This window comes from Delftia sp. S65, assembly GCF_016516495.1.
Lineage (GTDB): Bacteria > Pseudomonadota > Gammaproteobacteria > Burkholderiales > Burkholderiaceae_C > Comamonas > Comamonas acidovorans.
The window spans coordinates 1-84612 of record NZ_JACVUR010000028.1; the positions used below are offsets into that span (position 1 = coordinate 1).

The 84612-nt window shown below is 65.5% G+C and carries 82 protein-coding genes and 2 tRNA genes; 31 read left to right on the forward strand and 53 right to left on the reverse strand.

Features of this window, described 5'->3' with window-relative positions; translation table 11 throughout:
- Nucleotides 1–102: 102 nt before the first annotated feature.
- From prfA to IAE24_RS20115, 4 genes are all read left to right on the forward strand, one after another.
- Nucleotides 103–1185: a peptide chain release factor 1 gene (gene prfA, locus IAE24_RS20100; RefSeq protein ID WP_063328226.1), complete on the forward strand. Its 1083-nt coding sequence runs from the start codon at nt 103–105 to the stop codon at nt 1183–1185.
- A 10-nt stretch (nt 1186–1195) separates the two neighbouring features.
- Nucleotides 1196–2065, forward strand: coding sequence for a peptide chain release factor N(5)-glutamine methyltransferase (gene prmC, locus IAE24_RS20105; RefSeq protein ID WP_199961555.1), 870 nt, complete (start codon nt 1196–1198; stop codon nt 2063–2065).
- A gap of 116 nt (nt 2066–2181) precedes the next feature.
- Entirely contained in the window at nt 2182–2505 is a 324-nt protein-coding gene (grxD, locus tag IAE24_RS20110; protein ID WP_012207276.1) for a Grx4 family monothiol glutaredoxin, read from the forward strand.
- Nucleotides 2506–2692: 187 nt separating this feature from the next.
- Complete coding sequence (locus IAE24_RS20115) at nt 2693–4066, forward strand: hemolysin family protein (protein ID WP_034396907.1); 1374 nt, start codon at nt 2693–2695, stop codon at nt 4064–4066.
- 46 nt (nt 4067–4112) lie between these two features.
- Here IAE24_RS20115 and IAE24_RS20120 read toward each other — a convergent pair whose 3' ends face one another.
- Together IAE24_RS20120 and IAE24_RS20125 are read right to left on the reverse strand one after the other, a co-directional pair.
- Nucleotides 4113–4766 (reverse strand): lytic transglycosylase domain-containing protein, encoded by a 654-nt coding sequence (locus tag IAE24_RS20120; protein ID WP_034396910.1) that lies wholly within the window; start codon nt 4764–4766, stop codon nt 4113–4115.
- Nucleotides 4763–6508 (reverse strand): proline--tRNA ligase, encoded by a 1746-nt coding sequence (locus IAE24_RS20125; protein ID WP_065345749.1) that lies wholly within the window; start codon nt 6506–6508, stop codon nt 4763–4765. Before IAE24_RS20125 ends, IAE24_RS20120 begins: the two co-directional genes overlap by 4 nt.
- 93 nt (nt 6509–6601) lie before the next feature.
- Between IAE24_RS20125 and IAE24_RS20130 the strand changes: the two genes are divergently transcribed.
- On the forward strand, nt 6602–7291 hold the full coding sequence (locus IAE24_RS20130; protein ID WP_199961556.1) for an RNA pyrophosphohydrolase: 690 nt from the start codon (nt 6602–6604) through the stop codon (nt 7289–7291).
- 66 nt (nt 7292–7357) lie between these two features.
- On the opposite strand, the gene proB is transcribed toward IAE24_RS20130, so the two are convergent.
- The 4 genes from proB to rplU form a co-directional block, all read right to left on the reverse strand.
- Nucleotides 7358–8506 carry a glutamate 5-kinase gene (gene proB / locus IAE24_RS20135; protein ID WP_012207281.1) on the reverse strand — a complete coding sequence of 383 codons (1149 nt, stop codon included), beginning with the start codon at nt 8504–8506 and terminating at the stop codon, nt 7358–7360.
- Nucleotides 8507–8589: 83 nt separating this feature from the next.
- Nucleotides 8590–9705: an Obg family GTPase CgtA gene (cgtA, locus tag IAE24_RS20140; RefSeq protein ID WP_012207282.1), complete on the reverse strand. Its 1116-nt coding sequence runs from the start codon at nt 9703–9705 to the stop codon at nt 8590–8592.
- Nucleotides 9706–9854: 149 nt separating this feature from the next.
- The gene (gene rpmA, locus IAE24_RS20145) at nt 9855–10112 is read right to left on the reverse strand and encodes a 50S ribosomal protein L27 (protein WP_012207283.1); all 258 of its coding nucleotides are present in this window, start codon (nt 10110–10112) and stop codon (nt 9855–9857) included.
- A gap of 15 nt (nt 10113–10127) precedes the next feature.
- On the reverse strand, nt 10128–10439 hold the full coding sequence (gene rplU, locus IAE24_RS20150; protein WP_012207284.1) for a 50S ribosomal protein L21: 312 nt from the start codon (nt 10437–10439) through the stop codon (nt 10128–10130).
- 230 nt (nt 10440–10669) lie between these two features.
- On the opposite strand from rplU, the gene IAE24_RS20155 reads away from it, so the two are divergent.
- The 8 genes from IAE24_RS20155 (at nt 10670) to IAE24_RS20190 (ending at nt 17483) form a co-directional block, all read left to right on the forward strand.
- Nucleotides 10670–11599 (forward strand): polyprenyl synthetase family protein, encoded by a 930-nt coding sequence (locus IAE24_RS20155; RefSeq protein WP_199961557.1) that lies wholly within the window; start codon nt 10670–10672, stop codon nt 11597–11599.
- 33 nt (nt 11600–11632) lie between these two features.
- Nucleotides 11633–11709, forward strand: a tRNA-Pro gene (locus tag IAE24_RS20160).
- 130 nt (nt 11710–11839) lie between these two features.
- Nucleotides 11840–13582, forward strand: coding sequence for a type IV-A pilus assembly ATPase PilB (pilB, locus tag IAE24_RS20165; protein ID WP_199961576.1), 1743 nt, complete (start codon nt 11840–11842; stop codon nt 13580–13582).
- A 38-nt stretch (nt 13583–13620) separates the two neighbouring features.
- Complete coding sequence (locus tag IAE24_RS20170) at nt 13621–14838, forward strand: type II secretion system F family protein (RefSeq protein WP_199961558.1); 1218 nt, start codon at nt 13621–13623, stop codon at nt 14836–14838.
- On the forward strand, nt 14838–15725 hold the full coding sequence (locus IAE24_RS20175; RefSeq protein WP_199961559.1) for a prepilin peptidase: 888 nt from the start codon (nt 14838–14840) through the stop codon (nt 15723–15725). The genes IAE24_RS20170 and IAE24_RS20175 overlap by 1 nt, the downstream gene beginning before the upstream one ends.
- A gap of 14 nt (nt 15726–15739) precedes the next feature.
- A complete protein-coding gene (coaE, locus tag IAE24_RS20180; protein ID WP_012207289.1) occupies nt 15740–16384 on the forward strand; it encodes a dephospho-CoA kinase in 645 nt (214 codons plus the stop codon).
- 89 nt (nt 16385–16473) lie between these two features.
- Nucleotides 16474–17229, forward strand: coding sequence for a cell division protein ZapD (zapD, locus tag IAE24_RS20185; RefSeq protein ID WP_012207290.1), 756 nt, complete (start codon nt 16474–16476; stop codon nt 17227–17229).
- A gap of 17 nt (nt 17230–17246) precedes the next feature.
- A complete protein-coding gene (locus IAE24_RS20190; protein WP_199961560.1) occupies nt 17247–17483 on the forward strand; it encodes a DNA gyrase inhibitor YacG in 237 nt (78 codons plus the stop codon).
- Nucleotides 17484–17493: 10 nt separating this feature from the next.
- On the opposite strand, the gene IAE24_RS20195 is transcribed toward IAE24_RS20190, so the two are convergent.
- The 4 genes from IAE24_RS20195 to secA all read right to left on the reverse strand — a co-directional run bounded on the left by IAE24_RS20195 (nt 17494) and on the right by secA (nt 23314).
- On the reverse strand, nt 17494–18012 hold the full coding sequence (locus tag IAE24_RS20195) for an NUDIX domain-containing protein (RefSeq protein WP_199961561.1): 519 nt from the start codon (nt 18010–18012) through the stop codon (nt 17494–17496).
- Between the two features lie 50 nt (nt 18013–18062).
- Complete coding sequence (locus tag IAE24_RS20200) at nt 18063–19019, reverse strand: ATP-binding protein (protein WP_199961562.1); 957 nt, start codon at nt 19017–19019, stop codon at nt 18063–18065.
- A gap of 165 nt (nt 19020–19184) precedes the next feature.
- Nucleotides 19185–20417: a bifunctional glutamate N-acetyltransferase/amino-acid acetyltransferase ArgJ gene (gene argJ / locus IAE24_RS20205; protein WP_013800814.1), complete on the reverse strand. Its 1233-nt coding sequence runs from the start codon at nt 20415–20417 to the stop codon at nt 19185–19187.
- Between the two features lie 149 nt (nt 20418–20566).
- Nucleotides 20567–23314, reverse strand: a complete 2748-nt coding sequence (gene secA / locus IAE24_RS20210; RefSeq protein ID WP_012207295.1) for a preprotein translocase subunit SecA — start codon at nt 23312–23314, stop codon at nt 20567–20569.
- A gap of 311 nt (nt 23315–23625) precedes the next feature.
- Between secA and IAE24_RS20215 the strand changes: the two genes are divergently transcribed.
- Nucleotides 23626–23931, forward strand: a complete 306-nt coding sequence (locus IAE24_RS20215; RefSeq protein WP_034396930.1) for a hypothetical protein — start codon at nt 23626–23628, stop codon at nt 23929–23931.
- A 69-nt stretch (nt 23932–24000) separates the two neighbouring features.
- On the opposite strand, the gene IAE24_RS20220 is transcribed toward IAE24_RS20215, so the two are convergent.
- The 6 genes from IAE24_RS20220 to petA form a co-directional block, all read right to left on the reverse strand.
- Nucleotides 24001–24076, reverse strand: a tRNA-Thr gene (locus tag IAE24_RS20220).
- A 98-nt stretch (nt 24077–24174) separates the two neighbouring features.
- Complete coding sequence (locus IAE24_RS20225; protein WP_043822309.1) at nt 24175–24705, reverse strand: ClpXP protease specificity-enhancing factor; 531 nt, start codon at nt 24703–24705, stop codon at nt 24175–24177.
- Nucleotides 24706–24806: 101 nt separating this feature from the next.
- Entirely contained in the window at nt 24807–25418 is a 612-nt protein-coding gene (locus IAE24_RS20230; protein ID WP_012207298.1) for a glutathione S-transferase N-terminal domain-containing protein, read from the reverse strand.
- Nucleotides 25419–25521: 103 nt separating this feature from the next.
- Nucleotides 25522–26277 carry a cytochrome c1 gene (locus IAE24_RS20235; RefSeq protein ID WP_199961563.1) on the reverse strand — a complete coding sequence of 252 codons (756 nt, stop codon included), beginning with the start codon at nt 26275–26277 and terminating at the stop codon, nt 25522–25524.
- A gap of 17 nt (nt 26278–26294) precedes the next feature.
- Nucleotides 26295–27710 (reverse strand): cytochrome b, encoded by a 1416-nt coding sequence (locus tag IAE24_RS20240; RefSeq protein WP_013800811.1) that lies wholly within the window; start codon nt 27708–27710, stop codon nt 26295–26297.
- Nucleotides 27711–27724: 14 nt separating this feature from the next.
- Nucleotides 27725–28321, reverse strand: a complete 597-nt coding sequence (gene petA, locus IAE24_RS20245) for a ubiquinol-cytochrome c reductase iron-sulfur subunit (protein ID WP_012207301.1) — start codon at nt 28319–28321, stop codon at nt 27725–27727.
- Nucleotides 28322–28470: 149 nt separating this feature from the next.
- On the opposite strand from petA, the gene mscL reads away from it, so the two are divergent.
- Entirely contained in the window at nt 28471–28899 is a 429-nt protein-coding gene (gene mscL, locus IAE24_RS20250; protein WP_012207302.1) for a large conductance mechanosensitive channel protein MscL, read from the forward strand.
- A gap of 92 nt (nt 28900–28991) precedes the next feature.
- On the opposite strand, the gene pdxA is transcribed toward mscL, so the two are convergent.
- The 3 genes from pdxA to IAE24_RS20265 form a co-directional block, all read right to left on the reverse strand.
- Nucleotides 28992–30053 carry a 4-hydroxythreonine-4-phosphate dehydrogenase PdxA gene (gene pdxA, locus IAE24_RS20255; protein WP_199961564.1) on the reverse strand — a complete coding sequence of 354 codons (1062 nt, stop codon included), beginning with the start codon at nt 30051–30053 and terminating at the stop codon, nt 28992–28994.
- Between the two features lie 101 nt (nt 30054–30154).
- Nucleotides 30155–30916 carry a Nif3-like dinuclear metal center hexameric protein gene (locus IAE24_RS20260; protein WP_199961565.1) on the reverse strand — a complete coding sequence of 254 codons (762 nt, stop codon included), beginning with the start codon at nt 30914–30916 and terminating at the stop codon, nt 30155–30157.
- Between the two features lie 74 nt (nt 30917–30990).
- The gene (locus IAE24_RS20265; protein ID WP_043789739.1) at nt 30991–32316 is read right to left on the reverse strand and encodes an MFS transporter; all 1326 of its coding nucleotides are present in this window, start codon (nt 32314–32316) and stop codon (nt 30991–30993) included.
- A 298-nt stretch (nt 32317–32614) separates the two neighbouring features.
- On the opposite strand from IAE24_RS20265, the gene IAE24_RS20270 reads away from it, so the two are divergent.
- Complete coding sequence (locus IAE24_RS20270) at nt 32615–33766, forward strand: S1C family serine protease (protein WP_013800805.1); 1152 nt, start codon at nt 32615–32617, stop codon at nt 33764–33766.
- A 70-nt stretch (nt 33767–33836) separates the two neighbouring features.
- Here IAE24_RS20270 and IAE24_RS20275 read toward each other — a convergent pair whose 3' ends face one another.
- Entirely contained in the window at nt 33837–34739 is a 903-nt protein-coding gene (locus tag IAE24_RS20275) for a D-hexose-6-phosphate mutarotase (RefSeq protein ID WP_199961566.1), read from the reverse strand.
- An 85-nt stretch (nt 34740–34824) separates the two neighbouring features.
- Here IAE24_RS20275 and IAE24_RS20280 point away from each other — a divergent pair, with 85 nt between their 5' ends.
- Nucleotides 34825–36015 carry a spherulation-specific family 4 protein gene (locus IAE24_RS20280; RefSeq protein WP_043782822.1) on the forward strand — a complete coding sequence of 397 codons (1191 nt, stop codon included), beginning with the start codon at nt 34825–34827 and terminating at the stop codon, nt 36013–36015.
- A gap of 85 nt (nt 36016–36100) precedes the next feature.
- On the opposite strand, the gene hisA is transcribed toward IAE24_RS20280, so the two are convergent.
- From hisA to IAE24_RS20425, 29 genes are all read right to left on the reverse strand, one after another.
- Nucleotides 36101–36841 carry a 1-(5-phosphoribosyl)-5-[(5-phosphoribosylamino)methylideneamino]imidazole-4-carboxamide isomerase gene (gene hisA, locus IAE24_RS20285; protein ID WP_012207316.1) on the reverse strand — a complete coding sequence of 247 codons (741 nt, stop codon included), beginning with the start codon at nt 36839–36841 and terminating at the stop codon, nt 36101–36103.
- Nucleotides 36842–36902: 61 nt separating this feature from the next.
- Nucleotides 36903–37571 (reverse strand): imidazole glycerol phosphate synthase subunit HisH, encoded by a 669-nt coding sequence (gene hisH / locus IAE24_RS20290; RefSeq protein WP_013800802.1) that lies wholly within the window; start codon nt 37569–37571, stop codon nt 36903–36905.
- Between the two features lie 81 nt (nt 37572–37652).
- Complete coding sequence (gene hisB, locus IAE24_RS20295) at nt 37653–38258, reverse strand: imidazoleglycerol-phosphate dehydratase HisB (RefSeq protein ID WP_012207318.1); 606 nt, start codon at nt 38256–38258, stop codon at nt 37653–37655.
- Nucleotides 38255–39379 (reverse strand): histidinol-phosphate transaminase, encoded by a 1125-nt coding sequence (gene hisC, locus IAE24_RS20300; RefSeq protein ID WP_199961567.1) that lies wholly within the window; start codon nt 39377–39379, stop codon nt 38255–38257. The genes hisB and hisC overlap by 4 nt, the downstream gene beginning before the upstream one ends.
- 53 nt (nt 39380–39432) lie before the next feature.
- Nucleotides 39433–39870, reverse strand: coding sequence for a PIN domain-containing protein (locus IAE24_RS20305; protein ID WP_012207320.1), 438 nt, complete (start codon nt 39868–39870; stop codon nt 39433–39435).
- A complete protein-coding gene (locus IAE24_RS20310; protein ID WP_017405472.1) occupies nt 39867–40115 on the reverse strand; it encodes a DUF6364 family protein in 249 nt (82 codons plus the stop codon). The genes IAE24_RS20305 and IAE24_RS20310 overlap by 4 nt, the downstream gene beginning before the upstream one ends.
- Before the next feature lie 134 nt (nt 40116–40249).
- Nucleotides 40250–41566: a histidinol dehydrogenase gene (gene hisD, locus IAE24_RS20315; RefSeq protein WP_013800800.1), complete on the reverse strand. Its 1317-nt coding sequence runs from the start codon at nt 41564–41566 to the stop codon at nt 40250–40252.
- A gap of 17 nt (nt 41567–41583) precedes the next feature.
- Nucleotides 41584–42255, reverse strand: a complete 672-nt coding sequence (locus tag IAE24_RS20320; RefSeq protein WP_199961568.1) for a DUF6348 family protein — start codon at nt 42253–42255, stop codon at nt 41584–41586.
- A complete protein-coding gene (gene hisG, locus IAE24_RS20325; RefSeq protein WP_012207324.1) occupies nt 42239–42889 on the reverse strand; it encodes an ATP phosphoribosyltransferase in 651 nt (216 codons plus the stop codon). The genes IAE24_RS20320 and hisG overlap by 17 nt, the downstream gene beginning before the upstream one ends.
- Complete coding sequence (gene murA, locus IAE24_RS20330; RefSeq protein ID WP_199961569.1) at nt 42886–44154, reverse strand: UDP-N-acetylglucosamine 1-carboxyvinyltransferase; 1269 nt, start codon at nt 44152–44154, stop codon at nt 42886–42888. Before murA ends, hisG begins: the two co-directional genes overlap by 4 nt.
- Nucleotides 44155–44250: 96 nt before the next feature.
- Nucleotides 44251–44499 (reverse strand): BolA family protein, encoded by a 249-nt coding sequence (locus IAE24_RS20335; protein WP_012207326.1) that lies wholly within the window; start codon nt 44497–44499, stop codon nt 44251–44253.
- Nucleotides 44500–44626: 127 nt separating this feature from the next.
- Nucleotides 44627–45382 (reverse strand): ABC transporter permease, encoded by a 756-nt coding sequence (locus IAE24_RS20340; RefSeq protein WP_012207327.1) that lies wholly within the window; start codon nt 45380–45382, stop codon nt 44627–44629.
- Nucleotides 45379–46308 (reverse strand): ABC transporter ATP-binding protein, encoded by a 930-nt coding sequence (locus IAE24_RS20345; protein ID WP_017405469.1) that lies wholly within the window; start codon nt 46306–46308, stop codon nt 45379–45381. Before IAE24_RS20345 ends, IAE24_RS20340 begins: the two co-directional genes overlap by 4 nt.
- Before the next feature lie 73 nt (nt 46309–46381).
- Nucleotides 46382–46663 carry an STAS domain-containing protein gene (locus tag IAE24_RS20350; RefSeq protein ID WP_012207329.1) on the reverse strand — a complete coding sequence of 94 codons (282 nt, stop codon included), beginning with the start codon at nt 46661–46663 and terminating at the stop codon, nt 46382–46384.
- Nucleotides 46664–46683: 20 nt separating this feature from the next.
- The gene (locus IAE24_RS20355; protein ID WP_012207330.1) at nt 46684–47325 is read right to left on the reverse strand and encodes an MlaC/ttg2D family ABC transporter substrate-binding protein; all 642 of its coding nucleotides are present in this window, start codon (nt 47323–47325) and stop codon (nt 46684–46686) included.
- A 116-nt stretch (nt 47326–47441) separates the two neighbouring features.
- Nucleotides 47442–48245 carry an MlaA family lipoprotein gene (locus IAE24_RS20360; RefSeq protein WP_013800795.1) on the reverse strand — a complete coding sequence of 268 codons (804 nt, stop codon included), beginning with the start codon at nt 48243–48245 and terminating at the stop codon, nt 47442–47444.
- On the reverse strand, nt 48242–48727 hold the full coding sequence (gene mlaD, locus IAE24_RS20365) for an outer membrane lipid asymmetry maintenance protein MlaD (protein WP_012207332.1): 486 nt from the start codon (nt 48725–48727) through the stop codon (nt 48242–48244). The genes IAE24_RS20360 and mlaD overlap by 4 nt, the downstream gene beginning before the upstream one ends.
- Before the next feature lie 44 nt (nt 48728–48771).
- Nucleotides 48772–49554, reverse strand: coding sequence for a lipid asymmetry maintenance ABC transporter permease subunit MlaE (mlaE, locus tag IAE24_RS20370; RefSeq protein ID WP_012207333.1), 783 nt, complete (start codon nt 49552–49554; stop codon nt 48772–48774).
- Nucleotides 49551–50390, reverse strand: coding sequence for an ABC transporter ATP-binding protein (locus IAE24_RS20375; RefSeq protein ID WP_013800794.1), 840 nt, complete (start codon nt 50388–50390; stop codon nt 49551–49553). The genes mlaE and IAE24_RS20375 overlap by 4 nt, the downstream gene beginning before the upstream one ends.
- Before the next feature lie 217 nt (nt 50391–50607).
- A complete protein-coding gene (locus IAE24_RS20380) occupies nt 50608–51396 on the reverse strand; it encodes an amino acid ABC transporter ATP-binding protein (RefSeq protein ID WP_373681080.1) in 789 nt (262 codons plus the stop codon).
- Entirely contained in the window at nt 51377–52030 is a 654-nt protein-coding gene (locus IAE24_RS20385; protein ID WP_012207336.1) for an amino acid ABC transporter permease, read from the reverse strand. Before IAE24_RS20385 ends, IAE24_RS20380 begins: the two co-directional genes overlap by 20 nt.
- A gap of 131 nt (nt 52031–52161) precedes the next feature.
- Nucleotides 52162–52968 (reverse strand): amino acid ABC transporter substrate-binding protein, encoded by an 807-nt coding sequence (locus IAE24_RS20390; RefSeq protein ID WP_012207337.1) that lies wholly within the window; start codon nt 52966–52968, stop codon nt 52162–52164.
- A 208-nt stretch (nt 52969–53176) separates the two neighbouring features.
- Entirely contained in the window at nt 53177–54550 is a 1374-nt protein-coding gene (gene pelG / locus IAE24_RS20395; RefSeq protein WP_012207338.1) for an exopolysaccharide Pel transporter PelG, read from the reverse strand.
- Entirely contained in the window at nt 54550–56106 is a 1557-nt protein-coding gene (gene pelF / locus IAE24_RS20400; RefSeq protein ID WP_199961570.1) for a GT4 family glycosyltransferase PelF, read from the reverse strand. Before pelF ends, pelG begins: the two co-directional genes overlap by 1 nt.
- A complete protein-coding gene (locus IAE24_RS20405) occupies nt 56103–57125 on the reverse strand; it encodes a hypothetical protein (RefSeq protein ID WP_034396971.1) in 1023 nt (340 codons plus the stop codon). The genes pelF and IAE24_RS20405 overlap by 4 nt, the downstream gene beginning before the upstream one ends.
- Nucleotides 57118–58497, reverse strand: a complete 1380-nt coding sequence (locus IAE24_RS20410; protein ID WP_099732867.1) for a PelD GGDEF domain-containing protein — start codon at nt 58495–58497, stop codon at nt 57118–57120. The genes IAE24_RS20405 and IAE24_RS20410 overlap by 8 nt, the downstream gene beginning before the upstream one ends.
- 23 nt (nt 58498–58520) lie before the next feature.
- Nucleotides 58521–59072, reverse strand: a complete 552-nt coding sequence (locus IAE24_RS20415) for a transporter (RefSeq protein ID WP_043822266.1) — start codon at nt 59070–59072, stop codon at nt 58521–58523.
- Between the two features lie 25 nt (nt 59073–59097).
- Nucleotides 59098–62937 (reverse strand): tetratricopeptide repeat protein, encoded by a 3840-nt coding sequence (locus IAE24_RS20420; protein ID WP_199961571.1) that lies wholly within the window; start codon nt 62935–62937, stop codon nt 59098–59100.
- Nucleotides 62903–65731 carry a bifunctional glycoside hydrolase 114/ polysaccharide deacetylase family protein gene (locus IAE24_RS20425; RefSeq protein WP_199961572.1) on the reverse strand — a complete coding sequence of 943 codons (2829 nt, stop codon included), beginning with the start codon at nt 65729–65731 and terminating at the stop codon, nt 62903–62905. The genes IAE24_RS20420 and IAE24_RS20425 overlap by 35 nt, the downstream gene beginning before the upstream one ends.
- 235 nt (nt 65732–65966) lie before the next feature.
- On the opposite strand from IAE24_RS20425, the gene galE reads away from it, so the two are divergent.
- The 10 genes from galE (at nt 65967) to tatC (ending at nt 72678) form a co-directional block, all read left to right on the forward strand.
- Nucleotides 65967–66977 carry a UDP-glucose 4-epimerase GalE gene (gene galE / locus IAE24_RS20430; RefSeq protein WP_099732863.1) on the forward strand — a complete coding sequence of 337 codons (1011 nt, stop codon included), beginning with the start codon at nt 65967–65969 and terminating at the stop codon, nt 66975–66977.
- 76 nt (nt 66978–67053) lie between these two features.
- Complete coding sequence (hisF, locus tag IAE24_RS20435) at nt 67054–67854, forward strand: imidazole glycerol phosphate synthase subunit HisF (protein ID WP_016450993.1); 801 nt, start codon at nt 67054–67056, stop codon at nt 67852–67854.
- A gap of 244 nt (nt 67855–68098) precedes the next feature.
- Nucleotides 68099–68497, forward strand: coding sequence for a phosphoribosyl-AMP cyclohydrolase (gene hisI / locus IAE24_RS20440; protein ID WP_013800785.1), 399 nt, complete (start codon nt 68099–68101; stop codon nt 68495–68497).
- Nucleotides 68494–68907: a phosphoribosyl-ATP diphosphatase gene (locus IAE24_RS20445; protein WP_043822256.1), complete on the forward strand. Its 414-nt coding sequence runs from the start codon at nt 68494–68496 to the stop codon at nt 68905–68907. Before hisI ends, IAE24_RS20445 begins: the two co-directional genes overlap by 4 nt.
- Nucleotides 68904–69296 carry a DUF4870 family protein gene (locus tag IAE24_RS20450; protein ID WP_013800783.1) on the forward strand — a complete coding sequence of 131 codons (393 nt, stop codon included), beginning with the start codon at nt 68904–68906 and terminating at the stop codon, nt 69294–69296. Before IAE24_RS20445 ends, IAE24_RS20450 begins: the two co-directional genes overlap by 4 nt.
- Nucleotides 69297–69315: 19 nt before the next feature.
- On the forward strand, nt 69316–70347 hold the full coding sequence (locus IAE24_RS20455) for a patatin-like phospholipase family protein (protein ID WP_199961573.1): 1032 nt from the start codon (nt 69316–69318) through the stop codon (nt 70345–70347).
- Nucleotides 70348–70388: 41 nt separating this feature from the next.
- Nucleotides 70389–70751, forward strand: a complete 363-nt coding sequence (locus IAE24_RS20460; RefSeq protein ID WP_034396985.1) for a histidine triad nucleotide-binding protein — start codon at nt 70389–70391, stop codon at nt 70749–70751.
- A 193-nt stretch (nt 70752–70944) separates the two neighbouring features.
- Entirely contained in the window at nt 70945–71184 is a 240-nt protein-coding gene (gene tatA, locus IAE24_RS20465; RefSeq protein ID WP_013800780.1) for a Sec-independent protein translocase subunit TatA, read from the forward strand.
- A 21-nt stretch (nt 71185–71205) separates the two neighbouring features.
- Nucleotides 71206–71703, forward strand: coding sequence for a Sec-independent protein translocase protein TatB (tatB, locus tag IAE24_RS20470; protein WP_099732862.1), 498 nt, complete (start codon nt 71206–71208; stop codon nt 71701–71703).
- A gap of 150 nt (nt 71704–71853) precedes the next feature.
- Nucleotides 71854–72678 (forward strand): twin-arginine translocase subunit TatC, encoded by an 825-nt coding sequence (gene tatC / locus IAE24_RS20475; protein WP_199961574.1) that lies wholly within the window; start codon nt 71854–71856, stop codon nt 72676–72678.
- A 210-nt stretch (nt 72679–72888) separates the two neighbouring features.
- Here the strand turns inward: tatC and IAE24_RS20480 are convergent, their stop codons facing one another.
- The 4 genes from IAE24_RS20480 to IAE24_RS20495 all read right to left on the reverse strand — a co-directional run bounded on the left by IAE24_RS20480 (nt 72889) and on the right by IAE24_RS20495 (nt 80965).
- Nucleotides 72889–74364, reverse strand: coding sequence for a glutamate synthase subunit beta (locus tag IAE24_RS20480; RefSeq protein ID WP_013800778.1), 1476 nt, complete (start codon nt 74362–74364; stop codon nt 72889–72891).
- 69 nt (nt 74365–74433) lie between these two features.
- The gene (locus IAE24_RS20485) at nt 74434–79164 is read right to left on the reverse strand and encodes a glutamate synthase-related protein (protein WP_013800777.1); all 4731 of its coding nucleotides are present in this window, start codon (nt 79162–79164) and stop codon (nt 74434–74436) included.
- A gap of 188 nt (nt 79165–79352) precedes the next feature.
- Nucleotides 79353–80063, reverse strand: coding sequence for a transposase (locus IAE24_RS20490; protein WP_013800776.1), 711 nt, complete (start codon nt 80061–80063; stop codon nt 79353–79355).
- A 62-nt stretch (nt 80064–80125) separates the two neighbouring features.
- Entirely contained in the window at nt 80126–80965 is an 840-nt protein-coding gene (locus IAE24_RS20495) for an IclR family transcriptional regulator domain-containing protein (RefSeq protein WP_043822246.1), read from the reverse strand.
- An 86-nt stretch (nt 80966–81051) separates the two neighbouring features.
- On the opposite strand from IAE24_RS20495, the gene IAE24_RS20500 reads away from it, so the two are divergent.
- From IAE24_RS20500 to IAE24_RS20515, 4 genes are all read left to right on the forward strand, one after another.
- Complete coding sequence (locus tag IAE24_RS20500; RefSeq protein ID WP_012207359.1) at nt 81052–81753, forward strand: 3-oxoacid CoA-transferase subunit A; 702 nt, start codon at nt 81052–81054, stop codon at nt 81751–81753.
- A 26-nt stretch (nt 81754–81779) separates the two neighbouring features.
- The gene (locus tag IAE24_RS20505; RefSeq protein WP_026062883.1) at nt 81780–82439 is read left to right on the forward strand and encodes a 3-oxoacid CoA-transferase subunit B; all 660 of its coding nucleotides are present in this window, start codon (nt 81780–81782) and stop codon (nt 82437–82439) included.
- Nucleotides 82440–82511: 72 nt separating this feature from the next.
- Nucleotides 82512–83723, forward strand: a complete 1212-nt coding sequence (gene pcaF, locus IAE24_RS20510) for a 3-oxoadipyl-CoA thiolase (RefSeq protein ID WP_013800774.1) — start codon at nt 82512–82514, stop codon at nt 83721–83723.
- Between the two features lie 7 nt (nt 83724–83730).
- Nucleotides 83731–84471 carry an SDR family NAD(P)-dependent oxidoreductase gene (locus tag IAE24_RS20515; protein ID WP_199961575.1) on the forward strand — a complete coding sequence of 247 codons (741 nt, stop codon included), beginning with the start codon at nt 83731–83733 and terminating at the stop codon, nt 84469–84471.
- Nucleotides 84472–84612: the final 141 nt, after the last annotated feature.

Here is an 84612-nt window from a genome sequence, read left to right on the forward strand (position 1 = left end):
TCCCCGCCCCTCCCGGGTTTTACGGCCCATCCGCCCTTCCAGGCCCCCACGTTTCCCGCCGCAGTGCTGCCCGAGCAGCCCTTCGCATCACCGCCCCACACCATGCAAGACTTTCTGCGCCAACAACTGGAGCGCTACGCCCAGCGCCTTGAAGAACTCAACTTCCTGCTCTCGCGCGAAGACATCATGGGCGACATGAAGCAGTACCGCGCCATCTCGCGCGAGCACGCGGACGTCACCGCCATTGCAGGCCGCTATGCGCGCCACCGCCAGCGCGAGGCCGATCTGGCGGCTGCGCGGGACATGCTCTCCGACCCCGACATGGCCGACATGGCGCAGGAGGAAATCGCCAGCGCCGAGGCCGAGCTGGTCCAGCTGGAGGACGAGCTGCAGCGCCTGCTGCTGCCCAAGGACCCCGATGACGCGCGCAACGCCTACCTCGAAATCCGCGCAGGCACGGGCGGCGACGAATCGGCCCTGTTCGCAGGCGACCTGGCCCGCATGTACACGCGCCACTGCGACGCCGTGGGCTGGAAGGTCGAGATCATGAGCGCCAACGAGAGCGAGCTGGGCGGCTACAAGGAAGTGGTGCTGCGCGTGGAAGGCACGGATGTCTACGGTCGCCTGCGCTTCGAATCCGGCGGCCACCGCGTGCAGCGCGTGCCGGCTACCGAGACCCAGGGCCGCATCCACACCAGCGCCTGCACCGTCGCCGTCATGCCCGAGCCGGACGAAACCCAGGCCATCACGCTCAACCCGGCCGACCTGCGCATCGACACCTTCCGCGCCAGCGGCGCCGGCGGCCAGCACATCAACAAGACCGACTCGGCCGTGCGTGTGGTCCACCTGCCCACGGGCATCGTCGCCGAGTGCCAGGACGGCCGCAGCCAGCACAGCAACAAGGCCAAGGCCTTGCAGGTGCTGCAGGCGCGCCTGCAGGAAAAGGAACGCAGCGAGCGCGAAGCCAAGGAGGCCGCACTGCGCAAGGGCCTGATCGGCAGCGGCGACCGCAGCGACCGCATCCGCACCTACAACTTCCCGCAGGGCCGGCTCACCGACCACCGCATCAACCTCACCATCTACAAACTGCTGGCCGTGATGGAAGGCGACCTGGGCGACGTGCTCGACGCGCTGCAGGCCGCACGCGAGGCCGAACTGCTGGCCGAGCTGCAGGTCAACAACTGAGACCCGGGCCATGGCCAATCCCCCCATCGTCAAAGAAGCGCTGCAGCAGGCCCAGGCCCTGGGGCTTGCGCGCATCGACGCGCAAATGCTGCTGCTGCATGTGCTCGGGCGCCAGTCTGGCGGCCGAGCCTGGCTGCTGACCCATGACGAGGACATGCTGACCGCCCCCCAGGCCGAGGCCTATGCCGCGCTGTGTGCACGCCGCCTTGGCGCGGAACCCGTTGCCTACCTGCTCGGCCACAAGGAGTTCTACGGGCTCGATCTGGCCGTGGACGCGCGTGTGCTCGACCCGCGCCCCGATACCGAGACCCTGGTGGACTGGGCGCTGGAGCTCATGCCCATCCAGACCCAGGCAGGCCCCGCTTGCCGCGTGGTGGACCTGGGCACCGGCAGCGGCGCCATAGCCCTGGCCCTGCAAAGCCAGCGCCCCGGCGCCACGGTCTGGGCCGTGGATGCCAGCGCCGACGCACTGACCGTGGCCAGCGCCAATGCCACGCGCCTGCAACTGGGCGTGCAGTTCGCGCATGGCAGCTGGCTCCAGCCGCTGGCAGGGCAGGCACCGTTCGACCTCATCGTCAGCAACCCGCCCTATATCCGCGACGACGATCCGCACCTGCAGGCCTTGGCGCATGAGCCACTGTCGGCGCTGACCAGCGGTGCCGATGGCCTGGCCGATATCCGCGCCATCATCGCCCAGGCGCCCGCGCTGCTGGCCCGCGGCGGCTGGCTGCTGATGGAGCATGGCTGGGACCAGGCCGATGCCGTGGCCGCCCTTCTGTGCCATGCCGGCTTTGGCGACGTGCAGCATCGCCACGACCTGGGCGGCATTGCCCGCTGCACGGGCGGGCAATGGCAAGGGCAGGCCAGAGCTCTGACCTGAGCTCTGGCCTGGGCGCAGCAATCCCGCATGCTTTCAAAGTCCGCGCCGAGAGTGAAATAATCCCATCCATGCCGCCGCGCCTGCGGCGCCCACCACGACCCCGGAGCACCACACAGATGAGCGACACCCAGCAACGCATCGACCAACTGGTCAAGAGCAACAACATCCTGCTGTTCATGAAGGGCAGCGCCAGCTTTCCCATGTGCGGTTTCTCTGGCCGCGCCATCCAGATCCTCAAGGCCTGCGGCGTGGAAACCAAGGACATCTCCACCGTCAACGTGCTGGAAGACCAGGAAATCCGCCAGGGCATCAAGGACTACAGCAACTGGCCCACGATCCCCCAGCTCTACGTGCAGGGCGAGTTCATCGGCGGCTCGGACATCATGATGGAGATGTACGAGTCGGGCGAGCTGCAGCAGCTGCTGGCACCCAAGGCCTGAGCCTTCTCGCACCACGCGCCTTCGGCGCAGCATCGAGCCACCTTCGGGTGGCTTTTTTTCGCCTGCGCCGCGCTGCCGGCGGACTCCCCGGGCATGCCTCAGGGCCAGGGGCATGCGATGTGTGGTCGAATGGTCACATCTTTCACATCCGGAAAAGCGCGCCTGCGCCCGCTTCTCCGCCCTGCCTATGAGTCTGTCCCAAAGTCTGCTGTTGATCGTCGCGCTGATATTGACCAGTGCCTTCTTCTCCGTGGCCGAAATCTCGCTGGCCGCCTCGCGGCGCCTGCGACTGCGGCAGATGATGGAGGACGGCGAACCCCGCGCCGAACTGGTCATGAAGATGCAGGCCCAGCCGGGCGAATATTTCACGGTCACGCAGATTGGACTCAATGCCGTCGCCATCCTGGGCGGCGTGGTGGGCGAAGGGGCATTGACCCCCTATCTGGCCGAGCTGCTGATGCTCTGGCTGCCCGACAGCCGTGCGCAGACCGTGGGCTTCCTGCTCTCGTTCGCCAGCGTCACCTCCCTGTTCATCCTGTTCGCCGACCTGCTGCCCAAGCGCCTGAGCATGGCCGAGCCCGAGGCCCTGGCCATCCGCGTGCTGCGCCCCATGCTCTGGTGCATGGCCGTGCTCAAGCCCCTGGTCTGGTGCTTCAACCACCTGGCCGACGCCGTTGCCAAGCTGTTCGGCCTGCCCACGGTGCGCGATGACCGCATCACGCACGAAGACATCCTGGCCATGACCGAAGCCGGCGCACGCGCCGGCGTGCTGGCCGCGAAGGAGCAGCAGGTGATCGCCAACCTGTTCGAACTTGACTCGCGCACCATCGGCTCGGCCATGACGCAGCGCGACCGCATCGCCTACTTCCACCGCGACGACCCCGATGAACTGATCCGGGTCCGCATTGCCGAGGAGCCTTTTTCCACCTACCCCGTGTGCGACGGCGACATCGACCACATCGTCGGCTATGTCGATGCCAAGGACCTGTTCCAGCGCGCGCTGAACAACCAGTCCCTGTCGCTCATGGACGACTCGCTGGTCCACAAGGTGCTGGTCGTGCCGGACCGCCTGACGCTGGCCGAGGTCCTGGAGCAGTTCCGCCAGGTGCATGAGGACTTTGCCGTCATCGTCAACGAATACAGCTTGGTGGTCGGCGTGGTCACGCTCAATGACGTGATGAGCACGGTGATGGGCGGCCTGGTCAGCCCGGGCGACGAGGAGCAGATCCTGCGCCGCGACGAGAACTCCTGGCTGATCGATGGCGTCACGCCGGTCGAGGATGTGATGCAGGCCCTGGAGCTCGACGAGTTGCCGCATTCCGAGGACTACGAAACCCTGGGGGGCTTCCTCATGGTCATGCTTAGGCGCATTCCCAGGCGTACGGACACCGTGCAATGGGGCGGCTACCGCTTCGAGGTCATGGACGTGGACAGCTACCGCATCGACCAGGTGCTGGTCACACGCATGTCGGGCAGCAGCCCGGCCGCCCCGCCCAACGCAGGCGACACGGCCGCCGCCGTGGCCAAGGTGTCCAGCATGTCGCCAGACACGTCGTCCTGAAAACGCAGCAAGGCAGGCCTGCCGCCAGGCGCCAGCCTGCGGCCCCTCAGGCCGAGCGCGAGGGCTCGATCTCCCAGCGGCGCTGCGCAGCGAACACCGCATTCGGATACTGGGGCTGGCCGCGGCTGCCGTTGTAGCGGCCCAGCGCCATGTAGGCATCGCCGTTTTCACGGTCCAGATAGTGGCGCAGGATGACGCAGCCAAAGCGCAGATTGGTCTGCATGTGGAACAGCTTGCCGATGTCGCCATCGCCGATCAGCCGCATCCAGAACGGCATGATCTGCATATAGCCGCGCGCGCCCACGCTGGAGATGGCGAACTTGCGGAACGCGCTCTCCACCTGCACCAGTCCCATCACCAGCGAGACTTCCAGGCCAGCGCGCTTGGCCTCGTACCAAACGGTCTGCAGGAACTCCAGCCGTGTTGCAAGTTCGGGCTTGCGCGAGCGCAGGCGCTCGCTGCTGGCCGTGAGCCAACGCAGGTAGTCCATGCGGGCCTCGGTGGAGGCAAAGCGCAGCTCGGGCGGCGCCGATCCCGTGACGGCCGAACTCAGCGCGGTGCGCACCGAATCGGCCAGCGGCTCTTCCAGCTGCCCGCCAGCCCAGGCGGGTGCGGCCACCGCGCCCAGCAACGGCGCAGCACCCAGCGAAGCCGCCAGGCGCAGGCAATCGCGGCGCGCTATCACGGGGGCCTGGCTCACAGACCCAGCCTCTGCTTGAGATGGCCCAGCACATCGGCAGCGGCCATCTTGGTCGCTTCCGTGTCGCGGCGATGCTGGTACTCGACCTGGCCTTCCTTGAGGCCGCGGTCGGACAGCACCACGCGGTGCGGCACGCCAATCAGTTCCCAGTCGGCAAACATGGCGCCCGGGCGTTCGCCGCGGTCATCCAGAATCACGTCCACGCCCAGTGCCAGCAGCTCGGCATGCAGCTTCTCAGCGGCTTCCTTCACGGGCTCGCTGCGGTCCATGCCGATGGGGCAGACCACCACGGTGAAGGGCGCAATCGCGTCGGGCCAGATGATGCCGCGCTCATCATGGTTCTGCTCGATGGCTGCAGCGGGCAGGCGCGTCACGCCAATGCCGTAGCAACCCATTTCAAATAGCGAGGGCTTGCCGTTCTCGGCCAGGAAGGTGGCATTCATGGCCTGGGAGTACTTGGTACCCAGGTAGAACACATGGCCCACTTCGATGCCACGCTCGATGGCCAGCTCGCCCGCGCCATCAGGAGACTTGTCGCCAGCCACCACATTGCGCAGGTCGGCCACGACATCAGGCTCGGGCAGGTCACGGCCAAAGTTCACGCCGGTGATGTGGAAGTCGGCCTCGTTCGCGCCGCAGACCCAGTCGGCCATCACGGCCACCTCGCGGTCCACGACCAGCTTCACGGGCTGCTTCAAGCCGATGGGGCCCAGGTACCCGGGCTGGCAACCGAAGTGCTCCTCGATCTCGGCCACAGTGGCAAAGCGGAAGCCCACGTCCAGGCCAGGCACCTTGGCCACCTTGATCTCGTTCATCTCATGGTCGCCGCGCAGCAGCAGCAACCAGACCTGGCTTCCCGCCACATCACCCTTGTCGTCGAGCTTGTCGGTGGCCAGCACCAGGGACTTCACCGTCTGCGACAGCGGCAGGCCCAGCTGGGCAGCCACGGATTCGCAGGTGCTGTTGCCCGGCGTTGCCACACGGGCCATGGCCTGGGCTGCAGCGGGACGGGGGCCTGCAGGCGCCAGGGCCTCGGCCTTCTCGATATTGGCGGCGTAGTCGCTGCTGGGGCAGTAGACAATGGCGTCTTCGCCCGTGGAGGCGATCACCTGGAATTCCTCGCTCAGATCACCGCCGATGGCGCCGCTGTCGGCACGCACGGCACGGTACTGCAGGCCGAAGCGATCGAAGATGCGCTTGTAGGCCGCGCGCATGGTCTGGTAGCTGATCTGGGCGGTGTCGCGGTCCTTGTCGAAGGAATAGGCGTCCTTCATGATGAATTCGCGGCCACGCATCAGGCCAAAGCGCGGGCGGCGCTCGTCGCGGAACTTGGTCTGGATCTGGTAGAAATTCTTGGGCAGCTGCTTGTAGCTCTTGAGCTCCTGGCGCGCAATGTCCGTCACCACCTCTTCGCTGGTGGGCTGGATCACGAAGTCACGGCCATGGCGGTCCTTGATGCGCAGCAGCTCGGGGCCCATCTTCTCGAAGCGGCCCGTCTCCTCCCACATCTCGGCAGGCTGGACCACGGGCATGGTCACTTCCACGGCACCGGCACGGTTCATTTCCTCGCGCACGATGGCCTCGACCTTGCGGATCACGCGCAGCCCCATGGGCATGTAGTTATAGATGCCTGCGCCCAGCTTCTTGATCAGGCCGGCCCGCGTCATGAGCTTGTGGCTGACCACTTCGGCGTCGGCCGGAGCTTCCTTGAGGGTGGAGATGAAAAATTGGGAGGCTTTCATGGATCAGGGGCTTCGCGGGAATCGGGGCAGCGTGCTTGCCGCTGGCAAGGCACCGTGCATAATGGACACAATTCAGAAAATTGGGGTTCGATTATGCTTGACCGGGACGGATTTCGCCCGAACGTCGGCATCATCCTGCTCAACCAAAAGAACCAGGTGTTCTGGGGCAAGCGCATCCGCACCCACAGCTGGCAGTTTCCACAGGGCGGCATTGACCGGGGGGAGACACCCGAACAGGCCATGTTCCGGGAACTGCATGAGGAAGTGGGGTTGATGCCCAACCACGTTCGCGTGGTCGCCCGCACCCGGGACTGGTTGCGCTACGAGGTGCCAGACCGGTACATCCGCCGCGATGCGCGCGGACACTACAAAGGCCAGAAGCAGATCTGGTATTTGCTGCAACTCATGGGTCACGACTGGGATTTGAACCTGCGTGCCACCGACCACCCCGAATTCGACGCCTGGCGCTGGAATGACTACTGGGTGCCACTGGATGTGGTGGTGGAGTTCAAACGCGGCGTCTACGAGATGGCCCTGACCGAGCTGGCGCGCTTTCTGCCACGGGGCGAGCAGCAGCGCAACCGCTATCTTCGCAGCGGCATGCGCCCCAGGGAAGCCCATGAAACAGGTCCCGAAACCTATGGCGCTCCAGGCTTGCATCCGGCACGCTCAGGCAGCTTTCGCGTCAATCCCGGTATGGAGTTGCCGCCTGGCGCCTGCTTCGACCCTGATCCCCAGTCAGGGCAGCAGCAGATCTTGCACCCCGATTCAGGCAAGGCCTGAAGCCAAAGGCTCCATGCAAAAGCGCACCCGAGGGTGCGCTTTTTCTTTGCCCCGATTGCGCAGGCATCAGTGCCCGGCAATCACCATGTTGTCGCGGTGCACCATCTCCGGGCCTGCGGAGTAGCCCAGCAGGCGCTCGATCTCCACCGAGCTCTTACGACAAAGCAGACGCGCCTCAGCACTTGCATAGTTGGCCAGACCACGCGCCACCTCGATGCCCAGCGCATCGCGCACGGCAATCACATCGCCGCGGGCGAATTCGCCATCCACATTCACCATGCCGATGGGCAGCAGGCTCTTGCCTTCGTCGCGCAACTTGGCCACGGCACCGGCATCCACGGACACGGAACCGCGCAGTTGCAGATGGTCGGCAATCCACTGCTTGCGCGCCTGGTTCTTGTGGGTCTGCGCCACGAGCAGCGTGCCAATGGACTCGCCCGCAGCCAGACGCACCAGCACGTCCTGTTCACGACCCCAGGCGATGACGGTTGAAGCACCCGACCCCGCCGCACGCTTGGCCGCGAGGATCTTGGTGATCATCCCACCCTTGCCGATGGACGAGCCCGCACCGCCCGCCATCTCTTCCAGCGCAGGATCGCCGGCATTTGCCACGTCGATGAAACGCGCATCGGGATTGCTGCGCGGATCGGCGCTGTAAAGGCCTCGCTGATCGGTCAGGATGACCAGGGCATCGGCTTCGATCAGGTTGGCCACCAAAGCACCCAGAGTGTCATTGTCGCCGAACTTGATCTCATCGTTGACCACGGTGTCGTTCTCGTTGATCACCGGCACTATGCCCAGCTCCAGCAGCGTCAGCAAGGTGTTGCGCGCATTCAGATAGCGCTCGCGGTCCGCTAGGTCGGCATGCGTGAGCAGCACCTGGGCACTGCCCATGCCTTGCTCGCGCAGCTTGGACTCATACATCTGTATCAGCCCCATCTGGCCCACGGCTGCAGCGGCCTGCAGCTCATGGATCTCCTTGGGCCGTGCGGCCCAGCCCAGGCGCTTCATGCCTTCAGCCACCGCGCCGCTGGAGACCATGATCACCTCGCGCCGCTGACCGCCATGGCTCTCATCCCCGCGCACCAGGGCCGCCAGCTGGCGGCTCCATTCCTGGATGGCGGCCTCATCAAGACCGCGACCTTCATTGGTCACCAGGCTGGAGCCGACCTTGACCACGATGCGATGGGCATCACGCAACAAGTTGGAAGACATGGATGGATAGTGATTCTTGCAGCGCAGGCCCAGGCAGGCCGCGCCGCTGTTGTGATCAAGGCGATGGGAGCGGCAGGCGGCTCTTACTCGGAATCGCGGGGAGCAAAACGCGGATCGGTGAGATCCACGCCATCACCCTCGACTTCGACGAAGCGCGGATCGATTTCCTTGGGACCGGCCTCGATCTGCTGCTGCTCATGCACATGTTTGTAGATGGTGCGGATCAGCACTTCACAGCCTTCGCGCGTCAGGGCGGAAATCTCGAAGACCGGACCCTTCCACTTGAAGCGCTTGACGAAGTCCTTGACGCGTGCGGCGCGCTCCTCGGCCGGCACCATGTCCAGCTTGTTGAGCACCAGCCAGCGCGGCTTGTTGTACAGCTCGGCATCGTACTTCTGCAGCTCGCCCACGATGGCCTTGGCCTGGGCCACGGGATCCACGCTGTCATCGAACGGCGCCAGGTCCACCACATGCAGCAGCAATCGGGTGCGCTGCAGATGGCGCAGGAACTGGTGGCCCAGGCCCGCACCTTCCGAGGCGCCTTCGATCAGGCCAGGGATGTCGGCCACCACAAAGCTCTGCTCGGCAGCGACGCGCACCACGCCCAAATTGGGATGCAGCGTGGTGAACGGGTAGTCGGCAATCTTGGGGCGCGCATTGGAGACCGCGGCAATGAAGGTGGACTTGCCCGCATTGGGCATGCCCAGCAGGCCCACGTCGGCCAGCACCTTGAGCTCCAGCTTGAGATTCTTGCGCTCGCCAGGCCAGCCCGGTGTCTTTTGCCGAGGCGCGCGGTTGATGGCGCTCTTGAAGCGCAGGTTGCCGTAGCCGCCGTCGCCACCCTTGGCAATGGTGACCACCTCACCGGCCGTCAGCAGCTCGTAGAGCACCTCGCCGGTTTCGGCATCGCTGATGATGGTGCCAACCGGCATGCGCAGCGTGATGTCGTTGCCCGCCGCACCGAACATGTCCGAGCCCTTGCCGTGCTCGCCGCGCGTGGCATCGTGCCGGCGCGAGAAGCGGTAGTCCACCAGCGTGTTGAGGTTGACATCGGCCACCGCGTAGACATGGCCGCCACGGCCACCGTCTCCACCATCGGGACCGCCAAATTCCTTGTATTTTTCGTGCCGGAATGACACGCAGCCATTGCCGCCGTCACCGGCGGAAATGTCGATATAAGCTTCGTCGACGAACTTCATGAGGCATCCAGTTTACAAAAAGCAGTGTGCACCAGACAGCCCCAGGCCACACCTCAGAGACGGAAAAGAGGGCGAAGGCACGATGCACAACCCTCCTGAAACGACAAAGCCCCGACAGGTCGGGGCTTCGAGCGTCGAAGTGACAGGGCTTAGGCAGCCGTCACATTGACCGTGTGCTTGGACAGTGCACCCTTGACAGCAAACGACACGTGGCCGTCCACCAGAGCGTACAGAGTGTGGTCCTTGCCCACGCCGACGTTGTCGCCGGGATGGAACTTTGTGCCACGTTGGCGCACGATGATCGAGCCGGCCGTGATCAGTTCACCACCGAAAGCCTTCACGCCGAGCATTTTGGGCTTGGAATCGCGCCCGTTTCGCGTAGAGCCGCCGCCTTTTTTCTGTGCCATGACTCAGCTCCTGAATTAAGCAGCGATCGCCACGATCTGCAGCTCTGTGAACTGCTGGCGATGGCCTTGGCGCTTCTGATAATGCTTACGACGGCGCATCTTGAAGATGTGCACTTTGTCGTGCTTGCCGTGAGCAACCACGGTTGCCTTGACAGACGCACCGGACACCAGAGGTGTGCCGACCTTGATTTCAGCGCCGTTGCCGACTGCCAGAACCTGATCGATCACAACTTCTTGGCCTACGTCCGCAGCAATCTGTTCTACCTTGATCTTTTCGCCGGCTGCAACGCGATACTGCTTGCCGCCGGTTTTTATGACTGCGTACATTTAAACCTCTTGAATTTGAGAGTTCCGCGAACGAATTTCCACGGAAGCCGGAGATTCTAGCACGCACTCACATTCTTTGCATGAAGCGCTCCCACCCCGCGCCCAAACAACCGCCAGGGCCGGCCGCAGGCGGGATAGCTCTTCCTATAATTGCCGATCCACTTGGCGGCCACAGTACCTTGACCACAGCTCTCTCCACCCCCAATCCGCTTGCCCTGATCACTGACGACATGCGCGAGGTGGATCATGTGATCGCCCAGCGCCTGACGACCACCGTCCCGCTGATTGCCCAGATCTCCCAGTACATCATCGCTGCCGGCGGCAAGCGCCTTCGCCCAGCCCTGCTGCTTATGGTCTGCAATGCGCTGGGCTACGAAGGCAGGGACAGGCATGTCCTGGCGGCGGTGGTCGAGCTGATTCATACCGCCACCTTGCTGCACGACGACGTAGTGGACGAGTCCACCCTGCGCCGTGGCCGCCCGACGGCCAACGAGACCTTCGGCAATCCGGCCAGCGTGCTGGTCGGCGACTTCCTGCACTCGCGCTCCTTCCAGATGATGGTGGAAGTGGGCAGCATGCGTGTGCTCAAGATCCTCTCGGACGCCACCAACGTGATCGCCGAGGGCGAGGTGCAGCAGTTGATCAACACGCATGATGCCTCGCTGGACGAAGCTGGCTACCTGCACGTCATTCGCTCCAAGACCGCCCAGTTGTTCGAGGCCAGCGCACAATTGGGCGCCGTGCTGGCTGACGCCCCCCGCGAGATCGAACAGGCATGCGCCATCTATGGCCAGGCCCTGGGCACCGCCTTCCAGATCATTGACGACGTGCTCGACTACACAGGCGACACCCAGGAAATGGGCAAGAACCTGGGCGACGACCTGCGCGAAGGCAAGTGCACCCTGCCGCTGATTGCCGCCATGCAGCGCGGCACTCCGGAGCAGGCCGCCATCGTGCGCAACGCCATCGAGCAGGGCTCAACCGAGCAGTTGTCTGCCGTGGTGGATATCGTGTGCAGCACAGGCGCGCTGGACGTGGCACGCGAGGCTGCACACGCCGAGGCACGCCGCGCCATCGACGCAATAAATGTGCTCCCGAGCAATTTGCATACAGCAAGTTTGCTACAATTAGCCTCTCAGCTTTTGGAGCGACGCACCTGATTTCAGGCTGCATTGCTTTGTCTACAAAAGCAACGGGGTGTAGCTTAGCCTGGTAGAGCGCTACGTTCGGGACGTAGAGGCCGGAGGTTCGAATCCTCTCACCCCGACCATTTCCGGTCACTTCATCACCACGCCACCATTGAGCCAGGTTCGAGATCTGGGTGCGCAACAGTGCGTCTGGCCTTTCAAGCCTTCAGGGATGATAGGATAAATGTCCTTTCCTCTCAAACGTCTTGCTACATGGCTGTTGCTGACTCCTCGCTCAAGAATGCTTCCGCTGTTGCATCGCTTCCCGGCATCGGGCGAGCCCTGATTTCGGCAGGCAAGGTATCGCAGCAGGCAGCGGAAGCGGCCGCCAGCAAGGCAGTCGCCAATCGCACCTCGTTCCTTGCCGAACTGAGCGTCGCCGGCACCCTCTCGGCCCTGGAAGTGGCGGAGACGGTTTCCACCATGTTCAGCGCGCCGCTGCTCGACCTTGATGCGATCGACGCCATGCGTCTGCCGCAAGAGCTGCTGGACGCCAAGATCATCAGCACCTATCGGGTGCTCCCTCTGAGCAAGCGCGGCAACCGCCTCACGGTGGCCACCGCCGACCCGACGCAGCAGGAAGCCGCCGAGCAGATCAAGTTCACCACCCAGCTGGGCGTGGACTGGATCATCGTCGAGGCCGACAAGCTGGAGCGGCTCATCGCGCAGCAAAACAAAAGCTCCAGCGAAGCCAGGGACAGCTACGGTGACAGCGGCGATTTTGAGTTCGGGGACCTCAAACCCGATGACGTTGCCGAAGAAAAGGACAACTCGGCCGCAGCGGACGTCGAGGATGCGCCCATCGTCAAGTTCCTGCACAAGATGCTGCTCGACGCTTTCAACATGCGCGCTTCGGACTTGCATTTCGAGCCCTACGAGCACCAGTACCGCGTGCGCTTTCGCATTGACGGCGAGTTGCGTGAAATTGCATCGCCGCCCATCGCCATCAAGGAGAAGCTGGCCTCGCGCATCAAGGTGATCTCGCGCATGGACATCTCGGAAAAGCGGGTTCCGCAAGACGGGCGCATGAAGCTCAAGGTGGGTCCGGACCGCGTCATCGATTTTCGCGTGAGCACCCTGCCCACGCTCTTCGGCGAGAAGATCGTGATCCGTATTCTGGACCCGAGCTCGGCCAAGATGGGCATTGATGCCCTGGGCTACGAACCCGAGGAAAAGGCACGTCTGATCGAAGCCATCGGGCGCCCCTACGGAATGATTCTGGTGACAGGCCCCACGGGCTCGGGCAAGACGGTGTCGCTGTACACCTGCCTGAACATGCTGAACAAAGCCGGGGTGAACATCGCGACGGCAGAAGACCCCTCGGAAATCAACCTGCCCGGCGTCAATCAGGTCAATGTGAACGAAAAGGCGGGCCTTACCTTTGCGACGGCGCTCAAGGCCTTTCTGCGCCAGGATCCCGACATCATCATGGTCGGCGAAATCCGCGACCTGGAAACCGCCGACATCTCGATCAAGGCCGCACAGACCGGCCACTTGGTGCTGTCCACGCTGCACACCAACGATGCACCGACCACGTTGACGCGCATGCGCAACATGGGCATTGCCCCCTTCAACATCGCATCGAGCGTGATTCTGATCACCGCCCAGCGGCTGGCCAGGCGCCTGTGCCCCCAGTGCAAGGAGCCTGCGGATATCCCGCGGGAGGCGCTGCTGGAGGCGGGCTATGACGAGGCGGACATTGATGGCAGCTGGGTCACCTACAAGCCCGTGGGCTGCCAGGCATGCAACAACGGCTACAAGGGACGCGTCGGCATCTACCAGGTGATGCCGATCAGCGAGGAAATCCAGCGCATCATCCTGCAGGACGGCAGCGCGCTGGAGATCGCGGCACAGGCCAAGCGTGAAGGCGTGCGGTCTCTGCGCGGATCCGGACTGCACAAGGCCAGACTAGGACTGACCTCGCTCGAAGAAGTGCTGGCAGTCACCAATGAGTAAATAGCGCGGACAGCGCAGACAACAAAAGAGGGAGCACGATGGCCACAGCCGCGTCCAAGGGAATCAAGGACTTTGTCTTCGAGTGGGAAGGCAAGGATCGCAACGGCAAGATCATTCGAGGCGAAACCCGGGCCGGAGGCATCAACCAAGTCCAGGCCATGCTGCGCCGCCAGGGCGTGCTCCCCAGCAAGATCAAGAAGCGCCGTACGCGCGGTGGCAAAAGAATCAAGCCCAAGGACATCGCGCTGTTCACGCGCCAGATGGCCACGATGATGAAGGCTGGTGTCCCGCTGCTGCAGGCCTTCGACATCGTCGGGCGCGGCAACACCAACCCCAGTGTCACGCGCCTGCTGGCCGATATCCGCTCCGACGTGGAGACGGGCACCTCGCTGAATGCGGCCTATCGCAAGCACCCCATGTACTTCGATAGCCTCTACTGCAATCTGGTGGAGGCCGGGGAAGCAGCCGGTATCCTGGAGGCCCTGCTCGATCGGCTGGCCACCTATATGGAAAAAACCGAGGCCATCAAGTCCAAGATCAAGTCCGCCTTGATGTATCCGATCTCGGTGGTCGTCGTGGCCTTCATCGTCGTGACCATCATCATGATCTTCGTGATTCCCGCCTTCAAGGAAGTGTTCAGCTCCTTCGGCGCGGATCTGCCGGCACCGACGCTGTTCGTGATGGGTATCAGCGACATCTTTGTCCAATGGTGGTGGGTGATCTTCGGCGTGATCGGAGGCGGCTTCTACTTCTTCATGCAGGCCTGGAAGCGCAATGAGCGCATGCAGCAGTTCATGGATCGTGCAATGTTGAAGATGCCGGTCTTTGGCGTGCTGATCGAGAAATCCTGCGTCGCACGCTGGACGCGCACGCTGTCGACCATGTTTGCGGCAGGCGTTCCGCTGGTCGAGGCACTGGATTCCGTGGGCGGCGCCTCCGGGAATGCCGTCTACGCCAATGCCACCGAGAAGATCCAGCAGGAAGTCTCCACCGGCACCAGCCTCACGGTGGCCATGACCAATGCCAACGTCTTTCCCTCCATGGTGCTGCAGATGTGCGCCATCGGCGAGGAATCCGGCTCCATCGACCACATGCTTGGCAAGGCAGCCGATTTCTACGAGGAAGAGGTCGATGACATGGTGGCTGGCCTGTCCAGCCTGATGGAGCCCATCATCATTGTTTTCCTGGGCACCCTCATCGGCGGCATCGTGGTTTCGATGTATCTGCCCATCTTCAAGCTGGGTCAGGTGGTCTGATGGTTTTGGAACTCTGGATGCAGGCTGCATTGGGCGGCCTGCTGGGCCTGTTGGTCGGCAGCTTTCTCAACGTGGTGGTGCACAGGCTGCCACGCATGATGGAGCAGCAATGGAATGCGGAATGCGCCCAATGGGCACAGGAGCAGTCCGGTGCCGCACCCCCCTCTGCTGCTGCGACTGACCCTGCCGAGGCGCCCCTGAGCCTGAGCCGCCCCCGTTCGCGCTGCCCGCATTGCGGCCATGCCATCCACTGGTACGAGAACATTCCCGTGCTCAGCTATCTGGCGCTGCGGGGCCGGTGCTCCGAATGCAAGGCATCGATCAGCATCCGCTACCCGCTGGTGGAACTGGCCTGCGCTGCGCTATTCGCCTACTGCACGATGCAATGGGGCATCACGCCCACGGGCGCCATCTGGTGCCTGTTCAGCGCCGCCTTGCTGAGCCTGGCATTGATCGACTGGGATACCACACTGCTCCCCGACGACATCACCCTGCCCTTGCTGTGGGCCGGGCTGCTTTCATCGGCACTGCACTGGACCGCTGTGCCTCTGGCCGACGCGGTCTGGGGTGCCGCAGCGGGCTATCTTTCGCTGTGGCTGGTCTACTGGGCCTTCAAGCTGGTCACCGGCAAGGAAGGTATGGGCTACGGCGACTTCAAGCTGTTTGCCGCGCTGGGGGCCTGGTTCGGCTGGCAGGCTCTTGTGCCCATCATCCTGATCTCGTCCGTGATTGGCGCCATCGTGGGCATTGCACTGAAGATCAACAGCCGCCTGCGCGAAGGTGGCTATGTTCCCTTCGGCCCCTTTCTTGCGGGCGCCGGCTTTGCCGCCATGGTGTTCGGACCCCAGCAGATGCTGCAATCCCTGTTGGCGGCCATCGGTCTTTGATCCGACACTGCGGCATGGAATCCAGCAACGCCCCGCCACCACGTCCGCACCCGCGCCCTTTCCGGCTGGGCCTGACCGGCGGCATCGGCAGCGGCAAGAGCACCGTGGCCGCACAGCTTGCCTTGCGCGGAGCAAGCATCATCGATGCAGACCAGATCTCGCGCAGCCTCACCGCCCCAGCAGGCGCCGCATTGCCCGAGATTGCGCGCAGCTTCGGACCTGAACTGATCGATGCGAACGGTGCTCTGGACCGTGCGCGCATGCGCGAACTGGTCTTCCAGCAGCCTGCCGCACGCCAGCAGTTGGAAGCCATCATTCACCCTCTGGTGGCTCGGCAAACGGCCCTTGAAGTCCAGCAGGCCACCGATGCCGGATGCGCGCTCATCGTGCATGACATCCCGCTGCTTGTGGAGTCCGGCCGCTGGCCTGCCTTGCTCGATGCCGTGCTGGTCGTGGACTGCCGGACGGAAACACAGATCGCACGCGTCATGGCCCGCAACGGATTGCCCCGCGATGCCGTGCAAGCCATCATCGCCGCCCAGGCCACCCGCGCGGCACGGCTGGCGGCAGCCGACTGGGTGCTCTACAACGACGAAGCCATGACGATAGAGGCTTTGCACGCATGCACCGATCGAATCTCGGCATGGTTCGGGCTATGATGCACGCCATGGCTTGGCCTGTGCGTGTAATTCAGCATGTGCACGACGTAGACAGCTGATTCCTGAGCACCCCGAGGAGCCCAGCAAGCGTGATCCTGTACGAATATCCTTTCAATGAGCGCCTGAGGACCTATCTCAGGCTGGAGCAGCTGTATCGCCGCCTGGGCGAGCTGCTGTCGCGCGCTCATTCCATCGATCACCATTTCGCGCTGGTCACCATCTTCGAGATCATGGACGTGGCAGCACGCACCGACCTGAAGACGGACGTGCTCAAGGACCTCGAACGCCACAAGAGCCTGCTCGACAGCCTGCGCGGCAACCCCGATATCGCCGAGCACATGCTCGACCAGGTCTCCCGCCATGTGGAGCAGTGCTTTGCTCAGCTCAATGCCCAGAACGGAAAGGCCGGCCAGTCCCTGACCGACAACGAATGGCTGATGGCTGTGCGCAGCCGCATCGGCATCCCTGGCGGCACCTGCGGTTTCGATTTGCCGGCCTATCATGCCTGGCAGTTCCATGACCCCCAGGTGCGCCTGCGTGATCTGGAGGACTGGGCCAGCACACTGACCCCGCTGGGTCAGTCGCTGCAGCTGCTGCTCAAGATGCTGCGCGAAACCGGCGTGCCGCAATGGGTGGCCGCAGAAAAGGGCGTGTTCCAGCAGGCCATGCCGCCCGGTCGCAGCTTTCAGCTGCTGCGCCTTCGCATAGACCCTGCGTTGAATCTTGTTCCGGAAATCAGCGGCAACCGCCTGCTGGTTTCAGTGCGCCTGCTTCGCCCCGAGAGCGGCGCCAAACCCCAGCCTTGCAGCGAAGATGCCTCGTTCGAGGTCACGCTTTGCAGCTGATGGAAAAGACTGCCGGCATGTCCACGAAAGCCACGCACTCTGTCAATGCATCATCCGCATCCGCTGGGCCCACGGTGCGCTGCCCGACCTGCAGCGGCCCCAGCCTGTTCGCGCCGGCCAACCGCTTTCGGCCCTTTTGCAGCGAGCGCTGCTACCAGATCGACCTGGGAGCCTGGGCCAACGAGGAATTCCGCGTGCCTGCGCCCATGCCTCCCGAGGATTCGCCCTTCGGCGATCCTCGCACTGAACCCTGATCAGGCCTGATCAGACTTTCGGTTGGCCTGCCTCGTAGAAGCCGGCATCAAAAGGCAGCCCACGTTCCTCGCTGAGCCATTGCAGCACCGGATAGGCGCCAGGCAGCACCGGCTGCACCTGCAGCGGAAGTTGCTGCCAGGCCATCTGCTGGCCTTCTCGCATCTCGAACTCCCCGCTCCAACGCGTGATCTTGCACCAGTGCAGGCGCACCAGGGCATGCGGATAGTCATGCTCGGTGACCTTCCAGACGGTAGCTGCTGCGATCTCGACGCCCAGCTCTTCCTGAAGCTCGCGACGCAATGCCTGCTCCACGGTCTCGCCGGATTCGATCTTCCCGCCAGGGAACTCCCAATAGCCGGCATAGGGCTTGCCCGGCGGCCGGCTGGTGATCAGCAGCGCACCATCGGACTCTCGCAGGAGCACGCCAACGGCGACTTCGGTGTGTTTGCGCTGCACCGGCGGTAGAGACGGCGCTTGAGACTGGGCAGCATCGGCGCCGGTGTTCAGGGAGATTTCTTTTTCAGTCACTTGATCTTTCGCAAAAAACCGCCCGACCCCAAGGCCGGGCAGCAGGCTTGTCAGAGTTCGGCCTCTTCGGCCAGCCCTTGGACATCGGCGATGCCGGTCTGGCGCTGGTTCGGGCGCTCGGCGCGGCCCGCATAGTCACGGGCGAACTGATGGGCCACGCGGCCGCTGCGCGAGCCTCGTTCCAGCGCCCAAACCAGGGCCTCAGGACGCGCGGCCTCGATCGTGGCCTGGCCCAGTCCCAGGGCCTCCAGCCATTGAGCCACCACGCGCAGGTACTCGTCCTGGCTGAAGGGATAGAAGCTCACCCACAGGCCGAAGCGCTCGGACAGCGAGATCTTTTCCTCAATCACCTCGCCGGGATGCAGCTCGCCATCCTCGCCGCGCTGGTAGGTCAGATTCTCGGACTGGTACTCCGGCAGCAGATGGCGGCGATTGCTGGTCGCATAGACCAGCACGTTCGGGCTGGCGGCGCTGACTGATCCATCCAGAATGGACTTCAGGGCCTTGTAGCCAGGCTCGCCTTCCTCAAAGCTCAGGTCGTCGCAATAGATGATGAACTTCTCGGGCCGGCCGGCCACCACATCGACGATGTCGGGCAGGTCCGTCAGATCGGCCTTGTCCACTTCGATCAGGCGCAGGCCCTGCGACGCAAAGGCATGCAGGCAGGCACGGATCAGCGAGGATTTGCCCGTGCCGCGCGCGCCGGTGAGCAGCACGTTGTTGGCCGTGCGGCCGGTCACGAACTGCTCGGTATTGCGCGCGATCTTGTCCTTTTGCACATCGATGTTCTGCAGGTCGGACAGTTGCATGGCGCCGACGTGGCGCACGGGCTCCAGCAGGCCGCAGCCGTTGGCGCGCTTGCGATAGCGCCAGGCGATCGCGGTATTCCAGTCTGCGGGGGATTGCAGCGGCTGGGGCAGGATGGCCTCGATGCGCTGCATCAGCTGCTCGGCGCGCTGCACGAGTTGCAGCAAGGGGGCGGCGACGGCTTCTGTGGGCAATGTCATGGATGTCTCTCGAATACGGATCTCACGGCCACCGACGCTGGATATGCCCGGGAATCGAGATGGATCTCATGCCAACGCCAGAGCTTTTGCGCGCCGGCCGCCATTGAAAGCTGGCAGCAGCCAGGCACAAGGCCTGCGGCTGCCGGCGGCACGGTGGGTGGAGAGTCAGGAGCGGTAGTCGGCGTTGATGCTCACGTAGTCGTGGCTCAGATCGCAGGTCCACACGGTCTGCTCGGCCTCCCCTCGGCCCAGTAGCACGCGCACGATGATCTCCTGCTGCTTCATCACGCGCTGGCCGTCTTCCTCCTGATAGGCAGGGTTGCGGCCGCCATTGACTGCGACATGCACATCGTTCAGGTACAGGTCGATCTTGGTCTGGTCCAGATCGTCGATGCTAGCATAGCCAACCGCCGCGAGGATGCGGCCCAGATTCGGGTCGCTGGCAAAGAACGCCGTCTTGACCAGGGGCGAATGCGCGATGGAATATGCCACCAGGCGGCACTCGGCCTCGGTCTTGCCACCCTCCACCTTGATGGTGATGAACTTGGTGGCACCTTCGCCATCGCGCACGATGGCCTGAGCCAGCAAACGCGACACATCCAGCAATGCAGCCTTCAGGGCCTGGCCTTCGGCGCTGGTCAGCGAAGTGATCTGCGCATTGCCGGCCTTGTGCGTGGCCACCAGCACAAAGGAATCGTTGGTCGATGTGTCGCCGTCGATGGTCACGCGGTTGAACGAGCCGTCGGCCAACTCCTTGACCAGGGGCTGCAGCAGCTCGGGAGCGATGGCCGCATCGGTGGCCAGAAAGCCCAGCATGGTCGCCATGTTGGGGCGGATCATGCCCGCGCCCTTGCTGATGCCGGTGATGCTCACACGCTTGCCGCCAATGTCCACGGCCCGGCTGAAGGCCTTGGGCAGCGTGTCGGTGGTCATGATGCCCTCGGCAGCCGTGCCCCAGTTGTCGGCCTTGGCTGCGGCAATGGCGGCCGGCAGGCCGGCTGCAATGCGGTCCACAGGCAGCTCTTCCATGATCACGCCAGTGGAGAACGGCAGGATCTGCTCGGGCTTGAGCTGCAGCAGCGCTGCCAGATCTGCGCAGGTACGGCGCGCACGTGCCAGGCCGTCGGCGCCAGTGCCTGCATTGGCATTGCCTGTGTTGATGACCATGGCACGGATGGCGCCCGCTGTCTGAACCAGATGCTCGCGGCTGACCTGCACAGGCGCTGCGCAGAAACGGTTCTGTGTGAACACGCCAGCCACCGAAGCGCCCTCGTCGAGCAGGAACACGGACAGGTCCTTGCGGTTGGCCTTGCGCACACCGGCTTCGGTGACGCCGATGCGAACGCCGTCGATCGCCAACAGGTCGGCGTGCACGGGAGCGGAGAGATTCACAGGCATTGAGGGGCTTCCTACAGTGAAAGAAAAACGCGCTCCATTATCGGAACAAACCGGAGCGGCACGTATTTCATCGACCTTAAAAAAGAAAACGGCACGGAGTGCATCCGTGCCGTTTCCGTGTCTTGCGGTGTCTTACGACGCCCGCCGCATCACGACAGCTTGCCGTGGCACTGCTTGTACTTCTTGCCGCTGCCGCAGGGGCAGGGATCATTGCGGCCCACGCGAGCGCCTTCGGGCAGCTCCAGCGGCTCGTCTTCAACGGAGCCACCGATGTCGCCATCCGACGGAGCGCCATAGGTCATGTGCTCCAGGCTGTGGGCGCTGCGCTGCTCCAGGGCCTCGGTGGCCTGCTCCACCTGTTCGCGCGACTGCACCTGCACGGTCATCAGCACGCGCGTGACTTCGGTCTTGACCTGGTCGATGAGCTGGCGGAACAGCTCGAAGGCCTCGCGCTTGTATTCCTGCTTGGGCTGCTTTTGCGCATAGCCGCGCAGGTGGATGCCCTGGCGCAGATAGTCGAGTGCAGACAGGTGGTCACGCCAGTTGGTGTCGAAGCTTTGCAGCAGGACGGCGCGCTGGAATTGCGTGAAGTTCTCGCGGCCGATCAGCTCGACCTTGGCATCGAACACTTCGCGGGCGGCCTGCAGCACCTTTTCGAGGATTTCCTCGTCGGTGATGGCGTGCGCGGACTGCACCTGCGACTGCAGCGGCAGCTGGATGCGCCATTCGCTTTCCAGCGCCTTTTCCAGACCGGCCAGGTCCCACTGCTCTTCCATGGACTCGGCAGGAACGTACTGGCGCACCAGATCGGACACCACGTCGTCGCGCATCACCGTGATCATCTCGTACAGGTCCGAGGCGTCGAGGATCTCGTTGCGCTGCTGGTAGATCACCTTGCGCTGGTCGTTGGACACGTCGTCGTATTCGAGCAGCTGCTTGCGGATGTCGAAGTTGCGGGCCTCGACCTTGCGCTGAGCGCCTTCGATGGAGCGGGTCACGATGCCGGCTTCGATGGCTTCGCCATCGGGCATCTTCAGGCGGTCCATGATGGCGCGCACACGGTCGCCCGCGAAGATGCGCATCAGCGCATCGTCCAGGCTCAGGTAAAAGCGCGAGGAGCCGGGATCGCCCTGGCGGCCCGAACGGCCACGCAGCTGGTTGTCGATACGGCGCGATTCATGGCGCTCGGTGGCGATGATGCGCAGGCCACCCAGGGCCGAGACCTTGTCGTGCTCGATCTTCCAGTCGGCGCGCATTTGTTCGATGCGCTGCTGGCGTTCGGCTTCGGACAGGGATTCATCGGCCTCGACAGCAGCCACCTGCTTTTCGATGTTGCCACCCAGCACGATGTCGGTGCCGCGGCCGGCCATGTTGGTGGCGATGGTGATCATGCCGGGACGGCCGGCCTGGGCCACGATGTCGGCCTCGCGCTCGTGCTGCTTGGCGTTGAGCACCTGGTGGGGAAGGTTTTCCTTGTTGAGCAGCTCGTCGATGATTTCGGAGTTCTCAATCGAAGTCGTGCCCACCAGCACGGGCTGGCCGCGCTCATAGCATTCACGGATATCGCGGATCGCCGCCTCGTACTTCTCGCGCGTGGTCTTGTAGACACGGTCGAGCTGGTCGTCGCGCTTGCTGGGACGGTTGGGCGGAATCACCATGGTCTCGAGACCATAGATTTCCTGGAATTCGTAGGCCTCGGTATCGGCCGTGCCCGTCATGCCAGCCAGCTTGCCGTAGAGACGGAAGTAGTTCTGGAAGGTGATCGAGGCCATGGTCTGGTTCTCGGCCTGGATGGTCACGCCTTCCTTGGCCTCGACCGCCTGGTGCAGGCCGTCGCTCCAGCGCCGGCCTGCCATCAGGCGGCCCGTGAACTCGTCAACGATGACGATCTCGCCGTTCTGCACCACATAGTGCTGGTCACGGTGGTAGAGGTTATTGGCACGCAGCGCCGCGTAGAGATGGTGGACCAGGGTGATGTTGGCCGGGTCGTACAGCGAGGCGCCCTCGGCAATCATGCCGGCGTGGCCCAGCAGGCGCTCTGCAGCCTCGTAGCCCTGGTCGGTCAGGAACACCTGGTGGCTCTTCTCGTCCACGGTGAAGTCGCCGGGCTTGGTCACGCCTTCGCCGGTGCGCGGGTCGGCCTCGCCTTCCTGGCGCACCAGGTTGGGAACGATCTTGTTCATGGCCACGTACATGGCCGTGTGGTCTTCGGCCTGGCCGCTGATGATCAGCGGCGTGCGGGCCTCATCGATCAGGATGGAGTCCACCTCGTCGACGATGGCGTAGTTGAGCACGCGCTGAACGCGGTCGCCCGACTCGTAGACCATGTTGTCGCGCAGGTAGTCGAAGCCGTATTCGTTGTTCGTGCCGTAGGTGATGTCGCTGTTGTAGGCGGCCTGCTTTTCCTCGCGCGGCATGTTGGGCAGGTTGATGCCCACCGACAGTCCGAGGAAGTTGTACAGTTTGGCCATCCAGGTCGCATCGCGATTGGCCAGATAGTCGTTCACGGTCACCACGTGCACGCCATTGCCCGACAGTGCGTTCAGGTAGACCGGCAGCGTGGCGGTCAGCGTCTTGCCTTCGCCGGTGCGCATTTCGGCGATCTTGCCGTAGTGCAGCGCCATGCCACCCAGCAGCTGAACGTCGAAGTGGCGCATCTTCATGACGCGCTTGGAGCCCTCGCGCACCACGGCGAAGGCTTCGGGCAGCAGGTCGTCCAGCGACTCGCCCTTGGCCACACGTTCCTTGAACTCCTGCGTCTTTGCACGCAGAGCCTCGTCGCTGAGCTTCTCGTAGTCGGGCTCCATCGCATTGATGCGAACAACCGTCTTGCGGTATTGCTTGAGAAGCCGATCGTTTCGGCTGCCGAATAGTTTGGTGAGGAAGTTGGTGGCCATGCGAAAAAGACACACCGCCGCCCGCTGAAGCGGACTGCGGTGTGCCTGGAATCCCTAGATTGTTGGATTTCAGATGGGGCCGCTCCACCTGCCTGCAAGTGCTCTTCTGAAGAACACATGCGGCCGGGCCGAAGCGAGAACCGAACAATTGATTCTAACTGCCTCCGTCCAACCCTCTCTCAGGCAGGCCGACGCATGCAGCCGCACAGCCCCGAACCCGAATCCCCGGACCCGCGCCACCCCGCAGATGCTGCTATAACGACCCTCCGGGCCGGCGCATGCCAACGCTGCCAGTCCAGCCCTTCAAGCCCATGACCTTCACACGCCGCCACCACGCCGTCACCGCCCTGCACGCCGTCGAGAACTCGCCCACGCTGGCGCGGCTCGCACAGCTCACCCGGGACTCCAGCAATCGCCTGACGGCCATCCTACCCCTGGTGCCGCCGCTGCTGCGCGCCAGCCTGCAGGCAGGCCCCATCGAGGGCAGCACCTGGTGCCTGCTGGTGCGAAACAATGCGGCAGCCGCCAAGATCCGCCAGTTGCTGCCCGCCATGGCAGCCCACCTGCGCACCAAGGGATGGGATGTGACCGAGATCCGGCTCAAAGTGCAGGCCTGATCGGCCGCTGAAACAAACGCGGCCGGAAATGAAGAAAGCAATGAAAAAAGGCCTCCGAAGGAGACCTTTTGGTGCCGGTTGTCGGATTCGAACTGACGACCTACCGCTTACAAGGCGGGTGCTCTACCAACTGAGCTAAACCGGCGAAGCACGAATTCTAGCGCAGAAAAAGACTGCTTCAGCCGTTCCCGGCGTCTGCGAACACGCTTGCGCGCGTGATCGCAGGCCCGGGATACGAAAAACCTACTTCACCAGCTTCAGCGAGGGCCGCGTGCCCGAGGGCGGCGGCGTGCGCGGGGGCTCTTCATCATCACCCTCGTTCTGGATACTCACCAGCTGCACCACGCGTTCGTCGGCAGCTGGCTCGGCCGGCACTTCAGCAACTGCGTCCTGCGACACAGGCTCATCGGATTCCTGCTCGACCGAAACTTCGTTGTCGGCGTCGGCATCCGACTCCGGCGCCGGGAAAGCCATGCCTTGCCCGGTCTCCCGTGCGTAGATGGCCATCACCTGCTCGACAGGCACCATGATTTCGCGTGGCTTGCCGCCAAAGCGGGCCGTGAAGCTGATGAAGTCATTGCCCATCTGCAGGCCACTGGTGGCGTCGTAGCTGACGTTGAGCACGATCTCGCCGTCGCGCACGAACTCGCGCGGCACCTGCACGTTGCGGTCCACGCGCACTGCGATGTGGGGTGTGAAGCCGTTGTCGGTGCACCACTCGTACAGGGCCCGGATCAGGTAGGGGCGGGTGGAAGTTGCTTCGGGGGCAGTCATGACGATCCCAGGAAAAGAGTGGTCGTAATACGAAAACGGGCAGGATGGCGACCGGTTGACCGCCTTCCCTGCCCGCGCAATCAGTCGTCAACCGATGCGAATTATTTGCGCATCACCTTCTCGGAAGGCGTCAGCGCTTCGATGTAGGCAGGGCGCGAGAAGATGCGCTCGGCGTACTTGAGCAGCGGGGCGGCGTTCTTGGACACCTCGATGCCGTAGTAGTCCAGGCGCCACAGCAGCGGGGCAATGGCCACGTCCAGCATGGAGAAGTTCTCGCCCAGCATGTACTTGTTCTTGAGGAACACGGGAGCCAGTTGCGTCAGGCGGTCGCGGATGTGGGCGCGCGCCTTTTCGATGGCCTTTTCGTTGCCCTTGACGTTGCGCTCCTCGAGCGTGCTCACGTGCACGAACAGTTCCTTTTCGAAGTTCAGCAGGAACAGGCGCACGCGGGCGCGGTCCACCGGGTCGCCGGGCATCAGTTGGGGATGCGGGAAGCGCTCGTCGATGTACTCGTTGATGATGTTCGATTCGTACAGGATCAGGTCGCGCTCGACCAGGATGGGCACCTGGCCGTACGGGTTCATCACGCTGATGTCTTCAGGCTTGCTGAACAGGTCCACATCGCGGATCTCGAAGTCCATGCCTTTTTCGAACAGGACGAAACGGCAACGGTGTGAAAAGGGGCAGGTCGTTCCCGAATAAAGCACCATCATGGTGGAGGCTCCTAAAAATCAAAAAGAGTGGGTCGCTCGCGGCGCCCACTCTGCACACAGTTCAGCCGCGCAATCGCTTGCACGACCTTCTGCAGTCACGGTTTTATTTGACGTCTTTCCAGAACGCGGCGTTGAGGCGCCATGCAATGAAGATGAAGACCGCCAGGAAAAGCAGCACGCCCACGCCAATGCGGATGCGGCTGTTCTGTGCCGGCTCACCCATCCATTGCAGGTAGTTCACCAGATCGCCAACTGCCTGATCGTACTGCACTGGGCTCATGGAGCCGGGAGAGACCTGCTCCCACCCCTTGAAAACCTGGGTCTTCACGCCGTGCTCTTCGGCTTCTTCGAAGACGGCACGGCGCTCGCCCTGCAGTTGCCACAGTGCATGGGGCATGCCCACGCTGGGGAAGGCCAGGTTGTTCCAGCCCGTGGCCTTGGTGTCATCGCGGTAGAAGGTGCGCAGGAAGGTGTAGAGATAGTCGGCACCCGTGCCGTTGTGGCCTGCGCGCGAGCGCGCGATCACCGTCAGATCCGGCGGATTGGCTCCGAACCACTCCTTGGCTTCCTTCGGGTTGATGGCCGCCTTCATGGTCTCGCCCACCTTGTCGGTGGTGAACAGCAGGTTGTCCTTGATTTCCTGCTCGGTCAGCCCGATGTCCTGCAGCCGGTTGAAGCGCATGAATGCGGCCGAGTGGCAGCTCAGGCAGTAGTTGACGAACAGCTTGGCGCCGTTTTGCAGCGATACCGTGTCATTGGTCTTGCCCGGGGCCTTGTCCCAGGCGATGCCGCCTTCGGAAGCCTGTGCACCGGTCATGATGCCCAGGGCCGCGATCAACGTGAGAATCAGTTTCTTCATTGTTGTTCTCTCCAGCTTCAGTGCGGCTTGAACGTCACACGATCGGGAACGGGTTTGGTCTTGCCCAGGCGGCTCCACCAGGGCATCAGCAGGAAGAAGCCGAAGTAGAACAGCGTTCCGACCTGGGACACGCGCTCGCCGATGGGCGACGGCGGCTGCACACCGAGATAGGCCAGGATCACGAAGTTGATCACGAAGATGCCGTAGAGGTACTTGTGCCAGCTCGGACGGTAGCGGATGGACTTGACCGGGCTGCAATCGAGCCAGGGCAGCGCGAACAGGATGATCACGGCGCCACCCATCACCAGCACGCCCCAGAACTTGGCGTCGATGGACAGCATCATGGCGATGACGCCCAGGGCCACGATGGCGACCACGCCCTTGACGGCTGCCGGCAGGCGCGACTTGAGCACGCCAAAGCCCGCACCCAGCAACACGCAGGCGATCAGCACATACATCATCTCGCTGGTGATGGCACGCAGCATCGAGTAGAACGGCGTGAAGTACCAGACCGGCGCAATGTGCGAAGGCGTCTTCAACGGATCGGCCGGGATGAAGTTGTTGTACTCCAGGAAGTAGCCGCCGAACTCGGGCGCGAAGAACACCACGGCCGAGAACAGGAACAGGAACACCGTCACGCCGAAGATGTCGTGCACCGTGTAGTAGGGATGGAAGGGGATGCCGTCCAGCGGATGGCCCTTGGCGTCCTTGGGCGCGTTGGGGCCCTTGATCTCGATGCCGTCCGGATTGTTGGAGCCCACGTCGTGCAGCGCCAGCAAGTGGGCCACGACCAGGCCCAGCAGCACCAGGGGCACGGCGATCACGTGGAAGCTGAAGAAGCGGTTGAGCGTGGCATCGCCCACCACGTAGTCGCCACGGATCAGCAGCGCCAGGTCAGGGCCGATGAAGGGGATCGCCGAGAACAGGTTCACGATCACCTGGGCGCCCCAGTACGACATCTGGCCCCAGGGCAGCAGGTAGCCCATGAAGGCCTCGGCCATCAGCACCAGGAAGATGGCGCAGCCGAAGATCCAGACCAGTTCGCGCGGCTTGCGGTACGAACCGTACAGAAGGCCGCGGAACATGTGCAGATAGACGACGACGAAGAAGGCGGACGCGCCCGTGGAGTGCATGTAGCGGATCAGCCAGCCCCAGGGCACATCGCGCATGATGTACTCGACCGAGGCGAACGCCTTCTCGGCGTCCGGCTTGTAGTGCATCACCAGGAAGATGCCGGTGACGATCTGGATCACCAGCACCAGCAGCGCCAGCGAGCCGAAGATGTACCAGAAGTTGAAGTTCTTCGGAGCGTAGTACTCCGACATGTGCACACGGTAGGCGTCGAAAGCCGTTGGAAAACGGTTCTCGAACCAGTTCGTGAGCTTGGCGCCTGCGGGCGCGTTCGGATCGATGTCCTTGAATTCGTGGGCCATTGTTCTTGTCTCCCTCAAGCCTTGTCTTCACCGATGAGGAGCTTGGTCTCCGACAGGTACATGTGCGGTGGCACCTGCAGGTTGTCGGGGGCCGGCTTGTTCTTGAAGACACGGCCAGCCATGTCAAAGGTCGAGCCATGGCAGGGGCACAGGAAGCCGCCCTTCCAGTCATTTGGCAGCGAAGGCTGCGCGCCGGGCTGGAACTTGTCGGAAGGCGAGCAGCCCAGGTGCGTGCAGATGCCGACGACGACCAGCACTTCGGGCTTGATCGAGCGGGCTTCATTCATCGCGTAGGGCGGCGTGAACTCTTCAGGGTGGCGCTTGGACTGGGGATCGGCCAGCTGGCTGTCCAGCTCGGGCAGTTCCTTGATCTGTTCCGGCGTGCGCTTGATGATCCAGACTGGCTTGCCGCGCCACTCGACCGTGAGCTTCTCGCCGTCCTTGAGTGCGGAGATATCGACCTCCACTGCAGCCCCGGCGGCCTTGGCCTTCTCGGATGGCTGGAAGGTGCTCACGAACGGGACGGCTGTCGCCACGCCGCCCACCGCGCCAGCACACGCCGACGTGATGATCCACGTCCGCTTGCTGGAGTCGATTGGAGTGTCACTCATGGGGTTCCTCGAACTACGTCGCTTGAGTTGGGGTCAACAATAAATTGTAGCGGGGCGAGTATGGTTATTCCATACCGACTCCGACATTGACAGGCTCCAAAGCCGCGCAATACTGCGCTATCTCAAACTCTTTCCAGATGGAGCCAGCCATGGGCATGATGCAGGAATTTCGTGAGTTCGCAGTTAAGGGAAACGTGGTAGATCTCGCCGTGGGCGTCATCATCGGCGGAGCGTTTGGCAAAATCGTCGATTCCGTGGTAAACGACCTGATCATGCCGGTCGTTGGCCTGGTTTTCGGCAAGCTGGACTTCTCCAATCTGTTCGTCGTGCTGGGCAGCGTGCCCCCCGGAACAGCGATGACGCTCGATGCCCTCAAGAAGGCCGGCGTCCCCGTATTTGCCTATGGGAACTTCATCACGGTGGCGGTGAATTTCATCATCCTGGCCTTCATCATTTTCATGATGGTCAAGCAGATCAACCGCCTGCGCCGCGAGGCCCCGGCCGCCCCCGCGCCGGCCCCCGTCACACCTGAAGACATCGTGCTGCTGCGCGAGATTCGCGACAGCCTCAAGCGCTGAAATCCGTGTTTTGACGCAAATCAAAACGCCCGTGGCATGGTTGCCACGGGCGTTTTCCATTACTGCAGATTCCCGATGCTTGGGCTAGCCATTCAAGCCGCCAATTTGCGCGCCATTCGCACGGACTCAATCAGACTGCTCGCCTCTGCAAGACCCTGCCCTGCAATATCAAAAGCCGTGCCGTGGTCCGGGCTGGTGCGCACCAGCGGCAGCCCCAATGTGACATTCACGCCCTTTTCCACGCCCAGGTACTTCACGGGAATCAGTCCCTGGTCGTGGTACATGGCCAGCACCACGTCGAACTCGCCGGGGTGGCCGGGCGCATTGCGGGCGCGCATGAACACCGTATCGGGCGCAAAAGGTCCGTGGGCGTCCAGGCCCTCAACACGCGCCTGGGCGATAGCCGGGGCGATGATCTCGACCTCCTCGCTGCCGAACAGGCCGCCCTCGCCCGCATGCGGATTGAGGCCCGCCACGCCGATCCTGGGGGCTCGGCCCAGGCTGCGCGACAGCGCCTCGTGCGTGATGTGCAGCGTCTGCAGCAGATTGCCGGGCGTGACGGCATCTATCGCCATGCGCAACGAGGTATGGATGCTGACCAACACCGTCCGCAACTCATCATTGGCCAGCATCATGCGCACCGGCATGCGATCCAGGCCCACACCCGCATGCTGCGCAGCCTCGAACTGCAGCAGCTCGGTATGACCAGGAAAGTCCACGCCCGCAGCATGCAGCGCCTCCTTGTGCAGGGGCGCCGTGACCAGCGCCGCGATCTCGCCGCGCAAGGCAGCTCGCGCGGCCCAGACCACGCAGCGCGCAGCCGCGTCACCGGCGCTGGCACTCACCTGGCCCCAGGGCGCAGGACCGGGCAGCCCGGGCAGCTCCAGCAAAGGGATGCAATGAGGCGGCACCTGCCACAGTTGCTCAGCCGACTCGATGACGGCCACGGGCATGGGAATGGCGTTGTCGCCATCGCGCGCACGCGCCGCCACGGCGGCTGCCCGGCGCAGCGTCTGCAACTCGCCGACGACGAAGCAGCCGCGCATCTGCTCGGGCGCGCCCATGAACGCCTTGGCGATGGTCTCGGGCCCCACCCCGGCAGAGTCGCCCTGGGTGATGGCCATCAAGGCCGTGGACTGTGTGGAATCAGGCATTTTCAGTATCCGGATCAGGCAAGCCGGTCATTCGCACCGCGCTTGCAGCAAAAGGCCTCGCCCCCTGGGCGGGCCAATAGTGGGCCACTAACAGGCCAGCATCAGGCCGGATTGTCGATCTCGATGAAACGGTGCTCCAGCCCCAGCTCCAATGCCACCTGCCCCGCCAGGGCCGGCGCGCCGTAGCGCTCCGTGGCATGGTGGCCTGCCGCCAGAAAGGCCACGCCCGTCTCGCGCGCCAGATGCGCCTGCGGCTCGGAAATCTCGCCCGTGATGAAGGCATCGGCCCCAGCGGCAATCGCGGCCTCGAAGAAACCTTGCGCACCGCCCGTGCACCAGGCAATGCGGCGAATGGGGTGAATGGGGCGCAGGCGCTCTCCCCCCACGCAGACAGGAGTGCGCCCCAGCGCCTGCTCCACATGCCTGCCCAGCGCCGCCGCGTCGGCAAACTCCGCCGCGGCCATCCAGCCCAGGTTCTGCTCGCCAAACGTTGCCTGGCCCTCAAGCCCCAGCTGCACACCCAGCTGCGCGTTGTTGCCCCATTGCGGATGGGCATCCAGCGGCAGGTGGTAGGCAAAGAGATTGATGTCGTGGGCCAGCAGCAGGCGGATACGCTCCTTGAGCCAGCCCGTGATGCGGCCATCCATGCCGCGCCAGAACAGGCCGTGGTGCACGAAGATGGCATCGGCCTGCGCCTCGATGGCCGCCTCGATCAGCGCCCGGCTGGCCGTCACCCCGCTGACGATGCGACGGATCTCGCCGCGCCCCTCCACCTGCAGGCCGTTGGGACCATAGTCCTTGAAGCGCTCGGGCTGCAGCAAACCGTCGAAGTGGGCCAGGAGTTCTTGTCGCGTGGTGCTCATGAAAGGATTGTCAGCGATCCATGCGGCGCCCAAGAAAAAGGGCAGCCATGCTGCCCTTCATTCCACTGCCAAGCTCAGCCGCGCCTGGGTTGCCAACCACGGCAGGCCAGGGGCCAGAAGCCGATGGCCGCGCCCAGGATGCCCATGGCCGCCACATAGTGCGCAGGCGCCATCACATCCACCTGCTGCCACACGGACACCAGCATGGGCGTCATGCCGCCGAACACCGCATAGGCCATGTTGTAGGCAAAGGACAGGCCCGTGAAACGCACCTCGGCCGGGAAGGCGCGCACGCCCACCACCGGCAGCAGCGCAATGCTGCCCACGAAAAAGCCCACCAGCGCATAGCTCCACACCAGCGAGGACGCCGTGCCCGGCAGGTTCAGATAGAACGCATAGGCCGTCACCGTCATGCCCAGCCAGCCCGTGACCATGGCCACACGCGTGCCCATCTTGTCGGACAGCCAGCCCCAGAACACGCAGCCCAGCGTCAGCGTCACCGTGGCCACGGCATTGGCCTTCATGGCCAGGGCCGCGTCGATGTGGAAGACCTTCTGCAGATAGGCCGGCGTGAACAGCACCACCACCACGATGGCCGTGGACAGCACCCAGGTCATCAGCGCCACCAGCACGCAGGCCTGGCGGTGGTCGCGCACGATGGTCTTGAGCGGCAGTTCGCGGTCGGCCTGCTTGCGTGCCATCAGCTCCTGGAAAATGGGTGTCTCGTGCAGGAACTTGCGCAGGTAGACCGACACCAGGCCGAACACGCCACCCAGGATGAAGGGCATGCGCCAGGCCCAGTCGTGGATCTCCTCGGCGCTGTAGGTGCTGTTGAGCCAGACGCCGATGATGGAGCCCAGGAAAATGCCGCCCGTGATGCCCGAAGTCAGCGAGCCGATGGCAAAGCCATAGTGGCGCGCCGGCGCATGCTCGGCCACGAAGACCCAGGCGCCCGGCATCTCGCCACCAATGGCCGCGCCCTGCAGCACGCGCATGGCCAGCAGCAAAATCGGCGCGGCAATGCCGATGGAGGCGTAGGTGGGCAGCAGGCCGATCACCAGCGTGGGCACGGCCATCAGGAAGATGGACAGCGTGAACATCTTCTTGCGGCCCAGGATGTCGCCAAAGTGTGCAATCAGAATGCCGCCGATGGGCCGCGCCAGGTAGCCCGCCGCAAAAATGCCCAGCGTCTGCAGCTGGCGCAGCCAGTCCGGCATCTCGGCCGGGAAGAACAGCTTGCCGATGACGTTGGCAAAGAAAACGAAAACGACGAAGTCGTAGAACTCCAGGGTGCCGCCCAGGGCCGACAGGCCCAGGGTCTTGTAGTCCTGTCGGTTGAGAGGACGTGCGGTCGCAACAGCGGGGGCCATGCCCGGCTGCGCTTGGTCAAGCGTAGTCATGGTTTTTTTCCAGGGATCGAACAGCAGGACGGCGCGGTGGATACCACGGCAACGGATGAGCGTGCAGCGGCAGATCGTTCTGCAAGACTTCGGGATCGGAGGACTTGGCTCTCTCTTGGGGCCGGCTTGTGGGCCGGCGCAACAGCGAACGCGGCGTGGCGCAGTCGTCGGGGGATTCTAGGGTTTGTACTGTAGCTGTGTGGGGAGCGCGGCTTTGGGGGCCGGTCTGTCGGTGCTAGGCCTTACACGACATGCCTCACAATGAGGCCTTGTACTCCCGCACAGAACACCACACTTCATGAAACGCACCTGGCTGCTGTTTTCGCAGGTGGTCACCATCCTGGTGGCTGCCTACTTTGTCGTCGCCACCCTGCAGCCGGACTGGCTGCGCCGTGGAGCCGTGCGCAGCAATGCCGGCATCGCGTTGCTGGAGGCGCCGGCCACGCCCGTCGGAGAAGTCAGCCCCGGCAGCTTTGCTCCTGCCGCCAAGAAGGCAGCGCCGGCCGTGGTGAGCATCAACACCAGCAAGGCGGTGCGCCATCCGCGCAGCAACGATCCGTGGTTTCAGTTCTTCTTCGGCGACCAGGGCACGCAGGAGCAGGCAGGCCTGGGCAGCGGCGTGATCATCAGCACCGACGGCTATATCCTGACCAACAACCACGTGGTCGAGGGTGCGGACGACATCGAGGTCACGCTGACCGACAGCCGCCAGGCCAAGGCCCAGGTGATCGGCACCGATCCCGAGACCGACCTGGCCGTGCTCAAGATCGCCCTGGACAAGCTGCCCGTCATCGTTCTGGGCAATTCCGACCAGATCGACGTGGGCGACCGCGTGCTGGCCATCGGCAACCCCTTCGGCGTGGGCCAGACGGTGACCAGCGGCATCGTCAGCGCACTGGGCCGCAGTCAGCTGGGCATCAATACCTTCGAGAACTTCATCCAGACCGACGCCGCCATCAACCCCGGCAATTCGGGCGGCGCACTGGTAGATGCCAGCGGCAATCTGCTTGGCATCAATACCGCCATCTATTCGCGCTCGGGCGGCAGCATGGGCATTGGCTTTGCGATTCCCGTGTCCACGGCCAAGCTGGTGCTGGACGGCATCGTCAAGGACGGCCGCGTGGTGCGCGGCTGGATCGGCGTGGAGCCCAATGAACTGTCGCCGGAGCTGGCCGAGACCTTTGGCGTGAAAGCCGACTCCGGCGTGATCATCACCGGTGTGCTGCAGGCAGGTCCCGCGGCCCAGGCCGGCATGCGCCCGGGCGATGTGATCGTGCAGGTGGGCGACAAGCCCATCCGCAATGTGTCCGAGCTGCTGACCGCCGTGGCCGCGCTCAAGCCCGGCGAGGCTGCGAAATTCGATGTGCGCCGGGGCGAAGGCCCCGTGGAGCTGCAGATCACCCCGGGCCTGCGCCCAGCGCAGTCGGCACAACGCATGCAGCGCCGCTGACCCGGCTCACGAACCCATGGAAAAAGCGCCTGTTCACAGGCGCTTTTTTCGTTCAAGAGCGGGTGCCGGACTACCGCTTGTTCAAGCGCTGCGCCGCGCGCCAATGCGCGCCGGGCGCCACATGCACAGGCGCATCGATGGCGGCGGCCTCCACGCACAGCATCTGCCGCCACCCTTGTGGCGGCATATCGGCCAGGCGGGCACACAGCGCAGGGCCGGGGTTCCAGACCACGGTCTCGCTCCAGGCGGCATCCTGCGAGATGCGCAAGCCTCCGGCAGGAACGGCCAGCTCCATGGTCTTCCCGGGCCGGGGGTAGACGCGATCGAGCTCTTCGCCAAAGCGCACGTCGCCTTGCTGCATGGGATGGGTGTCGGCCACGGCATCCCAGTAGGACAGGCCGTCAAGGCCTTGCAGCCGGCATTGCTCCACGTCCGCCACGCGCAGGTAGCTGTGCAAGGCGGCAGTGAAGGCCAAGGGCGTGTCTCCCCGGTTGTGCACCACCAGCTCCACGTCAAGCCGGCCAGGCAACAGCGTGACCTCCAGCCAGGTCTCGAAGGAATGCGGCCAGACGGCGCGCGTCTGCGGCGTATCGGCGAGCTTGAGCCGCAGGAACAAGCCATCGCCGGCAAGAACCTCGGCCTGTGCTGCATCGGCCTGCCACGGCAGGGTGCGCGCAAAGCCGTGCTTGACCAGCGGGCCGCGTTGGTTGAATTGGGGAAAGCAGACCGGAATGCCGCCGCGTATGGGTGTGTGGCCGTCATGGGCGGCATGAGGGCTCAGGAACAGTTGCTCCTCGCCACCTGCCTGCCAGGACAGCAGCTGCGCCCCCTGCAAGGCCACCAGGGCGGTATCGCCGCAAGCCAGGCGCAGGCGGATGGCGGGCAGGCCCTGCCATGCATCAGCGCAGGCGCCGGGAGCTTGCGCGGCCGCAGGTAAAGCTGTTACTGCGGGAAAGGAAGATGTAACTTTCATGCTTGAATATAGCCTTTCCCCCGCTCAGCCCTCCTCTGTCATGCAACGTTCCCACGCTCCCTCTTCTCTTGTCCTGCGACTCGGCATGCTCGCCTTGGCCGCCTCGGTGGCCTCCTGCGGCGGAGGCGGCGGTGGTGACAGCAACGCTGGCGGTGGCAATGGCGGTAATGGGGGTGACGGCGGCACCGGCCAGCCCGGAGTGACCTCGGTCACCGTGCAATGGACGGCCCCGGCCGCCAGGGATGTGGTGACTGCAGGCTCGGCACTGACCCTGCGCGCAGGTGTTCTGGCCGATGGCGTGAATGCCGCCGATGGAACCGTGGTGAGCTTCAGCGCAGCCACAGGCGTCAGCACCTCGGCGCTGACCAGCTCCGGCGTGGCAACGGCTTCGCTGACCGGCGCCACGCCGGGCCGCCAGCAGGTACAGGCCAGCGCCACCGTGGCAGGCCGCACGGGCAGCGCTTCCCAGACCTTCTATCTGCGTCCTGCGCCTGCACCGCTGCGGGTGCTGGTGCCCACGTATTTCTATCCCACGGGCTCTGGAGCCACGGCCTGGAATGCGCTGACGGCCAGCGCACAGGCGAATCCGACCGTGCAGATGACGGCCATCCTGAATCCGGCCAACGGCATTTTCAGTGGGCCAGACGCGAACATCACGCGCGCCGCCACCGCTTTTGCCAACGCGGGCGGGCAGCTGGTGGGCTATGTGAGCTCCAGCTACGGCACGGGCACGCGATCGCTGGCCAGCATCCAAGCCAATATCGACAACTATTTCACGCACTACGGCGCAGGCCTGGTCAAGGGCTTCTTCATTGACGAGATGGCGGCCACCACCAACCGGCTGGACTTCTACCGCAGCATCTACCAGTACATCAAGGCCAAGAATCCCAACCTGATCGTGATCGGCAACCCGGGCCTCGTGCCCGTGGCCGGTTATGCCGATGTGGCCGATGTGCTGACCACGTTCGAGGGCAAGGGCTCCACCTACGCCACCTACGATCCGCGCACGACGAGTTTTGACTGGCTGTACGGGCTGCCCAACAGCCACCAGGCCTCGCTGGTGCACAACGTGTCGGGCTGCGCGGCCATGCAGACGGCCGTGCAGTCGGCCGCCTCGGCCCGCTACCAGGCGGGATGGATCTATGTGACCCAGCTGGAGTTCGAGCCCAGCACCGGCGTGGGCAACCCCTGGGCCGGGCTGCCGAATTACTGGGATGCCTTTGTGCAGACCGTGCGCGCCACCAATGCCGGGCAGGCCATGCCCGCCTGCTCGTAAAGAAAGCCTGAATCCCTGGCGCTGAATGCAGCGCGGGCGCCTGTGAAGCACAGGCGCCCGCGAATACAGGGAAGGCGCAGGCCGTTCAGGCCCTGAGCTCGTCGGCGCGGGCCTGCGCCGCGGCGAAGTCAAGGTCGCCCGAGTAGATGGCGCGGCCGCAGATCACGCCTTCGATGCCTTCGTCCTCGACCTTGCACAGCGCCTCGATGTCGGCCATGCCCGCCAGGCCGCCCGAGGCGATGACGGGAATCTTCAGCGATTGCGCGAGATTGACGGTGGCGTCGATGTTGATGCCCGTGAGCATGCCGTCGCGGCCGATGTCGGTGTAAATGATGGACTCCACACCCCAGTCCTCGAAGCGCTTGGCCACCGAGTGCACGTCCTGGCCCGTGAGCTTGCTCCAGCCGTCGATGGCCACCTTGCCGTCCTTGGCGTCCAGGCCAACGATCACATGGCCGCCGAAGGCGCTGCAGGCGTCCTGCAGAAAGCCCGGGTTCTTCACGGCGGCGGTGCCGATGATCACGTAGCTGATGCCGGCGTCTATGTATTTCTCGATGGTGTCCAGGTCACGGATGCCGCCGCCGAGCTGCACCGGAATCCGGCCGTCCACCTCTTTGAGGATGGCCTTGATGGCCACCAGGTTCTTGGGCTGGCCCGCAAACGCGCCATTGAGGTCCACCAGATGCAGGCGGCGTGCGCCGGCGTCGAGCCAGCGGCGGGCGATGATGGCCGGGTCTTCGCCGAACGTGGTCGACTGGTCCATATCACCCTGGATGAGGCGTACGCAGTGGCCGTCCTTGAGGTCGATGGCAGGAATGAGCAGCATGATGGTTTGCGAGCAATGAAGGCCTGGGATGCAGCGGCCGGTGCGGGGAGGGAAAGAGGGTTCAGGGCTTCCAGCCCAGAAAGTTGCGGAACAGGGCCAGGCCCTGGTCCGCGCTCTTTTCGGGGTGAAACTGGGTGGCGAAAATATTATCGCGTGCGATGGCGCAGGCAAAGCGCCCGCCGTAGTCGGCCTCTGCAGCGCAATGCTGGGGCTGCTGCACCACGGCGTAGAAACTGTGCACGAAGTAGTAGAAGCTGTCTTCGGGAATTCCACGCCACAGCGGGTGGGACTGCCCGGCATTGTGCTTGCGGTGCACGCGGTTCCAGCCCATTTGCGGCACCTTGAAGCGGCTGCCGTCGGCCTGGACGCGGCCCGCCAGATCGAACTTGCGCACATTGCCGGGGATCAGGCCCAGGCCAGGCACATCGCCCTCGTCGCTGTGGTCCAGCAGCATCTGCATGCCCACGCAGACACCGAACAGGGGCTTGTTGGCAGCGGCATGCAGCACGGCGTCCTGCAGGCCGGATTCGCGCAGTTCGCGCATGCAGTCGGGCATGGCGCCCTGGCCCGGCAGCACGACCCGGTTGGCGGCCAGCACCACCTCGGGATCGGCGGTGACCACGACCTGCCAGCCGGAGTCGGCGGCGGCCGTGCGCACGGCCTGGGAAACCGAGCGCAGATTGCCCATGCCGTAATCGACGACGGCGACGGTGTTGTCAGTCAAACTCATAGCGTGTGGCGCGTGTTCGGTCGGATTTTCGGCTGGATTGCCCGGTCAGATCAAGCTTTGACCGGAGTCAATCGCTTCTCTTTACAGAGCGCCCTTGGTCGAGGGGATGACGCCGGCCATGCGCTCGTCATGCTCCAGCGCAAAGCGCAGGGCGCGTGCAAAGGCCTTGAAGATGGTCTCGCATTGGTGGTGGGCGTTGAAGCCCTTGAGATTGTCGATGTGCATGGTCACGCCCGCGTGGTTGACGAAGCCCTGGAAGAATTCGTAGACCAGCTGGGTGTCGAGCTGACCGATGCTGCCGGCCGTGAATTTCACGTCCATGTGCAGGCCTGGGCGGCCAGAGAAATCGATGACCACGCGGCTCAGGGCCTCGTCCAGCGGCACATAGGCATGGCCGTAGCGGCGGATGCCCTTCTTGTCGCCCACGGCCTTGGCAAAGGCCTGGCCCAGAGTGATGCCGATGTCCTCCACCGTGTGGTGGCCGTCGATGTGCAGGTCGCCCTCGCAGTCGATATCGAGGTCGATCAGGCCATGGCGCGCGATCTGGTCGAGCATGTGGTCCAGAAAGCCGATGCCCGAGCGCAGGCTGGCCTTGCCCGTGCCGTCCAGGTTGATGGCGACCTTGATCCGGGTCTCGGCGGTATTGCGCTGCACTTCGGCGGTGCGTGCGGGAGCTGCATTGCTCATAGGGATTCCTTTAGGGCCGCCAGCATCTGGGCGTTTTCTTCGTGGGTGCCCACGGTCAGTCGCAGGCAGTTGGCCAGCAGCGGGTGCATGGCAGAGACATTCTTCACCAGCACGCCCCGGGCCTTCATCTCGGCCTGGGCGCGCGCGGCATCGCGCACGCGCAGCAAGACCATGTTGGCCTCGGACGGCCAGATCTTTTCCACACCCGGCAGCGTGGCCAGCGCATCGATCAGCGGCTGGCGCTCGGCGCAGATGGCCACGGCCTGCTGCGCATACAGCGCCTCGTGCTCCAGCGCGAAGATGGCCGTCTCGCAGTTGAGCACGCTGATGTTGTAGGGCGGGCGCACCTTGTCGATCTCGCCGACGATGGCGGCCGGGCCGATCAGGTAGCCCAGGCGCGCGCCTGCCAGGCCGAACTTGCTGAGCGTGCGCATCAGCAGCACATGGGCGTTGCGGGCCGGGTCGGCGCGCATGTTCTCTGCCCAGCTGCGGCGGGCGAAGGGCTGGTAGGCCTCGTCCATGACGACCAGGCCGCCGATGGCGCCGACCGCGTCGATCACGGTCTGCACATCGGCCTCGGCCCAGAGCGTGGCCGTGGGATTGTTGGGGTAGGCGATATAGGTGATGGCGGGGCGGTGCTCGGCAATGGCGGCGCGCATGGCGGGCACGTCCAGCTCGAAGTCGGCCGTCAGATTGACGCCCACAAAGTCCAGGCCCTGCAGCCTGGCGCTCATGGGGTACATGACGAAGCCCGGCATGGGCGCCAGCATGGTGGCGCGGCCCTCGGCGTGGGGCTGTGCACAGGCCAAGGCCAGCAGCGTGATGATCTCGTCCGAGCCATTGCCCAGCAGCACGGCGCTGCCGGCCGGCGCCTGCGCGTAGCGGGCCAGCATGTCCTTGAGCACTTCCTGGCGCTCGCCAGGGTAGCGGTTGATCTCCAGCCGGCCCAGGCGCTCGCCCAGCGCGGCCTGCAATTCAGGGGGCAGGCGGAAGGGGTTCTCCATCGTGTCCATCTTGAGCAGGCCTTGCGAGGGCTGCACATGGTAGGCATGCATGGAGCGGACATCGGCGCGGATGCGCTCCAGGGCCAGGGCCTGAACCTGCGGAATGGAAGCTGTCATGGCATGCACACTTTCACGAGTCAGTGGGGGAAGAAATCCATCAGCGAAGCCGCTCAGGCCTGCTGCTGCGGCGGCGCCTGGTGCAGCGGGTGCACCATGGCGACGCCGCCAAACTGGGTGCCGTGCGGCAGGTGCAGGGTCAGCATCTGCTCGCAGCCGCTGTGCTGGGCGCAGGCCACGGCCAGGCAGTCGCCAAAGGCCAGCTGGTGGCGCGATTGCACGGCCCAGGCAGTCTCCAGCGTGGCGGCATCGGTCTTCCAGGGCGTCCAGGTCTGGTAGCGGCGGATGGCGGCGCGCGCATCGCCCTGCGGCAAAGGCTGGGCGGCCGTGGTGACCTGTTCATAGAACTCGCACAGCGACTGGCTGCCGGTGCGCCCGCTGCGCGTGCGCCACAGCAGGTCCAGCCACTGCAGCACGGCGGCATGCAAGGCGCCCTGCCCCGTGTCTTCGGCAGCGACCAGCACGGAGGTATCGACGAAGACGGTGTTCATGCCTGGCCCTCGCGGCGCAGCGCGGCACTGCGCTGGGCGGGCTGCGTGGATGACGGCTGGCCGCCGTCCCAGCCGCGCTCGTCGGTGCGCCAGGCCAGGTAGGCGCGCTCGTAGGCATCCTCGCGGCGCTGCATCTCGGCCATGAAGTCGCCCACCATGCGCGAGACGCTGGTGCCGCGGCGCGCGGCCTCGATGCGGGCCCATTCGAGCACGCTGTCTTCGACGGTGATGGTGAGGTTCTTCACAGGGTGCAAGTCTACACGAAATTCGTGCTCCACTGATTTCGTGTTTATCTTTGACACTCCTGATCCAGCGTTCAGGCAGCAAAAAGCGCCGCCCCTTTCGGTGACGGCGCCTTCGTCCAACAGGAAGCGAGCGTCTACTTCAAACGCATTTCAGCCGCACGCGCATGGCCTTGCAGGCCTTCGCCATGCGCCAGCACCGAGGCGATGCGGCCCAGGGTCTGGGCACCCTGCTCGCTGACCTCGATGAGGCTGGATCGCTTCTGGAAGTCATAGACCCCCAGCGGCGAGGAAAAGCGCGCCGTGCCGCTGGTGGGCAGCACATGGTTGGGGCCGGCGCAGTAGTCGCCCAGGCTTTCGCTGGTGTAGGCCCCCAGGAAGATGGCGCCTGCATGGCGCAGCAGCGGCTCCCACTGGTGGGGATCGTTGCTGGAGACTTCCAGGTGCTCGGGCGCGATGCGGTTGCTGATGGCGCAGGCCTCCTGCATGTCGCGCGTGAGGATGAGGGCACCCCGGTCGCTCAGGCTCTTGGCGATGATGGCGCGCCGCGGCATCTCGGGCAGCAGGCGGTCGATCTCGCGCTGGACGGCGGCGATGTAGTCGGCATCGGGGCACAGCAGGATGCTCTGCGCCAGCTCGTCATGCTCGGCCTGGCTGAACAGGTCCATGGCCACCCAGTCGGGCGGCGTGCTGCCGTCGGCCAGCACCAGGATTTCGCTGGGGCCGGCAATCATGTCGATGCCCACGGTGCCGAACACCCGCTTCTTGGCGCTGGCCACATAGGCATTGCCGGGGCCGGTGATCTTGTCCACCTTGGGGATGGTGGCCGTGCCGTAGGCCAGGGCCGCCACGGCCTGGGCACCGCCGATGGTGAAGCCGCGCGTGACGCCCGCTACATAGGCGGCAGCCAGCACCAGGGCGTTCTTCTCGCCGCGTGGCGTGGGCACGACCATGATGATTTCCTGCACGCCAGCCACGTGGGCGGGAATGGCATTCATCAGCACGCTGGACGGATAGGCGGCCTTGCCACCGGGCACATAGATGCCCACGCGGTCCAGCGGCGTGACCTTCTGGCCCAGCAGGGTGCCATCGGCGTCACGGTAGCTCCAGCTTTCGCCGCTGGCGCGCTTTTGTGCCTCGTGGTAGGTGCGCACGCGCTGGGCGGCGGCCGTCAGCGCATCGCGCTGCTCGTCGCCCAGGCTGTCGAAGGCGGCCTTGAGCTCGGCCTGCGTCAGCTCCAGCGCTGCCATGCCGTCCACCTGCAATCCGTCGAAGCGCGCCGTGTACTCCAGCACGGCCGCATCGCCGCGCTTTTGCACATCGGCCAGGATGTCGGCCACGCGCTGCTCGATGGCCGCGTCCGTGTCTGCCGACCAATGCAGGCGCTGCGCAAAATCGTGTTCGAAGTTGGCGTCCGCAGTCGACAGGCGGGCAGGGGCAGCTACATATTCCATTGTGGTTTCCTTGGGGTCTAGCAGGCCGTCTCGCAGCCGTGCTTCAGTATCAAGAACAGGCGCGCGCCGTAGTAGCCGTCGCGCGGGGGCCAGTCCTGGTCGCGCAGCAGGGCTTCAGCGCTGGGCCACTTCTGATTGTCCTTGAGCGCTTCAATGGTGAAATCACCATTGTTCTGCCCGACAAAGAAGCGGAACCAGTGCAGGTCCTCGTCCTTGTCCAGCGCCTCGGCCTCGATCAAGGCCTGCAGGCGCTCAGTGATGCCTTCGGGCAGCGGGGCATCGTTGCGAAGATGCCAGGGACCCGGATAGGCCTGCCAGTGCCTGCCCTGGACCTGCCAGGCCTCGGCTGGCACGGCATCCTCATCGCGCGCCGTCCACAGGGCGGAGAGCATCACATGCAGGTCGCTGACAGCGAAGTGGCCGAATGCGTCGTGCATTCCCTGCAGGCCTTCACCCAGGCCCGTGAAATTCTCGATGATCTCGTGCCCGTCCGGCAGGCGGACCACCACGGCCAGGGAACCGACCAGGGGATGGCCGAGGTAGGCACCGCGCCAATCGGCCAGCACGCCCGGTGCCTGGCCGCCAGGCAGCAGCCAGCCGTTGTATTCCTCGCAGGGCAGGCCATGCGCGGCGAAACACAGCGCAAGCGCCTCCTTCGCAGGATCGCCGGGCTCAGCCCCTGGGGCCATTTACCGCCTCGGCGAAGGCATCGATGATGTGGCGCAGCGGCTCGCGCTTGAGCTTGAGCGCCGCCTGGTTGACCACCAGGCGCGAGCTGATCTCCATGATGGGCTCGACCTCGACCAGGTCATTGGCCTTGAGCGTGTTGCCGGTGGACACCAAGTCGACGATGGCGTCGGCCATGCCGGTCAGCGGGGCCAGCTCCATGGAGCCGTAGAGCTTGACCATGTCCACGTGCACGCCCTTGGTGGCAAAGAAGTTGCGCGCGATTTCGGGGTACTTGGTGGCGATGCGCAGGCGGGCGCCCTGCTTGACGGCCAGCGCATAGTCGAAGCCGTTGCGCACGGCCACGCTGACGCGGCAACGCGCGATCTTCAGGTCCAGGGGCTGGTACAGGCCCTGGGCACCATGCTCGATCAGCGAGTCCAGTCCGGCCACGCCGAGATCGGCGCCGCCGTACTGCACATAGACCGGCACGTCGGAGGCGCGCACCAGCACCACGCGCACGTCGCTCTTGTTGGTCTCGAAGATCAGCTTGCGCGACTTTTCAATGTCTTCGCTGACCGAGATGCCGGCAGCGGCCAGCAACGGCACGGTTTCGTCGTAGATGCGGCCCTTGGACAGGGCAATCGTGATGGTCATTGGGAAACTCTTTCGATGTCGGCACCCAGGCCGCGCAGCTTGTCTTCCATGCGATCGTAGCCGCGGTCCAGATGATAGATGCGATCGACCAGGGTCTCGCCCTTGGCCACGAGGCCGGCGATGACCAGGCTGGCCGAAGCGCGCAGGTCGGTGGCCATGACGGCCGCGCCCGACAGCGACTGGCTGCCGGTGATGGTGGCAACGCGCCCGTCGGTGGTGATCTGCGCGCCCAGGCGCAGCATTTCATCCACGTGCATGAAGCGGTTCTCGAAGATGGTCTCGGTGACCATGCTGCAGCCTTCGGCCACCAGGTTCAGCGCCATGAACTGCGCCTGCATGTCGGTGGGAAAGCCCGGGTATTCGGTGGTGCGAAAACTCTGGGCCTTGAGCTTGCCCGCCGCGCGCACGCGGATGCCGCCCTCCTCGGCGGACACCTCGGCGCCCGCATCCTTGAGCTTGTCGATGACGGCGCCCAGATGGTCGGCGCGGCCATTGCGCAGCAGCGCATTGCCGCCCGTGGCGGCCACGGCGCACAGAAAGGTGCCGGCCTCGATGCGGTCGGCCACCACCTGGTGCTCGCAGCCGCTCAGGCGCTCCACGCCCTGGATGACGATGCGGCCGGTGCCATGGCCTTCGATTCTTGCGCCCATCTTGATGAGCATTTCGGCCAGGTCGCCGATCTCTGGCTCCATGGCGGCGTTTTCCAGCACGGTCTCGCCTTCGGCCAGCACGGCGGCCATCAGGAAGTTCTCGGTGCCCGTGACGGTCACCATGTCGGTGGTGATGCGGGCGCCCTGCAGGCGCTTGAGATGCCCGGGCAGGCACGCGTTCATGTAGCCGTTCTCGACAACGATCTCGGCGCCCATGGCCTGCAGGCCCTTGATGTGCTGGTCCACGGGGCGCGAGCCGATGGCGCAGCCGCCGGGCAGCGACACGCGGGCCTGGCCGAATCGGGCCAGCAGCGGGCCCAGGGCCAGGACCGAGGCGCGCATGGTCTTGACCAGTTCGTAGGGTGCCTCGGGGTTGGACAGAGAGCCGGCGTTGATGCGCACGGTGCCGCTGTCATCGTGCTCGGCACTGACACCCATGTTGCGGATGAGCTTGAGCATGGTGGCCACGTCCTGCAGGCGCGGCACGTTGCGCAGGGTGACGGGCTCGGACGACAGCAGCGCGGCGCACAGCTCGGGCAAGGCGGCATTCTTGGCGCCGGAGACCGTCACCTCGCCATGCAGCGCTCGGCCACCGCGAATCAGGAGTTTGTCCATGGCTGACAGCCTTGAATCTGGAAATCGGGGAAAAGAAGATGCCGCACGGGCCGTGGCGACCGGTGCAGCAGGAGTCTGAAGTGCCTGACCGCCGGCTCAGGCCTGGCCGGCCTGGGCAGCCCACTCGGCGGGCGTATAGGTCTTCATGGACAGGGCATGGACCTCGTCGGTGTGCATGCGCTGGCCCAGCGTGGCGTAGACCAGGCGCTGGCGCTGCAGCAGTCGCTGGCCCTCGAATTGGGCCGAGACGATGGTGGCAAACCAGTGCCGTCCATCACCTTCCAGCGCAATGTGTTCGCAAGGCAGGCCGGTGGCGATCAGTTCCTTGAGTTGGTCTGCAGTCATGGGGGAAGCTTTCCTGCCATGCATCGTGGCATGGCCTTGGTTGGCGGCGGCGCCGGGCGCCGGCCGCCTGTTCATGGGTGGATTCAACAATGCGGGCACAGCGCCCGCCGCAGCCTGTGGAAAAACCTCAGCCGCGGATCTTGTAGCCGATGCGCAGCAGGTGCACGGCCAGGGCGCTCACCGCCAGCCAGGCCGAGCCGACGATGGCCAGGCTGACCCAGGGCGATACGTCGCTCTGGCCGAAGAAGCCGTAGCGAAAGCCGTCAATCATGTAGAAAAACGGGTTCAGATGGCTGACTTTTTGCCAAAAAGGCGGCAGCGACTGGATGGAATAGAAGACGCCCGACAGGAACGTCATGGGCATGATCAGGAAGTTCTGGAAGGCCGCCATCTGGTCGAACTTGTCCGCCCACAGGCCGGCGATCACGCCCAGCGTGCCCAGCAGCGCCGCGCCCAGCAGGCCGAAGACCAGAATCCACAGCGGCGCCGTGAATTCGGGAATGGCGAAGTACAGCGTGACGATGAAAACGCCCACGCCCACCAGCAGCCCGCGCAGCACCGAAGCGCCCACGTAGGCGCCAAACCACGCCCAGTGCGACAGCGGCGTGAGCAGCACGAAGACCATGGAGCCCATGATCTTGCTCTGCACCAGGCTGGAGGAGCTGTTGGCGAAGGCGTTCTGCAGCACGCTCATCATCACCAGGCCGGGGATCAGGAAGGCCGTGTAGCTGATGCGGTCGTAGACCAGCACCCGGCCTTCGAGCACATGGCCGAAGATCAGCAGATAGAGCACGGCCGTGAGCACGGGTGCAGCCACGGTCTGGAAGCTGACCTTCCAGAAACGCAGCACTTCCTTCTTGAGCAGGGTCTGCCAGCCGTTCATGCCGAAGCTCCCTGCGAGGTCTGGCCTTGCTCGTTCATCACGTGGATGAAGACATCCTCCAGATCGGCACGGCGGATTTCCACGTCCTCGGGGACGACGGAGCCCTCGCGCAGCGCGGCGAGCAGGCGCTCCACATCGCTGGCGTCGTTGGCGGGTATCTGCACGATGCGGCCGGTCACCCGCGCCCGCGCGGCCAGGGCCGGCGGTAAGGCGGTATCGGTCTTGAACTGCAGCACGTTGGAGGAGGCGGACTTGAGCAGATCCGACATGGTCGAGAGCTTGACGATGTTGCCCTGCTTGAGCATGGCCACGCGGCTGCACAGCGCCTCGGCCTCTTCCAGGTAATGGGTGGTGAGCAGCACGGTATGGCCTTCGCGGTTCAGGCGCGCGATGAAATGCCACAGCGTCTGGCGCAGCTCCACGTCCACGCCGGCCGTGGGCTCGTCCAGCACGATGATGGGCGGCTTGTGCACCAGGGCCTGGGCCACCAGCACGCGGCGCTTCATGCCGCCGGACAGCTGGCGCATGTTGGAGTTGGCCTTGTCGGTCAGCCCCAGGCTGTGCAGCAGCTCGTCGATCCAGTCGTCATTGTTCTTGACGCCGAAATAGCCGGACTGAAAGCGCAGCGCCTCGCGCACATTGAAGAAGGGATCGAAGACCAGCTCCTGCGGCACGATGCCCAGCTTGCGCCGGGCGGCCGAGTAGTCGGCATGCACGTCGCTGCCCTGGACCAGCACGCGGCCGCTGGTGGCGCGCGACAGGCCGGCCAGGATGCTGATCATCGTGGTCTTGCCAGCGCCATTGGGACCGAGCAGGCCGAAGAACTCGCCCTCCTCGATGTCCAGACTCACGTGGTTGAGCGCCTGGAAGGCCCCCTTGGGGGTCTGGTAGGTCTTGGAGATGGATTGGAATGAGACGGCAGACATGCGAGGCGCGATTCTAGGCCCTTGCAGCCAAACCTGCCTTGCAGGGCTCTTTGCAGCGGCGCGCTGCGCCGGCTCAGGAGGGGGAGGATGCGTCTGTCAGCAGCCCGTCGACGCCGTACAGCGCCGCCATGGACTGCAGGCCCTGCGGCAGGCCCACGACCACCAATTGCTTGTCGGCCGCCTTCGCGGTGCGGCGGCAGGCCAGCAGCACGGCCAGGGCGGCCGAGTCGAAGACCTCGACGCCGCTGGCATCGACGCGCACCTGGGCGCCATCGAAGGCCTGCACCTGGGGCCGCAGCTGCACAAGGCAGCTGCGCGCCTGGCGGTAGGTCAGTTCACGGGGGAGCTGCAGCATGGCGCGCGCGTCAATGGCCGTCAGCCCTTGGAGGCCGGCGTGGCAGGCATCTTGCCGCGCGTGGCAAGGGTCTCGATCAGGCCGTCGATGCCACGGGCATTGATTTCCTGGCTGAACTGGTTGCGGTAGGTTTCCACCAGCCACACGCCCAGCACGTTCAGGTTGTAGATCTTCCAGCCGTCGCCGGACTTCTCGAGCCGGTAGTCCAGCTGCACGGGCTCGCCGCGGCCCAGCACTTCGGTGCGTACCAGCACATCGATGTCGCCGGGCGCAGCGCGCACCGGCTTGACATTGATGGTCTGGTTGCTGACCTGGGTCAGCGCGCCCGAATAGGTGCGGATCAGCAGGGCCTTGAACTCGGTCTCCAGCTTCTCGCGCTGTGCAGGCGTCGCCTGGCGCCAGGCCGGGCCCACCGAAGCCGAGGTCATGCGGCGGAAATTCACATAGGGCATGACCTTGTCATTGACCAGCGCATTGACCTTGGAGACATCGCCCTCGCGCAGCGAGGGGTCCTTCTTGATGGTTTCCAGCACGTCGGTGGAGACACGCTTGATCAGCGCATCAGGGGTTTCATCGGCCGCGTGGACGGGCAGCGCAGCGCCCCAGGTTCCCATGGCCAGCACGGCTGCCGCGGCAGCGCTCCAGGCACGTCGATTGATCATCACTCTTCCTTTCCCAGCAGGGCCTCAATGCCCCGGACCGGGTTGATATTGCACATTTTTCCGGCCGCGCCGTGTCAGGCGCGGACCGTTTTTCATCTCGGGATGTTACGAACTGCTTACTTTGCGCCGTCTTCGGGCGGCAGTTTGCCGGCATCTTCGTCGTAGTCCTCAATGCGGCCGTCATCGCCGGACTTGCCACGCCGCAGGTTCAGGTAGACGTCACGCGTCAGGCTGTAGCGGTCAAGGGCGACGGAGTCCAGCGTGTCCGAGGCATTGAGCAGGCGTGCACGCGTATCCACCAGTCGTAGCACATACAGGCTGTTGCGCACGGGGATGTCGTTGATCGCCGTCAGGGGGTTGCCCCAGGCATCCACAGGCAGAGCCGCCGTGTCACGCACCGTGGACGGGCCGAGCAGCGGCAGCACCAGGTACGGCCCCGTGGGCACGCCCCAGCGGCCCAGCGTCTGGCCGAAGTCCTGCTTTTGGCGCTCGATGCCGGCCTCGCTGGCGATGTCGAGCAGGCCACCCAGGCCGAAGACCGTGTTCACCGAGAAGCGCACCATGGAGTTGTAGGCACCCTCGGCCTGGCCCTGCAGCGCGTTGTTCACGAACGACCAGGCATCGCTCAGGTTGGAGAAGAAGTTGCTCACCCCATCGCGCGCCAGGCGCGGCGTGACATCGCGGTAGGCCGTGGCCACCGGCTTCAGGACGGCGCGGTCAAGCCCGTCATTGAACGAGTACATGCTGCGGTTGAACGGCTCGAACGGATCCTGGGGGTTGCGTGCCTCGCCCGGGGCGGTGGCGCAGCCGGCGAGCAGCGAAGCGGCGGCCAGCGTGCCGAGCATGGCTGCGCGCTGCCAGGAGGCTGCCTGGGCGGCAGGACGACCCGCGGTCGCCTGTTCATGGTGGTTGGTTGTCATTCTTTGCCTCCTGCACCGGAGCTGCCACCCTGCTCGGCCTTGCCGTAGAGGAACTGTCCGATCAGATTTTCCAGCACAACGGCCGACTGGGTTGCGACGACGCGGTCGCCATCCTTGAGATTGTGGTCATCTGCACCGGCTTCGATGCCGATGTACTGGTCGCCGAGCAGGCCGCTGGTCAGGATCTTCAGGGAGCTGTCCTTGGGAAAGGCGTAGCGGTTTTCCAGGGCCATGGTCACGCTGGCCTGAAAGACCTTGTCGTCGAAGGTGATGGATTCCACGCGGCCCACGACAACGCCCGCGCTGCGCACGGCTGCCTTGGGCTTGAGTCCGCCGATGTTGTCGAAGCGCGCGGTCAGCGTATAGGTCTTCTGGAAGTTTAGGCTCAGCAGGTTGGCCGACTGCAGCGCCAGGAACACCAGCGCCGCAGCGCCGATCAGCACGAACAGTCCGACCCAGACATCACTCTTGGATTGCTGCATGGTTTGTTTTTCCTTGATTTGCGAGAGGTGGCACCGGTGCCGGGTCAAAGGCTGAACATCGTTGCCGTGAGCAGGAAGTCCAGCCCCAGCACGGCCAGCGAGGCCATCACCACCGTGCGCGTGGTCGCGCGGGACACGCCTTCGGGCGTGGGCTTGGCTGCATAGCCTTGCAGCAGCGCGATGAAGGTCACCGCCACGCCGAACACCAGGCTCTTGAGAACGCCGTTGCCCAGGTCATACCACCAGTCCACGCCGTTTTGCATCTGGCCCCAGAAGGCGCCGCCATCGACGCCGATCATGACCACGCCCACCAGCCAGCCGCCGATCACGCCGACGGCACTGAAAACGGCCGCCAGCAGCGGCATGGCGATCAGGCCCGCCACGAAGCGCGGCGCCAGGATGCGGCGCACCGGGTCCACGGCCATCATCTCCATGGCCGACAACTGCTCGCCGGCCTTCATCAGGCCGATCTCGGCCGTCAGCGCCGTGCCGGCACGGCCGGCAAACAGCAGCGCCGTGACGACGGGCCCGAGTTCGCGCACCAGCGACAGCGCCACCAGCAGGCCCAGCGCCTCGGCCGAGCCGTAGCGCTGCAGCGTGTAGTAGCCCTGCAGGCCCAGCACGAAACCGACGAACAGGCCGGACACGCCAATGATGGCCAGCGAATAGTTGCCCAGGAAATGGATCTGGTCGCCGATCAGCCGCGGGCGACCCAGCGCAGGCCCCATGAGGGCGAGCAGGCGGCCGAACAGGCGCGTGCCCATGCCCAGCTGCGTCAGCTGTTGGCGAACCGCCGCGCCAATGCGCGCAGGATGCAGCCGGTTCATGCGTGCCTCCTGCCGTTGCTCTTGCCGGAGCTTGCGGGGTTGCCGAAATCTTCCTCGGCGCTCACGCCGGGGTAGTGGAAAGGCACGGGGCCGGTGGCCCGTGCGTGGATGAACTGCTGCACCAGCGGGTCGGGATTGGCCCGCACCTCATCTGGCGAGCCCTGGGCGGCGACGCCGCCGTTGCCCAGGATGACCACATGGTCGGCCACGTGGAAGGTTTCCTCCACGTCATGGGACACCAGGATGGAGGTAAGTCCCATGGCATCGTTGAGCTCGCGGATCAGCTGGGCGGCCGTGCCCAGGGAGATGGGGTCCAGCCCGGCGAAGGGCTCGTCGTACATGATCAGTTCGGGGTCCAGCGCAATGGCCCGCGCCAGCGCCACGCGGCGGGCCATGCCGCCCGAGATCTCGCTGGGCATGAGGTCGCGCGCACCGCGCAGGCCCACGGCATGCAGCTTCATGAGCACGATGTCGCGGACCAGTTCGTCGGGGAGATCGGTGTGCTCGCGCAGCGGGAAGGCCACGTTGTCGAACACGCTCATGTCGGTGAACAGCGCGCCGAACTGGAACAGCATTCCCATGCGCCGGCGCGCGGCGTACAGGCCTGCGGCGTCCATGGTCGTGACGTCCTTGCCATCGAACAGCACCTGCCCCTGCTGGGCATGCTGCTGGCCGCCGATCAGGCGAAGCACGGTGGTCTTGCCGCCGCCCGATGCCCCCATCAGGGCCGTGACCTTGCCGCGCGGCACCTGCAGCGACAGGTCGCGCAGGATCACACGCTCGCCATAGCCGAAGGTGACGTTGCGCAACTCCACGAAAGAGGCGGTTGGGATCATGCTGTGGTGCGGTCGATAAATGTTCGCAGGCAAGCCCGCTATTGTGCAGACAGGTGCCGATGCCTGCTCATCACCCCTGAGATAAACATACATCCGTGTATGTTTCTCAAAAAGTCATGGCAGAAAACGCCATAAAAAAAAGAGCATGCTTCGCTTGCTACACAAGCGTTGCACGCTCTCTGGACCTGGGGAAAGTCCGGACTGGACAGATGTTTTTTTACAACATGTTCTGCAGAAATGCCTGGGTCCGGGCGTGCTGCGGCGCTGCAAAAAAGGCTTCCGCCGGGCCTTGCTCGACGATCTCGCCCTTGTCCATGAAGATCACGCGATTGGCCACCTCGCGGGCAAAGCCCATCTCGTGGGTCACGACCAGCATGGTCATGTGCTCCTGGGCCAGCTCGCGCATGGTGCGCAGCACTTCGCCGGTCAGCTCCGGGTCCAGCGCGGAGGTGGGCTCGTCGAACAGCAGGATGTCCGGCTCCATGGCCAGTGCCCGGGCGATGGCCACGCGCTGCTTTTGCCCGCCCGACAGCCGGTTGGGATAGGCATCGCGCTTTTCCAGCAGGCCCACCTTGTGGAGCAGCGCCTCGGCCTTGGGCACGATCTGCTCGCGCTTGAGGCCCTTGACGACGATCGGCGCCTCGATGATGTTCTCCAGCACCGTGAGGTGCGGGAACAGGTTGAAGGACTGGAACACCATGCCCATCTTGCGGCCGATCTGGCGGATCTGCGCCTCGGGCACGTAGTGGGCGCGGCCGTCCGCGCCGCTGTCCACCAGCACCTCGCCCTCGACGGCGACACGGCCGCTGTCAATGGTTTCCAGGTGGTTGAGGCAGCGCAGGAACGTGCTCTTGCCCGATCCCGAAGGACCGATGACGGCCACCACCTCGCCGCGCGCCAGCTCCAGCGAAACGCCGCGCAGCACCGGCACACCGCCAAAGCCCTTGCAGATGTTCTGCGCCGAGATCATGGTCTCGGGCGCGTTATCACGCGTCGTATTTGGCATGGCGTTTTTCTAGGTATTGGAAGATCCAGGTCAACACGAGAGTCATGACCAGATAGAAGCCTGCGGCCACCACGAAGGGCGTGATGGTGAAGTCGCGCTGCACGATGCCGCGCGCGGCGCGCAGCAGGTCATTCAGGGCCAGCACGTAGATGAGCGAGGTGTCCTTGACCAGGGTGATGGTCTCGTTGCTCACAGGCGGGATGATGCGCGCCCACATCTGCGGCAGGATGATGCGGCGCATGGTCTGGCCGTAGCTCATGCCCAGCACCTTGGCACCCTCGTACTGGCCGCGGTCCACGGACTGGATGCCCGCGCGGAAGATTTCGGCGAAGTAGGCGGCGTAGTTCAGCGCGAAGGCGACGACGGCGGCAGGGAAATCGGGCAGGCGCACGCCGATCACGGGCACGAAGGGCAGCGCGAAGTAGATGAACAGCATCTGCAGCATCAGCGGCGTGCCGCGCATCAGCCAGATGTAGCCGCCTACCAGCCGGCTCAGGGCGGGAAAGCGGGAGATGCGCATCAGCGCCAGCGACAGTCCCAGGGGGATGGACAGCGCCAGGGTGATGACGAAGAGCTTGAGGGTGACCAGGGCGCCGGCGGACAGCGGCCCCATGAGCGAGATTACATATTCCATCGAATGGCCTCAGTGCGGTGCGCGGCCCCGCCGGCATCGGCAGGATCCGGGCAGCCACGGGCGCGTGCGTCCCAGAACGCAAAAGACCGGCAATGCCAGGCTGGCCTTGCCGGTCGCATGGTGTGCCGGATTTACTTGATGATGTCCTTGCCGAACCACTTGGAGGCGATTTCGGCGGCCTTGCCGTCCTTCTTCATCTCGGCCAGCGCGGCTTCGAGCTTGCCCAGAACTTCGGTGTCTTCCTTGCGCAGGCCCACGCCGTAGTCCTCGGTGCCGAAGTTGTCCTCGAGCACCAGGTACTCGCCAGCCTTCTTGGCCACGTGGAAGCGCCCCACGACCTCGTCGACCACGACGGCGTCCAGGCGGCCGGCCGACAGGTCCATCAGCGCGGTGATGTTGTCGCCGAAGGTCTTCAGGTCCTTGAAGCTGGCGGCCACGGCGGCGTCCTTCTTGATGGCGTCCACGGCCGAGCTGCCATCCTGCGCGCCCACGACCTTGCCTGCCAGGCCAGCCTTGTCCTTGATGTCGGAGTTGGCGCGCACGATGATGATCTGGTGGTTCTCCATGTAGGGCGCGGTGAAGGCGATGTTCTTCTTGCGCTCTTCGGTGATGGTCAGGCCGTTCCACAGCGCGTCGACGCGCTTGCCGACCAGCTCGGCCTCCTTGGCGCTCCAGTCGATGGGCTTGAAGTCCACTTCCACGTTCATGCGCTTGGCGGCTTCACGCGCCATGTCGATGTCGAAGCCGACAATCTCGTTCTTGTCGTCACGAAAGCCCATGGGCGGGAAGTTGTCGTCCAGGCCGATCACCAACTTGGTCATGGCTGCCGGCACGGGGGCGGCAACCGGCGCGGCGGCGGTCGATGCGGACTCGTTCTTGCCGCAGGCTGCCAGCAGTGCAGACAGGGCCACCATGGCCAAGAGGGTGCGTTTTTTCATGGCTTAAAGCTTTGGAGTGGAAAAAGCGAAAGGCGGCGGCCGCTGCACGCAAGGTGCGCAATCGTTGTAATGAATGGTTCCTCGGCGGAACCTTTGTCTCGGTTGGGTGCCGGCGCCGAATCCCGTATTGTCGCGCAGACCGGCGCCCCCCGCCAACACGCTGGATCAAGACCGTGCAAATCGGCAAATGGCGAGAGATGCCTGCCCGTCACTGCAGCATGAAGGTCTTGTATTCGAGCCGGTTGAGCTCGCGCGAGAGCAGGTACAGCCCCACGCACAGCGTCACCAGCATGGCCAGGCAAAAGCCGTAGCCATAGAACGCGGCGCCCAGCGCCAGCGAGATGCCCGTGAAGGCAATGTTCAGCGCCACCAGCAGCAGGCAGAGCATGAACACGATGCGCCGCTCGTCCAGGTAGAAGAACACGTTGAGCACGGCCATCACACCCACCTGCAAGCCGGCGCCCACCACCTGCACGTGCAGCAGCGGCAGGTACAGCTGGGAGATGCCCAGCAACTGCAGGATGGCCGGCCCGGCCACCAGGGTGACGAGGACGGCCAACGTCTGCACCTTGGCGATCTCGCCCAGGCCCGCCTGGATGGCGTAGACCATCTCGTTGCGCATGGACTCGATGTATTCCAGCGATCCGCCGCCGCGCACGGCGTCGAAGAACTTGTCGTAGTACTCGACGAAGTCGGTCTCGATGCGCACCAGGAAGACCGCCATGCCCGGAATGATGGACAGGTACGACAGGAACACCGGCAGGTCGTATATCAGCGAGGCCCTGAGCCCGCCGATGATCTGCTGCGAGGTCGGCGGGTAGTACCAGAACATGAACTTGTCGATCCAGATGCCCAGGTTGTAGAGCACGCCGATGCCGATCAGCGCCGGAAAGATCAGCGAGCGCTGCGTGAAGTCGAAGGCAATCCAGCGCTGCTGCAGCGGAAAGCTGCGCAGCACGATCATCCACATGCCGGCCAGCAGCAGCACATGGCCGATCACGAAGCTGGCCAGCAGCCCTTCCAGCCCCCAGTAGCGCAGCGGCAGCGCCAGCAGCACGATGAGCAGGTAGGTGGCGCCGAACAGCCCGGCAATGGCCCGGTAGTGCTTGAGGCCCGACAGCAGCACGGTCATGACCCAGACCACGCACATCAGCGTGAAGCCGGCCAGCATCAGCACGCGGTACAGCAGGCCCTGGCCCGGCAGCACCACGAACAGGGCCAGCGTGCCCAGCGCGCTGGCAGTGGCCACGACCACCAGCAGCAGGCCATGCAGGTTGGGCAGGATGCTCTCGTCCTTCTTGAGGAACAGCTGGTCCGACACAAAGCGCGTGAAGGCCAGCTGCGCCGCCCCGGTCAGGATCAGGCTGCTGGCCACCAGGTAGGTCACGGAGGTCTGGAACTGCGTGACCAGCAGCGGCGGCGCCACCACGCTGACGCTGAACACCCCCACCAGCAGGATGCCGATGATGGAGAACACCCACGGCCCCGAGCCGATGACGCCCGCATAGGCGTAGGCCTGGAGCACGCTGGTCAGCGTGTTCTTGCGCAGCAGGTGGCGCAGTTCGAATCCAATGCCGGCCATCAGTGTTTTTCCTCGGACTGTTGCAGCGCCCTGTCGTAGACCTGCCTGTAGCGCTCGAACAGCAGCCGGTCGGAGTAGTAGCGCTCCACGCGCGCAATCCCGGCCGCGCTGGCGGCCTGCCACTGCGTGGGCGAGCTCAGCAGCTCCAGGCAGGCGTCGGCCAGCGCCTCGGGGTTGGCAATGCCGACCACGCGCCCGCACGAGCCCAGGGCCTGGTCTTGCGGCTCCAGCCCGTCGATGAGCTGGCGGCAGGAGCCCACGTCGGTGCTGACCACGGGCACGCCTGCGGCCTGGGCTTCGAGAATCACCAGGGGCAACGCTTCGCTGATGGAAGACAGCACGACCACGCCCACCTTGGGCAGCAACTCCTCCACCTTCTGCATGCCCAGAAAGCGGATGTTGGCTTGCAGGCCCAGGCTGTCCACGAGGTTCTGGCATTCCTCGGCATAGGCCGGGTCCTCGGCCGTGGGGCCGGCCACCCAGGCCTGGGCCTGGGGCATCCGGTTGACCACGCGGCGCATGGCGCGGATGAAGGTCTTGATGTCCTTGATGGGCACCACGCGGCCGATCAGGCACAGCACGGGCGGCACCTCGGCGGGCCGCTGGGTGCGCAGCGGCGCAAAGCGTTCTATGCGGATGCCGTTGGGGATGCTGACCGTGCGCTCGGCGGCCGCGCCATCGGCCACCTGGCGCAGGCGGTTGTTCTCGTACAGCGCAATGATGGGATCGGCCGCGCCATAGCAAAAGCGCCCCATCCAGTCGAAAAACCGTATCCACATCTGCCGGAAGAACGACACCTCCATGGGGTCGCGCTGGAAGATGTTGCGGTTGTCGCGGATCCAGGAGCTTTGCAGCAGGTCGATCTGGCGCTCTTTCGTGTAGATGCCATGCTCGGACAGCACCAGCGGCAGGCCGCGCGAATGGTGCAGCAGTCCGCCCAGAAATCCCGCATAGCCGGTCGAGACGGTATGCAGCACGCGCACCGGGATCAGCCCGTGGGCGATGCGCGCCATCAGCCACAGCGGCTGCAGCATGATGCGCACGGTCCAGAAGAAGTCCACGAACGACGGGTCGGTGCAGTGGCGCCGGTAGCTGTCGCGGATCAGGTCCCAGGCGAATTCGCTGTGCAGGAAATCCTCCAGCGGCAGGCTGCCGCCGGGCTGCAGTTCCAGCGCAATGGAGCGCATGGCCGCCAGCACCTTGGCCCGGCTTTCGGCACTGCCGTCATGCGCCTCCAGCGCGCCCAGGAATTCCCGGGCCTTGGCCAGGGCTTCGGGATGGCCGCGCGAAGGGGCGGGCTGGATATTGGAGTGCAGCGCGTCAAACAGGTAGTGCTGCTCGAAGTGCACCACGTTGGGCGGCAGTGCGTAGCGGAAATCGCCATAGTCCTCGCGCCGGCTGCCCAGGAAGACGATGGCAAAGCGATGCTCGGGATAGGCCTGCAGGATCTGGTTGACCCAGCTGGACACACCACCGCTGACATAGGGGAAAGTGCCTTCCAGCAGCAGCGCGATGTCCGCATCGGCCGCCGTGGGGAACTGGCTCGCACGGCTCATGAGGCACTCCAGTAGCGGATGCTGGGCTTCAGGCGCGGCAGGGCTTGCTCGATGTCCAGCGAACGCATCAGGGCCTGCGCCTTGGCGAATTCGCGCCGATCGAACAGCAGCTCGGCCTGGTAGGGCACGACGCGTGCCGGCTCCATGCCCAGCGCCAGCGAGCGCTCATAGCAGGCCAGCGACTCCACCGCCCTGCCCTGCATGTGCAGCAGCCGGCCACGGCGCAGCAGCAGCAAGGCGTTGTCGGGCCGCTGGGCGAGCACCAGGTCGCAGTAGTGCAGGGATTGCTTGATGGCGTGGTCGCGCACATCGCCCTGCGCCACGCCCTGGTAGACCAGCTCCGCGTAGAGGTCGGTCAGCGCCCGCGCCGCCTGCAGGCCACGCGGCCCGTAGGGCGCATCGCCCTCGGACTGGCGGGCATGCTCGAACAGCTGCAGCTCCTGGTGGATGGTCTTGCTGATCTCGCGCTCCTTGGCGTCCAGCATGCTGTAGGCCAGCAGGCGCAGGTCTTCGCTGGAATCGCCCAGCGCCGTGCGCAGCATGGGCGAGGCAATGCGCCCCGGCACGCTGCCCAGCGCCACCATCGCCCGCATGCGTGAGGCGACCGGCACATTGGGATTGGCCAGGAAGGACTGCAGGCCCGCCTGGCGGCGGCTGGTGCTGGCCTGCTGGTGCGGGTCGAAATCGGGCAGGGGCATCACCGGGAAACGCGGGCCGCCACGCGGGCCGCGCTGGGTGTGCAGCGCAATGGTGGCGACCACGGCGCCCAAAATGCCGGCCACCGGCACGGCATAGGCAAACAGCCCCATCAGCGCCACCAGGGCCAGGCGCTGGCGCACCGACTTGGCCGAGGTGGCCAGGAAGGGCGCCAGGCACAGCGCCAGCAGGCCGCTGGCCAGCCCGTGGGCCGTGAGATAGCCCAGCAGGGCCGCATCCGACTGGCTGCGCAGCAGCCACAGGCTGCTCCATGAGGCGATTTCCGCGGCCAGCGCGCCCAATGCCAGCTTGAGGTTAAGCATGGCCCTGCCCCATTTGATGGAGCCGCTCCAGCACGCTGCTGGCCGAGCAGCGGTCCAGCAAGATGGTGCGCGGGAAGATGCCCGCATCGGCCAGCGAGGCCACGCCGCGCTGGGCCAGCCAGCCCTCGATGCGGTTCAGGTAGCCCTCGGCCGTGGCGTTGGTGCCCAGCGGCATGAAGATGGCCAGCAGCTGCCGGCCATCGCTTTCCTGCAGCCAGGAGCGGTCCAGCATGCGCTCCAGCCGCATGATCTGCTGGGCCATCTGGGCCTGCACAGCCGAGGGCGACAGCTCCAGCGCCACCACCACGCTGCTCAGGCGCGCGCTGCGGTTGACATGCTCCATGCGCTGCAGCTCGAACGCGAAATGCGGCGGGCAATCGGGATAGGCCTGCAGCAGCGGCGCAGCCAGGCTGTTGGCGGCCACGCTGTCCGTGTAGTAGCCCAGCAGCAGGTTGATGGTCTGCAGCGCCTCTTCCTGCAATGCGAAGAAAGGCATTTCCTCGACCAGCAGCAGGCCGTAGATCTCGCCCTCCAGGTCCAGCATGGGCGCCACGACGATGTACTGCGTCTGCTGGCCCTCCGCCATGCTTTGCGAGACATGGCACAGCACATGGCTGTCCAGCGCCTGGCGCACCAGCGGATCGTGGACATGGATGGGCCGCTCGCCCCCCAGCTGGGCAATGGGCGTGGGGTCCAGCACCTCATTGCGCACGGGCACCAGGCTGGCCACGCTGATCTGGCTGAAGCGCGACAGCAGGTTGAGCAGGCTTTGCGCATCGCCCTCGGCGCCACTGAGGCCGCTGAGCACGTTGATGGCATCGCGCATGGACACGGGGCGGCCTATGAGCTCCTGCTCCAGCCGGTCATGCGACAGGCGCAGCAGGTAATGCTGGCGGATCAGCTGCTCGGTGCGCTGGTCCATGTAGTTCTGCGCCGTGCGCGCGCGGCGTATGCGTGCGCGCCAGAGGCTGGAGATCTCGCCCACGACCATGACCAGGATCAGGCCGCCCAGAAAGTACTGTTCCGGGAACAGCGACAGATCGCGCTGGTTGACCCCCAGCCAGGCCAGCAGCAGCACGCCGGCCGCCGACAGGCCGGCCACCGGCCCGTAGCGCAGGGCCACCACCACGGGCGCCAGCCAGGCCCAGGGGAACTCGGACTCCACCCACAGGGGGTTGTCCGGGTTGGCCCACATGCCGATCAAAACGGCCAGCACCGGCAGCAGCAGCGTCTCGCCCACCACCACCCAGGGCTTGGCGCTCGTCTGCACGAGCAGGCCCAGCGGCGAGCCTCTGAATTCCGCGGCAATGCCGGCGCGGCGCGGTGCAGCGGAATGCGGTGCCGCCTTGGGCGTGCTGGCTTGGTCTGGCATGAAGAGTCGTTCCCTGGATTCGCTTATCGGGCGTTGGCCAGGCCTGTGCCCAGCAGGTTGCGGATCAGCTTCTGGCCCACGGCGGCCAGGGCCTCGCGGCTCCAGCCGCTTTGCGCGCCCGCGCCGCTCCACACGGTGGCGCCGGTGCCCACGTCCACGATCTCCAAGGTCACGCCCACGGCCGGCTCGCCATCCACGCCCACCTTGTAGCGCCATTCGTCCACCGCGCCCGTCAGCGCATAGCGCACGCCTTCGCCGCGCGCCCAGGCCAGGGCGTCGTCGCGGCGCTTGGCTTCGCGGCCGTCGAACAGGGTTTCCTGCAGTGCATCGCCCGTGTAGCGCTTGACCTGGCCCACGCCACGCGCATTGATCAGCGCCGTGGCAATGGCGGCGGCGCGGTTGCCGGCCATGGGCGTTTCGGTGTGGTTCTCGAAGGGCAGCACCGCCCAGCTGGCATTCGTCTCCAGCGCGGGCGCCGTGCCCCGGTCGATGGTCGAGCAGGCAGACAGCAGGCCGACAAGGGCAATACCCGTGAGCACGCGAAGGCGGGAGGCGAAAGTGGTGCGGTGTGTCATGGAGAGGCTCCTTGAAGTCTTCGGATCAGTAGTGGAGGCGGTAGGTCAGCAACAGCTCGCGGGTATTGCCCACGGTGTTGATGCCCGACTTGGACAGATTCAGGCCCAGCGCGAGGTGGTCCGCGCCGAACAGGCTGGTGGCCAGGCCCATGCCCAGCTCGTAGCCCACGCCGTTGACGCTGTGGTGCGTCAGGGCCAGGCTGGCGTAGGGCCGCAGCGCACGCGTGTACTGCTGCTCGTAGCCCGTGTTGAACATCATCTGCAGGCCCGAGAAGCGGAAACTGCGCGGCAGCAGATAGTCGATGGTGGGATCGTTGAACGGCGGCAGGTAACCCAGGATGGCCGCATCCCGGCCCTGCAGCAGCGCCGGGTCGTTGCGGCTGTAGCGGTGCCAGGAGGTGAAGGCGCCGAACTGCAGGGTGGGGGCCTCGCTGCGGTAGGTGTGCAGGTATTGCAGCGTCGCATGGTTGCCGGAGCCCACGCGTGCGCCGCTTTGCACGCGGTAGCGCTCCGATGCCAGCTCCAGCGTGATCTGGTCCAGGCGCGAGAGCTGGTAGCTGCTGCCCAGCGACACGCGGTCCTTCATGCCGCCCATGCGCATGGCCAGCGTTTCCTGCGTGGCCAGGTGCCGGCCCAGTGATGCCTGCAGGCTCCAGCGGCTGTCCACGTTGTAGGTCTGCGTGAACTGCATGGGCGTGTAGCCCTCCAGGCTTTCGCGCCGGCCCAGCATGAATTCGCTGGAGGCCGACTGCGTCTTGCGCGTCAGGCGCAGGCCGATGCCCCGCTCCTGCGAGGGGCCGCGCACCAGGGTGTTTTTGTTGACCGTGCGGCGCACGTCCTCGGCATCCAGGTCCAGCGCCCAGCGGGGGTTCAGGCCCACATGCCAGCGCAGCCGGGAGACCTGCTCGTCGATGGCGTCCATGCGGCGGTTGCGCAGTTGCAGGCCGCCGTAGTCGCTGAAGGCCAGCAGCTGCTCGGTCAGCGCCAGGTGCAGGGGATCGTCGTCGGGCTGGTCGACCATGTTCTCGAAGGCAGCCGTCTGCGCCAGCCGCACATCGCCGACCATGGCTGCCGCGTTGATGCGGTCATAGCGGGGCAGCGCCTCGTCATGGCGCTGCAGCAGCTGCCCGGCCTGGGCCACATCCTTTTCCGCCAGGGCCACCGTGATCTCGGCCCACAGCGGCGAGCTGGTGCTCTTGCTGCGGCTGCGCGCGTACTGCTGCCACAGGTAGCCACGCTCGGCCTGGTACTCGCCGCGCTCCTGCAGCCAGGCAATGGCCAGCTCGGCCGCCGCGGCGGAATGCTCGCGGCGCCCGCCTTCCAGGTCCATGCGCAGCAGCTCGCGCATCAGGGCGAATTCGGCATCGCCCTGGGTATGAAAGAGCATGAGCCGGCTGCGGGCCTGGCGCTGAACCTCGTCCAGCCCCTCGGCCGTCAGCCATTTGCGGGCGGCCAGGGCCGCTGCGCCGTCCTGGGCGCGTGCCCGCACCTTCTCGCGCGTCCACAGCTGCTGCCTCAGGCTCCAGGCCCGATCGGCCTGCTGGTTCTGCTCCAGCGCGTCGGCGTACTGCATCATCCACAGGAAGTCGTCGGCATGCTCGGCGCGGTGCGGCTTCAGATAGCGTTCCAGCGCAACGGCCGGGCGCGACAGCGTCATGTAGGCCGCCGCCAGGGCGCCGTGCATGTCGGCATCGCGCGCCCAGACAGGCTCGGCCGCCGCCAGCAGCAGCTTGAGGGCCGCCGCGTTCTGCGTGTCGATCAGCAGCCACATCAGGCCCTGGCGCAGCGGCGTGGAGCCGGGGTCCAGCGCCAGGCCCTTCTCGAAGGCCTCCATGGCTTTTTTCGATTGCGCCGTGCGCTGGTAGTAGGCGCCCAGTATCTGGAAGAAGGTGGGCTGGCCCTGCAGGCGCTTGACCAGGGCCGGGTCGGCCAAGATGCGTTCGACCTGGCTGCCGATCTGCGTCCAGTCCTCCAGGTCCTCCAGCAGGTAGAAGGCCTGCGTCAGATGGCGCACGTCATGGAACTGCTCCCAGGCGTGCAGGGACATCCGGGCCGCCTCGCGCCGGTCGGCGCGCTGCAGCAGGCGTATCACCTCGTCGTAGTCGCTGATGCCGGCGTGCGGCGTCTGCAGCAGGCGGCGGTAGGCCTTCAGCGTCAGTGCTTCCTGGCGCTGGTCCTGGGCCAGGTCGCCCAGCAGGCGCCAGTACTCGCCCTCGTCCTGCATGCCGGCGGGAATGCGCGTCTGCGCATCCTCCAGCCAGCGCAGGCCCAGCGCCGGCTCGCCCTGCAGCAGCGCGAGCACGGCGGCGGGCATGGCATGGGCCGGCGTGCGCTGCTCGGGATCGGCAAGCACACGCTTCCAGGCCTGCAGCGCCAGTTGCGACCGGCCTGCGCGTTCGGCCAGCTGGGCCAGCAGAATCTGCGACTGCGGCGTGCTGCCGTGCTTTTGCAGATAGTCGATGGCCTCGCCGGGCTCGGCCTGGCGCTCGTAGGCCTGGACCAGCGCCTGCTGCAGCGCGGCATCCTGGGGACGGCGGCTCAACTGGTGGCGCAGGCCGGCAATCAGGGCACGGTCGTCGAACAGGCCCGGCGCCAGGCGCATCACCGTCTTCCAGGCATCTTCGCGCCCCGTGTTCTGCGCAATGACCAGCCAGTTGTCCAGGGCCTGCTGCTGCTGTCCCATCCATTCGGACACCTGGGCCAGGCGTTCGCGCCAGGCCATGTCCTGCGGCGCCTGGCGCACGGCGGCCGTGGCCACGCGCCAGGCATCTTCCAGGTTGCGGTTTTCGAGGAATACCTCGTAGCCCAGCAGGTAGGTCTTGTCGTCAAAGGGCAGGCCCGGCGGCGGCTTGCGCACGGGATCGGCCGTGCGCAGCATGCGCCAGCCCGGGGCGGTCCAGGCCACGGGCTGCAGCGCCCAGGCGCCGTCGTCGGCAACCGGGTCCGGACCGGCGCCCGAAGCCCCGGCCACCTGCGTCTGCCATTGCTGCAGCAGCGACAGCTGCAGCAGCCGCTTGGCATAGCGCTCGGCCTCGGCCCGGTTGCCGGCCGCGCGCGCCAGGCCGATGAGCTTTCGCAGCGTCTCGGGGTCGCTGCCCAGCAGTTCTTCCTGCTGGCGCGCCAGCGCCAGCGCTTCGTTGGCACGGTTGCCGGACTGCAGCACCTGCAGGGCCTGCCAGAGGTAGGCGCGCGACTGCTGGACGTCTTCGGTCGTGGCGCTGGCCTGGCGCAGCAGCCGGGCCGATTCCTCGTACAAGGACATGCCCAGCGCCTGCCGCGCTGCGGATTCATAGACCTGCGCCTTGCGCGCGGGATCGGCCTGGCGGCCTGCCACGTCGTCGTAGATGCCCAGGGCCAGCGGTGCGTCCTTGAGCACCAGCGCCGACGAGGCCAGGTACAGAGCCTGCTCCTGGGTCAGCCCCTGCAGCGGCACGTCCTTCAACGCCTGCATCACCTGCGGCGCCAGCGCCTCGGCCTGGCCGCCCGCGCGGTGGTCCTGCTTTTGCGCCTCCAGATAGCCCTGGTAGGCGGCCTGCCAGTGGTCCCAGGCCTGGACGGCTGCGCTGGGCAGTGCCTGCTTGGCCGCCTCTTCCCGCGCCAGCTTGATGGCCTGCAGGCGCTCTTCCTTGGCCTTGAGCAGGGCGCGCAGGTTCTCGTTGCCGGGATCGCTCTTGAGCAGGTTGCTCAGGTAGTTGTAGGACAGCTCGGAGTCATCTCCGGTAACGGAGAGCCGGCGCTCCAGATCCTGCTTGGGAAACAGCATCCACAGGGCGCCACCGATCAGTACCGCCAGCAGCGCGATCAGCCAGAAGGGAACCGTGATGGGGCGCTCAGAGCCCCCGGCATTGCGCTTGGAGTTCGACACTGTTTTGGGTACTTCTGAAGGAACGGAGGTTGGCGTTGCCGGTATCGGCACCCGCCACGGCAAGGAGGGGCGTGGCGGCGTTCGCGGAACTCAGCGAACAGCCGGCAGGCAGGTACATGCGCAGCTCCAGCGGCACATGGCCCTGCAGGGCGAAGCGCACACCGCCGTCGGCCTGGGGCTGCCATTGCGTGAGCCGGGCATTGGCATCCACCAGATAGGGGCGCGCCGCATGGGCGGCCGCGCCTGCGGCGTCCTGTTGCGTCTGTTGCACCAGGTATCCGTCGCTGCCGGCCAGGTGCAGGTAGCTGCCGTCTGCCCCCTTGGCATAGCCGGCAATGCCGCTGCTGGCAGCCATGGAAGGCAGGGCCATGCCGGGCGGCATGCGCAGCGTGCGCAGCTGGCCCGGACCCCGCAGGCGCCAGCCCTGCGCGTCGCGGCCTATGGCGAATTCGTAGAAATCCTGCACCTTGCGGATGTACTCGGAGCTGTAGACCGGGTTCAGCCGCTGCGCCAGCGCCCACTGGTAGATCCTGTGCAACGCCTTGATGCTGGCCTGCTTGCTGGCGGAGTAGGAGTGGTAGTAGATGTCCACGGCCTTCAGGCGCCGGGGAGCCTCGGTCATCTCGAAGGTCTCGATGACGCGCTCGAAGCCGTAGAACGGCCCGTGCCAGAGGTTGGTGTAGATGTTCTCGTTGGTGACGGGCGCATAGATCTGCAGGTGGCCGCCCTTGCGCAGACCCCAGCTGCGCACCTCGGTGAGCGAGGGATTGCTGCGCGTGATGGCCGTGTCGCCACCATTCATGTTGAGCAGGCCGGCGGCATCGGAGATGGCCAGGGCCTCGGCGCTGGGCGCCGTGTTGCCGGTCCACAGGAACACGTCCACCGGCTTGCCGGGCGGCGCCAGGCGCTTGCGGATGTAGTCGACCGAGCCGTTGATCTCCCGGTTCATGTCCATCTGGTAGCCGGGGATGTGGAGGTTGAGATTCACCTCCTTGCTGTCGTCCTCGTTGGGCGCCGCCCCGGGCTCCCAGAAGAAGGGGTGCGAGTAGGAATGGCTGGCGATCTCGACATGGGGCATGGCGAAGATGCGCTTGGCAATGCCCTCCAGCTGCTCGGCCCACTGCGGATACAGGCCCTGCGGCGAGACTTCGGCCTCGATGACCGAGATGGTGTGCGGGATCTTGTAGCGCTCCAGGATCTCGCGGCGCAGCACTTCACCGGCGAACGGCGTGCCCGGCAGCTCGGCCCTGGAGGGAAAGCCGTCGCCATCCACATGGGCCAACAACAGGCGGCGGCCGTTCTCGGTGGTGACGTCGGGCGCCGGAAAGTCCTGGAGGCGCAGCGCCTCGCGCAACAGCGCGAAGGGGTCGATCACCCAGCGCGACTGGTCGGTGCCCGGCATGCCAACCACCACATAGGGCATGAGTGCAAAGCCGCCCCAGGGCGTGATGGCGGCAGAGACGAAGCGGCGCCCCCGCTTGTCATCGAAGGACAGCAGCTCGCGGCTGCCCTTGGCCATCTGCGGCGTGAACTCCCAGCCTTCGTAGTCGTGCGCGGGCTCGGCCGGCGGTATCTCGAACCCCATGAGCGGGGCCTGCTCGGCGCGCCGCAGCGGGAACACGGGTGCCGCTTCCGTGCTGCGCGTGCCCAGGGCGGCCGACATGGTGCGGTCCTGGGACAGGCCCAGCGTATTGAGCACCAGCAGCGGCATGCCCTGCTGCACCTGGTTGGCCAGCCACTGCCGCACGCTTTTGGCCCGCATCTCGGGCACCGCGCCGCCGAACCAGCTCACCACGCCGGCATAGCGGTCGCGCGCCACGCCTTCGGGCAGGGGCTCGCGCACATCGGCGTAGTCGGCAACGTAGCCCATGTAGTTGATGGGCATTTCCAGAAAGCGGTGCGCCGATGCGCCGTTGATGGACGGATAGTCGGCACCGTTGTAGAGAATCAACACCCTGCGCGCCACCGCCTCCACCTGGCCTATGCCCAGGGTCTGCAGGCCTGCATCCGACACCCACGGAATGATGCCCAGCTGCGCAATGCGGCGGGCCGTCTCGCGCGTGGCGTCGCGGTCGTGCGGGGCCACGTAGTCGATGGACAGCACCGGCAGGCGGTCACGCTCACGGATGGTCTGCAGTTGCTGCAGCAGCCATTCGCGGTCTTTCTCGGGCACGTTCACATAGCGCTTGAGGCTGGCATCCCAGCCCCGCAACAGCGACTCGGCCGCCACCATCTGTACCTTGTCCCTCACGCGCGGCACGATCTCGAAGCCCCGGTTCAGGATCAGCCGGATGCCGGGGTAGCGCTGGTGCAGCGTCTCGATGACGCGCACCAGGCCGTCCTGCTGGGCCTTTTCGTCGAAATTCGCGGCCAGGCGGTAGGAGTCCAGCGTGTCCAGGAAGAAGCCGCGAAAGCCCTGCTTCCACAGCGGTGCGATCACCTCGTCGGCGAAGAAGGCGGGCCACTGGGCAGGCGTCTGGTCCAGGACGATGGACTGCCAGGCGCCGTTGCGCGCCATCTTCCAGGCCTCGGGAATCTTGCTGAAGTAGGCGCGCTCGGGCAGCACCTCGGCCACGGAGGCATATGCGTAGAGTTCGCTGCCCGGAGCCTGCTTGCGGAATTGAACGGGGTCGTAGCCGTGGCCCGGCTCCACGACAGCGATGTCGTAGAGGCTCAGTTCACTGAGCGAGGCCTTGTTCCCGTAATAGACGGCAACCGCTGGCTCGGCGGCCTGCACCGCCCAGCCGCACAACAGCCCCCAGCAAAACAGGCAGGTTCGCAGGAAAGCGTTCACGGCCTTCTCCTTGGGGTGTGGCCACGCACGGTCAATTCATAGTTTTTGTACATCAAATTTCTAGTCGATTTGATAAAAGCTATCGTCAGTCCGACGAAATGCGGGCGCGAGCATACCGGTTTTTGTCTGCAAACGTGTCTTCTCCCTACTTTTGTGCTCGGCGCCCTTGAAGCACGGGGGAAGCTGGGTTATGGCGATACTAGGCAGGCAGAAAAATCACCAATGAAAGGTATTCATGATTCTGGTCACAGGCGGCGCCGGCTTCATCGGCTCGCATACCTGCGTGGAACTCGCCGCTGCGGGCGAGCCCTACCTGATCTACGACAACTTCAGCAACAGCAGCCCCGATGTGCTCGACCGCATGGAACGCATCACGGGCCGGCGCCCGCTGTGCGTCGAGGGCGACGTGCGCGACCGCGCCGCGCTGGAGCGGCTGTTTGCCGAGCACTCCATCCGCGAGGTGATCCACTTCGCCGCGCTCAAGGCAGTGGGCGAGTCCGTGGCCCAGCCGCTGCGCTACTACGAACACAACGTGGGCGGCACGGTGGCCCTGCTGCAGGCCATGCGGACGGCGGGCGTGCGCAGCCTGGTGTTCTCCTCCTCGGCCACGGTCTACGGCGATCCGGCCAGCCTGCCGATCCGCGAAGACTTTCCGCTGTCCGCCACCAACCCCTACGGCCGCAGCAAGCTGTGGATCGAGGAAATGCTGGCCGACCTGGACCGGGCCGAGCCCGGCCAGTGGAGCCTGGCACGGCTGCGCTACTTCAACCCCGTGGGCGCCCATGAAAGCGGCCTGATCGGCGAGGACCCGCGCGACATCCCCAACAACCTCATGCCCTATGTGTCGCAGGTCGCCATCGGCCAGCGCCAGCAGCTCAGTGTTTATGGCGATGACTATGCGACGCCGGACGGCACGGGCGTGCGCGACTACATCCACGTCACCGACCTGGCGCGCGGCCACCTGGCGGCGCTGCGCTATCTGCGCGAGCAACAGGGCCTGCTGACCGTGAACCTGGGCACGGGGCGCCCGGTCTCGGTGCTGGAGATGGTCAAGGCCTTCGAGCGCGCCAGCGGCCGCCCCGTGCCCTACCAGATCGTGGCGCGCCGCCCCGGCGACGTGGCCCAGTGCTGGGCCGACCCCGCCGAGGCCGAGCGCCTGCTGGGCTGGAAGGCTGCGCTGGATATCGATCGCATGTGCGAGGACGCATGGCGTTGGCAAAGCCAGGCCGCAGGCCTCAAGCGCTGAACCCCGCAGCGCCTGCGGGCGCCGAGGGCGTGGTATCTTTTCGCCCTTGTTTCACGCCCTAGCCACGAGTCTGCCCATGCTTGCCAAACGCATCATCCCCTGTCTTGACGTCACGGGAGGGCGCGTCGTCAAAGGCGTGAACTTCGTGGAACTGCGCGATGCGGGCGACCCGGTGGAGATCGCCGCGCGCTACAACGCCCAGGGCGCGGACGAGCTGACCTTCCTGGACATCACGGCCACCAGCGACGGGCGCGACCTGATCCTGCCCATCATCGAGTCCGTGGCCAGCCAGGTCTTCATTCCCCTGACCGTCGGCGGCGGTGTGCGCACCGTCGAGGACGTGCGCCGCCTGCTCAACGCGGGCGCCGACAAGACCAGCTTCAACTCGGCCGCCATCGCCAACCCCGACGTGATCAACGCGGCCTCCGACAAGTACGGCGCGCAATGCATCGTCGTGGCCATCGATGCCAAGCGGCGCACGGCCGAGGACGAGCAGCGCATGGGCGCCGATGGCCGCGCTGCCGGCCCCGGCTGGGACGTGTACAGCCACGGCGGACGCAAGAACACCGGCCTGGATGCCGTGCAGTGGGCCGCCGAAATGGCGCGCCGCGGCGCGGGCGAGATCCTGCTGACCAGCATGGACCGCGACGGCACCAAGTCCGGGTTCGACCTGAAGCTCACGCGCGCCGTCAGCGACGCCGTGCCCGTGCCCGTGATCGCCTCGGGCGGCGTGGGCTCGCTGGACGACCTGGCCGATGGCGTGACCCTGGGCGGCGCCGACGCCGTGCTGGCCGCCAGCATCTTCCACTACGGTGAATTCACCGTGGGCCAGGCCAAGCAACGCATGGCAGAGCGCGGCGTGCCCGTGCGCCTCTGATACGGCGCGTCGGCGGACTCCTTCATTTCAGTTTTCCATGGCGCTCGCGCCGCCCACAACCCATGAAACCGGCGCGGCCCAAGGGACCAGGGACAGCGAGCAAGGGCCGCCCCGCAGCAAGGCTGTCGTCTCCCTCCCGCGCAGCGAGAGAGGGGGAAGGCGCGAAGCGACTCAGGGGGTGTATTTTCAATCCAGGCAATTCCTGACAATCCTGTCACAGGGATGCCCACCCAGGATATTCACAATGCAGGCAATGAACTGGCTAGATCAAGTCAAATGGGATGCGCAGGGCCTGGTGCCCGTGATCGCGCAGGAAAAGGACACGGGCGACGTGATGATGTTCGCCTGGATGAACCGCGAGGCCTTGGCCAAGACGGCCGAGCTCGGCCGCGCCGTCTACTTCAGCCGCTCGCGCAACAAGCTGTGGTTCAAGGGCGAGGAATCGGGCCACGTGCAGACCGTGCACGAGGTGCGCATCGACTGCGACAACGACGTGGTCCTGCTCAAGATCACCCAGACCGGCCACGAGCCCGGCATTGCCTGCCACACGGGGCGCCACAGCTGCTTCTACAGCGTGCTGCAGAACGGCCAGTGGCAGGCCGTCGATCCGGTCTTGAAAGACCCCGAATCGATCTACAAATGAATTCCACGAACATGAACGACACCGCAAGCACTTCCTCGCTGGACGCCCTGGCGCGCCTGGCCGCCGTCATCGAAAGCCGCAAGCCCGCCAATGGCGGCGACCCCGACAAGAGCTACGTCGCCCGCCTGCTGCACAAGGGCCCGGATGCCTTTCTGAAGAAGATCGGCGAAGAGGCCACCGAAGTGGTCATGGCCGCCAAGGACGCAGACCATGGCGGAGACGCCGGCAAAATCCTCTACGAAGTGGCCGATCTGTGGTTCCATAGCATGATCGCCCTGGCCCACTATGGCCTGACGCCCGCCCAGGTCGTTGCCGAGCTGGAACGCCGCGAAGGCACCAGCGGCATCGAGGAAAAGGCGCTGCGCAAGGCCCAGGAACGTGATGTGAACGAGAAAGGACCGCTGCCATGAATGACGATTACATCGAAGTCCGTGCCCTGGACCAGTCCCGCATCGAAGGCCTCAAGGCCTGGGGCTGGGTCAGCTACCTGCTGCACCTGGTGGTGGCCGTGGCCGCCGTCGTGCCGGGCGCACAGCCCAGCATTGCGCTGCTGGTGATCGCCCTGATCATCGATCTGGTCAAGCGCGGCGACGCCGAAGGCAGCTGGATGGCCAACCACTTCTCGTGGCGCATCCGCAGCGTGATCTGGGCCGGCATCCTGTACCTGGTCACGGCGCCGCTGTGGCTGCTGTTCTTCGTGCCCGGCTGGATCGCCTGGACCGTCATCTCCATCTGGTTCCTCTACCGCATCGTGCGCGGCATGGTCGCCATGAACCGCAACCAGGCCGTGGACCGCTGAAGGTCCCGGGCACACCGCCATGACTCCGACCCCGACCTGCAAGATCAACCTCGCCCTGCAGGGCGGGGGCTCGCACGGTGCCCTGACCTGGGGCGTGCTCGATGCGCTGCTGGAAGACGGCAGCTTTGTCTTCGACGGCATCAGCGGTACCAGCGCCGGTGCCATGAATGCAGTGGCCCTGGCCCAGGGCTTTGCCAAGGCTGCACGCCAGGAAAGCGATCCGGTGGCCGCCCAGGCGCTGGGGGCCGAGCTGGCCCGCGCCACGCTGACCGAACTGTGGGAAGGCGTGGGCACCATGGGCAGCCTGATGTGGGGCGCGCCCCTGCCGGGCAGCCCCTTCATGGGCGTGCTCAACCAGTTCTTCTCGCCCTACCAGACCAACCCGTTGGACATCAACCCGCTGCGCAAGCTGCTCGAACGGGTCGTGGATTTCGAGGCGCTGACGCATCCGCCCGTGGAAGGCGTGGTGCCCAAGGTCTTTGTCTGCGCCACCAATGTGCGCACGGGCCGGGGCTGCATCTTTTCGGGCAGAAAACTCAGTGCCGACGCGGTCATGGCCTCGGCCTGCCTGCCGCAGCTGTTCAAGGCCGTGGAAATCGATGGCGAGCCGTACTGGGATGGCGGCTTTTCGGGCAACCCGGCGCTGTACCCGCTGATCTACGGCACGGCGTCCAGCGACATCCTGCTGGTGCAGATCAACCCCATCGAGCACACCGATCTGCCCAACACGGCGGCCGACATCATGGACCGCATGAACGAGGTCACATTCAACGCCGGCCTGCTGGCCGAGCTACGCGCCATCGAGTTCGTCAAGCGCCTGCTCGAGCAGGGCAAGCTGGACCCGACACGCTACAAAAAGGTGCTGCTGCACCGCGTGGACGGCGGCTCCGTGCTCAAGGGCTATGGCGCCTCGACCAAGACGCGCTCCGACATGCGCTTCGTGCGCGAGCTGTTCGAGCTCGGACGCGAGCAGGGCCAGCAGTGGCTCCAGCAGCACCGCAGCGACATCGGCGTGCGCCAGACGCTGCGCATCAACGACAATCCGGCCTGATTTCCAACCTACCGCCAGCCTCCCAGGATTCCTGTAGCGCCATGCACGACCACGACCCGAACTGCCTGTTTTGCCGCATCACCAAAGGCGAGATCCCTTCCCGCAAGGTCTATGAGGACGAAGAAGTCTTCGCATTCCACGACATCCATCCCGGCGCGCCCATCCACTTCCTGATGGTGCCCAAGAAGCACATCCCCTCCATGGCCCAGGTCCAGGCCGAGGACGCCCCGCTGCTGGGCCGCCTGATGGCGCTGGCGCCCCGCCTGGCTGCCGAGCAAGGCTGCAACCCGTATCCCGACGGCGGCTTTCGCCTGGTGGTCAACACCGGCACCGAAGGCGGCCAGGAAGTCCACCACCTGCACATCCACGTCATGGGCGGCCCCCGCCCCTGGCTCAAGGGCTGAAACTCAAGGGCTGAAAACGCCGCAGCGGCCACGCTGCCTGCGGCAGACGACTGCCGCCCGGCACAAGGTGGCCCGTCTCTTGCTTGAGGCACCCCCTGTTTCTTGCGTCGGCCAAACGGCTTTTGTGGGGCCTTGCGAACTGCCGCCATGGCCCGGCGTCTAAAATGACCTGCAATTCTTAGGAGAGATTCTCATGGGCTCGTTTTCCATCTGGCATTGGCTGATCGTCCTGGCCATCGTGGTTCTGGTGTTCGGCACCAAGAAGCTGAAGAACATCGGTTCCGACCTCGGCGGCGCCGTCAAGGGCTTTAAGGACGGCGTGAAGGACGGTTCGACCTCCACCGACACTCCCGCAGCCGCTCCCGGCCAGGTCGCCGGCCAGACGGCTGCCGACAAGACCACCATCGACGTCGAAGCCAAGCAAAAGAGCTGATGGCCCGCACGCCAAGCTTCCATGTTTGATATTGGCCTTTCCAAGATGGCGCTCATCGGTGCCGTGGCCCTCGTGGTCATCGGTCCCGAGAAGCTGCCGCGCGTGGCGCGTACCGTCGGCACCCTGCTGGGCAAGGCCCAGCGCTATGTCTCCGATGTGAAGGCCGAGGTCAACCGTTCGATGGAACTCGACGAGTTGCGCAAGATGAAGGACACCGTGGAGGGCGCGGCGCGAGACGTCGAGCAGTCCATCCACACTTCAGCCGCCAACTTCGAGAAGGACTGGAACGAGTCCACGGCATCGCTCAACGGCACGTCTTCCTCGTACGACTCCTCTTCCTACGGCACCGACAGCGATACGTACAGCGCCGTGGCGCCGGCCTACCGCCACCCGGGCAAGAACTGGCGCCTCAAGCGTGCCGCCGTGCCCCAGTGGTACAAGGCCCGCGCCGGCGTGCGCACCAAGGCGCAGTCGGGCGCGGCGCGCGTGGCGCGCTTTCGCCCCCAGAAGTCCCGCTGAAGATGCCGGCGCGCCGCGGGCCACGAGGCAACCAGCCCAGCCTCTGCCACCCGGGCACCCGCCATTGCCGAATCCTGCCCGATCCGTCGGGCTTTCTGCTTTTCACCCCAGGTCCGTGGATGCCCTTGCGGCCCGCCGCGGTTTCGCACCATGTCCGACATTCCACCTAAAGACGACGAGCTGGCAGGCACCGAGCAGCCTTTCGTCCAGCACCTGATGGAGCTGCGCGACCGCCTGCTCTACTGCATCTACGGCATCGGTCTGGCGATCGCCGTGCTGGCCGTGTGGCCCGGCCCCAACGGGCTGATCGACTTCATCGCCCATCCGATCAAGGCCCACATGCCGCCCGATGCCAAGCTCATCGCGGTGGGCGTGTTCACGCCCTTCTTCGTACCGCTCAAGGTGCTGATGATGGTGGGCGTGCTGGCCGTGCTGCCCTGGATCATGTACCAGATGTGGGCCTTCGTGGCGCCCGGCCTGTACAGCCATGAAAAGCGCTTCGCGCTGCCGCTGATCATCTTCGGCAGCCTGCTGGCCTATATCGGCATCGCCTTCGTGCAGTTCTTCGTGCTCGACAAGATGTTTGCCTTCATCCAGGGCTTCACCCCGGACAGCGTGGCGGCCACGCCGGACATCGCCTCGTATGTGGAGGCCATCCTTTCGCTGTACCTGGCCTTTGGCCTGGCCTTCCAGGTGCCCATCGTGGTCATGCTGCTGGTGCGCTTCGGCCTGGTGGACATCGCCAAGCTCAAGTCCTTCCGCGGCTACTTCATCGTGGTGGCCTTCATCATCGCCGCCGTGGTCACGCCGCCCGACGTGATCTCCCAACTGGCCCTGGCCATTCCGATGTGCATTCTTTACGAAATAGGCATCCTGGGCGCCGGCTGGTTCAGCCGCGTCTCCAAGGCGCCGGAAGAAGAAGCCGAACCCTGCACCGCAGTGGACAAGCCGGCAGAGGATAAACCCTCCCCCTGAGTCGCTTCGCGCCTTCCCCCAGAGGGGGACGACACCCTCGGTGCGGGGCGGCGCGGCCGGCCCAGGCCCTTCCTCGGTGTCCCTCGCTTTAGGGCGCGCCAGTTTCAAGGGCCTACGCTGAAACACGAGGAATCTGTAATAAAAAGCCCTTGGTTCATCACCAAGGGCTTTTTCTTTGTCTATGGCCAAGCCCCTTCCGGGGTTGGCATCTCACCGAGGCAGGTCGGACGTGCCCATGAGGAATTCGTCGATGGAGCGAGCGGCCTGGCGGCCTTCGCGGATGGCCCAGACCACCAGGGACTGGCCGCGGCGCACGTCGCCGGCGGCGAAGAGCTTGGGCACGCTGGTGGCGTAGCCGCCCGTGAAGTCGGTGGTGGCCTTGGCGTTGCCGCGTGCGTCCTTGTCCACGCCAAAGGCATCGAGCACGGCCTGCACGGGGCTGACGAAGCCCATGGCCAGCAGCACCAGGTCGGCCTTGAGCACCTGCTCGCTGCCGGGCACCTCGACCATCTTGCCGTCCTTCATTTCGATGCGCACGGTCTTGACGGCCGTGACCTGGCCCTTCTCGCCGATGAACTCCTTGGTGGCGATGGCGAACTCGCGCTCGCAGCCTTCCTCGTGGCTGGAGCTGGTGCGCAGCTTGATCGGCCAGTAGGGCCAGACCAGGGGCTTGTTCTCCTGCTCGGGCGGCATGGGCATCAGCTCGAACTGGGTCACGCTGACGGCGCCATGGCGGTTGCTGGTGCCCACGCAGTCGGAGCCGGTGTCGCCGCCACCGATGACGATGACATGCTTGCCATCGGCCCGCAGCTGGCCCTTGAGCTTGTCGCCGGCGTTGACCTTGTTTTGCTGCGGCAGGAACTCCATGGCGAAATGGATGCCCTTGAGTTCGCGCCCCGGCACGGGCAGGTCGCGCGACTGCTCGGCACCGCCTGTCAGCAGCACGGCGTCGAACTCGGCCATGAGCTGCTCGGGGCTGACGGTTTCCTTGGCCCAGTTGGTGACCTTGGAGTCTTCGCCCAGGCCGTCCTTGCCCGCCACCAGCACGCCGGTACGGATCTTGACGCCTTCGGCCACGAGCTGCTCGACGCGGCGGTCGATGTGCGACTTCTCCATCTTGAAGTCGGGAATGCCGTAGCGCAGCAGGCCGCCCACGCGGTCGTTCTTCTCGAACAGCGTGACATCGTGGCCGGCGCGCGCCAGTTGCTGCGATGCGGCCAGGCCTGCGGGGCCTGCGCCGACCACGGCGACCTTCTTGCCGGTCTTGCGGCTGCTGGGCAGCGGCTTGACCCAGCCTTCGGCCCAGGCACGGTCGATGATGGCGTGCTCGATGGACTTGATGCCCACGGCGTCGTCGTTGATGTTCAGGGTGCAGGCGGCCTCGCAAGGCGCGGGGCAGATGCGGCCGGTGAACTCGGGGAAGTTGTTGGTGCTGTGCAGCACGGCGCTGGCGCTCTTCCAGCCGCCGTGGAAGACCAGGTCGTTGAAGTCCGGAATGATGTTGTTGACCGGGCAGCCGCTGTTGCAGAACGGCGTGCCGCAGTCCATGCAGCGCGCGCCCTGGATCTTGGCCTGGCTGTCATCGAGGCCGATGACGAATTCCTTGTAGTGCTTCACGCGCTCGACGACGGGCGCGTAGCCCTCCTCGAGGCGTTCATATTCCATGAAGCCGGTGGTCTTTCCCATGATTCGTTGTCCTGATGTGTGGGGTGCAGGGATGGATGCGGGCTGCTGCCTGCATCCTTCGCTTCCTTGTTATTTGGCGGCCACGGCTTCCTTGGCGTGTTCCTCGACCTCGGGCGTGGCGGGCTCTTCCATCACCTGGCGCTCGTACATCTCGGACAGGGCACGCTTGTACTCGCTGGGGAAGACCTTGACGAACTTGGAGCGGGCCGCCGCCCAGTTGTCCAGCAGGTCGCGGGCACGCTTGGAGCCGGTCCAGCGGCTGTGCGCCTCGATCAGCGCGCGCAGCTGGCGTTCGTCGGTTTCGCGGCGGTGCCAGACGGCGGGCGAGACCTGGGCCAGGTGCTCGTCGTGGGGCAGAACCTGGTCCAGCGAGACGGACGCCTTGTTGCAGCGCTCGGCGAAGCGGCCATCCTCGTCATAGACATAGGCCACGCCGCCGCTCATGCCGGCCGCGAAGTTGCGGCCCGTCTTGCCCAGCACCACCACGGTGCCGCCGGTCATGTATTCGCAGCCGTGGTCGCCCACGCCTTCGACCACGGCCGTGGCGCCCGACAGGCGGACCGCGAAACGCTCGCCGGCCACGCCGCCGAAGAAGGCCTCGCCGCTGGTGGCACCGAACATCACGGTGTTGCCGACGATGGTGTTGGTCGTCGTGTCGCCGCGGAATTCATGGCTGGCATGCACCACCACGCGGCCGCCGGACAGGCCCTTGCCCGTGTAGTCGTTGGCATCGCCGCGCAGGTTCAGCGTGATGCCGTTGCACAGGAAAGCGCCGAAGGACTGGCCGCCGGTTCCCTCGAAGTGGATGCGGATGGTGTCATCCGGCAGGCCTTCGGGATGCACGCGCGTCACGGCACCGGAGAGCATGGCGCCCACGGAGCGGTTCACGTTGCGCGCCACTTCCATGATGCGCACGCGCTCGCCGTTCTCGATGGCGGGCTTGCAGCGCTCGATGAGCTTCACGTCCAGCGCCTTGTCCAGCAGGTGGTCCTGCTTTTCGACATGGAAGCGCGCCACGTCGGCGGGCACTTCGGGCTGGGCGAACAGGCGCGAGAAGTCCAGGCCCTGGGCCTTCCAGTGCTGCAGGCCCTTGCGGGTGTCCAGCAGGTCGGCACGGCCGATCAGGTCGTCGAACTTGGCCACGCCCAGCTGGGCCATGATCTGGCGCACTTCCTCGGCGATGAAGAAGAAGTAGTTCACCACATGCTCGGGCTTGCCCGAGAACTTGGCGCGCAGGACCGGGTCCTGCGTGGCCACGCCCACGGGGCAGGTGTTCAGGTGGCACTTGCGCATCATGATGCAGCCCTCGACGACCAGGGGCGCCGTGGCGAAGCCGAACTCGTCGGCGCCCAGCAGCGCGCCGATGACGACGTCGCGGCCGGTCTTCATCTGGCCGTCGGCCTGAACGCGGATACGGCCGCGCAGGCGGTTGAGCACCAGGGTCTGCTGGGTCTCGGCCAGGCCGATTTCCCAGGGCGAGCCCGCATGCTTGATGGACGACCAGGGCGATGCGCCCGTGCCGCCGTCGTGCCCCGCGATCACCACGTGGTCGCTCTTGCACTTGGCCACGCCGGCCGCGATGGTGCCCACGCCCACTTCGGACACGAGCTTGACCGAGATATCGGCATGCGGCGCCACGTTCTTCAGGTCGTGGATCAGCTGGGCCAGATCCTCGATGGAGTAGATGTCGTGGTGGGGCGGGGGCGAGATCAGGCCGACGCCGGGCACGGAGTGGCGCAGCTTGCCGATGTAGTCGGACACCTTGCCGCCGGGCAGCTGGCCGCCTTCGCCGGGCTTGGCGCCCTGGGCCATCTTGATCTGCACCTGGTCCGAGGACGACAGGTATTCGGCCGTGACGCCGAAGCGGCCCGATGCCACCTGCTTGATCCTGGAGCGCAGCGAGTCGCCGTCCTGCAGTTCGATGTCGGCCTCGACCTTGTCAGCGCCGATGATGGAGCCAAGGGTCTCGCCCTTCTTGATCGGGATGCCCTTGAGCTCGTTGCGGTAGCGCTGGGGATCTTCCCCGCCTTCGCCGGTGTTGCTCTTGCCGCCGATGCGGTTCATGGCCACGGCCAGCGTGGCATGGGCCTCGGTGCTGATCGAGCCCAGCGACATGGCGCCTGTGGCAAAGCGCTTGACGATGTCCTTGGCCGATTCGACCTGGTCCAGCGCAATGGCCTTGGCCGGGTCGAACTTGAACTCGAACAGGCCGCGCAGCGTCATGTGGCGCTTGCTCTGGTCGTTGATCAGCTGGGCGTATTCCTTGTACGTGCTCCAGTTGTTGGAGCGCGTGGAATGCTGCAGCTTGGCGATGGCGTCGGGCGACCACATGTGCTCTTCGCCACGGGCGCGCCAGGCGTATTCGCCACCGGCATCCAGCATGGTCTCCAGCACGGGATCGTCACCGAAGGCCGCGCGGTGGTTGCGGATGGTTTCCTCGGCGATCTCGAAGACGCCGATGCCCTCGACGCGGCTGGCCGTGCCGGTGAAGTACTTGTCCACGGTGTCGCTGTTCAGGCCGATCACCTCGAACAGCTGGGCGCCGCAATAGGACATGTAGGTGGACACGCCCATCTTGGACATGATCTTGGACAGGCCCTTGCCGATGGCCTTGACGTAGTTGTAGATGGCCTTGTCGGCCGACAGGTCGCCGCCCAGCTCCTTGTGCATGTCGGCCAGGGTTTCCATGGCCAGGTAGGGATGCACGGCCTCGGCGCCGTAGCCCGCCAGCACGGCGAAGTGGTGCACTTCGCGCGCCGTGCCCGTTTCCACGACCAGGCCGGCCGTGGTGCGCAGGCCCTCGCGCACCAGGTGCTGGTGGATGGCCGACAGCGCCAGCAGCGCGGGAATGGCCACCTGGGTGGCGCTCACATGGCGGTCGCTGATGATCAGGATGTTGGCGCCGCCCTTGATGGCGTCCACGGCCTGCGCGCACAGCGATGCCAACTTGGCTTCCACGCCCTGCTTGCCCCAGGACAGCGGGTAGGTGATGTCGATCGTTGCGCTCTTGAACTTGCCCTGCGTGTGGCGTTCGATGTCGCGCAGCTTGGCCATGTCGGCGAAGTCCAGCACGGGCTGGTGCACTTCGAGGCGCATGGGCGGGTTGACCTGGTTGATGTCCAGCAGGTTGGGCTTGGGTCCGATGAAGGACACCAGCGACATCACGATGGCTTCGCGGATGGGGTCGATCGGCGGGTTGGTCACCTGCGCGAACATCTGGCGGAAGTAGTTGTACAGCGGCTTGTTCTTGTCCGACAGCACGGCCAGCGGGCTGTCGTTGCCCATGGAGCCGATGCCTTCCTCGCCGTTCTTCGCCATGGGGGCCAGCAGGAACTTGATGTCTTCCTGCGTGAAGCCGAAGGCCTGCTGGCGCTCGAGCAGCGGCAGGCTGGCGGCCTCGGGGCCGGCATGGGTGTCACCGCCCACGCTGCCCAGCTTGATGCGCAGGTTCTCGATCCACTGCTTGTAGGGCTTGGTGTTGACGATGTTGGCCTTGAGCTCGTCGTCCTCGATCAGGCGGCCCTGCTCCAGGTCGATCAGCAGCATCTTGCCGGGCTGCAGGCGCCACTTGCGCACGATGGAGCTGTCGGGCACGGGCAGCACGCCGGCCTCGGAAGCCAGGATGACCAGATCGTCATCGGTGATCACGTAGCGCGAGGGGCGCAGGCCGTTGCGGTCCAGCGTGGCGCCGATCTGGCGACCGTCGGTGAACACGATGGAGGCCGGGCCGTCCCAGGGCTCCATCATGGCGGCGTGGTATTCATAGAAGGCGCGGCGGCGCTCGTCCATGGACTCGTGCTGCTCCCAGGGCTCGGGAATCATCATCATCACGGCCTGGCTGATGGGGTAGCCGGCCATGGTCAGCAGCTCCAGGCAGTTGTCGAACGTTGCCGTGTCGGACTGGCCGGCGAAGCTGATGGGATAGAGCTTCTTGAGGTCCTCGGCCAGCACGGGCGAGGCCATCACGCCTTCGCGCGCCAGCATCCAGTTGTAGTTGCCGCGCACGGTGTTGATTTCACCGTTGTGGGCCACGTAGCGGTAGGGGTGGGCCAGCGGCCACTCGGGGAAGGTGTTGGTGGAAAAGCGCTGGTGCACCAGGCCGATGGCCGAGACGCAGCGCTCGTCGGACAGGTCGTTGTAGTACACGCCCACTTGGTCGGCCAGCAGCAGGCCCTTGTAGACCACGGTGCGGCTGCTCATGCTGGGAACGTAGTATTCCTTGCTGTGCTTGAGCTTGAGATTCTGGATGGCGGCGCTGGCCGTCTTGCGGATCACGTACAGCTTGCGCTCCAGCGCGTCCTGCACGATCACGTCGGCGCCGCGGCCGATGAAGACCTGGCGCAGGATGGGCTCCTTTTCCTGGACCGTGGGCGACATGGGCATGTCGCGGTTCACGGGCACATCGCGCCAGCCCAGCAGGACCTGGCCTTCGGCCTTGATGGCGCGTTCCATCTCCTGCTCGCAGGCCAGGCGCGAGGCGTGTTCCTTCGGCAGGAAGATCATGCCCACGCCGTACTCGCCCGCCGGCGGCAGGGCCACGCCCTGCTTTGCCATCTCTTCGCGGTAGAGCTGGTCGGGAATCTGGATCAGAATGCCCGCGCCATCGCCCATGAGCTTGTCGGCGCCCACGGCGCCGCGATGGTCGATGTTTTCGAGGATCTTGAGCGCGCCGGTGACGATGTCATGGCGCTTGACGCCCTTGATATGTGCAACAAAGCCGAGGCCGCAGGCGTCGTGCTCGTTGCTCTTGGAGTACAGACCGTGGTCTTGGAGATGCTTGATCTCGGCAGCCGTCGTCATGGCGGAATCCTCAAATTTTTCGCAGGGAACGCAAGACTAAGGCAAGGCATCACCTCATGCAATAAATTTATATAAGGGTCAGATCCCAATTAATTCCAGAACAAAAAAATCGGAAATTAATAAGGGACATATTTATTTCACAAAGACCTGCAGTGAGGAATCAAGCACTTGCAGGCCATCAGTGGGTACTAACGCACTGTTGTGGTGCGCTCATTGGTCCGTCCGGGCGGACGACCGGCACGTTGGCGGGTCACACGGCGCTCGGTGCGCTGTTGTAAATCGGCAATGAATTGCTCATCGCCCAGCGCCCAGCCCCGCAGCGCCGACTGGCTGATGCGCTCGGCGTCGTCGGCGCCAACCCCCTCTTCCACGGCTTCCACATAGGCCGCATCCCGCGCAAACGGGGTGTTGCCCAGCTCCCAGAACACGGCATGCGGCTGGATCAGCGCGTCGCTGCGCAGGCCGGCGTTGTGCGCGTAGCTGGACCAGGGCCAGTCGGCCGGCCGCTGGACCAGGCCGGCGCGCACAGGGCTGTCGTCCATGAAGACCATGGTGGGCAGCAGCCAGCTGGGCTGCAGCACCGTGCCGCGATAGCGGCCTTCCCACAGCGTGCCGCTGCGGCCGTGACGGTCGTTGAAGTAGCGCACATAGCGCCGGCCCACGGCCTGCATGAACTTGGGCAGGCCATCGCCGGTGCGGGGCGTGGCCAGCAGGTGGAACTGGCTGGGCAGCAGCACGTAGGCATGCACGGCCAGCTCGCAGCTGCGCGCCATCTCGCGCAGCAGCCCCAGCATGGTTTCCCGGTCCTGGGCATCGATGAAGATGTCCCCGCCGTTGTTGCCGAGCTGGATGATGTGGTGCGGCAGATCCGCAAGGGTGAGTCGGGGCAGGCGGGCCATGGTGCGAGTGCGGGGCGTGGATCGGCAATTATGGAGCGCTGCGCCGCCCGCCGCCCGCCGCCCTACAGGGAAAGCCGCGATGAGGCCCGCAGCAGCTGGCTCACCAGCTGCGTGGCGGCCAGCAGCCGGGGCAGCAGTTGCCCGCGCATCATCTCGGCGCTGTTGCGGTTGGCCTGGCCACTGATGTTGAGCGCGGCCACGGTGCGCCCGGCCGCGTTCTTCACGGGCGCCGCGATGGAGATCAGGCCTTCGGCCAGTTCCTGGTCCACCAGGGCCCAGCCCTGGGCGCGCACCTCCAGAATGCGCTGGCGAAGGCGGTCATCATCCTGCTCGGTCAGGGCCGTGAACTGCCGGCGCTCGCGCGCATCCAGCAGGGCCTGCAGGGATTCATCGCTCTCGCCGGCCAGCAGCACGCGACCCATCGAGGTCCAGCAGGCCGGCAGGCGCGAGCCCACGCCGAGGTTGGTGCTCATGATCTTGTGGGTGTGCACGCGCAGCACATAGACGATGTCGCCGCCATCGAGCACGGCGGCCGAGCAGGACTCCTTGACCTCGTCGACCAGGTTTTCCATCACGGGCTCGGCCAGGTTCCAGACCGGGGTGGAGCTGAGGTAGGCAAAGCCCAGCTCCATGATGCGCGGCGTGAGCTGGAACAGCTTGCCGTCGCTCTTCACATAGCCCAGCGTCTGCAGCGTCAGCAGGATGCGCCGGGCGCCCGCGCGCGTGAGCCCCGTGCGCGCCGCCACCTCGCTGAGCGTCTGCGCAGGCGCCTCGGCGCTGAACGAGCGGATCACGCCCAGGCCGCGCGCAAAGGACTGCACATAGCTGTCGCCGGGGCGCGGCGTGCCGCCCTCTTCTTCAACCCCACCTGTGGAAATTACGGAAGCGGCATTTTTTTCCATGGCTCTATAATTCTTTCTGCGAACTTTTGTTCTAAATACGAACATTTTAGCGCAGCGCCAGCGGCCTGCATACCGGAGACAAGCAAGTGATCAACAAAATCACCGACACCATCGCCGAGGCGTTGTCGGGCGTCCAGGACGGCTCCACCGTGCTGATCGGGGGCTTCGGCACCTCGGGCAATCCCACCGAACTCATCGACGGCCTGATCGCCCAGGGCGCACGCGAGCTGACCGTGGTCAACAACAACGCGGGCAACGGCGACCAGGGGCTGGCCGCCCTGCTCAAGAGCGGCCAGGTGCGCAAGATCATCTGCAGCTTCCCCCGCCAGGTGGACAGCTGGGTGTTCGACGACCTGTACCGCAGCGGCAAGATCGAGCTGGAACTCGTGCCCCAGGGCAATCTGGCCGAGCGCCTGCGCGCCGCCGGCGCCGGCATCGGCGGCTTCTTCTGCCCCACGGCCTATGGCACGGAGCTGGCCAATGGCAAGGAAACGCGCGAGATCAACGGCAAGCACTATGTGCTGGAGCACCCCATCCACGGCGACGTGGCACTGGTCAAGGCCGAGAAGGGCGACCGCTGGGGCAACCTGACCTACCGCATGTCGGCCCGCAACTTCGGGCCCGTGATGGCCACGGCGGCCAAGCACACGATCGCCACCGTGCACGAGATCGTGGAGCTGGGCGCGCTGGATCCCGAGGCCGTGGTCACGCCCGGCATCTACGTGAGCCAGATCGTGAAGATCGACCGCGTGGCCACCCAGGCCGGCGGCTTCAAGAAAACCGCATGAGCGCCCCAACCGCCGAAAGCAAGAGCATGAGCAGCTACCAGAAACGCAGCAAGCAAGAGCTGGCCCGGCGCGTGGCCGAAGACATCTTCGACGGCGCCTATGTCAACCTGGGCATCGGCATGCCCACCCAGGTGGCCAACCACATCCCGGCCGGCCGCGAGGTCATCCTGCAAAGCGAGAACGGCATCCTGGGCATGGGCCCGGCGCCCGCCGAAGGCCAGGAGGACTATGACCTGACCAATGCCGGCAAGCAGCCCGTCACCCTGCTGCCGGGCGGCTGCTACTTCCACCATGCCGACAGCTTCGCCATGATGCGCGGCGGCCACCTGGACATCTGCGTGCTGGGCGCCTTCCAGGTCTCGGCCACGGGCGACCTGGCCAACTGGAGCACGGGCGAGGCCGGTGCCATTCCCGCCGTGGGCGGCGCCATGGACCTGGCCGTGGGTGCACGCCAGACCTGGGTGATGATGGACCTGCTGACCAAGACCGGCGAATGCAAGGTCGTCGAGGCCTGCAGCTACCCGCTCACAGGCCTGTCCTGCGTCAAGCGCATCTACACCGACCTGTGCACGCTGGAATGCACGCCCGAGGGCCTGCGCCTGATCGACACCGTGCCCGGCCTCTCGCACGCCGAGCTGCAGTCCATCGTGGGCCTGCCCATCAAGGACGCGACGGCCACGGCCTGATCCCTCAGCTCCCCCCAGTGGGTGCGCTGCGGCGCACCCCGGCACCTCTTCATTCTTTTTCCAGGAGACACCATGAGCCAGTCCAACCAGGCCTTCATCTGCGACGCCATCCGCACCCCCTTCGGCCGCTACGGTGGCGCCCTGTCCCCGGTGCGTGCCGATGACCTCGGCGCCGTGCCGATCAAGGCGCTGATGGAGCGCAACCCCGGCGTGGACTGGACAGCCGTGGCCGACGTGCTCTACGGCTGCGCCAACCAGGCCGGCGAAGACAACCGCAACGTGGCACGCATGTCCGCCCTGCTGGCCGGCCTGCCCATCGATGTGCCGGGCGCCACCATCAACCGCCTGTGCGGCTCGGGCCTGGACGCCGTGGGCACGGCCGCGCGCGCCATCAAGGCGGGCGAGGCCCGCCTGATGATCGCGGGCGGCGTGGAAAGCATGAGCCGTGCGCCCTTCGTCATGCCCAAGGCAGAAAGCGCCTTCAGCCGCAGCAACGCCGTCTATGACACCACCATCGGCTGGCGCTTCGTCAACAAGCTGATGAAGCAGCAGTACGGCGTGGACTCCATGCCCGAGACGGCAGAGAACGTGGCCGACGACTTCAAGATCGAGCGCGAAGCCCAGGACCGCATGGCCCTGGCCAGCCAGCAAAAGGCCGCCGCCGCCATCGCGGCCGGCTACCTGGCCAAGGAAATCGTGTCCGTGTCCATTGCCCAGAAAAAGGGCGACGCCATCGTGGTGAGCCAGGACGAGCATCCGCGCGCCACCACCATCGAAGCGCTGGCCAAGCTCAAGGGCGTGGTGCGCCCGGATGGCACGGTGACGGCAGGCAATGCCAGCGGCGTGAACGACGGCGCCTGCGCCCTGCTGCTGGCCAACGAGGAAGCCGCCCAGCAATACAACCTGGTGCCCCGCGCCCGCGTGGTCGGCATGGCCGTGGCCGGCGTGGCACCGCGCATCATGGGCTTCGGCCCGGCGCCCGCCGTGCGCAAGGTGCTGGCCCTGACCGGCCTGACGCTGGAGCAGATGGACGTGATCGAGCTGAACGAAGCCTTCGCCGCGCAGGGCCTGGCCGTGCTGCGCGATCTGGGCATTGCCGACGACGACCGCCGCGTCAACCAATGGGGCGGCGCCATTGCGCTGGGCCATCCGCTGGGCGCCTCCGGCGCGCGCCTGGCCACCACCGCCGTGAACCAGCTGCACACGCTGGGCGGCCGCTACGCGCTGTGCACCATGTGCATCGGCGTGGGCCAGGGCATTGCCGTGATCCTGGAAAAGGTCTGAGACTGCGATGAGCACCGTGGATAACAAGACACCCGTCACCGTGGTCAGCGGCGCCAGCAACGGCATCGGCCGTGCCATCGCCGATGCCCTGCTGGCCCAGGGCCGCGCCGTGGTCAACCTCGACTACGTGCTGCCCGATTGGAGCCATCCGCTGCTGGTGAGCTACCAGGCCGACCTGACCAGCGAGCAGGCCACGGCCGAGGCGGCGGCCCGCATTGCCGCCGCGCACAACGTGGTGGCCCTGGTCAACAACGCGGGTGCCACGCGCCCCGGCACCATCGACAATGCCAGCACCCAGCATCTCGACGACGTGGTGGGACTGCACCTGCGCGCGCCCATGCTGCTGGTCCAGGCCTTCCTGCCCACACTGCGTGCCTGCGGCGAGGGCCGCATCGTGAACATGTCCTCGCGCGCCGCGCTGGGCAAGCCCGACCGCATCGTCTACTCGGCGACCAAGGCGGGCCTGATCGGCCTGACGCGCACCCTGGCCATGGAACTGGGCCGCGACCGCATCACGGTCAACGCCCTGGGCCCCGGCCCCATCGCCACCGAGCTGTTCACCAAGAGCAACCCTGAGGGCGCGCCGCAGACCCAGCGCATCCTCAACAGCATTGCCGTGGGCCGCATGGGCACACCGGAAGACGTGGCCCGTGCCGCGCTGTTCTTCCTGTCGCCCGACAACGGCTTCGTCACCGGCCAGGTGCTCTACATCTGCGGCGGCACCACGCTGGGCGTGGCGCCCGTCTGACCGACCGTCTGACCGAACGCCTTCCCAGGCACAACACCCTTCAAGAAGAACCACTGGAAGCGGCCCCCCCCCCCCCGCGCCGCCCCCCCCGCCCGGGCCCCCCCCCCCCCCCCCCCCCCCCCCCCCCCCCCCCCGGCCACC

What these genes read in the sequence shown, in the direction of transcription:
- prfA (WP_063328226.1), top strand. Translation starts at nt 103, where the DNA reads ATGCAAGACTTTCTGCGCCAACAACTGGAGCGCTACGCCCAGCGCCTT.
- prmC (WP_199961555.1), top strand. Translation starts at nt 1,196, where the DNA reads ATGGCCAATCCCCCCATCGTCAAAGAAGCGCTGCAGCAGGCCCAGGCC.
- grxD (WP_012207276.1), top strand. Translation starts at nt 2,182, where the DNA reads ATGAGCGACACCCAGCAACGCATCGACCAACTGGTCAAGAGCAACAAC.
- IAE24_RS20115 (WP_034396907.1), top strand. Translation starts at nt 2,693, where the DNA reads ATGAGTCTGTCCCAAAGTCTGCTGTTGATCGTCGCGCTGATATTGACC.
- IAE24_RS20125 (WP_065345749.1), bottom strand. Translation starts at nt 6,508, where the DNA reads ATGAAAGCCTCCCAATTTTTCATCTCCACCCTCAAGGAAGCTCCGGCC.
- IAE24_RS20130 (WP_199961556.1), top strand. Translation starts at nt 6,602, where the DNA reads ATGCTTGACCGGGACGGATTTCGCCCGAACGTCGGCATCATCCTGCTC.
- proB (WP_012207281.1), bottom strand. Translation starts at nt 8,506, where the DNA reads ATGTCTTCCAACTTGTTGCGTGATGCCCATCGCATCGTGGTCAAGGTC.
- cgtA (WP_012207282.1), bottom strand. Translation starts at nt 9,705, where the DNA reads ATGAAGTTCGTCGACGAAGCTTATATCGACATTTCCGCCGGTGACGGC.
- rpmA (WP_012207283.1), bottom strand. Translation starts at nt 10,112, where the DNA reads ATGGCACAGAAAAAAGGCGGCGGCTCTACGCGAAACGGGCGCGATTCC.
- rplU (WP_012207284.1), bottom strand. Translation starts at nt 10,439, where the DNA reads ATGTACGCAGTCATAAAAACCGGCGGCAAGCAGTATCGCGTTGCAGCC.
- IAE24_RS20155 (WP_199961557.1), top strand. Translation starts at nt 10,670, where the DNA reads ATGCGCGAGGTGGATCATGTGATCGCCCAGCGCCTGACGACCACCGTC.
- pilB (WP_199961576.1), top strand. Translation starts at nt 11,840, where the DNA reads ATGGCTGTTGCTGACTCCTCGCTCAAGAATGCTTCCGCTGTTGCATCG.
- IAE24_RS20170 (WP_199961558.1), top strand. Translation starts at nt 13,621, where the DNA reads ATGGCCACAGCCGCGTCCAAGGGAATCAAGGACTTTGTCTTCGAGTGG.
- IAE24_RS20175 (WP_199961559.1), top strand. Translation starts at nt 14,838, where the DNA reads ATGGTTTTGGAACTCTGGATGCAGGCTGCATTGGGCGGCCTGCTGGGC.
- coaE (WP_012207289.1), top strand. Translation starts at nt 15,740, where the DNA reads ATGGAATCCAGCAACGCCCCGCCACCACGTCCGCACCCGCGCCCTTTC.
- IAE24_RS20190 (WP_199961560.1), top strand. Translation starts at nt 17,247, where the DNA reads ATGTCCACGAAAGCCACGCACTCTGTCAATGCATCATCCGCATCCGCT.
- IAE24_RS20200 (WP_199961562.1), bottom strand. Translation starts at nt 19,019, where the DNA reads ATGACATTGCCCACAGAAGCCGTCGCCGCCCCCTTGCTGCAACTCGTG.
- argJ (WP_013800814.1), bottom strand. Translation starts at nt 20,417, where the DNA reads ATGCCTGTGAATCTCTCCGCTCCCGTGCACGCCGACCTGTTGGCGATC.
- secA (WP_012207295.1), bottom strand. Translation starts at nt 23,314, where the DNA reads ATGGCCACCAACTTCCTCACCAAACTATTCGGCAGCCGAAACGATCGG.
- IAE24_RS20215 (WP_034396930.1), top strand. Translation starts at nt 23,626, where the DNA reads ATGACCTTCACACGCCGCCACCACGCCGTCACCGCCCTGCACGCCGTC.
- IAE24_RS20225 (WP_043822309.1), bottom strand. Translation starts at nt 24,705, where the DNA reads ATGACTGCCCCCGAAGCAACTTCCACCCGCCCCTACCTGATCCGGGCC.
- IAE24_RS20230 (WP_012207298.1), bottom strand. Translation starts at nt 25,418, where the DNA reads ATGATGGTGCTTTATTCGGGAACGACCTGCCCCTTTTCACACCGTTGC.
- IAE24_RS20235 (WP_199961563.1), bottom strand. Translation starts at nt 26,277, where the DNA reads ATGAAGAAACTGATTCTCACGTTGATCGCGGCCCTGGGCATCATGACC.
- IAE24_RS20240 (WP_013800811.1), bottom strand. Translation starts at nt 27,710, where the DNA reads ATGGCCCACGAATTCAAGGACATCGATCCGAACGCGCCCGCAGGCGCC.
- petA (WP_012207301.1), bottom strand. Translation starts at nt 28,321, where the DNA reads ATGAGTGACACTCCAATCGACTCCAGCAAGCGGACGTGGATCATCACG.
- mscL (WP_012207302.1), top strand. Translation starts at nt 28,471, where the DNA reads ATGGGCATGATGCAGGAATTTCGTGAGTTCGCAGTTAAGGGAAACGTG.
- pdxA (WP_199961564.1), bottom strand. Translation starts at nt 30,053, where the DNA reads ATGCCTGATTCCACACAGTCCACGGCCTTGATGGCCATCACCCAGGGC.
- IAE24_RS20260 (WP_199961565.1), bottom strand. Translation starts at nt 30,916, where the DNA reads ATGAGCACCACGCGACAAGAACTCCTGGCCCACTTCGACGGTTTGCTG.
- IAE24_RS20265 (WP_043789739.1), bottom strand. Translation starts at nt 32,316, where the DNA reads ATGACTACGCTTGACCAAGCGCAGCCGGGCATGGCCCCCGCTGTTGCG.
- IAE24_RS20270 (WP_013800805.1), top strand. Translation starts at nt 32,615, where the DNA reads ATGAAACGCACCTGGCTGCTGTTTTCGCAGGTGGTCACCATCCTGGTG.
- IAE24_RS20275 (WP_199961566.1), bottom strand. Translation starts at nt 34,739, where the DNA reads ATGAAAGTTACATCTTCCTTTCCCGCAGTAACAGCTTTACCTGCGGCC.
- IAE24_RS20280 (WP_043782822.1), top strand. Translation starts at nt 34,825, where the DNA reads ATGCTCGCCTTGGCCGCCTCGGTGGCCTCCTGCGGCGGAGGCGGCGGT.
- hisA (WP_012207316.1), bottom strand. Translation starts at nt 36,841, where the DNA reads ATGCTGCTCATTCCTGCCATCGACCTCAAGGACGGCCACTGCGTACGC.
- hisH (WP_013800802.1), bottom strand. Translation starts at nt 37,571, where the DNA reads ATGAGTTTGACTGACAACACCGTCGCCGTCGTCGATTACGGCATGGGC.
- hisB (WP_012207318.1), bottom strand. Translation starts at nt 38,258, where the DNA reads ATGAGCAATGCAGCTCCCGCACGCACCGCCGAAGTGCAGCGCAATACC.
- hisC (WP_199961567.1), bottom strand. Translation starts at nt 39,379, where the DNA reads ATGACAGCTTCCATTCCGCAGGTTCAGGCCCTGGCCCTGGAGCGCATC.
- IAE24_RS20305 (WP_012207320.1), bottom strand. Translation starts at nt 39,870, where the DNA reads ATGAACACCGTCTTCGTCGATACCTCCGTGCTGGTCGCTGCCGAAGAC.
- hisD (WP_013800800.1), bottom strand. Translation starts at nt 41,566, where the DNA reads ATGGAATATGTAGCTGCCCCTGCCCGCCTGTCGACTGCGGACGCCAAC.
- IAE24_RS20320 (WP_199961568.1), bottom strand. Translation starts at nt 42,255, where the DNA reads ATGGCCCCAGGGGCTGAGCCCGGCGATCCTGCGAAGGAGGCGCTTGCG.
- hisG (WP_012207324.1), bottom strand. Translation starts at nt 42,889, where the DNA reads ATGACCATCACGATTGCCCTGTCCAAGGGCCGCATCTACGACGAAACC.
- murA (WP_199961569.1), bottom strand. Translation starts at nt 44,154, where the DNA reads ATGGACAAACTCCTGATTCGCGGTGGCCGAGCGCTGCATGGCGAGGTG.
- IAE24_RS20335 (WP_012207326.1), bottom strand. Translation starts at nt 44,499, where the DNA reads ATGACTGCAGACCAACTCAAGGAACTGATCGCCACCGGCCTGCCTTGC.
- IAE24_RS20340 (WP_012207327.1), bottom strand. Translation starts at nt 45,382, where the DNA reads ATGAACGGCTGGCAGACCCTGCTCAAGAAGGAAGTGCTGCGTTTCTGG.
- IAE24_RS20345 (WP_017405469.1), bottom strand. Translation starts at nt 46,308, where the DNA reads ATGTCTGCCGTCTCATTCCAATCCATCTCCAAGACCTACCAGACCCCC.
- IAE24_RS20350 (WP_012207329.1), bottom strand. Translation starts at nt 46,663, where the DNA reads ATGCTGCAGCTCCCCCGTGAACTGACCTACCGCCAGGCGCGCAGCTGC.
- IAE24_RS20355 (WP_012207330.1), bottom strand. Translation starts at nt 47,325, where the DNA reads ATGATCAATCGACGTGCCTGGAGCGCTGCCGCGGCAGCCGTGCTGGCC.
- IAE24_RS20360 (WP_013800795.1), bottom strand. Translation starts at nt 48,245, where the DNA reads ATGACAACCAACCACCATGAACAGGCGACCGCGGGTCGTCCTGCCGCC.
- mlaD (WP_012207332.1), bottom strand. Translation starts at nt 48,727, where the DNA reads ATGCAGCAATCCAAGAGTGATGTCTGGGTCGGACTGTTCGTGCTGATC.
- mlaE (WP_012207333.1), bottom strand. Translation starts at nt 49,554, where the DNA reads ATGAACCGGCTGCATCCTGCGCGCATTGGCGCGGCGGTTCGCCAACAG.
- IAE24_RS20375 (WP_013800794.1), bottom strand. Translation starts at nt 50,390, where the DNA reads ATGATCCCAACCGCCTCTTTCGTGGAGTTGCGCAACGTCACCTTCGGC.
- IAE24_RS20380 (WP_373681080.1), bottom strand. Translation starts at nt 51,396, where the DNA reads ATGCCAAATACGACGCGTGATAACGCGCCCGAGACCATGATCTCGGCG.
- IAE24_RS20385 (WP_012207336.1), bottom strand. Translation starts at nt 52,030, where the DNA reads ATGGAATATGTAATCTCGCTCATGGGGCCGCTGTCCGCCGGCGCCCTG.
- IAE24_RS20390 (WP_012207337.1), bottom strand. Translation starts at nt 52,968, where the DNA reads ATGAAAAAACGCACCCTCTTGGCCATGGTGGCCCTGTCTGCACTGCTG.
- pelG (WP_012207338.1), bottom strand. Translation starts at nt 54,550, where the DNA reads ATGGCCGGCATTGGATTCGAACTGCGCCACCTGCTGCGCAAGAACACG.
- pelF (WP_199961570.1), bottom strand. Translation starts at nt 56,106, where the DNA reads ATGAGCCGTGCGAGCCAGTTCCCCACGGCGGCCGATGCGGACATCGCG.
- IAE24_RS20405 (WP_034396971.1), bottom strand. Translation starts at nt 57,125, where the DNA reads ATGCTTAACCTCAAGCTGGCATTGGGCGCGCTGGCCGCGGAAATCGCC.
- IAE24_RS20410 (WP_099732867.1), bottom strand. Translation starts at nt 58,497, where the DNA reads ATGCCAGACCAAGCCAGCACGCCCAAGGCGGCACCGCATTCCGCTGCA.
- IAE24_RS20415 (WP_043822266.1), bottom strand. Translation starts at nt 59,072, where the DNA reads ATGACACACCGCACCACTTTCGCCTCCCGCCTTCGCGTGCTCACGGGT.
- galE (WP_099732863.1), top strand. Translation starts at nt 65,967, where the DNA reads ATGATTCTGGTCACAGGCGGCGCCGGCTTCATCGGCTCGCATACCTGC.
- hisF (WP_016450993.1), top strand. Translation starts at nt 67,054, where the DNA reads ATGCTTGCCAAACGCATCATCCCCTGTCTTGACGTCACGGGAGGGCGC.
- hisI (WP_013800785.1), top strand. Translation starts at nt 68,099, where the DNA reads ATGCAGGCAATGAACTGGCTAGATCAAGTCAAATGGGATGCGCAGGGC.
- IAE24_RS20445 (WP_043822256.1), top strand. Translation starts at nt 68,494, where the DNA reads ATGAATTCCACGAACATGAACGACACCGCAAGCACTTCCTCGCTGGAC.
- IAE24_RS20450 (WP_013800783.1), top strand. Translation starts at nt 68,904, where the DNA reads ATGAATGACGATTACATCGAAGTCCGTGCCCTGGACCAGTCCCGCATC.
- IAE24_RS20455 (WP_199961573.1), top strand. Translation starts at nt 69,316, where the DNA reads ATGACTCCGACCCCGACCTGCAAGATCAACCTCGCCCTGCAGGGCGGG.
- IAE24_RS20460 (WP_034396985.1), top strand. Translation starts at nt 70,389, where the DNA reads ATGCACGACCACGACCCGAACTGCCTGTTTTGCCGCATCACCAAAGGC.
- tatA (WP_013800780.1), top strand. Translation starts at nt 70,945, where the DNA reads ATGGGCTCGTTTTCCATCTGGCATTGGCTGATCGTCCTGGCCATCGTG.
- tatB (WP_099732862.1), top strand. Translation starts at nt 71,206, where the DNA reads ATGTTTGATATTGGCCTTTCCAAGATGGCGCTCATCGGTGCCGTGGCC.
- tatC (WP_199961574.1), top strand. Translation starts at nt 71,854, where the DNA reads ATGTCCGACATTCCACCTAAAGACGACGAGCTGGCAGGCACCGAGCAG.
- IAE24_RS20480 (WP_013800778.1), bottom strand. Translation starts at nt 74,364, where the DNA reads ATGGGAAAGACCACCGGCTTCATGGAATATGAACGCCTCGAGGAGGGC.
- IAE24_RS20485 (WP_013800777.1), bottom strand. Translation starts at nt 79,164, where the DNA reads ATGACGACGGCTGCCGAGATCAAGCATCTCCAAGACCACGGTCTGTAC.
- IAE24_RS20490 (WP_013800776.1), bottom strand. Translation starts at nt 80,063, where the DNA reads ATGGCCCGCCTGCCCCGACTCACCCTTGCGGATCTGCCGCACCACATC.
- IAE24_RS20495 (WP_043822246.1), bottom strand. Translation starts at nt 80,965, where the DNA reads ATGGAAAAAAATGCCGCTTCCGTAATTTCCACAGGTGGGGTTGAAGAA.
- IAE24_RS20505 (WP_026062883.1), top strand. Translation starts at nt 81,780, where the DNA reads ATGAGCAGCTACCAGAAACGCAGCAAGCAAGAGCTGGCCCGGCGCGTG.
- pcaF (WP_013800774.1), top strand. Translation starts at nt 82,512, where the DNA reads ATGAGCCAGTCCAACCAGGCCTTCATCTGCGACGCCATCCGCACCCCC.
- IAE24_RS20515 (WP_199961575.1), top strand. Translation starts at nt 83,731, where the DNA reads ATGAGCACCGTGGATAACAAGACACCCGTCACCGTGGTCAGCGGCGCC.